General features: G+C 33.7%; 97 protein-coding genes and 3 tRNA genes (2 of these 100 cut by a window edge). 61 read left to right on the top strand and 39 right to left on the bottom strand.

Annotated features, from left to right (window positions below; translation table 11 throughout):
• From KHA98_RS11085 to KHA98_RS11060, 6 genes are all read left to right on the top strand, one after another.
• A protein-coding gene (locus KHA98_RS11085) for an MBL fold metallo-hydrolase (RefSeq protein ID WP_213257994.1) crosses the window boundary here: on the top strand, positions 1 to 991 show its 3' portion. The gene continues 428 nt to the left of window position 1, outside the view; only the last 991 of its 1,419 coding nucleotides appear in the window; the start codon falls outside the window, past its left edge; its stop codon occupies positions 989 to 991.
• A 150-nt stretch (positions 992 to 1,141) separates the two neighbouring features.
• On the top strand, positions 1,142 to 1,705 hold the full coding sequence (locus tag KHA98_RS11080; protein WP_213258389.1) for a YeeE/YedE family protein: 564 nt from the start codon (positions 1,142 to 1,144) through the stop codon (positions 1,703 to 1,705).
• A 10-nt stretch (positions 1,706 to 1,715) separates the two neighbouring features.
• Positions 1,716 to 2,192, top strand: coding sequence for a DUF6691 family protein (locus tag KHA98_RS11075; RefSeq protein WP_213257993.1), 477 nt, complete (start codon positions 1,716 to 1,718; stop codon positions 2,190 to 2,192).
• 897 nt (positions 2,193 to 3,089) lie between these two features.
• Entirely contained in the window at positions 3,090 to 4,667 is a 1,578-nt protein-coding gene (locus tag KHA98_RS11070) for a glycerol-3-phosphate dehydrogenase/oxidase (RefSeq protein ID WP_213257992.1), read from the top strand.
• Between the two features lie 230 nt (positions 4,668 to 4,897).
• Entirely contained in the window at positions 4,898 to 6,394 is a 1,497-nt protein-coding gene (gene glpK, locus KHA98_RS11065) for a glycerol kinase GlpK (RefSeq protein ID WP_213257991.1), read from the top strand.
• Positions 6,395 to 6,411: 17 nt separating this feature from the next.
• Complete coding sequence (locus tag KHA98_RS11060; RefSeq protein ID WP_213257990.1) at positions 6,412 to 7,143, top strand: MIP/aquaporin family protein; 732 nt, start codon at positions 6,412 to 6,414, stop codon at positions 7,141 to 7,143.
• 79 nt (positions 7,144 to 7,222) lie between these two features.
• On the opposite strand, the gene KHA98_RS11055 is transcribed toward KHA98_RS11060, so the two are convergent.
• Complete coding sequence (locus KHA98_RS11055; protein ID WP_213257989.1) at positions 7,223 to 7,423, bottom strand: hypothetical protein; 201 nt, start codon at positions 7,421 to 7,423, stop codon at positions 7,223 to 7,225.
• A gap of 152 nt (positions 7,424 to 7,575) precedes the next feature.
• Here KHA98_RS11055 and KHA98_RS11050 point away from each other — a divergent pair, with 152 nt between their 5' ends.
• The 20 genes from KHA98_RS11050 to KHA98_RS10955 all read left to right on the top strand — a co-directional run bounded on the left by KHA98_RS11050 (position 7,576) and on the right by KHA98_RS10955 (position 25,783).
• Positions 7,576 to 7,767 carry a helix-turn-helix transcriptional regulator gene (locus tag KHA98_RS11050; RefSeq protein ID WP_213257988.1) on the top strand — a complete coding sequence of 64 codons (192 nt, stop codon included), beginning with the start codon at positions 7,576 to 7,578 and terminating at the stop codon, positions 7,765 to 7,767.
• A gap of 566 nt (positions 7,768 to 8,333) precedes the next feature.
• Entirely contained in the window at positions 8,334 to 8,795 is a 462-nt protein-coding gene (locus tag KHA98_RS11045; RefSeq protein WP_213257987.1) for a MarR family winged helix-turn-helix transcriptional regulator, read from the top strand.
• A 4-nt stretch (positions 8,796 to 8,799) separates the two neighbouring features.
• A complete protein-coding gene (locus tag KHA98_RS11040; protein WP_213257986.1) occupies positions 8,800 to 9,432 on the top strand; it encodes an NAD(P)H-dependent oxidoreductase in 633 nt (210 codons plus the stop codon).
• Positions 9,433 to 9,465: 33 nt separating this feature from the next.
• Positions 9,466 to 10,032 (top strand): YceI family protein, encoded by a 567-nt coding sequence (locus KHA98_RS11035; RefSeq protein WP_213257985.1) that lies wholly within the window; start codon positions 9,466 to 9,468, stop codon positions 10,030 to 10,032.
• Positions 10,033 to 10,236: 204 nt separating this feature from the next.
• On the top strand, positions 10,237 to 11,514 hold the full coding sequence (locus KHA98_RS11030; RefSeq protein ID WP_213257984.1) for a hypothetical protein: 1,278 nt from the start codon (positions 10,237 to 10,239) through the stop codon (positions 11,512 to 11,514).
• Between the two features lie 294 nt (positions 11,515 to 11,808).
• Complete coding sequence (locus tag KHA98_RS11025) at positions 11,809 to 13,209, top strand: anthranilate synthase component I family protein (RefSeq protein ID WP_213257983.1); 1,401 nt, start codon at positions 11,809 to 11,811, stop codon at positions 13,207 to 13,209.
• A gap of 133 nt (positions 13,210 to 13,342) precedes the next feature.
• Complete coding sequence (locus KHA98_RS11020) at positions 13,343 to 13,786, top strand: hypothetical protein (RefSeq protein ID WP_213257982.1); 444 nt, start codon at positions 13,343 to 13,345, stop codon at positions 13,784 to 13,786.
• Between the two features lie 117 nt (positions 13,787 to 13,903).
• Positions 13,904 to 14,470 carry an anthranilate synthase component II gene (locus KHA98_RS11015; protein ID WP_213257981.1) on the top strand — a complete coding sequence of 189 codons (567 nt, stop codon included), beginning with the start codon at positions 13,904 to 13,906 and terminating at the stop codon, positions 14,468 to 14,470.
• An 80-nt stretch (positions 14,471 to 14,550) separates the two neighbouring features.
• Entirely contained in the window at positions 14,551 to 14,958 is a 408-nt protein-coding gene (locus KHA98_RS11010) for a GNAT family N-acetyltransferase (RefSeq protein WP_213257980.1), read from the top strand.
• Between the two features lie 108 nt (positions 14,959 to 15,066).
• The gene (gene trpD / locus KHA98_RS11005; RefSeq protein ID WP_213257979.1) at positions 15,067 to 16,059 is read left to right on the top strand and encodes an anthranilate phosphoribosyltransferase; all 993 of its coding nucleotides are present in this window, start codon (positions 15,067 to 15,069) and stop codon (positions 16,057 to 16,059) included.
• A gap of 84 nt (positions 16,060 to 16,143) precedes the next feature.
• Positions 16,144 to 16,923: an indole-3-glycerol phosphate synthase TrpC gene (gene trpC / locus KHA98_RS11000; RefSeq protein WP_213257978.1), complete on the top strand. Its 780-nt coding sequence runs from the start codon at positions 16,144 to 16,146 to the stop codon at positions 16,921 to 16,923.
• 165 nt (positions 16,924 to 17,088) lie between these two features.
• Positions 17,089 to 17,721, top strand: a complete 633-nt coding sequence (locus KHA98_RS10995) for a phosphoribosylanthranilate isomerase (protein ID WP_213257977.1) — start codon at positions 17,089 to 17,091, stop codon at positions 17,719 to 17,721.
• Positions 17,722 to 17,732: 11 nt separating this feature from the next.
• Positions 17,733 to 18,914, top strand: coding sequence for a tryptophan synthase subunit beta (trpB, locus tag KHA98_RS10990; RefSeq protein WP_213257976.1), 1,182 nt, complete (start codon positions 17,733 to 17,735; stop codon positions 18,912 to 18,914).
• Positions 18,915 to 18,920: 6 nt separating this feature from the next.
• Positions 18,921 to 19,238, top strand: a complete 318-nt coding sequence (locus KHA98_RS10985) for a gamma-glutamylcyclotransferase family protein (RefSeq protein ID WP_213257975.1) — start codon at positions 18,921 to 18,923, stop codon at positions 19,236 to 19,238.
• Between the two features lie 10 nt (positions 19,239 to 19,248).
• Positions 19,249 to 19,986 (top strand): carbon-nitrogen hydrolase family protein, encoded by a 738-nt coding sequence (locus KHA98_RS10980; protein ID WP_213257974.1) that lies wholly within the window; start codon positions 19,249 to 19,251, stop codon positions 19,984 to 19,986.
• Between the two features lie 107 nt (positions 19,987 to 20,093).
• Positions 20,094 to 20,855 (top strand): tryptophan synthase subunit alpha, encoded by a 762-nt coding sequence (gene trpA / locus KHA98_RS10975; protein ID WP_213257973.1) that lies wholly within the window; start codon positions 20,094 to 20,096, stop codon positions 20,853 to 20,855.
• Positions 20,856 to 21,157: 302 nt separating this feature from the next.
• On the top strand, positions 21,158 to 21,787 hold the full coding sequence (locus tag KHA98_RS10970) for a TetR/AcrR family transcriptional regulator (protein WP_213257972.1): 630 nt from the start codon (positions 21,158 to 21,160) through the stop codon (positions 21,785 to 21,787).
• Positions 21,777 to 23,096 (top strand): TolC family protein, encoded by a 1,320-nt coding sequence (locus tag KHA98_RS10965; RefSeq protein ID WP_213257971.1) that lies wholly within the window; start codon positions 21,777 to 21,779, stop codon positions 23,094 to 23,096. The genes KHA98_RS10970 and KHA98_RS10965 overlap by 11 nt, the downstream gene beginning before the upstream one ends.
• A 12-nt stretch (positions 23,097 to 23,108) precedes the next feature.
• The gene (locus KHA98_RS10960) at positions 23,109 to 24,188 is read left to right on the top strand and encodes an HlyD family secretion protein (protein WP_213257970.1); all 1,080 of its coding nucleotides are present in this window, start codon (positions 23,109 to 23,111) and stop codon (positions 24,186 to 24,188) included.
• Positions 24,189 to 24,193: 5 nt separating this feature from the next.
• On the top strand, positions 24,194 to 25,783 hold the full coding sequence (locus KHA98_RS10955; protein ID WP_213257969.1) for an MDR family MFS transporter: 1,590 nt from the start codon (positions 24,194 to 24,196) through the stop codon (positions 25,781 to 25,783).
• 202 nt (positions 25,784 to 25,985) lie between these two features.
• Here the strand turns inward: KHA98_RS10955 and yaaA are convergent, their stop codons facing one another.
• On the bottom strand, positions 25,986 to 26,744 hold the full coding sequence (gene yaaA, locus KHA98_RS10950) for a peroxide stress protein YaaA (protein WP_213257968.1): 759 nt from the start codon (positions 26,742 to 26,744) through the stop codon (positions 25,986 to 25,988).
• A gap of 400 nt (positions 26,745 to 27,144) precedes the next feature.
• Between yaaA and KHA98_RS10945 the strand changes: the two genes are divergently transcribed.
• A complete protein-coding gene (locus KHA98_RS10945) occupies positions 27,145 to 28,578 on the top strand; it encodes a CCA tRNA nucleotidyltransferase (RefSeq protein ID WP_213257967.1) in 1,434 nt (477 codons plus the stop codon).
• A gap of 15 nt (positions 28,579 to 28,593) precedes the next feature.
• A complete protein-coding gene (locus tag KHA98_RS10940; RefSeq protein WP_213257966.1) occupies positions 28,594 to 29,619 on the top strand; it encodes a COX15/CtaA family protein in 1,026 nt (341 codons plus the stop codon).
• Between the two features lie 310 nt (positions 29,620 to 29,929).
• On the opposite strand, the gene KHA98_RS10935 is transcribed toward KHA98_RS10940, so the two are convergent.
• The 8 genes from KHA98_RS10935 to KHA98_RS10900 all read right to left on the bottom strand — a co-directional run bounded on the left by KHA98_RS10935 (position 29,930) and on the right by KHA98_RS10900 (position 36,772).
• Positions 29,930 to 30,697: a LytR/AlgR family response regulator transcription factor gene (locus KHA98_RS10935; protein ID WP_213257965.1), complete on the bottom strand. Its 768-nt coding sequence runs from the start codon at positions 30,695 to 30,697 to the stop codon at positions 29,930 to 29,932.
• A 38-nt stretch (positions 30,698 to 30,735) separates the two neighbouring features.
• Positions 30,736 to 31,110: a 2TM domain-containing protein gene (locus KHA98_RS10930; RefSeq protein ID WP_213257964.1), complete on the bottom strand. Its 375-nt coding sequence runs from the start codon at positions 31,108 to 31,110 to the stop codon at positions 30,736 to 30,738.
• A 24-nt stretch (positions 31,111 to 31,134) separates the two neighbouring features.
• Positions 31,135 to 31,440, bottom strand: a complete 306-nt coding sequence (locus tag KHA98_RS10925; protein WP_246522293.1) for a 2TM domain-containing protein — start codon at positions 31,438 to 31,440, stop codon at positions 31,135 to 31,137.
• Between the two features lie 2 nt (positions 31,441 to 31,442).
• On the bottom strand, positions 31,443 to 31,772 hold the full coding sequence (locus tag KHA98_RS10920) for a 2TM domain-containing protein (protein ID WP_213257962.1): 330 nt from the start codon (positions 31,770 to 31,772) through the stop codon (positions 31,443 to 31,445).
• A 2-nt stretch (positions 31,773 to 31,774) separates the two neighbouring features.
• Positions 31,775 to 33,133 carry a 2TM domain-containing protein gene (locus KHA98_RS10915; RefSeq protein WP_213257961.1) on the bottom strand — a complete coding sequence of 453 codons (1,359 nt, stop codon included), beginning with the start codon at positions 33,131 to 33,133 and terminating at the stop codon, positions 31,775 to 31,777.
• A gap of 19 nt (positions 33,134 to 33,152) precedes the next feature.
• Positions 33,153 to 33,776 (bottom strand): hypothetical protein, encoded by a 624-nt coding sequence (locus KHA98_RS10910; RefSeq protein WP_213257960.1) that lies wholly within the window; start codon positions 33,774 to 33,776, stop codon positions 33,153 to 33,155.
• A 47-nt stretch (positions 33,777 to 33,823) separates the two neighbouring features.
• Positions 33,824 to 34,231 carry a DUF2141 domain-containing protein gene (locus tag KHA98_RS10905; RefSeq protein WP_213257959.1) on the bottom strand — a complete coding sequence of 136 codons (408 nt, stop codon included), beginning with the start codon at positions 34,229 to 34,231 and terminating at the stop codon, positions 33,824 to 33,826.
• 375 nt (positions 34,232 to 34,606) lie between these two features.
• Entirely contained in the window at positions 34,607 to 36,772 is a 2,166-nt protein-coding gene (locus KHA98_RS10900) for a TonB-dependent receptor (protein WP_213257958.1), read from the bottom strand.
• Positions 36,773 to 36,913: 141 nt separating this feature from the next.
• Between KHA98_RS10900 and KHA98_RS10895 the strand changes: the two genes are divergently transcribed.
• The 9 genes from KHA98_RS10895 to KHA98_RS10855 all read left to right on the top strand — a co-directional run bounded on the left by KHA98_RS10895 (position 36,914) and on the right by KHA98_RS10855 (position 43,468).
• Positions 36,914 to 37,372 (top strand): DinB family protein, encoded by a 459-nt coding sequence (locus tag KHA98_RS10895; protein ID WP_213257957.1) that lies wholly within the window; start codon positions 36,914 to 36,916, stop codon positions 37,370 to 37,372.
• 174 nt (positions 37,373 to 37,546) lie between these two features.
• Positions 37,547 to 38,005 carry a YciI family protein gene (locus KHA98_RS10890; RefSeq protein WP_213257956.1) on the top strand — a complete coding sequence of 153 codons (459 nt, stop codon included), beginning with the start codon at positions 37,547 to 37,549 and terminating at the stop codon, positions 38,003 to 38,005.
• 2 nt (positions 38,006 to 38,007) lie between these two features.
• On the top strand, positions 38,008 to 38,583 hold the full coding sequence (locus KHA98_RS10885) for a sugar O-acetyltransferase (protein WP_213257955.1): 576 nt from the start codon (positions 38,008 to 38,010) through the stop codon (positions 38,581 to 38,583).
• Entirely contained in the window at positions 38,583 to 38,972 is a 390-nt protein-coding gene (gloA2, locus tag KHA98_RS10880; RefSeq protein ID WP_213257954.1) for an SMU1112c/YaeR family gloxylase I-like metalloprotein, read from the top strand. Before KHA98_RS10885 ends, gloA2 begins: the two co-directional genes overlap by 1 nt.
• 241 nt (positions 38,973 to 39,213) lie before the next feature.
• Positions 39,214 to 40,494 carry a chloride channel protein gene (locus KHA98_RS10875; RefSeq protein WP_213257953.1) on the top strand — a complete coding sequence of 427 codons (1,281 nt, stop codon included), beginning with the start codon at positions 39,214 to 39,216 and terminating at the stop codon, positions 40,492 to 40,494.
• 71 nt (positions 40,495 to 40,565) lie between these two features.
• Positions 40,566 to 41,165, top strand: coding sequence for an HPP family protein (locus KHA98_RS10870; RefSeq protein WP_213257952.1), 600 nt, complete (start codon positions 40,566 to 40,568; stop codon positions 41,163 to 41,165).
• 208 nt (positions 41,166 to 41,373) lie between these two features.
• Positions 41,374 to 41,913, top strand: a complete 540-nt coding sequence (locus tag KHA98_RS10865) for an IS1096 element passenger TnpR family protein (protein WP_213257951.1) — start codon at positions 41,374 to 41,376, stop codon at positions 41,911 to 41,913.
• 94 nt (positions 41,914 to 42,007) lie between these two features.
• Positions 42,008 to 42,373 carry a four helix bundle protein gene (locus KHA98_RS10860; protein WP_213257950.1) on the top strand — a complete coding sequence of 122 codons (366 nt, stop codon included), beginning with the start codon at positions 42,008 to 42,010 and terminating at the stop codon, positions 42,371 to 42,373.
• Positions 42,374 to 42,409: 36 nt separating this feature from the next.
• On the top strand, positions 42,410 to 43,468 hold the full coding sequence (locus tag KHA98_RS10855; protein WP_213257949.1) for a nucleoid-associated protein: 1,059 nt from the start codon (positions 42,410 to 42,412) through the stop codon (positions 43,466 to 43,468).
• Between the two features lie 83 nt (positions 43,469 to 43,551).
• Here the strand turns inward: KHA98_RS10855 and KHA98_RS10850 are convergent, their stop codons facing one another.
• Positions 43,552 to 44,133 carry a TetR/AcrR family transcriptional regulator gene (locus tag KHA98_RS10850; protein WP_213257948.1) on the bottom strand — a complete coding sequence of 194 codons (582 nt, stop codon included), beginning with the start codon at positions 44,131 to 44,133 and terminating at the stop codon, positions 43,552 to 43,554.
• A gap of 73 nt (positions 44,134 to 44,206) precedes the next feature.
• Positions 44,207 to 44,959, bottom strand: a complete 753-nt coding sequence (locus KHA98_RS10845; protein WP_213257947.1) for an SDR family oxidoreductase — start codon at positions 44,957 to 44,959, stop codon at positions 44,207 to 44,209.
• Positions 44,960 to 45,187: 228 nt separating this feature from the next.
• Between KHA98_RS10845 and KHA98_RS10840 the strand changes: the two genes are divergently transcribed.
• Entirely contained in the window at positions 45,188 to 47,557 is a 2,370-nt protein-coding gene (locus tag KHA98_RS10840; protein WP_213257946.1) for a GAF domain-containing protein, read from the top strand.
• A 17-nt stretch (positions 47,558 to 47,574) separates the two neighbouring features.
• On the opposite strand, the gene KHA98_RS10835 is transcribed toward KHA98_RS10840, so the two are convergent.
• Positions 47,575 to 48,768, bottom strand: a complete 1,194-nt coding sequence (locus tag KHA98_RS10835) for a Pycsar system effector family protein (protein ID WP_213257945.1) — start codon at positions 48,766 to 48,768, stop codon at positions 47,575 to 47,577.
• A 26-nt stretch (positions 48,769 to 48,794) separates the two neighbouring features.
• Here KHA98_RS10835 and KHA98_RS10830 point away from each other — a divergent pair, with 26 nt between their 5' ends.
• Positions 48,795 to 52,529, top strand: a complete 3,735-nt coding sequence (locus tag KHA98_RS10830; RefSeq protein ID WP_213257944.1) for a metallophosphoesterase — start codon at positions 48,795 to 48,797, stop codon at positions 52,527 to 52,529.
• Positions 52,530 to 52,610: 81 nt separating this feature from the next.
• Here KHA98_RS10830 and KHA98_RS10825 read toward each other — a convergent pair whose 3' ends face one another.
• The 3 genes from KHA98_RS10825 to KHA98_RS10815 all read right to left on the bottom strand — a co-directional run bounded on the left by KHA98_RS10825 (position 52,611) and on the right by KHA98_RS10815 (position 55,708).
• Complete coding sequence (locus KHA98_RS10825) at positions 52,611 to 53,633, bottom strand: alpha/beta hydrolase (RefSeq protein WP_213257943.1); 1,023 nt, start codon at positions 53,631 to 53,633, stop codon at positions 52,611 to 52,613.
• 72 nt (positions 53,634 to 53,705) lie between these two features.
• Positions 53,706 to 54,566 carry an SdiA-regulated/phytase-like domain-containing protein gene (locus KHA98_RS10820; RefSeq protein WP_213257942.1) on the bottom strand — a complete coding sequence of 287 codons (861 nt, stop codon included), beginning with the start codon at positions 54,564 to 54,566 and terminating at the stop codon, positions 53,706 to 53,708.
• Positions 54,567 to 54,655: 89 nt separating this feature from the next.
• Positions 54,656 to 55,708: a hypothetical protein gene (locus KHA98_RS10815; RefSeq protein WP_213257941.1), complete on the bottom strand. Its 1,053-nt coding sequence runs from the start codon at positions 55,706 to 55,708 to the stop codon at positions 54,656 to 54,658.
• Between the two features lie 213 nt (positions 55,709 to 55,921).
• On the opposite strand from KHA98_RS10815, the gene KHA98_RS10810 reads away from it, so the two are divergent.
• From KHA98_RS10810 to KHA98_RS10800, 3 genes are all read left to right on the top strand, one after another.
• Positions 55,922 to 56,833, top strand: coding sequence for an ABC transporter ATP-binding protein (locus tag KHA98_RS10810; protein WP_213257940.1), 912 nt, complete (start codon positions 55,922 to 55,924; stop codon positions 56,831 to 56,833).
• Positions 56,834 to 56,836: 3 nt separating this feature from the next.
• Positions 56,837 to 57,673: an ABC transporter permease gene (locus tag KHA98_RS10805; protein ID WP_213257939.1), complete on the top strand. Its 837-nt coding sequence runs from the start codon at positions 56,837 to 56,839 to the stop codon at positions 57,671 to 57,673.
• Positions 57,674 to 57,745: 72 nt separating this feature from the next.
• A complete protein-coding gene (locus KHA98_RS10800; protein WP_246522292.1) occupies positions 57,746 to 60,028 on the top strand; it encodes a choice-of-anchor L domain-containing protein in 2,283 nt (760 codons plus the stop codon).
• Positions 60,029 to 60,224: 196 nt separating this feature from the next.
• Here KHA98_RS10800 and typA read toward each other — a convergent pair whose 3' ends face one another.
• Positions 60,225 to 62,021, bottom strand: a complete 1,797-nt coding sequence (typA, locus tag KHA98_RS10795) for a translational GTPase TypA (RefSeq protein ID WP_213257937.1) — start codon at positions 62,019 to 62,021, stop codon at positions 60,225 to 60,227.
• Between the two features lie 222 nt (positions 62,022 to 62,243).
• Here typA and KHA98_RS10790 point away from each other — a divergent pair, with 222 nt between their 5' ends.
• Positions 62,244 to 63,899 (top strand): PAS domain-containing sensor histidine kinase, encoded by a 1,656-nt coding sequence (locus KHA98_RS10790; protein WP_246522290.1) that lies wholly within the window; start codon positions 62,244 to 62,246, stop codon positions 63,897 to 63,899.
• A 5-nt stretch (positions 63,900 to 63,904) separates the two neighbouring features.
• The gene (locus tag KHA98_RS10785) at positions 63,905 to 64,318 is read left to right on the top strand and encodes a response regulator (RefSeq protein WP_213257935.1); all 414 of its coding nucleotides are present in this window, start codon (positions 63,905 to 63,907) and stop codon (positions 64,316 to 64,318) included.
• Positions 64,319 to 64,464: 146 nt separating this feature from the next.
• Here KHA98_RS10785 and rpsT read toward each other — a convergent pair whose 3' ends face one another.
• From rpsT to proS, 5 genes are all read right to left on the bottom strand, one after another.
• A complete protein-coding gene (gene rpsT, locus KHA98_RS10780; RefSeq protein WP_041517133.1) occupies positions 64,465 to 64,716 on the bottom strand; it encodes a 30S ribosomal protein S20 in 252 nt (83 codons plus the stop codon).
• A 155-nt stretch (positions 64,717 to 64,871) separates the two neighbouring features.
• Positions 64,872 to 64,943: transfer RNA gene (locus KHA98_RS10775), tRNA-Glu, on the bottom strand.
• A gap of 44 nt (positions 64,944 to 64,987) precedes the next feature.
• Positions 64,988 to 65,059: transfer RNA gene (locus KHA98_RS10770), tRNA-Glu, on the bottom strand.
• Between the two features lie 45 nt (positions 65,060 to 65,104).
• A tRNA-Glu gene (locus tag KHA98_RS10765) sits at positions 65,105 to 65,176 on the bottom strand.
• Between the two features lie 78 nt (positions 65,177 to 65,254).
• A complete protein-coding gene (gene proS, locus KHA98_RS10760) occupies positions 65,255 to 66,733 on the bottom strand; it encodes a proline--tRNA ligase (RefSeq protein ID WP_213257934.1) in 1,479 nt (492 codons plus the stop codon).
• Between the two features lie 101 nt (positions 66,734 to 66,834).
• Here proS and KHA98_RS10755 point away from each other — a divergent pair, with 101 nt between their 5' ends.
• The 5 genes from KHA98_RS10755 to KHA98_RS10735 all read left to right on the top strand — a co-directional run bounded on the left by KHA98_RS10755 (position 66,835) and on the right by KHA98_RS10735 (position 72,438).
• Positions 66,835 to 67,824 (top strand): hypothetical protein, encoded by a 990-nt coding sequence (locus KHA98_RS10755; protein ID WP_213257933.1) that lies wholly within the window; start codon positions 66,835 to 66,837, stop codon positions 67,822 to 67,824.
• Positions 67,825 to 67,865: 41 nt separating this feature from the next.
• Complete coding sequence (locus KHA98_RS10750) at positions 67,866 to 69,371, top strand: OmpP1/FadL family transporter (protein ID WP_213257932.1); 1,506 nt, start codon at positions 67,866 to 67,868, stop codon at positions 69,369 to 69,371.
• 221 nt (positions 69,372 to 69,592) lie between these two features.
• The gene (gene rimO / locus KHA98_RS10745; protein ID WP_213257931.1) at positions 69,593 to 70,906 is read left to right on the top strand and encodes a 30S ribosomal protein S12 methylthiotransferase RimO; all 1,314 of its coding nucleotides are present in this window, start codon (positions 69,593 to 69,595) and stop codon (positions 70,904 to 70,906) included.
• Between the two features lie 40 nt (positions 70,907 to 70,946).
• Positions 70,947 to 71,498: a hypothetical protein gene (locus KHA98_RS10740; protein ID WP_213257930.1), complete on the top strand. Its 552-nt coding sequence runs from the start codon at positions 70,947 to 70,949 to the stop codon at positions 71,496 to 71,498.
• Between the two features lie 34 nt (positions 71,499 to 71,532).
• A complete protein-coding gene (locus KHA98_RS10735) occupies positions 71,533 to 72,438 on the top strand; it encodes an N-acetylmuramoyl-L-alanine amidase (protein ID WP_213257929.1) in 906 nt (301 codons plus the stop codon).
• A gap of 357 nt (positions 72,439 to 72,795) precedes the next feature.
• Here the strand turns inward: KHA98_RS10735 and KHA98_RS10730 are convergent, their stop codons facing one another.
• The 7 genes from KHA98_RS10730 to KHA98_RS10700 all read right to left on the bottom strand — a co-directional run bounded on the left by KHA98_RS10730 (position 72,796) and on the right by KHA98_RS10700 (position 83,842).
• Positions 72,796 to 73,869 (bottom strand): outer membrane beta-barrel protein, encoded by a 1,074-nt coding sequence (locus KHA98_RS10730; protein ID WP_213257928.1) that lies wholly within the window; start codon positions 73,867 to 73,869, stop codon positions 72,796 to 72,798.
• A 614-nt stretch (positions 73,870 to 74,483) separates the two neighbouring features.
• A complete protein-coding gene (locus tag KHA98_RS10725; protein ID WP_213257927.1) occupies positions 74,484 to 75,449 on the bottom strand; it encodes a glycoside hydrolase family 5 protein in 966 nt (321 codons plus the stop codon).
• A 9-nt stretch (positions 75,450 to 75,458) separates the two neighbouring features.
• Complete coding sequence (locus tag KHA98_RS10720; protein ID WP_213257926.1) at positions 75,459 to 76,691, bottom strand: glycoside hydrolase family 27 protein; 1,233 nt, start codon at positions 76,689 to 76,691, stop codon at positions 75,459 to 75,461.
• A gap of 97 nt (positions 76,692 to 76,788) precedes the next feature.
• On the bottom strand, positions 76,789 to 77,826 hold the full coding sequence (locus tag KHA98_RS10715) for an IPT/TIG domain-containing protein (protein WP_213257925.1): 1,038 nt from the start codon (positions 77,824 to 77,826) through the stop codon (positions 76,789 to 76,791).
• A gap of 19 nt (positions 77,827 to 77,845) precedes the next feature.
• Entirely contained in the window at positions 77,846 to 79,444 is a 1,599-nt protein-coding gene (locus tag KHA98_RS10710; RefSeq protein WP_213257924.1) for a RagB/SusD family nutrient uptake outer membrane protein, read from the bottom strand.
• A gap of 13 nt (positions 79,445 to 79,457) precedes the next feature.
• Complete coding sequence (locus KHA98_RS10705; protein ID WP_213257923.1) at positions 79,458 to 82,649, bottom strand: SusC/RagA family TonB-linked outer membrane protein; 3,192 nt, start codon at positions 82,647 to 82,649, stop codon at positions 79,458 to 79,460.
• A gap of 314 nt (positions 82,650 to 82,963) precedes the next feature.
• On the bottom strand, positions 82,964 to 83,842 hold the full coding sequence (locus tag KHA98_RS10700) for an AraC family transcriptional regulator (RefSeq protein ID WP_213257922.1): 879 nt from the start codon (positions 83,840 to 83,842) through the stop codon (positions 82,964 to 82,966).
• A 305-nt stretch (positions 83,843 to 84,147) separates the two neighbouring features.
• Here KHA98_RS10700 and KHA98_RS10695 point away from each other — a divergent pair, with 305 nt between their 5' ends.
• The 6 genes from KHA98_RS10695 to KHA98_RS10670 all read left to right on the top strand — a co-directional run bounded on the left by KHA98_RS10695 (position 84,148) and on the right by KHA98_RS10670 (position 92,588).
• Positions 84,148 to 85,284, top strand: coding sequence for a glycoside hydrolase family 26 protein (locus tag KHA98_RS10695; RefSeq protein WP_213257921.1), 1,137 nt, complete (start codon positions 84,148 to 84,150; stop codon positions 85,282 to 85,284).
• A 33-nt stretch (positions 85,285 to 85,317) separates the two neighbouring features.
• Positions 85,318 to 86,709, top strand: a complete 1,392-nt coding sequence (locus tag KHA98_RS10690) for an MFS transporter (RefSeq protein ID WP_213257920.1) — start codon at positions 85,318 to 85,320, stop codon at positions 86,707 to 86,709.
• Between the two features lie 28 nt (positions 86,710 to 86,737).
• Positions 86,738 to 87,928, top strand: coding sequence for a glycoside hydrolase family 130 protein (locus KHA98_RS10685; RefSeq protein ID WP_213257919.1), 1,191 nt, complete (start codon positions 86,738 to 86,740; stop codon positions 87,926 to 87,928).
• Between the two features lie 6 nt (positions 87,929 to 87,934).
• On the top strand, positions 87,935 to 89,125 hold the full coding sequence (locus KHA98_RS10680; protein ID WP_213257918.1) for an AGE family epimerase/isomerase: 1,191 nt from the start codon (positions 87,935 to 87,937) through the stop codon (positions 89,123 to 89,125).
• A gap of 107 nt (positions 89,126 to 89,232) precedes the next feature.
• A complete protein-coding gene (locus KHA98_RS10675) occupies positions 89,233 to 90,522 on the top strand; it encodes a glycoside hydrolase 5 family protein (protein WP_213257917.1) in 1,290 nt (429 codons plus the stop codon).
• Between the two features lie 86 nt (positions 90,523 to 90,608).
• On the top strand, positions 90,609 to 92,588 hold the full coding sequence (locus KHA98_RS10670; RefSeq protein ID WP_213257916.1) for a glycoside hydrolase family 97 protein: 1,980 nt from the start codon (positions 90,609 to 90,611) through the stop codon (positions 92,586 to 92,588).
• A 296-nt stretch (positions 92,589 to 92,884) separates the two neighbouring features.
• Here the strand turns inward: KHA98_RS10670 and KHA98_RS10665 are convergent, their stop codons facing one another.
• From KHA98_RS10665 to KHA98_RS10650, 4 genes are all read right to left on the bottom strand, one after another.
• Positions 92,885 to 93,841 carry an aldo/keto reductase gene (locus KHA98_RS10665; protein ID WP_213257915.1) on the bottom strand — a complete coding sequence of 319 codons (957 nt, stop codon included), beginning with the start codon at positions 93,839 to 93,841 and terminating at the stop codon, positions 92,885 to 92,887.
• A gap of 418 nt (positions 93,842 to 94,259) precedes the next feature.
• Positions 94,260 to 96,575: a beta-glucosidase BglX gene (gene bglX / locus KHA98_RS10660; RefSeq protein ID WP_213257914.1), complete on the bottom strand. Its 2,316-nt coding sequence runs from the start codon at positions 96,573 to 96,575 to the stop codon at positions 94,260 to 94,262.
• Positions 96,576 to 96,912: 337 nt separating this feature from the next.
• Positions 96,913 to 98,292, bottom strand: a complete 1,380-nt coding sequence (locus KHA98_RS10655; protein WP_213257913.1) for a sialate O-acetylesterase — start codon at positions 98,290 to 98,292, stop codon at positions 96,913 to 96,915.
• Entirely contained in the window at positions 98,282 to 99,382 is a 1,101-nt protein-coding gene (locus KHA98_RS10650) for an SGNH/GDSL hydrolase family protein (RefSeq protein WP_213257912.1), read from the bottom strand. The genes KHA98_RS10655 and KHA98_RS10650 overlap by 11 nt, the downstream gene beginning before the upstream one ends.
• 218 nt (positions 99,383 to 99,600) lie before the next feature.
• On the opposite strand from KHA98_RS10650, the gene KHA98_RS10645 reads away from it, so the two are divergent.
• Positions 99,601 to 100,110 (top strand): C40 family peptidase, encoded by a 510-nt coding sequence (locus tag KHA98_RS10645; RefSeq protein ID WP_213257911.1) that lies wholly within the window; start codon positions 99,601 to 99,603, stop codon positions 100,108 to 100,110.
• Positions 100,111 to 100,334: 224 nt separating this feature from the next.
• On the opposite strand, the gene KHA98_RS10640 is transcribed toward KHA98_RS10645, so the two are convergent.
• Positions 100,335 to 101,912 (bottom strand): L,D-transpeptidase family protein, encoded by a 1,578-nt coding sequence (locus KHA98_RS10640; protein ID WP_213257910.1) that lies wholly within the window; start codon positions 101,910 to 101,912, stop codon positions 100,335 to 100,337.
• Between the two features lie 146 nt (positions 101,913 to 102,058).
• Positions 102,059 to 102,475, bottom strand: coding sequence for a DUF1573 domain-containing protein (locus KHA98_RS10635; protein WP_213257909.1), 417 nt, complete (start codon positions 102,473 to 102,475; stop codon positions 102,059 to 102,061).
• A 165-nt stretch (positions 102,476 to 102,640) separates the two neighbouring features.
• Between KHA98_RS10635 and KHA98_RS10630 the strand changes: the two genes are divergently transcribed.
• From KHA98_RS10630 to KHA98_RS10620, 3 genes are all read left to right on the top strand, one after another.
• Entirely contained in the window at positions 102,641 to 103,906 is a 1,266-nt protein-coding gene (locus KHA98_RS10630) for a sensor histidine kinase (RefSeq protein ID WP_213257908.1), read from the top strand.
• The gene (locus tag KHA98_RS10625; protein WP_213257907.1) at positions 103,903 to 104,589 is read left to right on the top strand and encodes a response regulator transcription factor; all 687 of its coding nucleotides are present in this window, start codon (positions 103,903 to 103,905) and stop codon (positions 104,587 to 104,589) included. Before KHA98_RS10630 ends, KHA98_RS10625 begins: the two co-directional genes overlap by 4 nt.
• 122 nt (positions 104,590 to 104,711) lie before the next feature.
• A complete protein-coding gene (locus tag KHA98_RS10620; protein WP_213257906.1) occupies positions 104,712 to 105,476 on the top strand; it encodes an MBL fold metallo-hydrolase in 765 nt (254 codons plus the stop codon).
• A gap of 1 nt (position 105,477) precedes the next feature.
• On the opposite strand, the gene KHA98_RS10615 is transcribed toward KHA98_RS10620, so the two are convergent.
• Positions 105,478 to 107,724 (bottom strand): B12-binding domain-containing radical SAM protein, encoded by a 2,247-nt coding sequence (locus tag KHA98_RS10615; RefSeq protein ID WP_213257905.1) that lies wholly within the window; start codon positions 107,722 to 107,724, stop codon positions 105,478 to 105,480.
• 148 nt (positions 107,725 to 107,872) lie between these two features.
• Between KHA98_RS10615 and KHA98_RS10610 the strand changes: the two genes are divergently transcribed.
• Complete coding sequence (locus KHA98_RS10610) at positions 107,873 to 111,916, top strand: DUF7948 domain-containing protein (RefSeq protein ID WP_213257904.1); 4,044 nt, start codon at positions 107,873 to 107,875, stop codon at positions 111,914 to 111,916.
• A gap of 122 nt (positions 111,917 to 112,038) precedes the next feature.
• On the opposite strand, the gene KHA98_RS10605 is transcribed toward KHA98_RS10610, so the two are convergent.
• The 3 genes from KHA98_RS10605 to KHA98_RS10595 all read right to left on the bottom strand — a co-directional run bounded on the left by KHA98_RS10605 (position 112,039) and on the right by KHA98_RS10595 (position 114,334).
• Positions 112,039 to 112,698 (bottom strand): SdpI family protein, encoded by a 660-nt coding sequence (locus KHA98_RS10605; RefSeq protein ID WP_213257903.1) that lies wholly within the window; start codon positions 112,696 to 112,698, stop codon positions 112,039 to 112,041.
• 3 nt (positions 112,699 to 112,701) lie between these two features.
• The gene (locus KHA98_RS10600; RefSeq protein WP_213257902.1) at positions 112,702 to 112,956 is read right to left on the bottom strand and encodes an autorepressor SdpR family transcription factor; all 255 of its coding nucleotides are present in this window, start codon (positions 112,954 to 112,956) and stop codon (positions 112,702 to 112,704) included.
• 100 nt (positions 112,957 to 113,056) lie between these two features.
• Positions 113,057 to 114,334, bottom strand: coding sequence for an MFS transporter (locus KHA98_RS10595; protein ID WP_213257901.1), 1,278 nt, complete (start codon positions 114,332 to 114,334; stop codon positions 113,057 to 113,059).
• A 271-nt stretch (positions 114,335 to 114,605) separates the two neighbouring features.
• Here KHA98_RS10595 and bshC point away from each other — a divergent pair, with 271 nt between their 5' ends.
• Positions 114,606 to 115,343 carry the 5' portion of a bacillithiol biosynthesis cysteine-adding enzyme BshC gene (bshC, locus tag KHA98_RS10590; protein WP_213257900.1) on the top strand. 852 nt of this gene lie beyond the right edge of the window, so only the first 738 of its 1,590 coding nucleotides appear in the window; its start codon is at positions 114,606 to 114,608; its stop codon lies off the right edge, out of view.

The raw sequence follows: 115,343 nt of genomic DNA, 5'->3' as shown, positions 1-115,343 counted from the left end.
TGATTTAGCGCAAAAAGCTGCTGGAATGACACAGGATCAATTGGCGGGAATTTTATTTCATTCGTTAAGAGATAAAATCATGACGCTGGCTGATGATGTAATTGTTTATCCTGCGCACGGTGCCGGAAGCGCCTGCGGAAAAAACATGAGTAAAGAAACTGTTTCGACTATTGGGAATCAAAAAGCAACAAATTATGCTTTGCGCGCTAATATGACCGAAGAAGAATTCATTAAGGAAGTTACCGATGGTTTATTGCCTCCTCCAGCCTACTTCAGCATGAATGTAGCGATGAATAAACAAGGTTATGAAAGTTTTGAAACTGTTTTAAACAACGGAATGAAAGCAATAAAAGCAGAAGATTTTGAAGCTGTTGCCGAAGAAACCGGAGCTTTAATTCTTGATACAAGAAGTGCGGCTGATTTTAGTAAAGGATTTATTCCGCAGTCTATCAACATTGGAATTAATGGTGATTTTGCTCCGTGGGTTGGAACTTTAATTGCTAATGTAAAACAACCTATTATATTGGTTACCGAAAATGGTCTTGAAGAAGAAACCGTAACACGTTTAAGTCGTGTTGGTTTTGATACTATAATTGGTCATCTTGAAGGTGGTTTTGAAGCATGGCAAAAAGCAGGTTTTGAAACTGATTCTGTAAATAGAATTACTGCAGAGCAATTTGCAAACGAGGTAAAGATCAAAGAAGATAAAATTATCGATATTCGTAAAGAAACAGAATACGAGGCAGAACATATTGAAGATGCTTACAGCAAACCTTTGGCTTATATTAATGACTGGGTAAAAGACATTGACCCAAATGAGCATTTTTATTTGCATTGCGCAGGAGGTTACAGAAGTATGATTGCAGCTTCTATTTTGCAAGCGAGAGGTTTTAGAAACTTCTCTGAAGTGGAAGGCGGTTTTGGAGCGATTTCAAAAACGAATGTTCCAAAATCAGATTTCGTTTGTCAAAGTAAGGTCTTGAAAGCATAAAATTAATTTTTACCATTGAGGCATTAAGTTCATAAAGTTGAAATGCTTAATTTTTCTTAACCTTCTTTTAAAGTTTCATTAAGCGCAAACACTTAATTAACTTAATGCCTTAATGGTTAAAAACAAAAACACTTAATATTAATTATGAGTATATTAGAAATCATCAAAGAACCATGGCCTTGGTATATTGCAGGCCCGTTGATTGGATTAACTGTTCCAATTTTATTAATTATCGGAAATAAATCTTTCGGGATTAGTTCGTCATTGCGCCATATATGTGCAGCTTGTATTCCGGCAAATATTTCATTTTTTAAATACGACTGGAAAAAAGAAAGCTGGAATTTATTCTTCGTGTTCGGAATATTTCTGGGCGGAGTCATTGCTGCTCATTTTCTATCTAATCCAAATGCGGTTGTAATTACTCCGGAATTATCAGAGAAATTAGCTTCTTACGGAATTACAGATCATACCGGTTTAGTTCCTGCGCAATTATTTTCTTGGGAAAGTTTACTAACGCTTCGCGGGTTTATTATGATTGTCGTAGGCGGATTTTTGGTAGGTTTCGGTACACGTTATGCCGGAGGATGCACAAGCGGACATGCAATTATGGGATTATCAAATTTACAATGGCCATCATTGGTAGCTACAATCTGTTTTATGATTGGTGGTTTTGTTATGGCACTTTTGATTTTACCTTATATTCTTTCACTTTAAAATTAAAAAAATGAGTTTAGAAAATAAAAATATCGACGGCGAAGGAATCAACGCAAGCGAGAAAAAAGAAAACGCATTAGGAAATCTAAAATATCTATTGGTTGGTATCTTTTTCGGAATTGTATTCGTAAAAGCCGAAATCATAAGCTGGTTCCGTATTCAGGAAATGTTCAACTTAGAATCTTTCTTTATGTATGGCGTAATCGGAAGTGCAGTTGCTGTTGGATTAATATCTGTGCAATTGATAAAAAAATTCAATATTAAAACTCTTGATGGAGAAAAAATTGAAATTCAGCCGAAAACATTCAACAAAGGGCAAATCTACGGCGGATTATTATTTGGTTTTGGATGGGCAATCACTGGAGCTTGTCCGGGTCCGCTTTTCGCTCAGATAGGTACTGGTGCAACTGTAATTGTTGTGACTTTATTAAGTGCAATTGCCGGAACATGGTTTTATGGTCTTATTAAAGATAAATTGCCACATTAAAAAATTGTTTCAGGTTCCAAGTTTCAAGTTGAAAACACAATAAACCCGACAGGTTTTAAAAACCTGTCGGGTTTGTTTGTTTTTAAAAACAACTCATTCCGTAGGAATGTCTCATCGGTAGAATCAAATTTGAATTCCGGTAATACGTTCCATAGGAACGCTTGATTAATGGTGGTAAATATATTATCAAAAAAAACAAATGTCCCTACAGGACATTATACAAAACAACATTATTTTTTTCTACCGATGAGATATTCCTATGGAATATTAAATAGTGCCATTGATATGGTCTAACTAAACAAAAAATATTTTCTACAGATTAATATGCTCTATTTAATTCAGTAGAGTTTTATTAGAAAAATAACCCCAAGAGGTTCTATCCCAAGACTTCGGAATAAAACCTCTCGGGTTTGTCTTTTTAAAAGCTACTCATTCCGTAGGAATGTCTCATCGGTAGAACCAAATTTGAATTCCGGTAATACGTTCCATAGGAACGTTTGATTAATGGTGGTAAATATATTATCCAAAAAACAAATGTCCCTAGAAGACATTATACAAAACAACATTAATTTTTTCTACCGATGAGATATTCCTACGGAATATTAAATAGTATCGTTGATATAGTCTAACTAAACAAAAAATATTTTCTACAGATTAATATGCTCCATTTAATTAATTCATTAGAGTTTTATTAGAACAATAAACCCGTCAGTCCCGATCCCGAAACTTCAGGACGATATAAAACCTATCGGGTTTGGTATTTCTAAAAACAAGCTAAAGGTTTATTTCATTACAAATTTTCTTATTAAGAGCATTTCTTCATTTTACTTTCATTAAGTTTCATTAAGTTTACAATACAAGATGTTATCTTACAAAAAACAAACAAATCGCTGCCATATGAAACGCTCAGAGCAATTGTCAAAATTAAAGAATACTGAAAGATGGGATGTTATTATAATTGGTGGTGGTGCAAGCGGTCTTGGAACTGCACTTGACGCCGCAAGCAGGGGCTATAAAACCATTTTACTTGAAGCAGTAGATTTTGCTAAAGGAACTTCCAGCCGAAGTACCAAATTAGTTCACGGTGGCGTTCGCTACTTAGAGCAAGGTGATATTCATTTGGTCAGAGAAGCTTTAAAAGAAAGAGGATTACTAGCAAAAAATGCCGGGCACTTAGTTAAAAATCAATCTTTCGTAATCCCAAATTACAATTGGTGGGGCGGTTCATTTTATACCATCGGATTAAAAATATACGATTTCCTTGCAGGGCGATTAAGTTTAGGAAGTTCAGAATATATTTCGAAGAAAAGAACAATCGAAATGCTTCCTGCCGTTGAACAAAAAAATTTAGTAAGTGGTGTTATTTATCATGACGGACAATTTGACGATTCTCGTTTAGCCATAAATATTGCTCAGACTGCGATAGAAAAAGGAGCTTGTATTTTAAATTATACTAAAGTTGTACATTTATTAAAAGATGATAAAAACCAAGTTATTGGTGTAGAGGCAATAGATCATGAAACGGGTGATAAGTACGAAATAAAAGGCTCTGCCATAATTAACGCAACGGGCGTTTTTACAAATGCCATCATGAAACTAAACGATACTGTATATAAAAAATATATTGTACCGAGTCAGGGAATTCATCTTGTTTTTGATAAATCATTTTTACCCGGCGAACATGCCTTGATGATTCCTAAAACAAGCGATGGACGCGTTTTATTTGCGGTTCCGTGGCACAATCGAATTGTAGTAGGAACGACTGATACTTTAATTAGAAAACACAGTCTTGAACCTATCGCTCTTGAAAGTGAGATTCAATTTGTATTGGAAACTGCTCAACGTTTTCTGGCTAAAAAACCAACAAGAGCCGACGTTTTATCTGTTTTTGCAGGTTTACGCCCTTTAGCAGCTCCGGAAAAAGAAGGGAAAAGCACTAAAGAAGTTTCAAGAAGTCATAAAATTATTGTTTCAAAAACGGGATTGATAACCATTACGGGAGGAAAATGGACTACTTACAGAAAAATTTCTGAAGACATAATTGATAAAGCAATCCGTACAGGCAAATTACCTAAAAAAGCTTGTAATACGGAACATCTTGAAATTCACGGACATAAGATTACTACAAATCAGGATCGAATGAATCATTTGTATATCTATGGTTCTGATATTCCTGAAATACTTGAATTACAAAAAAACAACCCCGAATTAAAAGAGAAACTTCATACGGATCATGAATTTACTATGGCCGAAGTTGTTTGGGCAATTCGATATGAAATGGCGAGAACTGTTGATGATGTTTTGGCAAGACGTGTACGTTTATTATTCTTAGATGCGAGAGCTGCAATTGAGTCCTCAGAAAAAGTGGCGCGATTACTGGCAAAAGAACTCGGACATGACGAAGCCTGGATACACAAGGAGATTTCGAATTTTAAAGGAATCTCGAGAGGTTTTCTTTTAAAAGAATTTCAATAGACTTTTACTAACTAAAACCCTTTGGGTGAAATTAAAAAAATACTTTTTAACACATAGAAACATAGTTTACAAAGCTCAAAAAAGTCGTTTCACTTGCATTAACAAACATAGGCTATGTGTTAGAAACTAGTTTCTTTTTAAAATCTTCTTATTAATATCTAAAATAAATCTATGTTTCTATGTGTTGAAAATAATTACACCCAACGGGTTAACTAAAGAATATATAAACTATGCCGAATAAATTAATTTTAGCACTGGATCAGGGAACGACTTCCTCCAGAGCCATTGTTTTCAATCATAAAGGAGAAACCGTTAGTATTTCTCAAAAACCTTTCGAGCAAATTTTTCCAAAACCGGGATGGGTAGAACATGATCCAAACGAAATCTGGTCCTCTCAGGTAAGTGTGGCGGCAGAGGTAATTGCAAAAGTTGGAATTTCGGGCAGAGAAATCGCCGCAATTGGAATCACAAATCAACGTGAGACTACAATTGTCTGGGATCGTGAAACCAGTGAACCTATTTACAATGCTATTGTGTGGCAAGACCGCAGAACAGCAAAATACTGTGATGAACTGAAAGCGCAAGGACATACTGAAATGATTCAGAAAAAAACGGGGCTTATTCTGGATGCTTATTTCTCGGGAACTAAAGTAAAATGGATTTTGGACAATGTTGCCGGTGCCCGCGAAAAAGCCGAACAGGGAAAACTGTGCTTTGGAACTGTGGACACCTGGCTAATATGGAAACTAACGCGTAGTAAATTATTTATGACGGATGTTTCTAATGCAAGTCGAACGTTATTATTTAACATCAATACCTTAGATTGGGACGACGAATTATTAGCCTTATTTGATATTCCAAGAGCAATGTTGCCTGAAGTAAAACAGAGCAGTGAGATTTATGGAGAAACGAGTACTACTCTATTTTCAACAAAAATCCCAATTAGCGGAGTTGCCGGGGATCAGCAAGCGGCACTTTTTGGTCAGTTATGCACCAATTCAGGAATGGTTAAAAACACTTATGGAACGGGCTGTTTTATGTTGATGAATACGGGGGAAAAACCAATTTTCTCCACCAACAACTTATTGACTACAATAGCATGGAAAATTAACGGAAAGACTACTTATGCTTTAGAAGGCAGTGTTTTTGTTGGAGGTGCTGCTGTACAATGGCTGCGAGACGGAGCAAAGATGATTCGCAGATCGGATGAAATTGAAAGTTTAGCCAGCAGTGTTCCGGATAACGGTGGTGTTTATTTTGTTCCGGCATTAACCGGACTCGGAGCCCCACATTGGGATCAATACGCAAGAGGCGCAATAGTAGGAATAACCAGAGGTACAACAAATGCTCATATTGCCAGAGCAACTTTAGAAGGAATCGCTTATCAGGTAAATGATTTACTTAAAGCTATGGAAGCTGATTTTGGATATAAAGGAATAGAATTAAGAGTTGACGGAGGGGCTGCCGCAAATAATTTATTAATGCAATTTCAGTCGGATATTTTTGGATCTACAGTGACCAGACCAACAATATTAGAAACGACAGCTTTGGGAGCTGCTTACTTAGCGGGACTTGCTGTAGGTTATTGGTCAAGCATGGACGATTTGCAGGAACAGTGGTCTATAGATAAAGTGTTTTCTCCAAAAATGGATAAAGCCGAAGTAAACTCACTTGTGAGAAATTGGGACAGAGCTGTTGGCCGGGCATCGAACTGGATTGAAGAATAAAACTAAAAAACAAAGATATGACTCCTTTTATAGCCGAAGTTTTAGGCACAATGCTAATGATTTTATTAGGCAATGGCGTTGTCGCAAACGTTGTCCTTAAAGACACTAAAGGAAACAATTCTGGCTGGATTGTTATTACCACTGCCTGGGCATTTGCAGTTTTTGTAGGCGTAACTGTTGCCGGGCCAATTAGTGGTGCGCATTTAAACCCTATTGTTACGCTAGGTCTGGCACTGATTGGCAAATTTAACTGGAATTTAGTTCCCTCCTATGTTTTCGCTCAAATGATTGGCGCAATGTTAGGCGCATTTTTAGTCTGGTTGTCTCACAAAGATCATTTTGCAGCAACACAAGACGAAGGTGCAAAATTGGCCTGTTTCTCGACATCGCCGGCAATCAAAAATAATGTATCAAACTTAATTAGTGAGATTATTGCGACTTTCGTTTTAATTTTTACAATCTTTTATATTGCGGGACCAAGTTTAAAAATCGCAGCAGATTCTGATGCCACAATTGGTTTGGGAACTGTTGGAGCGCTTCCCGTAGCAATATTGGTTTGGGTAATTGGTTTATCTTTAGGAGGAACTACAGGTTATGCCATAAATCCGGCTAGGGATTTAGGGCCAAGAATTATGCATGCGCTTTTACCTATAAAAGGAAGTAGTAATTGGAACTATGCCTGGATTCCGATTATTGGACCTGTAATTGGATCTGGTTTAGCAGCTGCTTTGTACTTAGCGCTTAATTAATGTAAACTCGACAGTCCCTATCTTGAAGTTTCAGGATCGGACTGTTGTTTTATCATATTATGGTTCGTATGCAATGTCATTATTTGTTACTTCGTTTACCATTGGAATATTTAAAACATTTTTCCTTAAACTCAGAAATTTCATCTTTTAATTTTTTGTTGGCATTGTGCAGTAATTCATTCTGTAATTTCATTATAGATAATAAATCGTTCATAGCATTAAGGTTTTCCAACTGCATCATAACTATCTGTTCAAGATTTGCTTTAGTATATGTCTTCATGACTTTTATATTGAATTACGATACAAATATATAATAAAATACAATATTTTACAATACATTTTTATATCATAATTTAACACAATTAAAAAAAGTTATTAACTGACAATAATTTTCTATACTAAATAGTATTATAAAAAATGATTAATATTCAAATGAACAGGATCAAAGAAGTATTAAAAGAACAAGGACGAACACAAACATGGCTAGCCGAAAAAATTGAAAAAAGTTATGTAGTGGTAACGAATTATTGCAACAATAATGCTCAACCAAGTATCGAAATTTTACGAAAAATTGCAGAGATATTAGATGTCGATGTTAGGGAGTTATTAGTTTCAACAAAATAAATTTACATTTCCTGACAGAACGAGCATCACGCATTTTAATAAAGAGAAATTCAATACTTAAAACAAATACAAAGGGCAATCAAAACACCTGAAAAAAGTATCTTTTTTATTTATCAACACAAAATCCGAATTTAAAAACCTTTATTCTACAATCAAAAATCTATTAACTTAATGATATTCGGCTCGCGTGAGGGATAGAAGCTGACTGCCGAAGCAGTGCGGATAGCCCGACAGCATCCTGATAAGAGGGCGTATAGGCGCAAAGTTGTTTTGCCCTCTTATCAGGATGGTGGCACGCCCCTATTAATATGAGGTTTTATATTTTTTAATTCCTGGTCTTAAAGTGTTTCAATTCTTCACAAGAGATTTTTCATTTTAATCAATCGTTAAATATCATTAATACACTATTTTAAATCAAAGAAATTGCATTACATTTACCCTAATTATATAGGATTTGTATAGTTATAATTTTACTTTAATTCAATTAACAAAAATTTAACACAACACTTGTATATACAACTATTAAAAGTTATACATTTGTATATACAAATTATACACTTACGACTATGACAATTGAAGAGGTTATTAAGAGTACAGTTAAGATGGATAATGCGAAAAAAGTTATTCTGAATATCATGTACACACAAAATGTGATTCAGGATCATTTCAACGAGTTGATTAAACCGTATGATTTATCCGGAGAACAATATAATGTACTACGTATATTAAGAGGACAAAAAGGAAATCCTGCTAATATGTGTGTGATACAAGAACGTATGTTAGCTAAAACGAGTAACACAACCCGATTAGTTGATAAATTATTACTGAAAGAATTCGTAACACGAAATGTCTGCCCTGATAATCGTCGCAAAATTGAGGTTTTGATTACGCAAAAAGGACTAGACGTTTTAAAGGAATTAGATCCGAAGGTAGATGAGCATGAGCGCGTATTTGCCGAGAATATAAGCCCGGAAGAATTAGAATTATTAAATCAATTATTAGAAAAGTACCGAACTAAACAAAATTAATATTATGAGCACATTTTTAGAAAGTCAAAATTGGAGATATGCAACAAAAAAATTTGATGCAGCAAAAAAAATCTCTGATGCTGATTTAAATACTTTAAAAGAAGCTGTTAGACTAAGCGCTTCTTCATACGGATTACAACCATACAAAGTGGTTCTTGTTGAAAATCCGGAATTAAGAGAACAATTAAAAGGAGCTGCGTGGGGACAAACTCAAATTACAGACGCTTCTCACCTATTTGTTTTTGCAAGCGATGTTACTCTTGACGGAGCTTCTGTAGACAAATATATCTCAAATATCAGCGAAACCAGAGGTGTTCCTGTTGATGCTTTAGGAGGTTTCAGCGATATGATGAAAAATGTAGTTGGAAATTTATCAGGTGATGCAAAAAACACCTGGACTGCTAAACAAACTTACATTGCTTTAGGAAACTTATTAGGAGCTGCTGCCGAATTAAAAATCGATGCTACACCAATGGAAGGTTTCAATGCTGCACAATTCAACGAAATCTTAGGTTTCGATAAATTAGGCTTAAACGCTTCAGTTATTGCAACTGTAGGTTACAGACATGATGAGGACGACACTCAACATTACAAAAAAGTTAGAAAATCACAAGAAGAATTATTTATCACTCTATAATTATTTTATTAATCAAATTTCAATTTTAACAACATGAAAAATTTAAAAACAATTGCAATAGCATTATTCGTAGCAGCGGCTAGTATTTCAGTAAACGCTCAAACTAAAAAAATCGACGTAAAAGCGTCTTCTATCAAATGGGTAGGTAAAAAAGTAACTGGAGAGCACTCTGGAACTGTAAACTTTAAAGATGGTGCTGTAGTTTTCAAAGGAAAAAAATTAACTGGTGGTTCTTTCACTGTTGATATGACTTCTTTAACTGCTACTGACTTAACTGGAGAATACCAAGGGAAATTAAACGGTCACTTAAAAGCGGACGATTTCTTTGGAACTGACAAATTCCCAACTGCAAAATTAGTTTTCAAAACTATCGGAGCTAAAGCAACTGACGTTTATACTGTAACTGCTGATTTAACTATTAAAGGAATCACTAAACCGGTAACTTTTGATATTACTGTAGCTGGAAACACTGCAACAACTGCATTCAAAGTTGACAGAACTAAATACGATATCAAATACAACTCTGGTAACTTCTTCGAAAACTTAGGAGACAAAACTATCAATGATGATTTCGAATTAACAGTAGCTTTAAAATTCTAATTTCAGGCTTACTAATTCATATATAAGAAAAATCCCAATAGAATTATCTATTGGGATTTTTTATTTTGCTTTATTTTCAAAAACATAACGTTCTTAATATTAAAATAACGCTTTCATAATAACTATAGCTGTATTGATTAACATTGAGCCTCTAATTTTGAGGAACTTAAAAAAAATCAAAAACTAGAAATTAAAATTATAGTTATGAAAACAAAAATACTTGTTGCCTTATTTACTCTATTAAGCAGTTTTTTTCTTAATGCTCAACAGCAAAAAGGAATTATTGGTACAAATAACTGGATGACCAACTGGACCAATTTTAAACCTGCCAATACAGAATATAATGAAGCTACTAATATAATTGCAGGAACGATTGACAAAGACACCAAGTTATTAAAACGTAACACGTATCAATTAGTTGGGGTTGTGTACGTAACAAATAATGCCGTTTTAACAATCGAACCGGGAACGGTAATACGCGGTGACGATAAGAGCTGTGGAACGCTTGTTATTACAAACGGTGCAAAAATTATGGCCGAAGGTTTAGAAACAGACCCTATTGTTTTTACTTCAAATAAAGAAATCTCACAAAGAAAACCAGGCGATTGGGGCGGTATTATTGTTCTTGGAAAAGCTCCAATAAATACGCTTGGTGGTATTCATATTTTACCTTTTGATCTGGAACCAATGCTAAATCATTATGGTGGTGCCGATGCCGACGACAATTCCGGAATATTAAAATATGTAAGAATAGAATTTGCCGGAAGAAAATTAAGTTCTTTAAAAGAATTAAACGGCCTTTCTTTAGCTGGGGTTGGAAGAAAAACGGTATTGAATAACATACAAATTAGTTTTTCAAATGATGACTCTTTCGAATGTTATGGTGGCGATTTAAACATGACCAACTTAGTATCGTACAGAACTACAGATGATGATTTTGATTTTACACAAGGTGCACAAATCAACATTAATAACAGTATTGCGATTCGTCATCCTTTTTCATCTGATATTTCTGGTTCAAGATGTTTTGAAGTGGATTCATATGATAAAATCAGTAATACTGATATGTCAAAAAAGCTGACTAAAATTAACGCCAGCAACATTACTTTGATAAATCTTGAAGAAAACAATCAGGGATTAGTTCGTGAGTCTGTATATGTTAGAGAAAACACACTCTTTAATTTATCTAATAGTATAGTTTCCGGTTTTACACCATTTGTTTTATTGGAAGGAAATATTGGAAACGGAGATGTAAATCTCGCCAAACTTACTTTTAAAAACATAATCGTGAACAATTGCAATGGCGGAATTACAAGTGAATCATCAGCTAGTAATGCATCAATTCAAAACTATTACAACAGTGCAAGTAATGGGGTCGAATATACCAAAAACAAAAATACCGAGCTTTTTACGTCTCCAAATATCAAAGGAAATCCAGATTTCAGAATAAATGTAAACAACACGCTGGCCATTGGAAACTAAGGCATTGTAGTACTTCTGTATTTTAAAATTTAACAAATTTTGAAAAATTAAAAAGTTTTTTTTGAAATTTTATGTATTCTAATTCAAATTACATTTATATCTTTGTCATAACAAAATAAGATATGAAAACATTAATGAACAATACTTGGTGGTGGAAGAATTTACGTCAAACGTCGTGAACGAAGCTTCCTATGGTACTGTAAAACTATAAATATAAAAGGCTTGTCATCACGACAAGCCTTTTTTTTTGGTCAAAACTTAAACGAAAATATTAAAACCTAAAAACAACATACTTTGAAACCTTTTATACTAAACACACACTACAAACAAATTCTGGCTGACACCATTACGCCAGTAAGTATTTATTTTAAAATAAGAGATAAATTCCCTAATAGTTTATTACTAGAAAGTAGTGATTATCACGGAAATGACAATAGTTTCTCTTATGTTTGCTGCAACCCTATTGCAACAATCAAAATAGAAAATGAAGTAATCTCAAAAACATTTCCTGACGGAACATCAGAAACAATTTCTATAGATGCTTCAACAAATATTCCTCAAGTAATTCAGGAATTTTCGAATCAGTTTAAATCAGAGAAAAACGATTTTAAATTCATTAATAACGGATTATTTGGCTACATTTCTTATGATGCTGTTCGTTATTTTGAGAAAGTTTCAATTGCAAAAAAAGATACTGCAACTTCAATTCCGGATATGTTTTATGCCGTTTATCAAAACATCATTGCCATAAATCACTTCAAAAACGAAGCGTACATTTTTTGCCATAGTGTTGATGACAGAAACAATATCTCGGAAATTGAACAACTATTACAATCCAGAAATATTGCTCTATATAAATTTACTAAAGAAGGTGAAGGCTACTCTAATTTAACCGATGAAGAATTCAAACACAATGTAGCTTTGGCAAAAAAACATTGTTTTAGAGGAGACGTTTTCCAATTGGTTCTGTCACGTCGTTTCACGCAAGGTTTTAAAGGTGATGAATTTAATGTTTATCGCGCTTTAAGAAGTATAAACCCATCTCCTTACCTCTTCTTTTTTGATTATGGAGATTTCAAAATTTTTGGGTCTTCGCCCGAAGCACAAATTATCGTAAAAAACAGAAAAGCCGAAATTCACCCAATCGCCGGAACTTTTAAAAGAACCGGAAATGATGAACGAGATGCGCTTTTAGCCAAAGAATTATCAGAAGATAAAAAAGAAAACAGCGAGCACGTTATGCTCGTTGATTTGGCCAGAAATGATTTAAGCCGAAATGGACATGATGTAAATGTAGAGAAATATAGAGAAGTTCAGTTTTTCTCTCACGTAATTCATTTAGTATCAAAAGTGACCGGACATTTACATGATAAAGCGACAACCATGCAGGTAGTTGCCGATACTTTTCCGGCAGGAACTTTAAGCGGAGCGCCAAAACACAGAGCAATGCAATTGATTGAAGATTACGAAAAAACAAATCGTAATTTCTACGGAGGAGCAATTGGTGTAATGGATTTTGACGGAAACTTTAATCACGCTATTATGATTCGAACATTCCTTTCTAAAAATCATCAATTACATTGTCAGGCGGGAGCCGGAATCGTAGCAAGTTCTGATGAAGAAAGCGAAATGCAGGAAGTTTATAATAAATTAAGAGCATTAAACACAGCCCTGGAAATGGCAGAAAATATATAAGTTTTTTTTGTTTCAGGTTTAAAGTTTGCTTCGCCTGTTCGCTATCGCTCGGGTCAAGTTGTTGGAACGCCAAGCAAACCTGAAACCTGAAACTTGAAACAATTAACAACAAACCATAAATACCATAAAAACCATGAAAAAAGCAGTATCTATTTTAATTTTAATCATTACCATGACATCTTGTAATTCAGATAAAAAGCAAAACCCTATTGAAGGAACCTGGCGCCTAATATCTGCCGAAACAACCGAAAAAGATTCTACTTTTTCGACTTTCAATTCAAAAACAAAAATGATTAAAATTATAAACGATTCCCATTTTGCTTTTTTTAATCATGATTTAAATAATGGTAAAGATTCAACCAATGCAGTATTTTTTGGCGGAGGCGGAAAATATACTTTAAAGGACAGTATTTATACTGAAAACCTGGAGTTTTTTAATAATAGACAATGGGAAAATAACAAATTTGAATTTGTTGTAAAAGTTCAAAATGATACACTTATTCAAAAAGGAATCGAAAAAGTAGAAAAATTAGGCATTAACCGAATCATTACTGAAAAGTACGTTCGAGAAAAATAAAAATTTAGTTTCAGGTTTTCTTTGTTTCAAGTTTGCTTCGCCAGTTCGCTATCGCTCGGGTCAAGTTAATGAAACTTAGAATCTCAGAACCTTAGCAACTTAGAACCTCAAGAAAAAATGAAAAAAATATTAGTTATAGACAATTACGATAGTTTCACTTATAATTTAGTGCACTATTTAGAAGATTTAAATTGCGAAGTTACTGTTTACAGAAACGACGAATTTGATATCGACGAAATCGCTTCTTTCGAAAAAATATTACTTTCTCCGGGACCAGGAGTTCCTGATGAAGCAGGTTTACTGAAAGCGGTAATACAAAAATACAGTCCAACAAAAAGCATTTTGGGAGTTTGTTTAGGACAACAGGCTATTGGTGAAGTATTTGGCGGAACACTTTCAAATCTTGATAAAGTCTATCATGGTGTTGCAACAAATGTAAAAACGGTAGTTTCAGATGAAATTTTATTTGAAGGTTTAGGAAACGAATTTGAAGTGGGAAGATATCATTCGTGGGTTGTAGATGCCAATTTGCCGGATGTTTTAGAAGCAACTTCAATAGACCAAAACGGACAAATTATGTCGTTAAGACACAAAAATTATGATGTTAGAGGCGTTCAGTTTCACCCGGAAAGTGTTCTGACTCCAAATGGAAAAAGGATTTTAGAGAACTGGATTAACAGTTAAAAAAACTTTTGTTTCATGTTTCAAGTTTCAAGTTGTTGGAACGTGAAACTTGAAACATGAAACAACCAAAAACAAAATCAATGGAAATAACAATTTCAGAAACCCGAGAAATAAGTATTGACGACATTCTAATCTTATACAAAGCAAACGAATGGAGTTCAGCAAGTAAACCAAACGAACTATATAATGGTCTTTTAAATTCGGAAACATTAGTAACGGCTTGGGAAGGCAAAAAGCTCATCGGACTTGGAAATGCAATTTCCGATGGATTCTTAACCGTTTATTATCCACATTTATTGGTGCTTCCGGAATATCAGGGAAAAGGAATTGGAAAATTGATTTTGGATAAAATGCAGGAGAAGTACAAACACTTTCACATGCAAATGCTCACAGCTGACGGAAAATCAGTTGATTTTTATAAAAAGAACGGTTTTGAAAGAGCCGGAAAAACAGAGCCAATGTGGATTTATCAAGGAAATGAACATTGAAAAAAGTTTCACGTTTCAAGTTATAAGTTTCAAGTTCGCACAGAACCCGAAACCTGAAACAAAAAACTTAGTATCTCAGAACCTTAGCAACTTAGAATCTTAAAAAAAATGAAAACAATATTAAATAAACTAATCAATCACGAAGTGCTTTCTAAAGAAGAAGCCAAAAACGTATTGATTAATATTTCAAGCGGTCAATATAATCCGAGTCAGATTTCGGCATTTTTGACTGTATTTATGATGCGTAGCATTACGATTGACGAACTTTCAGGCTTTCGCGAAGCTTTATTAGAATTATGCATCCGCGTTGATTTATCAGCTTACAATACAATCGATTTATGCGGAACAGGTGGTGACGGAAAAGATACGTTCAACATTTCAACTTTAGCCTCTTTTATCGCCGCCGGCGCCGGGATAAAAGTAGCCAAACACGGAAATTATGGTGTTTCCTCCATTTCAGGATCAAGCAACGTAATGGAAAAAATGGGAATTAAATTCAGTAATGAAGCTTCCTTCTTAGAAAAATGCATCGATCAGGCCGGAATTTGTGTTTTACACGCACCTTTATTCCACCCTGCAATGAAACATGTTGGACCAATCAGAAAAGAATTAGCTGTAAAAACGTTCTTCAATATGTTAGGACCAATGGTTAATCCATCGTTTCCACAAAATCAATTGGTTGGTGTTTTTAATTTAGAATTGGCAAGAATGTATGCTTATCTATATCAAAATACCGACGTAAATTTTACTATCCTGCATTCACTTGACGGTTACGACGAAATTTCTTTAACAGGACCAACAAAAATCATCACAAGCCATATGGAAGGCATGCTGAATCCACAAGATTTTGGTGTTCGACTATTAGCACAAAGTGAAATCGAAGGCGGAACAACAATCGAGGAATCAGCAGAGATATTTACCAATATCATTTCCGGAAAAGGAAATGAAGCCCAAAATAATGTGGTTTGTGCCAATGCCGCAATGGCAATCGCAACAGTTAACAAATGTTCTCCACAAGAAGGATTTGAATTAGCCAAAGAAAGTTTATTTTCTGGAAAAGGGCATCAGGCATTGAAGAAATTACAAGAATTAAGTAACTAAAATTTGTTTCAAATTTCAGGTTTCAGGTTGTTTTGAACGTTCTACAACTTGAAACATGAAACGTGAAACGTGAAACAACACAAAATGAATATTTTAGATAAAATAATTATAGACAAAAAACGAGAAGTAATTCTAAAGAAATCAATCATTCCGGTTTCTCAGCTAGAAGCTTCAGTATTTTTTGGAAAACAAACTATATCTCTTAGTCAGAATTTAAGAGATAGTAATTCCGGAATTATAGCCGAACACAAACGTCGTTCTCCTTCAAAATCAATTATCAACAATAATTTTACGGTTGAAGAAGTGGTAAAAGGATATGAAAATGCAGGCGCTTGCGGAATCTCGGTTTTAACAGACGGAAAATATTTTGGAGGTTCACTTGACGATTTACTTTTAGCAAGGGCTTCAGTAAATATTCCGCTGTTGCGAAAAGAATTTATTGTAGATGAATATCAGATTTTAGAAGCAAAAGCACATGGAGCCGATTTGATTTTATTAATTGCTGCGGTTTTAACCCGTGAAGAAATCAAATCATTATCTGAATTCGCAAAAAGCTTAGGTTTAGAAGTTTTATTAGAAGTTCACAATCAGGAAGAACTGGAAAAATCAATTATGCCAACTTTAGATATGATTGGCGTAAACAACCGAAACCTAAAAACATTCGAAGTAAGTCTGGATTTCAGCAAAGAACTGGCGTCACAGATTCCGGATGAATTTGTAAAAGTTTCAGAAAGCGGAATCTCATCTATCGAAGCGATCCAGGAACTTAAACCTTACGGTTACAAAGGTTTCCTAATTGGAGAAAACTTCATGAAAACCGACAACGCAGGGCAAGCAGCTGTTGACTTTATCAGTCAGCTGTAAGCCGTAAGCTGTAGGCTTTAAGCTTTTAATAAAAGCCTTTAAAAAAAAATCAACATCAAGCTAAAAGCTTAAAGCCTATTGCCTAAAGCTAAAAAAGCATCAAAAAAAATCAGCACAAAGCAAAGAGCTTAAAGCTTACTGCTATTGCTTAAAGCACCAAAAAAAATGAAACTCAAAATATGCGGCATGAAATATCCCAAAAACATACTCGAAGTAGGTGCACTCCTACCCGATTATATGGGATTTATTTTCTGGGAAAAATCCGCGAGATATTGTAACGGAGAAATTCCGGAACTTATTGGTACAACTAAAAAAGTTGGCGTTTTTGTAAATCAAAGTCAGGAGGAAATTCTGGAAAAAGTTATAAAACACAACTTACAAGCCGTTCAGTTACACGGAAATGAATCTGTCGAATTTTGTTCAGATCTCAAAAATAAGTTAGCTGAAAAAATCGAAATTATAAAAGTCTTTTCAGCAGATGAGAATTTTGATTTCGAAATTATAAAACCTTTTGAAGATGTCTGTGACTATTTTCTGTTCGACACCAAAGGAAAATTACCTGGCGGAAACGGTACAACTTTCGACTGGACCATATTAAAAAAATACAATTCCAAAAAACCTTTCTTTTTGAGCGGCGGAATCGGAATGAACGAATTAAAAGCCATTGAAGAAATTTCAAAAAGCAATTTACCCATTTATGCCGTCGATATAAATAGTAAATTTGAAATCGAACCGGGGTTAAAAAATAAAAATCTATTAAGCAATTTCAAACGCAAATTTGAAGTTGTAAACTTTTAAACTTTAAAAAAATGAGTTTTAACGTCAACGAAAAAGGATATTACGGAGAATTTGGAGGAGCTTTCATTCCCGAAATGTTATATCCGAATGTAGAAGAATTACGCCAGAAATACTTAAGTATTATGGATGAACCGGATTTTAAAGCAGAATTCAATCAATTGCTAAAAGATTACGTTGGTCGCCCTAGTCCACTGTATTTTGCCAATCGTTTATCTGAAAAATACAATACCAAAATCTATCTAAAAAGAGAAGATTTAAACCATACCGGAGCGCATAAAGTTAATAACACCATCGGACAAATTTTACTTGCGAAACGTCTTGGCAAAAAGAGAATTATTGCCGAAACTGGTGCCGGACAACACGGTGTAGCAACAGCAACAGTTTGTGCTCTAATGGGAATAGACTGTATCGTTTACATGGGCGAAATTGACATTGCACGCCAGGCGCCAAACGTAGCCCGTATGAAAATGCTGGGTGCAGAAGTTCGCCCTGCACTTTCAGGATCAAGAACATTAAAAGATGCTACAAACGAAGCAATTCGTGACTGGATTAATAATCCGGTTGATACACATTACATTATTGGATCTGCAATTGGACCACATCCTTATCCGGATATGGTAACCCGTTTTCAAAGCATTATTTCAGAAGAAATTAAATGGCAGTTAAAAGAAAAAGAAGGGCGTGAAAATCCGGATTATGTTGTAGCTTGCATTGGTGGAGGAAGTAATGCCGCAGGAACTTATTATCACTTTCTGCATGAACCGGAAGTTGGAATCATTGCTGTTGAAGCTGCCGGAAAAGGTGTAGATAGCGGACATAGTGCGGCAACGAGTAAATTAGGAAAAGTAGGCGTTATTCACGGTTGTAAAACCCTTTTAATGCAAACTCCGGACGGACAGATTACGGAACCGTATTCGATTTCTGCCGGACTAGATTACCCTGGAGTTGGACCTTTGCACGCGCATTTAGCACAAACCGGACGTGGAGAATTTTTCTCTGTTACAGATGATGATGCAATGAATGCAGGTTTACAGCTTACAAAACTAGAAGGAATTATTCCCGCGATTGAAAGTGCACACGCTTTTGCAGTTTTGGATCAGAAAAAATTCAAACCAACAGATGTTGTGGTAATCAGCCTTTCAGGTCGTGGTGATAAAGATTTAGATAATTATATCGAATATTTTAAATTGTAATACTTTATGGAAAAGTTATTCTCTTACGGAACATTGAGATCAAAAGAAATTCAAAGGCAAATTTTTAATAGAGTATTAACCGGTACAGCAGATCAGGTACTGGGTTATAAACTCAAAAGTTTAAAAATAGAAGAAGAATTTGGAATGGCAGATTACGTTGTTGTAATTCCCAGCGAAAACCCCGCAGACGTAATACATGGTGTTGTGTTCAATGTTTCAGCCTCAGATTTGGCAAAAGTAGATTTATTTGAATCGAATGCTTACAGAAGAGTTCAAGTAACTTTACATTCGGGAGATATAGCCTGGATTTATATCGAAAACTAATAATCAAAAAATGATTTTAGCTACAGCGCAAACAAAACCAAAACGAGAAGATATACATGCTAATTTATTAGATCATTATCATCTTGTAGAATTGGCGGCGAATAATGGAGCCAATTTAGTTGTATTTCCAGAGTTATCTATTACGGGGTACGAAAGACAAAATGCTGCATCATTAGTTTTTACAAAAGATGATTCGAGAATTGAACACTTAAAAGAACTGGCAGTAAAACACAACATTATCATTGTTGCCGGCGCTCCAATTCAGGTTGAAGCGGAAATGTTTATTGGAGAATTTGTTATTTCTCCTGATAATTCGGTTTCTATTTACACCAAGCAATTTTTGCATGAAGGTGAAGATGAATATTTCCAATCTTCTTTTAATTATAATCCGATGATTACGATTAAAGATCAGAATATTTCATTTGCAATTTGTGCTGATATTGATAATCCGCTGCATCCGGAAAATGCTAAGAAAAGAGAAACTGATATTTATATTGCCAGTATTTTCTTTTCGCCAAACGGAATTCCGAATGCTTACAGAGACTTGCAAAACTATGCTCAAAAACATGAAATGAATGTTTTGATGTCGAATTTTAGTGGCGAATCTTGGGGATATTCTTCGGGCGGAAAAAGTGCTTTTTGGAACAATAAAGGAGAATTAGTCGGACAAATGAACGATTCGGATTCTGGATTATTATTGGTCGATAATCAAAATGATAATTGGACAAGTAAGATTATTACTTTTTAGATTCTTGCAAGGTTTTCAAAATCTTGTAGGTATGAAAATAAATTACGTAAACAAAAAACACCTACAAGGTTTTGAAAACCTTGCAGGAAAAATAAAAGATATTAAAAATGAACAGAATAACTCAAAAATTACAAGAAGATAAAAAGATACTTTCTATTTATTTTTCGGCGGGATATCCGAACTTAAATGATACCGTGCAGATTATTCAGGATTTAGAAAAAAACGGAGTCGATTTAATCGAAATCGGGCTTCCATTTAGTGATCCTTTGGCAGACGGACCAACTATTCAGGCCAGTTCGACACAGGCACTTCATAACGGAATGACTACTCAAATTCTTTTTGACCAGCTGAAAAACATCCGCGAAAGCGTAAAAATTCCGTTAATTATTATGGGCTATTTTAACCCGATGTTACAATACGGTGTTGAAGCGTTTTGCCAAAAATGTGCTGAAATTGGAATCGATGGTTTAATTATTCCAGATCTTCCGGTTGATGTTTATGCTGATGAATACAAAGCTATTTTTGAAAAATACGGATTGATCAATGTGTTTTTGATTACACCTCAAACTTCAGATGAAAGAATTCGTTTTATTGACAGCGTTTCAAACGGATTTATTTATATGGTAAGTTCTGCAAGTGTTACAGGATCTCAAAGCGGTTTCGGAAATGTTCAAGAAGAATATTTTGAAAGAATATCAAATCTGAATTTGAAAAATCCTCAAATTGTTGGCTTTGGAATTTCAAACAAAGAAACCTTCAATCAGGCAACAAAATATGCAAAAGGTGCTATTATCGGAAGCGCTTTTATCAAACATTTAAGCGAAAGCGGAAGTGGAAAAATTGCCGAGTTTATTGGGGAGATTCGATAAATAAATCCCAATAAGCATATCGTTTGTCATTCTGAGGAACGAAGAATCACACTCGTAACTCTATAAAGATTGGCGACATAGTTTGCGGAATTTCTAGTGTGATTCTTCGTTCCTCAGAATGACAAAACAAGCTCATATAGCTGAAATACTTTAGTATTTCAGCTTTTTTATTTTAACTAATTAATGCACGATTTAACATAAATTATCGAAACCGATTTATGTTAATATTGTGTTAAAATAAAATTAAACAAGTGTTTAAATTAAACAACTGTTTAATTTTGTATCCGATTAGAAACAATACCATGTCACACATCGAATTAAACGATAAAAAAATTCAGATTCTAGAAGTTGCAGAAAAGCTTTTTTCTGAAAAAGGATTTGAAGGTACATCGATACGGGATATCTCAAAAGAGGCAAAAATTAACATTGCCATGGTTTCGTATTATTTTGGTTCAAAAGAGCGATTATTAGAGGCTTTAATTCTTTACAAAACTTCTGATTTAAAATTACAACTCGAAAATTTATTGCAGGAAAACATTCAACCTCTTGAAAAAGTCAATAAATTAATCGAAATTTACATTAGCAGAATTTGCCTTAACAAAGGGATTTACAGAGTATTACACTTTGAACTTAATAGTAAAAAGAGAGAGAAAAGTATGATTGCCTTTACCGAATTAAAAAAAGGAAATCTAAAATCTGTCGAAAGTATTATTACTCAGGGTCAGGCTCAGGGAGTCTTTAGAAAAGATGTTATCATTCCGCTTATTACGCCTACCATCATTGGAACCTTTTTTCATTTTCACATGAATCGATCTTTCTTTGAAGAATTATTGAATTTAAAAACAGAAGAATCGTTTAACAATTACATTAGAACCAGTCTTACAAAGCACATTCAACAAACTATAAAAGCGCTACTTGTTTATGAAAATTAGTCAATTAATGCTCTTTGGAGTTTTCTTTATCGGAATATCTTCAATAGAAGCACAAGAAAAAACAAGTTTAACCTTGGACGAAGCCGTTAAAATGGCCTGGGAAAAAAGTAACGAAGTTACTCTTGCCAATACTAAGGTAAACACAAAAAAATACGAACTAAAAACCGTAAAAAATAATCAATATCCGGATATCAAAGTTTCGGGACAATATCAACGTCTTACAAAAGCATCAATTGATATGCCAAATCAGGGAGAAAGCGCTTCATTGGCATCTCCTGACAGAGCAATGCTTGGAATGGCTAATTTAAGTTTACCAATTTTTGCCGGATTTAAAATTCAGAACAGCATTGATGCGTATGATAATTTATACGAAGCAGAAAGTGCTAATGCTGCAAAAACTAAAGAAGATGTCGCTTTAAAAGTAGTTACTTATTATACTGCTTTATACAAAGCTCAAAAAACTTTGGATGTTTTAAACGAAAATCAAAAAAGCGCTAAACAACGTGTTACTGACTTTATAGAGTTGGAGAAAAACGGAATTATTCCGAGAAATGATTTATTGAAAGCACAATTATTAGTTTCTAAAACACAATTATCTATTGATGAAGCGAATAATAATATTAATAATATCAATTTTTATCTTACTACATTATTAAAGTTAGACCCTTCTGTAAAACTTCAGGTAAATGAAGACGATTTCTTCAATTTAAAAACCAGTAATGCACCAACTTCTGATGCTGTTGCGCTTGAAAGCAGAAAAGACTTAGAAGCTATCAGACTTCAAAGTAAAGCTTCTGAAGCTAATGTTAAAATTGCAAGAGCAGGATATTATCCTTCAGTGTCATTACTTGGCGGCTATACAGCTTTTGATCTTAAAGATATTGTAACTGTAAAATATGCAATGAATTTTGGAATTGGTTTGTCTTATGACATATCAGGAATTCTAAAAAACAACGTTCATGTTAAAGAAGCAGAAAGCAAAGCTTTGGAAGTAAAAAATTCTGAAGCTATTATGACGGACCGCATTAAAGTTGAAGTTCAAAAATCTATTGAAGATTATGATTTAGCTATTAATCAAAGTGTGGTTTATCAGGAAGCACTTGAGCAGGCAGCAGAAAATTACAGACTTGTAAAAGACAAGTTTGACAATGGTTTATCTGACACCAATGATTTGGTAGAAGCTGACGTTGAACACTTAAACGCCAAAATCCAAACCGCTTTATCTAAAGCAACTATTATTCAAAAATATTACGAATTACTTTCAGTCTCAGGACAATTATCTCAATCATTCAATCTTTCTAAAATATAATCGATAGCTCTCATGGAAAAGAAAAAGACAAATAAAAAATTCATCATCATACTAACCGTTTTGGTTTTAGTGGGCGGAACTTACGGAATATCAAAATACTTACACTCTCAGGCACACGAAGAAACGGATGATGCTCAAATCGAGAAAAAAATGAATCCGATTATTCCGAGAGTATCAGGATATATCAGCAAAGTTTATGTGAAAGATAATGATTTTGTAAAAAAAGGAGATACTTTATTTACAATCGACAAGAGAGATTATCAATTAAAAATTGATGAAGCAAATGCTGCTTTGTTAGGTGCAGAAGGACAATTTGAAGCTGCAAAAGCGGATATTGGAAGTGCATATGCAAGTATTTCAGTTTCAGATGCTCAAATGAAATCTGCAGGTGGTTCTATCGAAAGTGCTAAAATTAGATTGAGACAGCTTACAAACGATTATAACCGCTACAATAATTTGTACAAAACGCATACTATTACAAAACAACAATATGAGCAGGCTTTAACTGCAAAAGAAGAAGCTGAAAATCAAGTACGTGTTTTAGAACAACAACAAAGAGCAAGTTCTTACCAAAAATCGGTTATTCAGTCAAAATCTAAAGTTTCTGATAAACAAACTGAAGTGGCTGCAGCAAACATCAAAAAAGCAAAAACAATGTTGGATGTTGCGCATTTAAATTTAAGCTATACAGTTGTTACTGCTGCTATTGATGGTCAGGTTTCTAAAGTAGACATTCAGCCAGGACAATTAGTTCAACCAGGACAATCTTTATTTTATATTATCAATAATAATGAGGCTTGGGTTGTTGCTAACTTTAAAGAAACACAATTAAACAAAATGATTGTGGGACAAAAAGTAAGTTTAAAAGTAGATGCATATCCAAACTATGAGTTTAAAGGAATTGTAACTTCTTTTTCTCCTGCTACAGGATCACGTTTCTCTTTATTACCTCCTGATAACGCAACAGGTAACTTCGTAAAAACAATTCAGAGATTACCAGTGAAAATTAGTTTAGATCCATCAAACGATCCAGAAAAAGTTAAATTATTACGTCCGGGGATGAATGTTGATGTAGACGTACATTTGAAATAAAATAAATGGCAACAGCAGTACAAGCAGACGACGATTTAGTAGAATACGGTTTCAGACGTGTCATCATCACGATTACAGCAGTGCTTTGTGCTTTGTTGGAAATTGTAGATACCACGATTGTAAACGTAGCGCTTACAGACATGAGAGGAAGCCTTGGTGCTACTTTGACTGATGTGGCGTGGGTAATTACAGCATACGCAATCGCGAATGTTATTGTAATACCAATGACGAGCTGGCTATCGCAGCAATTTGGAAGACGTAATTATTTTGTGGCTTCTATCATAATATTTACGGTCTGCTCTTTTTTGTGTGGTAATGCCTCAAATATATGGGAACTGGTAGCTTTTCGTTTCGTACAAGGTATGGGTGGAGGCGCGTTACTTGTAACCGCTCAAACCATTATTACCGAAAGTTATCCAATTGCAAAACGTGGTATGGCTCAGGCTATTTATGGTATGGGGGTAATCGTAGGCCCAACTTTAGGTCCGCCTTTAGGAGGATATTTAGTAGATAACTATTCCTGGCCTTATATCTTTTACATCAATATTCCTTTAGGAATTATTGCTACAATTTTGGCATTGACTTTCGTAAGAAGTCCAAAATATGGTGAGAAATTAAAAGCCAATCAGGTTGACTGGTGGGGAATTATTTTGTTGAGCGCTTTTATTGGTTCTCTACAATTCGTATTAGAACATGGACAACAAGACGACTGGTTTAATGATTCTTTAATCGTAACCTTAAGTGTTGTTACCGTTCTTGGATTGGTTTTGTTTATTTGGAGAGAGCTTACTTATAAACATCCAATTGTGAACTTAAGTGTTTTAAAAGATGGAAACTTACGAATTGGAACCGTAATGTGTTTTATCCTAGGTTTTGGTTTATACGGTTCAACCTTAATTATCCCGATTTATACACAATCAATTTTAGGATGGACTGCAACTGATGCCGGATTATTATTAATTCCAGGATCGATTACAACGGCGATCATGATGCCGTTTGTTGGTAATATGATTCAGAAAGGGGTACCGCAAGGTTACATGGTAGGAGTTGGATTTTTAGTTTTCTTCTTCTTTACCTTTATGATGTATAGCCGTATGACACCAGATACAGGTGTCGAACATATGTACTGGCCATTAATTTTAAGAGGTATTGGTTTAGGATTACTTTTCGTTCCTATTACAACGCTCTCTCTTTCTACTCTGAAAGGAAAACAAATTGGTGAAGGTGCAGCATTTACAGGAATGATGCGTCAATTAGGCGGATCTTTTGGTATCGCGATTATTACCACTTTCATTACACGTTTCAGTCAGTCGCACAGAGTAGATCTGATTAACAATTTAGATCCTGCCAAATTTGAAGTGCAACAGCGTATTGCAGGAATGCAGCATGCTTTTATGGCCAAAGGCTATAGTGCCGATGTTGCCTTGAAAAAAGCCTATCAGGCCATTGAATATTCAGTCTTGAAACAAAGTACTGTAATGGCTTATATGGATATTTTCATGTACCTGGGAATTATGTTTTTATGTTGCATACCGATTATTCTCTTTATCAAAAAAGGGAAGAACAAAATTAGTGCAGCCGACGCAATGCATTAATAATAATAATAATTTTATAATACGCAGAAACGCCGAATTCAATATTAGAATTCGGCGTTTATTTTTTATGATTATTTCGATGTGAAAATTTGTCAAATCTACAGGGATTGAAATCCCTGTCTACAATATGTTTCGAGTCTAAGACTCTTTTAGAAAACCTTTGAACCTTTGTTACTTTGCACCTTTGCTCCTTCAAAAAAACCTATCTTGTAAAAACTAGATGATTTCCCTTAGAAAGATTGGCATCAAAACGATAACCGTCGTAATTAAAACCTTTTAAGTCATCAATCGTTTCTGCATTTGTATCAATAATGTAGCGAACCATCATTCCTCTCGCCTTTTTAGCGAAGAAACTGATCATTTTTAATTTCCCGTCTTTATAATCTTTAAAATCAGGAGTAATTACAGGCACTTTTAAAGCTTTTACATCAACAGCCGAAAAATATTCGTTGCTTGCTAAATTCACAAATAACTCATCCTTTTTCAATTCTTTATTTAGAGCTTTTGTAATCGTTGGTTTCCAGAATTCGTGAAGATTTTTATATTCACCAACCGGCATTTTTGTTCCCATTTCTAAACGGTAAGCCTGCATTAAATCCAGCGGTTTTAAAAGGCCATAAAGTCCGGATAGAATTCTAAGTTTATCTTGTAAAACATCCAATTTTTCTAACGGAATTGTATAAGCATCCAAACCTGTATAAACATCGCCATCAAAAGTATAAACAGCCGGACGCGCGTTTTCTGGTGTAAAAGGTGTTTTCCATTCCTGATTTCTTTTCCAGTTTAAATCGGCCAATTTTTCTGAAATTGACATTAATTCTGATAATTCAGCTGGCTTTTTTTGTTTTACTTCTTTATGAACTATGCGGGCTTCTTTTAAAAAAGAAGGTTCAGTATATTGAGATGTTGGTAATTCTTTTTCGAAATTCAGAGATTTCGCAGGAGATATAACAATTTTCATTTGTATGTTTTTGTAGCATTCAAAAATACAAATTGAATTTCTAAAAACAGATTATCTCAATTGATTTGTTCTATAGATGTATATTTTTTTTTCTGCCACGAATTGCACTAATTGCACTAATTTTTCTTGCCACGGATTAAACGATTAAAAACGATTTCCTTTCTTCTCACCCAATTCATTTATTCAAATTAATTTACGCTCCATTAAATAAAATTCGGGCAATTCGTGTAATTCGTGGTAAACCATTTTCCTTTCTGGCAAAATTCAGTACTAAAAACTATTAAATTCTTCAAAAAAGTGCGCTGTAGATTATAATAGGCATTTTCTATGTTGTAAATTTGCATGCATTTTATTTCGTCTGAAATTCAAATTGCATTTTTACTCAAAAATTAGTGAATTCGTGGCTATACAAACAAACTACAAAACTGCTCTGCAAAATAAAATTTTCGATATCATCTCGAAAGCTTCTCAGGAATTAAACGTTGACTCTTATGTAATAGGCGGATTTGTTCGTGATTTACTTTTAAACCGAGGTTCTAAAAAAGATATCGACGTTGTAGCAGTTGGAAGCGGTATTGAATTAGCGCTAAAAGTTTCTGAATTACTTCCGAACAAACCAAAAGTTCAGGTTTTTAAAACGTACGGAACTGCAATGTTGCGTTTTGAAGATACCGATATTGAATTTGTTGGTGCCCGAAAAGAGTCTTATAATCGCGACAGCCGAAACCCGATTGTTGAAAACGGAACTTTGCAAGACGATCAAAATCGTCGTGATTTCACCATCAATGCTTTGGCTTTATCTTTAAACGAAAAAAACTTCGGAGAGCTGCTAGATCCTTTTGATGGTTTAACAGATTTAGAAAACAAGATAATCAAAACACCTTTGGATCCCGATATTACTTATTCTGATGATCCTTTGCGTATGCTTCGTGCGATTCGTTTTGCGACACAATTGAATTTCGAGATTGAAGAAAATTCACTAAATGCGATCACAAAAAATGCCGATCGTATTAAAATAATTACTGGCGAAAGAATTGTAGATGAATTAAACAAAATTCTTTCTACAGATAAACCTTCTACAGGATTTTTACTTTTATACAAAACAGGACTTCTTGATCTTATTTTACCTGAATTAACCGCATTGAATCAGGTGGAAGAAATTGAAGGTCATACGCATAAAAACAACTTTTATCACACACTTGAGGTTGTAGACAATATTTGCCCAAACACAGATGATGTTTGGTTACGCTGGTCGGCTTTGTTACACGATATTGGAAAAGCGCCAACAAAACGTTTCGCTAAAAAACAAGGATGGACTTTTCACGGTCATGAATTTCTTGGCGGAAAAATGGCTAAGAAAATCTTCGAACGTTTGCACATGCCTTTAAACCATAAAATGAAATTCGTTCAGAAAATGGTTATCATGAGTTCGCGTCCAATTGTTTTGGCTGATGAAATTGTGACTGACAGCGCGGTTCGTCGTTTGGTTTTTGATGCTGGCGAAGATGTTGAGAATTTAATGACTTTATGTGAAGCGGATATCACAACCAAAAATCCTGCGAAATTTAAGAAATACCATAAAAACTTCGAACTCGTTCGCAAGAAAATTATTGAAGTGGAAGAACGCGATCATGTACGTAATTTTCAACCACCAATTTCCGGAGAAGAAATTATGGAAATGTTTGATTTGAAACCTTCGCGTGAAATTGGGGTTTTGAAAGAAGCAGTAAAAGAAGCGATTTTAGAAGGCGATATTCCGAATGAATACCAAGCTGCTTATGATTTTGTGATTCAAAGAGCTGAAAAAATGGGCTTAAAAAAAATAGAGAAATAAGTATTATTTAATAAAATGAAAAAAGAGAATAAATCAGTAATCATTTGGTTACTATCAGGTTGTGTTTTATTGTTTTTAATGGTTGTTGTGGGTGGAATTACCCGTTTGACCAATTCAGGTTTATCAATGACCGACTGGCATTTGGTAACCGATACTTTCCCTCCTTTAACAGATGCAAAATGGAACGAGGCTTTTGAGCAGTACAAGAAATTCCCTGAATATCAGAAAATCAATATTCACAACGATTTTCAATTAGCCGATTATAAATTTATTTATTTCTGGGAATGGTTTCACCGTTTCATCGGCCGTATCATCGGACTTGTATTTTTTGTACCATTCGTATACTTTTTAATCAAAAAGAAATTAGATACAGATACAATCAAAAAATGCATCGTACTTTTAGGAATGGGTGCTTTTCAGGGATTTCTAGGATGGTTTATGGTTCGTAGCGGATTAATCGATAATCCGGATGTAAGTCATTTTAGACTTTCATTACACTTAACTTTTGCTTTTATCACTTTTGCTTATACGCTTTGGGTGGCGCTTGATTTGATTTATCCGGAAAGAAACATCAACAAAATAATTCCGCTTCGTACAATTGCGAGATATGCTTTGGCAGCTTTGTTGATTCAGATTATTTATGGCGGTTTTGTTGCTGGACTTAACGCAGGATTAATTCATAATCACTGGCCTTTAATGAGCGACGGAGAATTTATTCACGAATCGGTTTTCATTGAACAGTCTTCTTTGGTGAAAAATTTAATTGAAGGAAAAAGTGGTGTTCAGTTTGTACACAGAACTTTTGCTTATGTTGTAGTCGCCATTATTCTTTTCCTTTTCTTTAGAAGTAAAAAATATACGCTTACTAATACTCAGGCAAACGGAATCAAAACATTAGTTATTTTTGTTTTCATTCAGTTTTTACTTGGTGTTTTTACATTGTTATATAGCGTACCATTGGCTTTAGGATTAATCCACCAGATTATGGCATTTTTCCTTTTAAGCGCTATGACGTATACGTTGCACAGATTGAGTAAATAAAAATATTTACCTATAAAATAAAAAAGAGCCAATGGCTCTTTTTTTTATCAGTAATATATTCTCAAAAACAATTCATTCCGTAGGAATGTTTCATTGGTAGAATTCAATTTGAATTATGGTTATACGTTCCGTAGGAACGTTTGATTAATAAAATAGATCATTTATATAAAATCAGATGTTCCTACGGAACAATATAAAACAATTTATTCTTTTTCTTCCGACGAAATATTCCTACGGAATACTAAATCGCAACCCTTTTGTAAAATGGAATAAAATCAAATTCAACTAATGACTTCGATTCAATGCAAAACTATCCAAGCCACGTTTTAAAATCCTGTACTTTTTCGCGGCTTACAATTACCTCATCTTCTTTGTAAGTTGGTAAAATCACTTTTAAGCGTGAATTGGTATAAACCTGAATTTCTTTTATTGCCTGAAGCGGAACAATGAATTTTCTGCTTACGCGGAAAAAATCTTTCCTATCTAATTCCTGCTCGAGGATTTCTAAAGTCGAATCGATTAAATAATTTCGATTATCAAAAGTATGAATATAGGTTCCTTTATTTTCACTAAAAAAACATTCGATTTCGTCTGTAGTAATCACTTTTAAATGTTGCCCTATTTTAACGGTGAATCTCTTCTTATAATTCTTTTCGAAAGGATTTGACAGCATTCTGCGTATTTGCTCAAAATCAAGTTGCAAATTGCTGCTTTCTGATTCTAATTTAGGCAGTCTCGTTTTAAATTTAGTTACTGCCACTTCAAGATCATCTTCGTCTATTGGTTTTAGCAGATAATCAATACTATTCAATTTAAACGCTTTTAGTGCATATTCATCATAAGCTGTTGTAAAAATAATGGCGCTTTTGATGTCGATTTTTTCAAAAATTTCAAACGATAAACCATCAGACAACTGAATATCTAAAAATATCAAATCCGGATGCTGATTGTTGGCAAACCAATCAACAGATTCTTCTACAGAATGCAACATGGTTTTTACTGCAATATCAAGCTTTTCAAGCTTTCGCTGTAATAATCTTGCGGCAGGTTTTTCGTCTTCTATAATTAATGTGGTCATTTTTAAATTGAAAAAGTTGAAAATTTTTTAATGTAAACTTACTCCCATTTATTGGTATTCGATGGCTCTTTCTTCATATATTCCTGAATTTTCTTTTCTTCCCAATCAGAACTAAAAAAAACATCTCTCCCAAAAACAGATAAAGCATGAGCCAGTAAAGCAATTCCCCAAAATATTGCGGTCGAATAAGTATGCCAGTCCAGCAAACCTCCGTCATTAAAACCTCTTCCAAAAATTTCCTTGTTTAAGTTTGAGGCAATAATAATTACGTTCACTAAAATATATACTTTTAAATGTGAGTAAAAACCTTTAATCCTCTTTACTTTTCGGTATGCAATTATAAATTGTTCATCATTATTGTTACCAAATTCCTGTGAATATTCTTCGTACATGCGTCTTCTGAAACGTCCCATTTTTTTATATTTTTTTTTAATAGATTATTGCCACTTATCTCTGTTCAATTTTTCTTTATCCATGATCTCTTTGATCTTTCTTTCCTCCCAGTCTTTTCCTAATACCGGAAATACTTCGAAAACTTTTAATCCATGAAAAACGACTCCAATTCCCCACCATAATAAAGGCCAGAAAAACCATAAATATTCTGGTGATGTCCATAAATTAATTACAATCAAAATAGCATTTACAAAAAGAAAAGCTGTCAAATTCCCGTAAAACCCTTTTATACCTTCTACTTTCTTTTTTGCTAAGTAGTATCTGTCTTCTTCGTTAAATTTAATTTCCATGATTACTCCCATTTTTGTTTTTTTGTTTTTTTACTTAAAAGACTTTTCAGCTTTCGTTCCTCCCACTCTTCTCCAAAAATCGTATAAGAAAGAAGTAAATCGATTGCAGAAAATAAAAACACTGAAGTCCAGATAATCATTACAACCGAATTTAAATAGTTGAATGGAAAAAAGTTTAGCGGAACTCCATAATATCGTTTTAAAATAAAAACGATCAGTCCAATACTATAAATAAACACATGTTTATAAAAGAATTTGAGCTTTACTACTCTTTTACCTAATGTCTGTTGAAACTCAAATTCTTCCCGGTCATTATTACAATTTGTTTCCATGATTATTTCCAGGTTTGTTTGTTATTTCCTTTTTCCAGAATCTCTCTTATTTTTCGTTCTTCCCAATCTGAGCTATAACCAAAAACTTTAAAAGCATGCATTACCACTCCAAATCCCCAGCCCAAAGCCGAAAACCAAAACCAGTGAAATCCAGGAGAGAATGTTAAATTTACAAAAATTAAACACGGGATTACTCCACAATATGAAATAAGATTGGCATAGAAGCCTTTCAATTCTTCAACTCGTTTTTTAGCTCTAAAATAAGCTTTGTTTTCGTCACTATAATCTGCACTAGTTTCCATAACTGCAATTTGTTTCGTTAAAATTGGAATCTTAACCGTGAAATTTTTCTCATCCTGCTCGATCAGCACATTTCTATTGGTAATAATTCCGTATCGGTTTACTATGTTTTGCAATCCAACTCCTTGTCTGTCCTGCAAAACTTCTTTTTTCTGAAGATCATTTTGTATCGCTAAATAATCCTTATCAATATAAATTCTAATATGTAAAGGTTTCTGTTCGCTTACAATATTGTGTTTTACTGTATTCTCCAGTAAAAGTTGTAAGGATAATGGAACTACTTTGGCATCAGGATTTATATCTGTTGTTGGTAGTTCATAAAACAAACTATTCTCAAAGCGCATTTTCAGCAAGTTCATATACGTTTTTGCAAACGATAACTCGTCTTCTACCGAAACCAATTCTTTGTCCTTTTGCTCTAAAACGTAGCGATAAATCTTAGATAAAGAAGTGGTAAATCGTTGTGCATTATCCGGATTTTCTTCAATTAAAGAACTTAGAACATTTAAACTGTTAAAAAGAAAATGCGGATCGATCTGATTTTTTAAACTTTCGAACTTGGCATTTGCCGTTCCTGCAATAATCTTTTGTTGTGTAATCTCAAATTTAGATGCCATTTTCCATTTTACCATAAAACTTCTGGCCTGTAAAAAAGTCGAAATTCCTAAAGATAAAATAATATAAAAAAGATGAACCCAAATCATTCTGGCACCAAAAAACACTTCTAAAGTCACGTTTTGCAAAACGACAAAAATGAAATAATTTATTCCAAGAACGACAGGAACAGTGTACAAAATGGTCACTAAAATTCCAAAATAAACCCTAAGATTTGTTTGCTCCAGCCAATCCCATTTTTTATCCAGAAGAACATTTATAAATCCATTACCAAACCCCAGTCCGAAAGAATAAAGGCAGCTTATAAAGAAAGTGACGAGTACATTTCTAATCGTTAAATCATCTCCTAAACAAGCTGAAAATATTATTGCAAAAATCATAGAAATCTTCAAACAAATAATTGTTCCACTTCTTAAATCAGCAAATGAGCTTCTATAATCTTTCATCTTACGGGCTTAAATAAATTTATTTTTTGCAATTCTTTTGAGCTTCCAAAGCTCTTTCTAATCCCCATTTTGGCGAAAAAGGAGTTTCTGGTTTAAAAGTAGCAAAAAGTTCAATAGCTTTATCAACTTGTACACATAGTGGTTTTGTATCAACTCCTGTCCATTTTGCGCCTCCTAACTGGTAATCAGCTTCACCAAAAACAGCTCTTGGATTATTTGGATCTATTGCTTTTGCCTTTGCATAAGCTTCCATTACTTTAGCCGAATATTTCATTCCGTTTGTCATCGGATCTGCGACAACCCAAGCCGTATAAATTAAAGCCTGCATCACATACAATTCTGCATTGTTCTGATCTTTAATCATTTCAACATCCAGAACATCTTGTGCTTTAGTCAACATTAAATCAATTTTGGTAATATCTTTTTCAGTAAAAGCCGATGTAGTGTTAATTAATGCTACATAATAATTTGGTAAATAACTTGTTTTTTCTGCTGCTGCAATTCTTTCAAACATTGCCGAAGCTTCCGTATTTTTTCCTTCTTTCCAAAGCCCGAAAGCTTTTCCCATTCCTTGTTCAAATTGTGTTTGCGCTGAACTTATTCCTACTACCAATAATGCAATCAAAGTGATAATTTTCTTCATTTTAAAAGTTGTTTAAATGGTTATTTTTTAAATTTTTTAGTTATTATTTATAATGTAATTTCAATTTTTGAATCTTTATCGATAACAAATTTAGCGTCTTTATAAGCAGGAGGCCCCATAAACCCTTTAGCATTGTTTGAAGCAGCATAAGCTTCTGAAGGTGCTCCCATTGCATTTCTATCCAATTTCCCGTTATTGTTTTCATCGTGATACGTTGAAATTGCATATTCTCCTGTCGGAAGATCATCAAACGTTACCACTACTTCATTATTTTTTATTTCAGAAGAAAGACTTCTATAAGTCGTTTTAAGAAATGTATTGTCTGAATTGTACAACCCTACTTTAACAATTCCTGTATCATTTTTTAAACCTGAAACAGTAACAGTTAATTTTGCATTTTGCGCAGATAATAAACTGCAAATAAATAATGTGATTATTGTAATAATTTTGGCCATGGTTTCTTTTTTTTAAGGTTATTTTTTTTTTAGGTTCTGAGATTCTGAGTTGCTAAGGTTCTAAGTTTTTTTGCTTAGTAGCTTAGAAACTTAGCAACTTATTGTCTCGATTTTTTAATGATGATTAAAACTCTTTTCATTTAAGTTTTTATTTTTTCCTTAGTGCCTCAGTCCCTTAGCAACTTAGTAGCTTAATAATTTATACTTCAAATGTATATCGGTTTTTACTCTTTTAAAATTAAATGATACCGAGTTGTCGAATTTGGTTACTGAATTGTTTTTTTTGAGGTTCTAAGGTTCTGAGATGCTAAGGTTCTAAGTTTTTTTACCTTATTACCTCAGAACCTTAGTTCCTTAGAACCTTAGAACCTTTCACTAAAGATTCTTCAACTGATTCTCATTTTTATTTTGGCTAATCGTCCAGAAGAAACCTACGAAGAAAAATCTGTCAGCAGTTGGTGTTACGGCTTGTCTTTGATAAACTCCGCTGGCATCTGGAATTTTTGCGTAATCATATCCAAAAATATTTTGTGTTCCTAAAATATTTGAAACAGAGAAATAAAGGATTTTTTGTGTTGTCAATAAATACGCCCAGTTAAAACTCAAACTATTATATGATTTTGTTTTTCCGTTCATAAACTGTGTCTGGTTTGGATCGTTGTACGGACGTCCTGTACTAAAACTATTTGTGAAACCAACCTGAGATTTCCAGTCCGTAATAAAATATTTCGTCACAACAGACAAAGTATGATTGGCAATAAAATTTGGAGTTGCCATGTTTGGAAAGTTTTTATACTGTCTTTCTGAATCGATATAAGAATAAGAAATCCAGTATTCTAAATTTTTATACAAATTACTGTCTCTCCAGAATAGATCAATTCCTTTTGCATATCCCGATCCGTTATTATTGAAAACCGAGTTGTATTGAATATCTCGTGTATTGTACTGAACTAAATTGCTGTAATCTTTATAATAAACCTCTGCTCTAAAGGTCTGGCCAGGTCTTGTAAACTGATAATTTAAAATGTAATGTCTTGCTTTCTCACTTTCAAACTGATGGTATTTTGAATATTTAATATAATCTACAACAGGAGTCTGAGAAAAGTCTCCGTAAGCAAAAGAGAACTGACTGTTTTTTGAAACCTTATAAGCTAAAGAAGCTCTTGGTGCAATATTGTTTTCGTCCAGCAAACTATTATTTGAAAATCTTGCACCAACTTTCATTGCTAATTTTTTAGAGAATAAAATATCCCCTTCAACATAAGCTGCAAAAATATTTGAATCGTAACCATTTGCAACTTTAATAGCAATATTGTCATCAAAGTTTTCATTGAATTTGGTAATGAAATAATCCGTTCCAAAAGACAATTTAAAATTGTTAGAAATCTTTTTATTCAGTTTTAATTTCAATTGCGCTGCATTTTCATTGCTGTCAACATCATTGATATCATATTTCACATTGTTTTTACTATATCCATAACTAATTCCCGACGTAATTTGCCAGCCTGTTCCAAAAGTTCCTTTATAAGAAGAATTCAGATAAAAATTATTATTGTTTAAATCTGTTCTGATTGGATTCTCGAAATTGACATTCTTCTGATTCAAATCAAATTTCTCCGAATCAAATGAGGCGTACAGTTTAAAGATTCCGTTTGTAAAATTGTATCGATAAACCGTTTCCCCTCCAAGCGACTGATATGGATTATTCCAGTCTACATTCTGTGGAATTACTGCTTGATAAGGCGCCAGATTGATGTAAGCAGCATTTACACTTAGTGAACTTTTTTTCCATTTTTGAGTATTGGCTAAAGTCAAACCAACTGTCATTAATCCGATATCTGTTTTTTCATGGTCTTCTTCATCTTGCGTATTCAAAAGCAAAACACTTGATAAAGCTTCACCATATTCTGCCGAATATCCTCCGGTAGAAAAAGCAATTCCACTAAACAAGAAAGGAGAAAATCTACTGCGCGTTGGTAAATTATTTGTTGTTGCTCCGTATGGCTGCGCAACTCTTATTCCGTCAACAAAAGTTTGTGTTTCGCTGGCTTCTCCCCCACGTACAAACAAACGCCCATCTTCACCAACACTTTGCGTTCCCGGTAAAGTCTGTAAAGCTGCTACGATATTTCCGGCAGAACCTGCTGTAGTCACAATATCTAAAGGTTTTAAAACAGAAACTCTTGCTTTATCACCCGATTCTAATGTTCCGGCTGTAATTACGACAGCATCAAGGGCGTTAACATTATCTCTAAGTTTTATGGTTTGATTTTTAAAATTTGTAACATCAATTTCTTTCTTGTAAGTTTCAAAAAGTAAAAAGCTAATTACAATAGACTGATTTCCTGTTGCAGCAGTTTCAAACGAAAATTCTCCTGTTTCAGAACTTGTTGCTCCATCATAAGTTCCGTCAATATAAATATTTGCGCCTGCAACCGGTTTGCCTTTTTGATCGGTAACTTTACCAGAAATTGTGTTCTGAGCAAAAATTACCGCTGTAAAAAATAAAAAATTTATTGTAAAAAATAATTTGGTTTTCATGTCATCTTTGGTTTTGATGAGACAAATGTATTTTAACAATTCTTGTTAAAAAATATTAAATAACCCAATTGTAGAATTTCGGGGATGAGTTGTAAATATCTAATTTGTATCTTAGCTAGGAATTGCAAAAAACAATTAATTATGTCAGAAAGTAAGAGAATTTCAAATTTATATCAATCCATTTATGATGGAAATCCATGGTTGGAGGTTACCTTGGCAAATACTTTAAAAAATATAACTGCAGAACAAGCGTACAAAAAGATAAATCCAAATCTAAATACGATTTGGGAAATTGTAAATCACCTGATACAATGGAGAAGAAATATACTGGAACGCATGCAGGGAGAAGTTGTGCAAGCTCCGGGGCATAACTATTTTGTTCCTGTTTTAGATCCTTCTGAAGCCGCCTGGGAACAATCACTTCAAACACTGGCAAAATCTCAGGAATCATGGAATGCTTTTTTTGAAGATTTTAATGATGAGCATTTAGCCAAAATATATGTTAGTAATGGTCATACGTATTATGAACATCTTCACGGAATTATTCAGCATGATGTGTATCATTTGGGGCAGATTGTTATTTTGAAGAAATTGCTTTAGTTATAGATTTTTTTCTACAGTATTGTCATTTCGACGAAGGAGAAATCACACTCGTAGCTCGACAAAGATTGGCAACATTCTGTACGGAATTTCTAATGCGATTTCTCCTTCGTCGAAATGACAAAAATTGAGAACGATTTTAAAAAATATCTTTTTTAAACTTAAATTATTCTTATGAAAAATTCACTAATTATCCTGGCATTTTTACTTTTCAGTACAATAGGATTTTCTCAGGAAACCGAAGTTAAATATGACGAAGCTTTAGCAAAATCACTTCATGCCGATGAGTACGGAATGAAGAAATATGTCTTCTGCCTTTTAAAATCAGGAACCAATACAACGGCTTCAAAAGAAGAAACTAAAAAATTGTTTGAAGGTCATATGGCAAACATTGGTAAATTAGCCAAAGAAGGGAAACTGGTTGTAGCCGGGCCTTTCATGAAAAATGACAGAAACTATCGTGGCATTTATATTTTTAATGTAGAAACGGTAGACGAAGCCAAAGCGCTTGTCGCAACAGATCCCGCAATAAAAGCCAACTTACTGGAAGCTGAATTAACGCCTTGGTACTGTACCGCAGCTTTGCAGGAAACAGTAAAAGTACACGAGAAAATTGCGAAGACGAAAATGTAAATATGAAAACTGAAAAAGAAAAAATGATCTCTGGCGAATATTACAATGCCATGGATCCAGAATTATTAAAAGGTCGTCGCGCCGCCAAAAATCTTCTACACAGCTTAAATGTAAAAGAATATCGGGTGACCAAAAAAGCAAAAGAAATTTTAGCAACATTAATACCGAACGCAGGATCTGGACTTTATATTGAACCTCCTTTTCTTTGCGATTACGGATATAATATTTTCTGCGGAGAAAACGTTTATTTTAATGTCAATTGCGTTGTGCTGGATTGCGCACCAGTCAATATTGGATCAAATGTTTTTATTGCACCAAACGTTCAAATTTATACTGCATCACACCCGCTTAACGCTGAATTAAGAAAATCTCTGGAAAATGCTTATCCAGTCACGATTGGTGATGATTGCTGGATTGGCGGAAATTCTGTTATTTGCCCGGGAGTAACAATTGGAAAAGGCTGCGTTATTGGCGCCGGATCTGTTGTTACCAAAGATATTCCGGATAATTCACTGGCCGTTGGAAATCCGGCAAAAGTAATTCGAAAATTAAATCAGGAACCTGAATCAAAAAAATAATGCTTACTCTAAACAAAATACACCATATTGCCATTTTATGCTCCGATTACGAAAAATCGAAGTATTTCTATACTCAGATTTTAGGTCTTACTATTATTCGCGAAATTTATCGTGAAGAACGTCAGTCTTACAAATTAGATTTGGCTTTAAATGGTTCTTATGTAGTCGAATTATTTTCATTTCCAAATCCGCCGCAAAGACCTTCAAGACCTGAAGCCGTTGGTTTGCGTCATTTAGCTTTTGAAGTAATTAATCTGGAAGAAACTATTGCTTTTCTAAATACAAAAAACATCGAATCGGAACCCATAAGAATTGATGAAATCACCGAAAAACGTTTCACTTTTATTGCTGATCCAGATTTGCTTCCAATAGAATTCTATGAGCGATAATTAAGCTATTTTTTGAATCTCGCAAAGTCGCAGAGCCGCAAAGTTTTTAAGTAAATTCTTTGTGACTCTGCGACTTTGCGAGCAAATTCTCATCAATATGCTACATAAAGCACACTGAAAGAATTTTCCTGTTTATATCGGTTTTAACACAGTAAAATGAAGATTTCCTAGAAAAAACCGAATTTGATTCTTAATTTTGTAATCCGCAAAACAAAAATGCGGATTTCTTAAACTTATTCTGATGAACAAAACGGCGCAAATCAAAAAAAATCATCAATTTATCAAATTCCGAAAATTAGTTATTGTTTCTATTTTAATTGGCTTCCTTTCTGCCTTTCTTGGAATTTCACTGAAAAAAATAACAGAATACTACGAACAAATTTTCTTTCATGAAGTATCGGTACATCCTATATTTTATATTGTGTTCCCTGTTTTCGGATTATCGGTTATTTATTTTCTAAGACAATATCTTTTCAAGAAAAAAGAAAACAAAGGAATTAAAGAAGTTTTCGAAAGTACGGCTTCTAAATCTAAAAATCTTCCTTCTTATAAAATTCCGTCTCACTTTATCAACGGTTTATTAACTGTTATTTTTGGAGGATCAACAGGAATCGAAGTTTCTACCGTAGTTGCAACTGCAACAATTGGTTCTGTTGCTCACGAAAAAAAGAATGTCTTTCGTCAATACAAAACCGAATTAATTTGTGCAGGTGTTGCTGCCGGAGTTACAGCACTTTTCAGCAGTCCGATTGCAGGAGTTTTATTTGCTTTTGAAGTTATTTCAAGAAAAGTAACACGAGCCTTTATCATTTCAAATGTAATTGCAGTTTCGATCGCTTTTGGTCTGTTAACGATTTTAAAAGAAGAGCCTTTGTTTGCAGTTTCAATTGTAACATGGCATTTAAAAGCAATTCCATACTTTATTCTTTTAGGAATTCTAGCTGGTATTAATTCCGTTTACTTAACTCGTTGTGTTTTATTCTTTAAATCGCAATTTGGTAAAATAGATACTCATTATTATAAAATTCTAATTGGTTCTGTAGTTTTAAGTGCTTCATTATTTTTCTTCCCACAATTGTATGGAGAAGGTTATCATGCTATAAAAGGAATTTTCGGAAATGCTTCTGAAGTTACTATGACGGTAACTTTGGCAATTACATTTATCGGAATATTGATTCTAAAACCAATTGTAACTTCAATTACGCTGGCTTCAGGAGGCGATGGTGGTGTTTTTGCACCTAGTTTATTTATTGGGGCTTTCTTAGGATTATTGCTTGCTTCCTTCTTAAACAGCTTTTTCCATGTAAATGTAATCCCGATTAACTTTATGATTATCGGAATGGCGGCTGTTTTAAGTGCCAGTATTCATGCTCCTTTTACTGCTATATTCCTGGTATGCGGATTAACGAATGATTATACTTTATTCTTCCCAATTCTTGTAGTTTGCTTAATTTCTAAATACACTGCAAAAATGATATACCCTTATACAGTATACAGTTATTCACCAAATTTGATTAAATAAGTTTTTCAGATTCCTCCTTGAAATCTGAAAAACTACAATATAAAATACCACAACAAATATTTAAAGCACTTATGCCTACTCCAAAAATAAAAAGAGGATATCGTAAAACGCGTTATATTCTTTATAAAGAAACTCTAATCGATTATAAAGAACATTTCTGGTCGTTTTTAGGATCATTTGTTGGAATTGGTCTTTTGGCTTACGTACAGTCGATGCACTTTTCAGGAAGTGATGCTGTTTATTTAATTGGCTCTTTTGGAGCTTCGAGTGTTTTGGTTTACGGAATTATCCAGAGTCCTTTTTCTCAGCCTCGAAATTTAATTGGCGGACATGTAATATCTGCAATTGTTGGTGTAACGGTTCATAAACTGGTTCCGGACATTATGTATATTGCAGCTCCATTGGCAGTATCAATAGCCATAATTTTAATGCAGATTACCAAAACACTTCATCCACCCGGAGGTGCAACAGCTTTAATTGCTGTAATTGGAACAGAAAAAGTAAAATCATTAGGATACATGTACGTCATTTCTCCGGTTTTAGTTGGTGTTCTGATTTTGTTCTTAACGGCTTTGATTTTTAATAATATGACTTCCAGCAGAAGCTATCCGAGTCATAGTACGTATCACAAACATTATCATAAAATCAGAAAGCGACTGGCTAGAAAATAGTTTTGCTATTCCTGCAAGGTTTTTAAAACCTTGTAGGTATTAACTTGTGTATTCATCAAACCTACAAGGTGTTGAAAACCTTACAGGATTAAGATTCAGTTAAAACACAGAAAAACAATTCATTAAAATCTTTTCAACAAATCGTAATTCGTAATTCGTATTTCGTTTTTTATATTTTACCTTTGACCTCTCAATAAAAACAAAGATTATGGTTTATAAATTTAGAGTTATTCTAGACGCTGAAGAAGATATTTTCAGAGACATTGCAATTCTTGAAGAAGATACTCTTGAGGATTTACACAATGCGATCTTCAATGCTTTTGGTTTTGACGGATCAGAAGTAGCTTCGTTTTACACTTGCGACGAAACCTGGAATCAGGAAGATGAGATTCCGCTTTTTGATACTGGTGATGTTCCTGGCGAAATCAGAACCATGAACGACTACCCATTATCTAGTATTTTAGATAAAGAAAGTACAAAGATTATCTACGTTTACGATTTCATCAGTATGTGGACTTTCTTAGTTGAACTGGCTGCAATCGAAGAGGAACAAGTTGGAGTTACTTATCCTGAAACTCTATTCTCTCACGGAGAAATGCCGGACGAAGCAACAGAGAAAAGCTTTGAAGCAGATATGCACGATGATATCTACGGAGAATTTGAAGATGATTTAGACGAAGATGATCTTGACATGTTTGAAGGCGACGACAGCTTTGAAGATTATGGATTTGAGGAGAATTGGAATTAATTTTTTAAGGTTCTAAGGTTCTGAGAAGCTAAGGCTCTAAGATTTTTAATCTGAAGGATTTTTCTTATTTTTATATTTAATTTAAAAATAAGTAATGAGCACTTTTAGAACTTTATTGGTTTGGCAGAAATCAATGACCTTAATTACCAAAATTTATTCCTTAACAAACAAATTCCCTAAAGAAGAAATCTTCGGATTAACTTCACAAATTAGACGAAGTTCGATTTCTATTCCCAGTAACATTGCAGAAGGATTTGGAAGAGAAAGCGATAAAGAACTTTTACGCTTTCTAAACATTTCTGTTGGTTCATTATTCGAAATGCAAACGCAATTAGAAATCGCAAAAAACATATCTTATTTAAAAGAAGAAGATTTTAATAACTTATATGAGGATAGCCGCGAAATAGAAAGAATGTTAGTTTCTTTTATAAAAAAGATAAAAGAAAGAACTAAACCTTAGTATCTTAGCAACTTAGAACCTCAGCACCTAAAATAAATGATCAATTTATTCAACACCCACATCGAATCTCTTTCGATACACCGCGTAGGAAACAAAAGCCGTAACGAAGCTATTTTTTTATCAGAACAACCATTTAATTTAAATGATGAAATTGTTCCTTTGATTAAAGAATACTTTTTTAAACCTTTTAGAGAGAAAGAAGAAAACTATTATCAATTTGCGCATGAAGTAGATTTAGACTATAATGATATGTTTAAATATGCAACGGAAATTTTCGCAAATCCTTCTAATGTACAGGAGATCTCTAAAAAAATCACTACACATTTATTTGAGCAGTCAAATCATCCGCATATTAAAAACGGAGAGGTTTATATAACGTATTTGACTAATCTGAGTATCGACAATAATGTTGTTGATGCGATCGGAATTTTTAAAAGTGAGCTGCAAGCTGACTTTTTACAATTTGAAGAAAAAGACAGCAACCTTGAAATGATTTTGCAACAAGGAATCAACCTGAGCAAATTAGATAAAGGATGTTTGATCTTTAATTATAAAAAAGAAGAAGGATACAAAATTTTAACTGTAGACAGCAACCGTTATGATGCTCGCTACTGGTTAGAGCACTTTTTATCTGTTGATGCTTTTGAAGATGAAAACTTCATCACAAAAAAATATTTAAAATTCTGTCAAAACTTCGCTAAAGATGTTGTTTTTCCAGCAGAAGACAAGAAAGAGGAAGTAATGTTTATGAACCGATCTGTGAATTATTTCGCTAAAAATGATCAGTTTGAAGAACAAAATTTCCTGAATGAAGTACTAGATAATCCTGACTTAATTCCTGAATTCAAAAACTATAAAGTTGATAAAGGAGAAAAATACAGCATCGAAGATGTAACCTCGTTCCCAATTGCCAACGCAGCAGTTTCTGACGCTAGAAAATCGATTAAAAATGTAATTAATCTGGATACGCATATTCAGATTAAAATGGATTTTATTAATCCTGAAAGTGCAGAAAAATTTGTTGAAAAAGGTTGGGATGAAGAAAAACAAATGTATTACTACTTAGTTTACTTCAACAAAGAAGAAAAAAGCTAAGAAGTCTTCATTTTCTATTACTTACTTAAAACAAAAAACGGCAGCTACAAATGTAGCTGCCGTTTTTTATTGACTTTGATTCTTTAAAACAAAGAAAACATCGCTTTTAGTATATCATCATAAACTTGTTTGTCTTTTTCACCAGCGCGGGCTAGAACCCTGATTCCGGAGTAATTATTAAAAATAAAGCGTGCCAGTGATCTCGCTTCTTGTTTTGTCGAAATCTGACCAGACTCCTGCCCTTTCTTCACTGCTTTATAGAAAACCTCCTCCATTATCTTTTGATTCTCATGAACAATCTTACCAATTTCAGGATCATGCATAGCAAGTTCAACAGCAGAATTTACCATAAAACAACCTTTGGTTATTCGGTCTTCCAGACTCTCAATTACTGCCTGTTTAAAAATTTCTGTAAACGTAACCTTTATATTTTCAGATTTTTCCAGAAGTTCAATCACATAATTCTGACCTTGTTCCTGATATCTTTTCAGTGCTTTCACAAAAAGCTTTTGCTTATCGCCAAAAGTATCATACAAACTAGAGCGGCTTAGGCCTAAATGCGTAACCAGATCCTGCGCCGAAGTTCCGTTATAACCTTTGTGCCAAAAAATTTCAATAGCTTTATCTAAAGCCTTATCTTCATTAAATTCTTTCGTTCTAGCCATGCCTACAAAATTAAATTGCTTCCTGCAAAGATACAAAAATACGGAACAATCGTTCCTGAATAAGTCAAAAAAATTATAATACTGTATTTACAGTAAGACCGCCATCAACAACAATCTCAGTTCCTGTAATAAATGAAGAATCATCTGAAGCAAGGAAACTAATTGTTTTTGCAACTTCTGAAGCCTGACCAAAACGTTTCAATAAGATCTTTTGGCCTAAAGCAGCTCCAAAACCTTCCACTTCTTCTTTCTCTAAACCTACTTTACCATAAAGCGGAGTTTCAATTGGACCAGGAGAAACTGCATTAACTCGAATTTTTCTAGGTGCCAATTCTGCAGCAAACACTTTATTTAGTGACAAAACTGCTGCTTTACTTGCTGCATAAACACTAGAATTTAGCATTCCGACATGAGCATTTACTGATGTATTAAAAATAATTGAGGCTCCGTCGTTTAAAATTGGTAACACTTTTTGAACCGTAAAATAAAGTCCTTTTACATTTATGTTCATAATACTGTCATAATGTTCTTCTGAAGCAGAATCAACAGGAGCAAAAGCTGCCACACCAGCATTTACAAATAAAATATCTACTTTACCAAATTTGGCTTTTACCTGATCTACTAAATTATCAATTGATTTTAAATCCGATTGGTCTGCAACGATTCCGGTAACATTCAATTCTGTTTCGGCTTTTGTTAAAGCTTCTTTGTTTCTTCCTGTTACAATAACTTTTGCACCTTTTGAAACTAAATCAGCTGCTGCTGCATATCCAATTCCACTGTTTCCACCTGTCACGATTGCTACTTTATTCTCTAAATTTTTCATTTTATTTATTTTTTAAGTTATTGATTATTCAATTATTATGGTACAAAGATACAATAACGGAACGATCGTTCCGTTATTTAATTTGTTAAATTTTAGTTAAAATAAACGAGATTCTTTTTAAACCCTTTATTTGTAAAGGAAATAACTATCAGACTATAAATGAAAGAAATTGTAAAATGAGGTCGTTTCTTAATTTATGCTTAATTTTGTATTCTAAAAAAATACCACATGGATCGTCTTTTAACCAATGAAAGTCCTTTCGAAACGATTATCTCATTTCATAAATTAATTGAGTCTTTTGAGCAAATTGCCTTATCAGATGTTGATTATCGTTCTAACTACGCTAAAGCCATACTAAAAGAGGTTGAAGCATATCCGGAATTTAGAACCGGAATACGTGATTATAACACAATCAAAAACAACGAGACCTTAATAAAAAATCTAGTTGCCGACTTATTTCCTACTGCATTAACAAATAATGAGATAAAAGCAATCACAATTCCATTCCAGAATTTATCATTCAATTATACCGAACGTTTTAAAAAGATTCTGAAAAATGCCGGTGACGAATTCGATATGGAAATTCGTGATTTTGATGATCATCAATTTTATATTAATAATTGTTGTTTGATTCTAAGCAGTTATTACAAACAAAATATCGATTTTAATAAGCCTTTCTTTTATGATATTCCAGACGAAGAAGGCATAGAGAAACACTACAGGATTCTTTACAATGCTGACTTCATGGAAATTACTCCAACTGAAAGAGCAGTTGAACTTACACAAGATGATATTGACCAGTTAATTGATAATTACAACGATATTGACTTGTGGAAATCTAAATTTCCATCACGAAGCTGGACCTTAAAAGGTTTTGGTATTGTGTCGTTATTTGATGCCACTACAGAAAGTGCCATCTCAAACTTAAAAAGTAATTTATTAAAACCGGATTCTACCAGAGTTGCTTCGACTGAAATTATCGAGGATATTTTTAGATCAATTTTTAAAATTCCAAGTTTGAAGGTTGGTTTCATCATTTACAATCCTGAAGAAGAAAAATTTATCCGACCAATAAAATTTGATAATCAGCTGCAAAGTTTTCTTTTAAAAACAGATCAGGAAGTAGATTGTAAAAATGCTTTTTTTGGCTGTTCTTTTGAAAATCTTTTAGATAAAAATGAGCCTTTTGTAATTTCAAATGTGCTAAAATTCATTGAGGAATCGCCTAATAAAAAACTAGGTGAACATTTGCTGAAACAAGGTATCCAGAGTTGTGTTTTTGCTCCCGTTGTTAAAGAAGGACAATTATTGGGCGTTGTAGAACTCGTATCTGAAACACCAAGAGCTTTAAATAGTGTTAACGCAACAAAACTTGAACTGGTTCTACCCTATTTAACTGATACTATTGATCGTTATAATACGGATATGCAACATCAGATTGAAGCAATTATTCAACGCGAATACACAACTATTCACCCGAGTGTTTACTGGAAATTCAGAAAGGAATCTCAAAATTATTTTCAAAATATTAATCACACTAAAGATTATATTTTTAAGGAAATTGTTTTCAAAAATGTATATCCTTTATATGGTCAGATTGATATTAAAAGTTCCTCTGAACATCGAAACGAAACCGTAAAATCAGATCTAAAAAATCAGCTTTCGGCTCTTTTAGCCATTTTTGACAATCAAAAGCCAAATTCTAATCTTGTTCTTCTGGAACAAAGAAAATTTGAATTGGAATCGATGCGAAATGAATTAGAATTTCCGTTAAAAGCAGATACAGAACAACACATTCAAAGATATATTGAAGAAGAAATTCATCCTATATTAAAAAATACAACGGAGAATTCTAAGAATAAAAAATTAGAAGAGCTATACTTTGAAAATCTGGACGAAAAAACGGGAATGTTTTATCAGGAAAGAAAGAAGTTTGATAATGCAATGTCAATTATCAACAAAAAACTAGCTTCGGTTCTGGATAAAAAACAAGTTGAAGCGCAACAGATTTATCCGCATTATTACGAACGTTTTAAAACGGATGGCGTAGAGCATAATTTATATATTGGAGCTTCTATTTCGCCAACTAAACCTTTTGATATCATGTATTTGCATAATCTTAGATTATGGCAATTACAAACTTTATGCGAAATGGAACTGGAACATCATCAGCTTAAAGAATCGCTTCCTTATGAATTGGATGTTACGTCTTTAATATTAGTTTTTAGCGCTCCGCTTTCCATTCGATTTAGAATGGATGAAAAACGTTTTGACGTTGACGGAACTTATAATGCACGATACGAAGTGGTTAAAAAACGTATCGATAAAGCCAATATTAAAGGCACAAACGAACGAATTACTGAGAAAGAAAAAATTACAATTGTCTATTCTCAAAATAATGAAGAAACAGAGTACTTAAAATATATTAAATATTTACAGCACAAAAAAGTACTTGAACCTGCCATTGAACAATTTGAAGTCGAAGATCTTCAAGGTGTTTCAGGTTTAAGAGCCATTCGTGTAAAGGTGATTAACAATACTGTAAATCCCACAGCAAAAAAAATCACTTATCAGGATTTATTAGATGAGCTCAACTAAGTTAGTTGAGCTTTTCTTTATATAGTAACTTCTCTAAAAGCGATTACAAATGCAATTACGGTTATGATTATTCCAATCATAAAAAGGTTATAGGCGATTCGCAGTAAATTATACTTTCGCTGCAAAACCAAACCTAAGTAATACAAATCTTTGATCATGGTAGAATAAAGATAATCACGATCTTTCATCATTTCGTTCATCGCCCAGTCATATTCTTCCAATGGCATTTTGTAAAAGTTTCCAAAAAACATCAAGTTAACTCTTTTGGCTTCTACATCATCACGAGTAAAAAATCCTGAAGTAACTTTTGGTCTCGTAGAAAGGATGGCAAAAATAATCGTAATAACACTAGAAATCAACATTATAAAAGTCGGAATTACTAAATGAGCATTTTTCGGACTGTCTAATTTTGGTATGATTGAAGAAAGTGCAATCGAAATAATAATAGCATTTACTGATAATAAAATATTTGCTTTACTATCTGCAATTCCGCTTAATCGTGTATGGTTTCCTAATGTAACACGAAACAAAGTGTCAATACCACGGTCCGGTTTTTCAACTTTCTCCAGTTTCTCTTTCTTTTTAAGTTCATCTTCTAGGGCTTCTGCCGCTTTCTTTTCCTGTTTCTCTATTTTTTTCTGAATCAGCAGAAGGTTTTTCTCTTTTAAAGGTTGCCATTTTCTAAGCGCATAATCTGTATAAAATCGATGCTTGTTCATTAGAAAATTCATATTCTCTTTTGCCCATTCTTCATTAGAAAACGAAATAATTCCGGTATTTTTCAATTCCATTCGAAGCAACTCGCAAGTTGTAACATATTCCGCACCCATAATATGAGCGTAATCGGCATCTTTAATTATTTTTTCTAAATGATTTTTAGGAGTATATTCTTTAATTGTAGCCAAAATAAGACTGGAAACCTTAGCAATAAATTCCTCCGATTTTCCTTTTTCTTTTAAAAAGTCTGCCGCAATTTTTGCACTTCTTTCTTCGTGATTTTCATAACCGTTGATATATCCCGTATCATGAAACCAGGCTGCAATCAAAAGGACTTCTTTATCATCGTCATCAACATCTTCTTTTTTACACAGCTCTTTTACTGCAGTAACTACTGTTAAAGTATGGTTAAAATTATGATAAGAATATAAATTAGAAAGTTTATCTTTGAGTAAATTACTAACGAAGTCTTCGGATTGTTCTATTAGGTTCATAAAAATTATTTTAATACCACTAAATTATGAAATTGTTTTTGGATAATCATTTTATTGCCAAGATTAAAAACTTTTCATCAGCAACTCTTGCATTACTATTTATATATTCCTGCGCTACTAATAAAGCGCAATACGGAAAAAATGTAAGTGCTATCGAAACTGAAAACGCGACTGATACAATAAAAATTGCCCATACTTTTTATTTAGTGGGAGATGCCGGAAATGCAGATGAAGAACAGGCGCAACAAACCTTAGAACTTCTGCATCAGAAGCTAAAAAAATCAGGTAAAAAATCTACACTTTTGTTTTTGGGAGATAATATTTACCCGAAAGGTTTTCCTAGTGATAAAAACGCTGAAGACAAGGCCTTAGCCGAAACAAAACTTACCAATCAGTTGAAATTAACTAAAGGATTTAAGGGCAAAACCATTTTTATTCCAGGAAATCATGACTGGTACAGCGGTATTAAAGGCATGGAGCGTCAGGCTGAATTTGTTACCAAATATCTGGATGATAAAAAAGCGTTTTTACCACGAAAAACATGTCCTATAGAATCTGTAAAAATTGACAGTACTGCAACGTTAGTAGCAATTGACAGTGAATGGTTTCTGGAAGATTGGAACAATCACCCTACTATAAATGACAATTGCGATATTAAAACCAGAGAAGATTTTTTTGATGAACTGGAAAGTATTCTAAACAAAAATCAGGAAAAAACAGTTGTTCTTGCCATTCATCATCCGTTATTAAGCAATGGAACGCATGGTGGTCAATTTTCAATGGAAAAACAATTATTTCCTTTAGAGAATAAAATTCCGCTTCCGATAATAGGATCTTTTATCAATCTGTTACGAAAAACATCAGGAGTTAGTCCGCAGGACATTCAAAACAAACAATACACCATTTATGCTAAAAGAATTAAAACCCTTTTACAAAAACAGAAAAATGTAATTGTAGTATCTGGACATGACCACAATTTACAATATATAAGCAAAGAAAATATTCAGCAGATTATCAGTGGCGCCGGATCAAAATCTGAGGCGGCACGTGCCATTGCACCAAATGATTTTTCGTATGGAGGAAATGGTTACGCTACTTTAACCTTATTTAAAAGCGGAGACGCCAAGGTTTCTTATTTTGGGAATGAAAACAATAAAGAGAAGTTACTTTTTGAGCGCGAAATTATAAAAGCCAAAGAAATCAATTGGGCAGCAGATATCCCGAATAACTTTCCTCCAAAAGTGACGACTTCTATTTATTCTGCAAAAATGACCGACAAAGGTTTTCTTCATAAATTTCTATTCGGACAACATTACAGAAAGTATTACAGCATGCCAATTGAAGCCAAAACAGCAACTGTAGATACTTTAATGGGCGGTTTAAAACCTATTCGCGAAGGCGGAGGCCATCAATCTGTTTCGTTAAGAATGTCAGATCCAAAAGGACGCGAATACGTAATGCGTGCTATGAAGAAAAGCGCAACTGTATTCTTGCAATCTGTTGCTTTTAAAGATCAATATATTGTAAATGATTTTGAAGATACGTATACCGAAAATTTCTTATTGGATTTTTATACCACTTCTCATCCTTACACCCCGTTTGCTGTTGGAAATCTTTCTGATCATATCGGCCTTTCGCACACAAATCCGATTCTATATTATATTCCGAAGCAAAATGGTCTAGGCGAATTTAATTCAAGTTTTGGAGATCAGTTATATATGGTTGAAGAAAGACCTGCGGATAATCATCTTGATGGTAAAAACTTCGGGAATCCGAGCAATATTATTGGAACTGATGATATGATCAAAAACCTTCATAAAGACGAAAAATATTCGGTTGATGAAAAAGAATATATGAAAGCCCGTTTGTTTGACATGCTTATTGGCGACTGGGACAGACATAGCGATCAGTGGCGTTGGGGCGAATACAAAACAGGAGATAAAGTAATTTACAAACCAATTCCGCGAGACAGAGATCAGGCTTTTGTAAAATATGATGGTGCATTACTTTCTCTTTTAATGAATATTCCGGCATTACGCCATATGCGTAGCTTTAAGGATAAAATCGACAATGTAAAATGGCTTAACAGAGAACCTTACCCAATGGATTTGGCTTTTTTGAAAACTGCCGAAGAAAAAGACTGGATCGAACAGGCAAAATTTATTCAGGAAAATTTAACTGATGCTGATATTGATAGTGCCTTTAAGAATTTACCTAAAGAAGTTCAGGATGAAACTATTGAAGAAATCAAGCAAAAATTAAAAAGCAGAAAAAAAGAACTTCAAAAATATGCTTCAGAATATTTTGATGTACTAAGTCATACGGTAATGATTGCCGGAACAGACAAAAAAGATAAGTTTGTTATCAATCACAATATTAAAAAAGGTCTTGAAATTCAGGTTTTCCGAGTAAAGAAAGAGGGCGACGAATTGATTTATACCAAAAAAGTAACGGATGATAAAACCTCAAATTTATGGCTTTATGGTTTAGATGATAATGATGTTTTTGAAGTAAAAGGAAATGAGAAATCAAAAATTAAAATTCGTTTAATTGGTGGTCAAAACAACGATACTTATAACATTGAAAATGGAAAAAGAGTTATTGTTTATGATTTCAAGTCAAAAGAAAACACATACAATCTGGATTCCAAAACGCATACTCAATTGACGGATGATTACGATGTTAACCTTTATAATTATGAAAAACCAAAATACAATGTGATTTCTGGACTTCCAAATATTGGTTATAATCCGGATGATGGTGTAAAAGTAGGTTTCAATTTAAATTATACGGTAAACAATTTCAAACAGAATCCGTATACTCAAAGACATATTTTAAACGGTTTCTATTATTTTGCAACCGGTGGTTTAGAGTTTAATTATGTGGCACATTTTCCGGGATTACTGGGTAAATGGGTAATTGATGTGGAATCGCAATTGACCACACCAAATTTTGCGATGAACTATTTTGGATACGGAAACGAAACTACAAATAACGACGAAGAACTTGGAATGGATTACAATCGTGTTCGCATCCGCAAATTTAATGTTTCAGGAGCTGTAAGACACGTTGGGCGTTATGGAAGCGAATTTAGCCTTCAGCCTATTTTACAGAGAATGACTGTTGAAGAAACCGAAAATAGATTTATTGACATTCCGGGTATTGTAAATCCGGCTGTTTTTGATAGTCAGACTTTTGGAGGTTTGAAAGTAAAATATGTTTTTAAAAACGCCGATTTTGCTGCGAAACCAACTTTAGGAATTCATTTTATGATTGCAGGAACCTGGACCACAAATTTAAATGAAACCAAACAAAATTTCCCTACGCTTGAAAGCATCTTAGGTTTTACCCATAAAATTGATCATAACGGAAAACTTATTTTGGCCACTTATTTTAAAGGAAAAGCGATTTTAAATAATAACTACGAATTTTATCAGGGCGCAACTTTAGGTGGTGATACTGATTTGAGAGGATATAGAAATGAACGTTTCTTAGGAAGCTCGTATTACTCTCAAAGCTCTGATTTACGTTTAACCATTGGAAAAATTCAGCGAACAGTTGCACCAATGACTTACGGAATTTTAGGTGGTTTTGATTATGGAAGAATCTGGCTTGATGGCGAAAACTCCAAAAAATGGCATCAGGATTATGGCGGAGGTCTTTGGATAAATGCTATAAATGTTATTACCGCAAGAATCTCTTATTTTAAATCTCCAGATGAAGTTGGAAGACTTATTTTTGGAGCGGCGTATAGTTTTTAGTTCTAAGTTGCTAAGGTTCTGAGCTACTAAGATACTAAGTATAAAAAAGGTCTGATTTCGATAAATCAGACCTTTTTTATTTTATTTTAATGTCCAGTCTATGAAATCATTCATTACTTCTTTCCAATGTGGTTTTTCATGATCTGCTCTTCCATTTTCCTTTACTTCAAAAAAGTTGTGCTCTAAATCTAAATAACGCTTATAAGTCAAATTAGTTTTTGAATGCTGAATATAAAATAATGGGACTAAATCACATAAATCTGAAGCAATATCATTTGTTGCATAAGCCAGATAAGTTGGAATTTCAATTTTTAGCCAATCATTTATCTGAGGTTTTGAAAATGATTTCCAGGCTAGCAAATAAGGTTTTGTATTTAATTTATCTTCATTATAAGAATCTCGGAGCATTTGATAATTTTTCTCCATAGATTCGTCGGCTTCTTTCCATGTTATTGCATGAGCCTCGGCTGCTTTTCTGTCATCTCTTATTAATTGATCAATTCTCCCAAACGGATTCGCACCAAACAAACCTAGCTGTGTTATTTTTTTATTACTAACTGCAAGGGCTGACGCCACTTTTGAGCCTTGCGAATGACCTGCAACTACAAGTTTAGAAGAATCAACCCATTTCTGTTTTTGCAAAAACTTTAAAACTGCATTTCCTCTTTTTTGATAATTTTCAAGATAATCTGACAATTCAAATTCGCGATCAAAATCTTCCGGCTTATCTGGGTTTGGAATATAAGAATAGGATTTATTAAGATTTTTTTCTTCAGCAATAACCGGAGTTTTTGGCATTGAAATAATCACCAAATGATAATGTTCTTTAATCTTAGCAATATCAAAATTTCTTATTCCGCCCGCGATCATCCACATAGATTCCTTTTCTGGCTTTACAAAAAGAGGCATTGGTAAAGAGCCCTGGCAAAATAAAAAAACAGGTTTCTTTGTTGTCAGAACCGTATCAATTACAATAAAATCGATAGCGTCTTTATCCTCTTTTAAACTAAAATGAATGGCTTGTTTATTAATGAGTTCACCGTTTTGGGCAAATGAATATTGAAATAAAAAGAGAACAGGAATTAATCGTAAAAGAGTATTCATACCAATAATACTTCATCTTTATTTATTGAAGCAAAATCAAATGTAGTAAAAATCCCTCCTAAAAAACAACTCTTATTTCAATTTATACTCATAAACATTCCCTCCTATTTTATCGGCTTTTTCGTCAGCGATAAGTAAAGTAGTATTGTCTTTAAAAACGACAGCTTCTTTTTGTGAGAAGTGATTCAGATTCAACTCTGTTTGTTTTCCTTTATGAAATAAATCTCCTTTAAAATCTTTAAACAAAACTATTTTGTCATGAGTTAATAATGCTACTTTTTTTCCATCAGGACTAATTGTCGCACTTGTTAAAACACAATGATTATAATTGCCGCAAGTTTTTAACTCGCCAATTTTCACTGCTTTCTGAGTTCCCGATGCATTCTTGATTTTGTACACAAAAGCAGTTCCGTCAAAACCTTTGCTTCTGTTTTTGGTAAAAAGATAAAAATAACCTCCGTGCTCAAAAAAACCTTCTACATCATAAAACAGTTCTTTCTTCTTTGGCGGAAATTCAGTTTGCTCGGGATAAGAAAATGAAATTTTATATTCGGCGGAAGCCAATTCTTTATTCAATTGATTTTTGGCAACTTTATAAATGCATAAATCTTTACGTTTATTATCGTTGTTTCCAAAATCGCCTATGTAAATATTTCCGGTTTTATCTTTTGTAATATCTTCCCAATCAACATTTGTCGCATTTGAGATGGTAATCGTTTTGGCTAATTTTCCTTGAGAATCTATAGCGTAAACAGCATTTTTGTTACCGCTGTCTTCCAAAGTATAAATCATATTTGTTTCGGGAAAATACGTTATTCCAGAAACTTCTTTTAATTTCTTCGGAAGCGTATAAAGCGTTTTCAAATCACTACCGGATTGCTGCTGACAAGCTAATAAAACTATTGAAACGACTACTAAAAAAGACTTTTTCATAAAATTGTATTTTTTAAAACCATGTAAGTTATATAAGTTCATAAAACCAAAAGCTCTTAAATTGATTTATATCTCTTATATGGTAAATTTTAAACCAAATTGGTGTTTTTAAAATTACGTGTAATAAACTCAAACGCTGCGTGCATGATGTGCCCCATTGATCTGGCATTTTTAAACTTCATATCATTAGTATAACGGTACAATTCCATTTTTAGCTGATCTAAATGTTCTTTGGTCGAAATGGTATCATGACACATAATATTCAGTAATTTATTGATTCTGCTTTCTGCCGAATGAATACGTTTTGCCAGAATTGCCCTTTCTTCATCTTTGTATTGAATGATAGAACGCTCTTCTAACTTCTCTTTAATTAATTTAATCATCGGATAGTTTTCTTTAAAAAACTGCGGACGATACACTTTGAAATTTCCTTCGTAACATTGCTGGTCAAAATCAATCGGACGAATTTTGTATACTACCTGATCAAAATCATGAATTGGGACAATTACATAATTATACGCTCTCATATCTCCCAATAACCGAATCATACAGCGCTCATTAAACTTTACAAACTCTTTTGCAATCTGCGCTTTTTCCATTTCGGTACATTTATCCAATAAAGTATCCATAAAAACATCACCGGGAATTCCGATAATATGTTCTTCGATCAATGTATCATTATAAACCAGAAAATTGATTTTATCCGGCGAAAGAATATCTTCCAGCTCTAATCCGTAGATTCTTGATGCATCGGCTTTTTTTATATAAAAGTGAACGTAATTGTCGTTAAGGATATTTCTAACTTTTATTCTAAAGGGTTTCGAATTTCCGAAAGTACAATAATCAATGGCATCGACATTTAGAAACTGAATGATCTCGCTATTTCCATCAGAATGCAAAAGTGAATAAATCTTTTTCAGATTTAAGTCTATTTCATTTCTTTCAAATTCGCTGTAATAAACCCGAATCCATAAAGTATCGGTTTCGTTTTTATCATAAACATTGATGGAACCCGAAAATCGCAATAAATCATCATAAAAAACAGAAACCTTCGATATACGCTCGAACCTGTCCAGATAACTTAAAAGTGATGGAATTAAAGGATATGAAGGTTTTTTTAAAACCATTAAAGGTTCGCTCATTTTATATAACTTTATTACAAATTTACATGAATATGCTGACAATACCGATTGTATATTCAATATAGTCCAATTGCATTGTACTATTTTTATATCACATCGGCATTATACCAGAAAAATTTGGGTTAAAACATAAATATAAATGGCATAAAATTAAATTTAGCGTAACAATATAGAAGTTGAATCGTCATACTAAAAACTAAAACCGAAACAAATTTGGAAACCATACTTACTATTGAGAATTTAAGCAAAAGATACGGGCGTATTCAGGCCTTAAAAAATGTATCTTTCAGCATACAAAAAGGTCATGTCTATGGCATTTTAGGCCCAAACGGAAGTGGAAAATCTACTACCTTGGGTATTGTTTTAAATGTCGTTAATAAAACATCCGGAGATTATAAATGGTTCGAAGGAAAAGTACAAACCCATGACGCCCTGAAAAAAGTGGGCGCAATTATCGAAAGACCTAACTTTTACCCTTACATGACGGCTGAGGAAAATCTTCAATTGGTTTGCAAAATTAAAAATATAAACTACTCCAAGATAAATGAAAAGCTGAATCTAGTTGGTTTAGCAGAAAGGAAAGACAGCAAATTCAGTACCTTTTCACTAGGGATGAAACAGCGTCTGGCAATTGCATCGGCACTTTTAAATGATCCTGAAATCTTGATTTTAGACGAGCCAACAAATGGTTTAGATCCGCAGGGAATTCATCAAATTCGTGATATTATAAAAGAAATCGCTTCACACGGCACTACAATTTTACTGGCATCGCATTTATTGGACGAAGTAGAAAAAGTATGTTCGCATGTTGTAGTTTTAAGAAAAGGCGAAATATTGTATTCCGGTTCAGTTGATGCCATGTCTGCAAATGAAGGTTTCTTCGAAATTGCATCAAATGACAATCTTGTTTTAAAAACAGTTTTAAACGATCATCCGGCTGTTTCCCAAATTAAAGAAGAGGATGGAAAAGTTTTAGTTTATCTGAAATCAGAATTATCAGCTTCCGATTTAAATCAGTTTTTATTCTCTAAAAACATTGTTTTAAATCATTTAGTAAAACGTAAAAACAGCCTTGAAGCACAATTCTTAGAACTAACCAAAAACGCCGCCATCCAAAAAAACTAAACCATGAAAAGACTTATCTCGATAGAATTACAAAAAATCTGGAAAAACAAAGCCAGCCGAATCCTGACATTAACCTATTTCATCTTACTTTCATTTATTGCTTTAATTGCGTCAATAAAATTTGACATTGGTCCGTTTAAATTTCATCTTGCCGAAATGGGAATTTTTAATTTTCCTTTTATCTGGCATTTTAATACGTATGTTGCAGCCTGGCTTAAATTCTTTTTGGCTATTGTAATTGTTTCTATGATGGCTAATGAATATAGCTACGGAACGCTAAAACAAAATTTAATTGACGGTTTAAGCAAAAAAGAGTTTATACTCTCTAAATTCCTTACCGTTACTCTTTTTGCTTTTACATCTACTGTTTTTGTTTTTGTAATGAGTTTAATTCTGGGCTTGTGTTTTTCATCTTATACAGAATTTGGAATTATCTTTTCTGATTTAGATTATTTATTGGCCTTTTTTGTAAAACTGACTGGTTTCTTTTCTTTCTGTTTATTTTTAGGCATTTTGGTAAAACGATCTGCATTTGCACTGGGTTTTTTATTGGTTTGGAATATTTTTGAAGCAATTATAAGAGGCGTTTTGGCTTTCCAGATTTTTCCTGACAGCAATAAAGATGAACTTATAACACAGTTTTTACCATTAGAATCAATGTCAAATTTGATCGTTAATCCTGCACCAAGATTATCTGTGGTAAAAAATATTGGAACCCAAATGGGAATCCAGACTGATAGTGATTATAGTGTACATTATCTTCCTGTTTTGATTGTTGCAATCTGGACATTTTTGTTTGTTTATTTTTCTTACAAATTATTGAAAAGTCGAGATTTATAGTATATTTGTTATACTATGAATCAAACAAGAAATTTTCTTATTATCTTTTTCTTGTGCTGTTTATCTGCAAAGATGAATGCGCAATTCATAACTATTGATGACCAAAGAACACCACAGCAACTTATTGAAGATGTTCTGGTTAATAGTTCTTGTGCCTCTGCATCAGATTCTAGAGGATTAGGAGATACTTTTAGACCGGGAAAACAGAGTTATGCGTACTTTAATGCTAATGGAAGTAATTTTCCTTTTGCTGAAGGCATTATGTTAGCTTCATCAACGGCAACAACTGCAATAGGACCTTTTGTAAGCGAATTGGTAAGCAGTGATAATATAAACTGGATTGGTGACAATGACCTTAATTTGACTTTAGGAATACAGTCTACAAACGCAACAGTTCTTGAATTTGATTTTGTGGCTTCTGCAACTTCGTTGAGCTTCAATTATATTTTTGCTTCAAACGAATATCAATTCGATTATCCATGTCTTTATTCTGATGGTTTTGCTTTTTTAATTAAAGAAGAAGGAACAGCAGATCCTTATAAAAATTTAGCAGTTTTACCAAAAACAAGTACACCAGTTTCTTCTGTAAACATTCATCCAATAATTGGGCCGGGGACAAGACCAGGTGGTATAACTTACACAGGGTGTTCTGCTTCAAACGAAAATTACTTTAATGGTTTAAACAACAATACCAGTCCCGTAAATTACGCAGGACAAACCAAAGTAATGACAGCCCAGACCAATGTTACTCCAGGTAAAAAATATCACGTTAAAATGGTCATTGCTGACGACAGAAACAGAAATCTGGAATCGGCTATTTTCCTCGAAGCTGGAAGTTTCACATCGACCATTACCTTAGGCGAAGATCGTACTATTGCTGCCAACAATCCTGCATGTTTTGGCGAAAAAATACTTTTAGACAGTAAATTAAATCCCGCTGATTATACTTTTAAGTGGTACAAAAAAACTGACCCCGCAACAACTCTTGGCACTGCCTCAACTTTTGAAGTTACAGATGCCGGAACCTATAAGATTGATGCTACAATAATTAGTGGTACATGTGTCTCGTCTGGTGAAATCAATATTGATTATGCTCCCGAAATTCTATCCACAAATACGTCTCTTTTACAATGTGATGATAATTCAGACGGAATTTCAATTTTTGATTTAACTAAAGTAAATAATATCGTAAAAAATAATGTAGCTAATATTTCTAATAAAGGATATTATGAAACATTAGCTGATGCGCAAAATAAAATCAATCCAATTGCAACGCCGGATATGTACATAAACAAAAATGCCGGTCAAATTGTTTATGCGCGAATTGAAAATATATACAATTGTTACAAAATTGCCGAAGTAACGTTGCAAATTGCGACAACTTCAATTCCAGATCCAAGTCCGATAAAAACCTGTGATGGTGATAATGTTCAGGACGGATTGTATCAATTTGATCTTAATGCAGAAGTTACTCCAATAGTTATTGCAGGACTTCCAAACACTTTAAATGCAGTCTATTATTTAACCGCCAATGATGCTTTAGCAGAAATAAATCCGTTACCCAATATTTTCAAAAATACTATCCCATTTAATCAAACCATTTTTGGCAGGGTTGTAAATGGTCCCGATTGTTATGATGTTGTAAAAGTTACCCTTGTCGTAAATACTTTTGACCCTCCTAATTTTGAGGATGAATCTAAATATGTATGTAAAAATAGCGATATAACATTGTCTGTAGCAACAGGATTTAGCAGTTATTCATGGAATACAGGAGAAACTACAAATGAATTACTTGTAAGTACTCCAGGCGATTATTCTGTAACAGTAACAAATGCTAATGGATGTCCAAAAACCAAAAAATTTAAAGTAATTTTATCAGAACCGGCAACTATTACAGATGTTACTGTAAATGATTTCTCAGGAAATGATAATTCTATTTTAATAAAATATACAGGTGTCGGAACTTATCAGTTTTCGCTTGACGGAAAAACATATCAGGACGATCCATTATTTAACGGAGTCGCTCCTGGAGTCTATAATGTTATAGCTAAGGATAAAAATGGTTGCGGTCCTTCAAACTCATTTCTGGTTTATGTATTAGATTATCCAAAATTCTTTACTCCAAACAACGACAGTTATCACGATGAATGGATTATCGAAAACTCTGATCAGTTGCCAGATTATAAGATTTTCATTTTTGACCGCTATGGTAAACTATTAAAGCAAATGAATCAAAATAGTCCGGGATGGAATGGACAATTCAACGGCCAGCAATTACCTTCTGATGACTATTGGTTTACTTTAACTTTTGATAATGGCAAATTGGTAAAAGGTCATTTTAGTTTAAAAAGATAACGAGATTAAATTCCAATCTTCAAAGTCACGGGATAAATTTCAAATTCCAATCTTGGGTTAAATTTTTCAATTCCAGATTTAAAAATTTTTAAAATAACCAATTCTAATATTCTCTAAAGAAATTCAAAACGAGCATAAAAAAAATCCCAAACTCCATAAGGAATTTGGGATTTTTATATTGAAATTTAAAGTCTAATTAGATTTTAAATCTTTTTCTATCTGTTTCTGTTAAGTAAATCTTTCTTAAACGAATAGATTTTGGCGTAACTTCAACATACTCATCTTTTTGAATGTACTCTAAAGCTTCTTCTAATGAGAAAATAATCGGAGGAATAATTCTCGCTTTTTCGTCAGCTCCAGAAGAACGTACGTTAGATTGTTTTTTCTCTTTAGTTACGTTTACACACATATCATCTCCACGAGAGTTTTCACCAATTACCTGACCTTCGTAGATTTCAGCATTTGGCTCAACGAAAAACTTACCACGATCTTGTAATTTATCGATAGAGTAAGGAATAGCTTTTCCTTTTTCCATAGAAATTAAAGAACCTTTGTTACGTCCTGCAATTTCTCCTTTGTAAGGCTCGTATCCAATGAAACGGTGTGACATGATAGCTTCACCAGCAGTAGCTGTAAGCAATTGATTACGTAATCCAATAATTCCACGAGATGGAATATTAAATTTAATAATCATACGTTCACCTTTAGTTTCCATACTCAACATTTCACCTTTACGAAGCGTAACGAATTCAACTGCTCTACCTGAAAGATTTTCTGGTAAATCGATTGTTAATTCTTCAATTGGCTCACATTTTTTACCATCGATTTCTTTGATGATAACTTGAGGCTGACCAATTTGTAACTCGTAACCTTCTCTTCTCATTGTTTCAATAAGAACAGATAAGTGAAGTACTCCACGGCCAAAAACCATGAATTTATCCGCAGAATCAGTTTCACCTAACTTCATAGCTAAGTTTTTCTCTAATTCTTTTGTCAAACGCTCTCTAATATGACGAGAAGTTACAAATTTACCTTCTTTACCAAAGAAAGGAGAGTCATTAATAGTAAACAACATACTCATTGTAGGCTCATCGATAGCAATAGATGCTAAACCTTCAGGGTTTTCATGATCAGAGATAGTATCTCCAATTTCAAAACCTTCAACACCTACAACAGCACAAATATCACCAGCAACTACTTCTGCAACTTTTTTACGTCCAAGACCTTCAAAAGTATGCAATTCTTTAATTCTTGATTTTGTTACAGTACCGTCTCTTTTTACCAAAGATATTGGCATACCTTCTTTTAAAATACCTCTTTCAAGACGACCAATAGCGATACGACCTGTAAATGCAGAGAAATCTAAAGAAGTAATTAACATTTGTGGATTTCCTTCAGAAACTTTAGGAGCAGGTACATTTTCAACAACCATATCCAATAATGCTTCAACATTATCAGTTACATTTTCCCAGTGGTCAGACATCCAGTTGTTTTTAGCAGAACCATAAACTGTTGGAAAATCTAACTGCCATTCTTCAGCACCTAATTCAAACATTAAGTCAAAAACTTTTTCGTGAACTTCTTCAGGAGTACAGTTTTCTTTATCAACTTTGTTAATAACTACGCAAGGCTTAAGACCTAAGTCAATCGCTTTTTGCAATACAAAACGAGTTTGTGGCATTGGACCTTCAAAAGCATCCACTAGCAAACATACACCATCGGCCATGTTCAAAACACGTTCTACTTCACCTCCAAAATCCGCGTGGCCAGGAGTGTCAATAATATTGATTTTTGTTCCTTTATATTGAACTGATACGTTTTTAGAAGTAATTGTAATACCTCTCTCACGCTCTAAATCGTTATTATCTAGGATTAAATCACCTGTATTTTCGTTTTCACGAAATAATTGACAGTGATACATAATTTTATCAACCAAAGTTGTTTTCCCGTGATCGACGTGGGCAATAATTGCAATGTTTCTAATAGATTCCATCTGTGATTTTTAATGGGTGCAAAGGTACACTTTATTTTGATAAAAAAAACGTTTCTGTGATAGTTTGCGTAGAGACAAGTAATTAGTACATTAAAACAGTATTAATTTAAGTGTAAATAGAACCCTTTCTATAGCCTAATTTATAGTTAATTTAACTATATTTGAGTAATGAAAAGTAAAACTCTCTTAATTACTCTCGTCTATATTATCATATCGTTATTTATGGCAATAGTCTGTCATAAAATACTTACCACTTATTTTTCAGACGTAAAATATTTCTATGTTTTCTTCATTAAAGACATTTTCTTTATTTTAACTACAGCAGTCTTTTTCAAGTACATAGTTTCAAAAAATGAAGTGAAAAACGCAACTGTTTTTGAAAAACTAAAACAAACCAACGAAGAGATCAAAGAATCTAATGAAAAATATGATATTGTAGCAAAAGCAACAAGTGATACTATTTGGGACTGGAAAATTCAGGAAGACAATATAAACTGGAATAAAGGAATAGAAGGAATTTTTGGCTACAATCCTGCTGATGTTGGAAAGACTTCAAAATGGTGGTTTGACAAAATTCATCCAGAAGACAGTATTAGAATGTCAATCAAATTATATTCTTTTATTGAGCAAAAAACTGAAAAATGGCAAGATCAGTACCGTTTTAGATGTGCTGACGGAACTTACAAATATGTATTAGACAGAGGTTTTTTATTGAAAGATGAAAACGGACGCGCAATCAGGATGATTGGAGCAATTCAGGATATTACCAAACAAAAAGAAGAAGAACAGCGATTAAAACTTTTAGAAACTGTAATTACACAATCAAAGGATTCTATTTTAATCACCGAAGCCAATTCGCTTGATCGAAAAATCCCAAGGATTGTCTATGTAAACCCTGCTTTTTCGCATATGTCGGGTTATTTATCTCATGAAATAATAGGGAAATCACCTAATATCTTCAAAGGCCCTAAATCAGATTCTGAAGAATTAAAGAAACTGTTAAGAGCTATCAAAAATGAAGAAGAATGCTTAATTGAAACCATCAGCTATACCAAGAAAAAAGAAGAATTCTGGGTTCGCTTTTCGATGATTCCAATTTTCAGTAATGAAGGGGAAATTTCGCACTGGATTTCAATACAAAGAGACATCACAGAAGAAAAGAAACTAGAAACAGAAAAAGAACATTTAATTCGCGAACTGACTCAGAACAACAAAGACTTAAAACAATTTTCCTACATTACATCCCATAATCTACGAGCTCCATTATCCAATTTGATAGGTCTTTTGAATCTTATTGAAGATATTCCAATCGAAAATCCGGAACTTGAAGAAATACTGACTGGTTTTACCAAATCGACACATTTGTTAAACGAAACCATCAATGATCTAGTTAAAGTAATCATCATCAAAGACAACCCTTCTATGCAAAAAGAAGAAGTCTCTCTAAAAGAAGTCTTCGAAAATGTTTTTAGCCAGTTGTCTTTTCAAATTGAATTACACAAACCTATCATTAAACTTAAATTTGACAAGGTTCCATTATTAAACACAAACAAAGCATATATAGAAAGCATTTTACTTAATTTGCTAACGAATTCAATAAAGTACAAATCAGAAAACAGAAAGTTAAAAATTTCTATTACCGCAGAACAAATAGACAACAAATCAATATTAACTTTTAAGGATAACGGAATAGGAATTGACTTAGAAAGAAATCGCGACAAAGTTTTCGGACTATACCAAAGATTTCATAATTACCCAGACAGTAAAGGATTAGGTTTGTACCTTGTAAAATCACAAGTTGAAACCATGGGAGGATTAATTACCATAGAAAGTGAAGTCAATAAAGGAACCACTTTTACAATAACATTTAAAAATTAACAAATATGCTTGAGCAGATTCTATGTATTGACGACGATCCAATTACATTAATGCTATGCAAAAAAGTAATTTCGAAATCGGAATTTTCGAGTGAAATTATTACGGCTCAAAATGGCGAAGAAGCACTTCATCATTTTAATACTTTAAAATACACCAACGATAAAAACAGGATAAACAAAAAACCACAACTTATTTTTCTGGATTTAAATATGCCTGTCATGGGAGGTTGGGAATTTTTAGACCATTTTACTTCTAATGCCTACGCTGAATTTAACTCTGCAAATGTTATTGTACTTTCTTCCACAATTGACCCGGAAGATTTAGCCAAAGCAAAAAAATACCCAATAATAATCGATTTTCTTTCAAAACCAATTACACAACAAATGTTGGAGTACTTAAAGAAAAAAATTAATTTTTAACCATCATAACCTGAAGTAAAAACCTTTAAGCAAGGCAATTTAAAAAGTTACAACAAAACAATTAACCTTTAAATTCAAGGATATTCTAAAACAAAAAAAAGTCCTCTAAAGAGGACTTTTTTATATATCTATCAAATTGTAGTTAATTACAATTTAGCAACATGTTTAGTTAATTTAGACTTCAAGTTTGAAGCTTTATTATCATGAATGATGTTCTTTTTAGCTAATTTATCAATCATAGAGATTACAGTTGATAATTTAGAAGCTGCATCAGATTTATCAGTAGCTAATCTTAAAGCTTTAATAGCGTTACGAGTAGTTTTATGTTGGTATCTGTTAAGAACTCTTCTTTTTTCGTTACTTCTGATTCTTTTTAATGCTGACTTATGATTTGCCATTTTTCTTTAATTTTAGATGTAATAATTATTATAAATACTAGTTAAAAAAGAAAAACCTCCCACAATTGCAGAACAATCACTTTGGTTTTAACTAATAAAATAAAAATCGAGACACCAATTCTTATTTTACAAAACTTATTTACAACTAATTTTTGTAGTCTGTAAGGGAATCGAACCCCTGTTACCAGGACGAAAGCCTGGAGTCCTAACCCCTAGACGAACAGACCAGCTTCCTTCTAAGTTTTCTTCAATTTAAATAAAATTGAAATTGTAGTCCGTGGGGGAATCGAACCCCCCTTACCAGGATGAAAACCTGGCGTCCTAACCGATAGACGAACGGACCTAAATTTTCCAAGTTTGGAAACTTTTCAACATGTATAATAACTTGTAGTCCGTGGGGGAATCGAACCCCCCTTACCAGGATGAAAACCTGGCGTCCTAACCGATAGACGAACGGACCGCGCTTCTGTATTGCGGATGCAAAGATACATCTATTTTTTAGTTGCGCAACACCTAACGCAAAAAAATCAATATTTTTTTAATACGCCTTAGCAAAAAGCACTCTTTTAGAAGAAGGATTCCCAGTAAAAACGCAGGTTCCCGCCTCTTCAACAGCATCCAAAGGGATACAACGAATCGTTGCTTTTGTCAAATCTTTTATCTTCTCTTCAGTCGCAGCTGTACCATCCCAATGAGCTGACACAAAACCACCTTTACCTTCTAAGATTTCTTTAAACTCCTCAAAATTATTCACTTCCGTAATATGCGTATTACGATAGTCTAATGCTTTGTTAAATAAATCAGATTGAATCTGCTCCAACAAATCATTTATATAATTTACGATTCCGTCTGCAGCAACTACTTCTTTTGTCAAAGTATCACGTCTTGCAACTTCAAAAGTTCCGTTTTCTAAATCTTTTGGCCCAACTGCAATTCGAACAGGTACACCTTTCAATTCCCATTCAGCAAATTTGAATCCTGGCTTTTGAGTCGTTCTGTCGTCATACTTAACAGAAATCTTCAGCTTTCTTAATTTTGCAGTTAAATCATTTACAGCAGTTGTAATTTCAGCCAATTGCTCGTCTGTTTTATGTATTGGCACAATCACAACTTGTATTGGAGCTAAATTTGGAGGCAACACCAATCCCTGATCATCAGAGTGCGTCATTACTAAAGCCCCCATTAAACGAGTAGAAACTCCCCATGAAGTCCCCCATACATGTTCTTGTTTTCCTTCAGCATTAGCAAACTTAACATCAAAAGCTTTTGCAAAGTTTTGGCCCAAAAAGTGAGAAGTTCCAGCCTGCAATGCTTTTCCGTCCTGCATTAAAGCTTCAATACAATATGTTTCATCTGCACCGGCAAAACGTTCTGTTTCAGTTTTAATACCTTTAACAACAGGAATTGCCATGAAGTTCTCAACAAAATCAGCATAAACATTCATCATTTTCTCAGATTCCTCAATAGCTTCTGCTTTTGTAGCATGTGCCGTGTGACCTTCCTGCCATAAAAATTCAGCAGTTCTCAAAAACAAACGTGTACGCATTTCCCAACGCACCACATTCGCCCATTGATTAATCAACAAAGGCAAATCCCTGTAAGACTGCACCCATCCTTTATATGTAGACCAAATAATCGCTTCACTTGTAGGTCGTACAATAAGCTCTTCTTCCAGTTTAGCATTTGGATCAACCATAAGCTTTCCTGGTTTATCCGGATCATTTTTTAATCTATAATGTGTTACAATAGCACATTCTTTTGCAAATCCTTCTGCATTTTTTTCTTCCGCTTCAAACATGCTCTTCGGCACAAATAAAGGGAAGTATGCATTTTGATGCCCTGTTTCTTTAAACATTCGATCTAACTCCGCCTGCATTTTTTCCCAAATAGCATATCCGTAAGGTTTAATAACCATACATCCTCTAACTCCCGAGTTTTCAGCTAGATCTGCTTTTACAACCAGTTCATTATACCATTTTGAATAATCTTCTGATCTTGTAGTGAGGTTCTTACTCATATTGAATAGTTTGGCACAAATTTTGTTTTAATAATTTTAACTAAATAGTTTGACAAAACTAACTATTTTTGTAATGTGCAACAATAAAAAACACTACAGATATGAAAACTTCTACTTATCTCCGCCAAAACTCACTTCATTTTTACGCAATTGGATTAGTGAGTTTTCTACTGGTATCGTGTGGTTCTTACCAAAATTCTTCTTATCATGACAATGATGGAGTTTACGGAGGATCTACAAGCACGTATACTCAAACAAATACCACAAACGCAAACAATCAATATAAGGATTACTTCAAATCATTACAGAACGACGGTCAGCCAACTGAAATTTTTACAGATGTTGACAACTACGGTAATTATGCCCAAAATGACAGTACTCAAACTGCCGCAACAGCATATCCTGCGTGGGGAAGTAGCAGTTCAGACGTCTCTGTAAATGTTTACTCTGACCCAATGTGGTCATTTGGAATTGGATTTGGTTGGGGCTACCCTTATTATGGTTACGGATGGGGCTATCCTTATTACGGATGGGGTTACCCAGGATGGGGCTATCCGGGTTGGGGTTACCCAGGTTGGGGCTATCCAGGTTACGGATATGGCTATTACGGAAATTATTCTTATAGTTATGGAAGAAGAGGATCTGCAGCTTACTACGGTTCAAGAGGATATTCCACAAGAAATTCATCTTATGCCGGAAGAAATTACGCTGGTAGAAACTATGCCGGAAGAAATGACTATTCTACCAATAGAAATAGCTACACCAACAGAAGCAGTGCCAACTATTCAGATTACAGAAGAAGCTCTTCTGCGAATGGCAGAACCTATTCAAGCCCTACATTTACCAACAGAAGAAGCAGCACTTCAGGTCAAAACAGCACTTATGATTATTCAAACAGAAGATCTAGTAGCAGCCCAAGTACTTCGACTAACAGAAGTTATTACAACAACTCAAACAGCAGCTCTTCCAGAAGCTACTCTCCTAGCCCATCTCGTTCAATGAACAGTAGCGGTGCAAGTATGAGATCGTCTGGCGGCGGTGGCGGTGGCGGAAGATCTTACGGAGGCGGAGGTGGAGGCGGAAGAAGATAATTCTTTCCTCTCAAATCGATAATCATTAAAAATTAACCAAAATGAAAAAAATATTCTTCCTACTTATCACAGGACTAACTGTTAGCGCCTCCTATTCTCAGGAAGTATCTGACGCTGTGAGGTATTCCCAAGACAATCTAACCGGAACTGCACGATTCAGAGCCATGAGTGGTGCATTTGGAGCACTTGGAGGCGATTTATCAGCGATAACAGTTAATCCGGCGGGATCTGCTGTATTTTCTAATAATCAAATTGGATTCACCTTTAGCAATCAAAACATAAAAAACAATTCCAATTATTTTGGCACTAACACTACCGATAAAGAAAACTCTTTTATCTTAAATCAGGCTGGTGGTGTTTTTGTTTTTCATGATCATAACCCAAATAATAATTGGAAAAAAATTGCGATTGGAGCTACTTATGAAAACACAAATAACTTTAATAACGAAATTTTCTCAGCAGGAACAAACCCAAGAAATTCAGTTGACAAATATTTCTTAGCTTATGCAAATGGAATCCCTTTGGGAGATATTACCGGTATTCCTTACAGAGATATGTTTTATGATGAACAACAAGCTTATTTTGGCTATAAGGGATATGTAATTAATCCCGTGAATCCAAACGACAGTAACAACACTCAATATACTTCTGCTGTTCCGGCTGGTGGCAATTATTATCAGGAAAACAGCATTTATACAAGTGGCTACAATAGCAAATTAAGCTTTAACATTTCTACATCATTTAAAGACAGACTTTTTTTAGGAGCAAATTTAAATGCCCATATTACAGACTACAGACGTTCTAGCAGTTTTTACGAGGACAATGATAATCCGCTGGTACCTGGAGAAACAATATCAAACCTTCGTTTTAACAATGACCTGCATACTTACGGAAACGGTTTTTCTTTTCAATTAGGAGCAATCGTAAAAGCAACTGAAGCTTTAAGACTTGGTGTAACATATGAATCTAATACTTGGTACGAACTTTACGATGAAGTAGCTCAAAGCTTATCTACAACAAGACAAGCCAATGGCGGACAATCGAAAAATGAATTTATAAATCCGAACATTATAAACGTTTACGACTCTTATACTTTACAAACCCCCGGAAAATTTACATTTAGTGGTGCATACGTATTTGGAAAATATGGACTTATTAGTGTTGATTACGCCATCAAGGATTACGGAAACACTAAATACAAACCAACAAACGATCCTGGCTTTAAAGGATTAAACAACGACATGAGCAACCAATTAACTTCAAATGGTGAATTAAGAATTGGCGCTGAATATAAAATTAACAGATTAAGCCTACGTGGAGGATACCGTTTTGAAGGAAGTCCGTATAAAAACAAAACTACAATTGGCGACTTAAACAGTTATTCTGCAGGTTTAGGATATAGTTTCGGAGCAACTAAAATAGATTTAGCTTACTCTTTTTTAGAAAGAGAAACCAATCAAGGCTTTTTTGAAAAAGGATTTACCGATGGCGCTAACATTCAATCAAAACTGAATAATGTAACTATGACTTTATTATTTGAATTGTAATTAAGAATCAAAATAGATGAATGAAAATTTCCGTCAGACCTTACTGACGGATTTTTTTTTATTTAACAAAAATCAAGTCTTTTAATTTCGGTTCTTACATTCAAAAATCATAAAAAACACAACAAACAAAGGAAATAGCAATACAAAAAACACCTAAAAGAAACCTAAATAAGCGGTGTTTGAATAAAAAAGTGTAATTTTGCACTCCAATTTATAAAAGTATGAGAACCAAGTCTTTAAAAAAGAACAAAATTAACGTCATCACTCTTGGATGTTCGAAAAATGTATATGACAGTGAAGTCCTTATGGGACAGCTGCGTGCTAATGGAAAAGAAGTTGAACATGAAGCTCCTGCAGAAAAAGAAGGAAACATTATCGTAATAAACACTTGTGGCTTTATTGATAACGCAAAAGCGGAATCAGTAAACATGATTTTGGAATATGCTGATAAAAAAGACAAAGGTCTTGTAGATAAAGTTTTCGTAACTGGATGCTTATCTGAGCGTTACAGACCAGATCTAGAAAAAGAAATTCCGAATGTAGATCAATATTTTGGTACAACTGAATTACCTCAACTATTAAAAGCATTAGGAGCAGATTACAAACATGAACTTTTGGGAGAACGTTTAACTACAACTCCTAAAAACTATGCCTATCTTAAAATTGCCGAAGGTTGCGACAGACCCTGTAGTTTTTGTGCAATTCCTTTAATGAGAGGTTCTCACGTTTCTCAACCTATTGAAAAATTAGTTAAAGAAGCGCAAGGTTTAGCTAAAAATGGCGTAAAAGAATTAATCTTAATTGCTCAGGATTTAACTTATTATGGTCTTGACATTTACAAAAAGAGAAATCTTGCAGAACTTTTGGAAGAATTGGCAAAAGTTGAAGGTATCGAATGGATTCGTTTACATTACGCTTACCCAACTGGTTTCCCGATGGACGTTTTAGAATTGATGAAACGTGAACCAAAAATTTGTAATTATATTGATATTCCATTACAACATATTTCAGATTCTATTTTGAAATCGATGCGTCGTGGTACAACTCAGGCAAAAACAACTCAATTATTAAAAGATTTTAGAGCTGCTGTTCCAGGAATGGCAATCAGAACTACTTTAATTGTTGGATATCCTGGAGAAACGCAGGAGGATTTTGAAATATTGAAAGATTTTGTTCAGGAAATGAAGTTTGACAGAATGGGATGTTTTGCTTATTCTCATGAAGAAAACACGCATGCTTATTTATTAGAAGATGATGTTCCGGACGATGTTAAGCAAGCAAGAGCAAATGAAATCATGGAATTGCAATCGCAAATTTCATGGGATTTAAATCAGGAAAAAATTGGACAGGTTTACAAATGTATCATCGACAGAAAAGAAGGTGCTCATTTTGTAGGTAGAACAGAATTTGACAGCCCTGATGTTGACAACGAAGTTTTGATTGATGCTTCTAAACATTACGTAAAAACGGGCGAATTTGTTAATATCAAGATAATTGAGGCTACAGAATTTGATTTATACGGAGAACCTGCTTAAATTTACCTAAACAATTGTTAACTTAAGACATCATACTTTTATGAAACCTACTCAATCTTTATTTCTTTTGGTTTTTACCATATTCTTTTTCAATGCTGCTTCGGCACAATATGGAAACGGATATAATAATGGATATGGCGGCGGAGGATACGGCGGTGGCTACGGAAGAGGCGGCGGAATGGACAGAAGTATGGTTCCAGGTCAGCAACCGCAAGGATCACAAGCTAAACCTAAAGAAACTCCTGTTGAAGAAACAGCCGGAATGATTGTTGAACAGATGAAACCTGTAGTAAATCTTGATGAACTTCAGGCTATTGCAATTTCAAATGTTTTGGCTGACAGTTTAAGAGAACAAGGTATTTTATTAAAAAACGAAAGTAGTAGTCAGGATCAAAAAATCGAACAAATTAAAGCTTTAAGAGAAAGTACTACTAAAAAGATAACTGCTTTTTTAAATCCTGATCAGGTAGAAAAATACACGAATTTTATGGCTGATTTAAAAGAAATCAAAAAGCCTAAGTCAAAAAAGAAAAAAGACTCTAAAGAGAACAAAGAAGAAGCAAAACAAGAAACAGAAGCACCAAAAGAATAATTGTTTTTAACCCCATCTTTAAATAAAAAAAATCATGGCAAAAAGACTTTTTAGTTATTTGATTTTAGCAATTGTCATTACTTCTTGCTCAACAAATCCATACAAGACCACCGAAAAAGCTTACGATCAGCAGCTTAAAACACTAGAAGGTCAGATTACAAGTAAAGAACCACAACCTATTCCTGCAATTAGTCCGGTAGTTATTGATACTACTTACGCGCAACAACTGGGAATTGTAAAAGACACGTTATCTAAAACGGGTTCGACTCTTTTATTGAATGGTATAAATACCGAATGGATTGGAACTGTTAATTTCAATCTGAGAAAACCTAGCTTTATTATTATACATCATACAGCTCAGGATTCTCTAAAACAAACTATAAATACATTTACAAAAACCAAAACACAGGTTAGTGCCCATTATATAATTTCCGAAAATGGAAAAGTGGTTCAGATGCTAAATGATTATTTAAGAGCTTGGCACGCAGGTGCATCTACATGGGGGAAAAACACAGACATCAATTCAAGCTCAATTGGAATTGAACTTGACAATAATGGTTTTAAACCTTTTACTGAAACACAAATAAGCAGCTTAGTTGCTCTTTTAACAAAACTGAAAAAAGATTACAACATTCCAACTCAAAATATATTGGGACATTCTGATATTGCTCCGGGAAGAAAACAAGATCCAAGCGCTTTATTTCCATGGAAAACCTTAGCAGAAAAAGGATTTGGCATCTGGCCGGATGAAGTTTTAGAAGAAGCTCCTTTTGATTTTAAAATTGAGCCTGCTTTGAGAATTATTGGTTATAACACCAAGAATCTTTCGGCAGCGATTCAGGCTTTCAAATTGCATTATATTCAAACCGATGCAACTGCAACTTTAGATAGAAAAACGATTGATACTATTTATTCGATTTACAAAAAACAGGTTCAATAGTAATTCTGTAAAAAAATATACAAGAGGCTGTTTTTAATGAACAGCCTCTTTTTTTTATTCCCTTTATCCTACTATTTAATAGCACACAGATGACGCGGATTAAACAGATTATCGCTGTTTTTTTTGCATCTGTGCTAACCAGTTTAATCCGCGTCATCTCCGTGCCATTTCAAGATCTTGATTCCGGAAAGACAAATTCTTTATCACAGTAAAAAGACGCACTGCTGTGTGTCTCTACAAAAGAAAACAAATCACCATCAAACTTGAAACTTGAAACTTGAAACAAATAAAAAAGCTGCCAAAACATAAGTATGTTTCGACAGCTCCAAAAAAAAAAAAAAATATCAATCTTTATCTCTAGAAAGAGTATGTTGTAGCAATTAAGGCATAGAACGAACCACCGGTTGGCAATGCATCTTTATCTAAAAAGATATCTTCAGAAGCAGCGTCGTATCTTAATTCTGGTATTATAGTCAATTTTCCAACTTTATAATTTAAAGAAACTGTATTTGCAAAAACATTAGAACCTGTTAAAGTACCTAAACTTGGCGCAGCATCTTTAGCATCAAAATATTCCATTCTGTAGGCTAATAAAAGCGATGGATTAAATGTATAGTTTGCATATCCTACTAATGAAAACCATTCACCATCTAATACACTATCAAAATCATTTTTAGTTTTTGCATAAGTTGCATTAAAACCTAAAGCAAATGAATCATTCAGCGTTTTTGATGCTACAAAATCTATCTGCGTTTTGTTTTCATCTGATGCCGGGTTACTGCTTCCTGATGTAAAGTTCAAATAAGCACTTCCTGTATCACCAATATATCCAACTTGTCCGATATATGTCTTTTGACTAGATCCGGCATCCATTGCAGATTTAAAATCTGTTGGATTGGTTATACCAAACATAGCGGTAAATTTCCCTGAAGTATATTGTGCTTTTACTCCGGTATTAAAAAATGGCCCGTATGAGAAAGCATAAGACATACTGTAGTTTTTATTATCTACGGCATCCAAAACTTCATATCCTATATGTGTTCCAAAACTACCTGCAACAACTTTGAATTTATCTGTTACCTGGTAAGTGAAAAATAATTGTTTAATTAAAAATTTAGCATTTATATCTTTATCTGTTGTTTCATTATATGAAAATTCGCCTGCTCTTTTCCCGAATCCTAAGTCTACAAAAACAGAAGCTTTCCCGAAGGTATGCCCCGCTTCTACAGATGCCATTCCTAATTCAAATGAATCCTGAGAGTTGGTAAAGCTCGTTAATCCATTCATTTGTTTAGAAAAATCATATTTATAGTAAGCATCCGCTGATCCGCCCCAGGTTGTTGCCGGAGAAGTTGACGTTTCACTATCTTCTTGGGCAAAAGCAAAAGAACTCGTTAACATTACGGCTAAAATGTGTAATACTTTTTTCATGTGTAAATTGGTTTTTGGTTATTATTTGATTTTGGTTAGTTAATCTTTATATATCTTCAATAAATAGCAAATTGTTACTTCTAAAACCGGTAATCTCTCCCTAAAACCTCTTCATTTTCATTAGCGAATTTATTAACTTTTGTATGAGTAGAATAATCGAAAACTACTTTTTTGGCATTTTGAATGCAGAATTATGGATTACAAAAATTAAAGCATCAATAATCTTTATTTGACATTAATACCGAATCATTTTTAAAAAATCAACAACACAAAAACGCCTTTAAAACTCAAAAAACAATACTAAAAGTAAATTTACATTCAAAAAAAGCCCTATTTAACCAATAAAACAAACTTTAAAACAGCATAACCCCTAAAATTTATAGGGGTGTAATCAAAAAATACAAAAATTAAAAAATAGCACTTTAAATTAACCATACAGCCATAAAACAAATTTCAAACTGTAAAAATTCCTACAAAAATAGATTCAAAACCAATTGCTAACAGACACTCTATAACTATGACATTTCAATTGCAAACAATCAATTTTATATCATCTTAAAAAAAAAGCCTGTTCATATTCTGAACAGGCTTTATCATATAAAACTATTTATTATCTACTCTTGTGCATTATACTTTCTTAAAAACTCGCGTACTTTAATTCCTGATTCTTTCAAATCATCATCTTTCCATTTCCCTTCTGATTTCGCAGATTTTTTTAAGATTGAACAAGTTTCCTCTTTATCTGAAACCGACCATGTAATCCAGCTGAGTTTTTTAGCTTCCATCCAATCAATATAATCCTGCCACGCTTTTATATTTAACGGACCATCACCAGAAGCTTCCATTCCGGCAGATTCAGAAATAAAAACAGGAAGACCACTTTTTATTGCGGCATCTGTTCTGTCTCTTAATTCTTTGCCATGTGTAGCTGCATAAAAATGCATGGTATACATTATATTAGTATACCCAACAATTGGATCTGCAGCAGGAAGATCAATATCCTGATCCCAATGCGGACAGCCTACCAAAATAATATTATTTGGGTCGTTTTTTCTAATTACCTGAATTATTTCCTCGGCATAATTTTTAACTTCCCACCAGGTTTCATAATCTGGCTCATTAAACACCTCATATATTATATTGGGATGTTTTGCATACTTTTTAGACATTTCATCAAAAAAAGCTGTTGCTTCCTTGAGGTTAATATTATGACTGTGCCAATCGATAATTACATAAATATCTGATTTTATTGCTCCATTTATAACCGCTTCAATTTTTTCTTTAGAAAATTGAGGATCTTTCATATAAGAATACTCTCCAAGTTCAATTCCCATTGCTGCACGAACAACATTGCAATTAAAATCTTTCTTTAACCAACTAACTGCTTTTTCGTTATAAAATCGTGGCCACATACTATGCCAGCCAAAACTTAAACCTCGTAAAACAATTGGCTCATTATTTTTATCTACTAATTGTGTTCCGCTAACACTTAGCTGCCCATGTTTCTTTACAAATTGTGCTTGCAGAATGCAAATACTAAATAGTAATGCAACAGTAAAAAATATCGCTTTTGGTTTCATATTTAAGATTTAAGGAATTAATCTAATTGTAATTACATCGTGAGAAGCAAGTTCTGAAATAAAACTCTTTTTAGTTGTTCCAACCTCCTTATTCTTCCAAAGATCTTTTATTCTATAGGTTACTTTATTAAAATCGGCGTCGTAACCAAAATCAGCATCTTTAATAGTATTCTTTTTAAAGTCGAAATTTATTTTCTTAGAAACATCGCTTCTATTTAAGAAAGTAATCGCCCAATTTTCATCAGTCAATGGTTTTACCCAAACTTCCAGTCCATCTTCTGCCGCATATTTAAAACCCTGAATCCCTAATTTATCCTGATTTATAGCAATTAAATCTTTGTTTGTTAAAATAGCCAGCGTTTCTTTAGACATTTTTCTATAATCATTTCCTGTAAATAAAGGAGAAGCGAGCATACACCACATTGCAAAATGAGCTTTATCTTCTGTGTCATTCATTTCATTTCCTACTTCCATCATATCAAAATCATTCCAATGATCGGGACCTGAATATTTACGAATGTCTTTTCGCATTTCGGCAATTTTCATAAATCCCCAAGAAGACCAGTTTTCCGGATGTTTAAACTCGCAATCAAAGCAAGGATAAATATCTCCGGAAATTCTCCAAAGATTTCCAACCGGTTTACCCCACTCCCATGGCTGATTGTCTCCCCATTCGCAAAGACTGAAAACAATTGGTCTTCCTGCCGTTTTTAGAGCATTACTCATTGTAGTATACGCTTCCGGAGCGGTAATTCCTTTTGTATTACACCAATCGTATTTAAGAAAATCAATTCCGAGTTTAGCATAAAAGCGAGCATCCTGATATTCATAACCACGAGTTCCGGGATAGCCGGCGCAGGTTTGAGTTCCGGCACAATTATACAAACCAAATTTTAAACCTTTATTGTGTACATAATCTATTACAGCTTTCATTCCGTTAGGAAATTTAACCGGATCAGGAACTAAATCTCCATTTGCATCACGCTCTTTGGTCATCCAGCCATCATCTAACACAATATAATTATAACCTACTGCTGCCAAACCCGATGAAACCATGATATCTGCGGTTTCTTTTACCAGTTTTTCATCAATATTGGTAGCAAAAGTATTCCATGAATTCCATCCCATAGGCGGAGTCATAGCCAAACCTTCAAATTTTCCTCCTGTTTGATTGTGTGTATTTCCTTGTCCAAAACTTAAACCTGACACAAACAAAATCACTAGCGAAATAATCTTTTTCATCATTAAAATTTCAATAATTAATTATACAAAAAAAGTATTCCCTAATTGAGTAGATTAGGGAATACTTCAAACATAACTCAAAATAAATAACTGCTTTTTATTTTAAAACAAATCCCATGTCATCCATAAGAATTGTATTTCCTCCAAAACTTCCAGATTCCTGTAATGTTAACTGGTCGAAAGTCGTTGGGTTTCCGATATCAGAAAATGGAATTTCAATTGTTGTCCATTTTGATGTTAACGGCTTTTTAATTTGATAAGCCCAACCTCCAAAAACAAATATAATACTAGCTGCTGTATTTGTAGAAACACTTTTTACTTTAACTCTGAATGCTTTGTATTTTGATATATCTCTGGAATTAAACTTCATATCTGCTCCATTCCATCCGCCAAAAACAAATTTAATTGCTGCTTCACCCTGAACTTTATCATCTTTAAAGTTCGTATCAAAAGTATCTTTTCCGTCCCACATCCAATGTCCTGCATCACCTTGTAGAATATCATCATACAATGCTGAACCAATTGCTTCCTGAGAACTTGTTGTACCCGAAATATTAGTAACCGATACATATTTATCTGTTGCATTAGCAGGCATTTTAAATTTAATTTGTGTCAAAGTAGATGAAATAACCGGTACATCAACAGTTCCTACTTTTACTGTTGGATTCAGGAAATAATCTCCATAAACGGTAACAACGTCTCCTTCGGCCGCATTAATAGAATTAAAACTATCAAATTTAGGTGTTGGCGGAGCAACAACGAAATCATACAAAACTGTTCCTTGTTTGGTAACTAATTTTAATTTGTTACTGGAATTTGCATAAGGTGTTTTTTCATCAATCAAAACAAATATTGCAGTATCTGTAACCAATGTCGGATTGAAATAAGTATCAAAATCATTAAAATAGATTTTTGTTACTGTCGAAAGCCCAGTTCCCTGAATGATATAATAATTTTTAGGATCACCAAGCGTAACCGGAACTAAATCTCCTTCTTCAGACAATGCTACACTTGTAATTACAGGTGCTCCTCCGCTACTATCTGACGAGTCATTGCTGTCGCAGGAAGAAAACACACCTAGTACCATAACTGCCATTATAATTAGCAAAAGGTATTTTATTTTTATATTTTTCATTTTAGTCAAATTTTAGAAATTATTTAAAAGTATACGGAACCGGTGCTTGCAACAACTTAGGGTTTTTAGCTACCTCGTTATCCGGATAATCCATATAGAAGTCATTTGTAGCATGATCTTCACTGTAAATTGGTGTGTAATGACGCTCGGCATATCTGTCACCTCTATTTTGAGCTGTCATAATTGCGATTGCTTTATTTTTATCAATACGCCCTAAGTCGAACCAATAATCACCTTCAAAACACAATTCTTTTCTTCTTTCTAAAAAGATATCATCAAAAGTTATTGAAGTTAGATTTGCTAAACCTGCTCTTTTTCTAACTGCATTAATTGAACTCAAAGCAGCAGCATCTGTAGTACTTGCATTTGAACCTAAAACAGCCTCAGCATGAATCAACAATAACTCCGCATAACGCATTACATACGAATTATTATCCATCATAGCCCAACCGTCAATTTGACCAGTTGCATTTCCGTTAACAACACCAATACAATATTTTTTAATCGCTCCGCCGGAACCCTGTGCTAAATCTTTACCAGTTGGAACCGTTAAACCAACCCCAAGAGTTGTTTTAATATTTGGGTAAGTATCTCCACCAACCATTACTGTTTCATGTTTTCTTAAATCTCCTTCTCCATATAAAGAAAGCATTACATCCTGACTTGGTCCAAAAACTCCTGCATACGATGCATTAGAAGTTGATAATGTACCATCTGCAAATCCAAATTGTGTATTACAGTTGTTTGCAGATCCATAATTACCATCACCTTTCCATTGAATCGCAAAAATAGATTCTTCATTATTATTGTTTGGATATGTAAACAAATCTGCAAAACTTTTTCCTGGCAATAAATCACCACCTAAAAGCTTAAATTCACCGCTATTTATAACCGCTTCAGCCATTGCTCTGGCATTTGCATAATCTTTTTGATACAAATACACCTTTGCCAGCATTGCTTTTGCAGAACCTTTAGAAACATGTCCGTTACTGGCATAATTAGTCCCTCTGTTTTTAGCTGCTAATAATTCAATTGCTTTTAAATAATCCATTGTGATTAATTTATAAATATCTGCAACGTTATTCGTGTTTACATAAGGGTTACTTGTATAATCAAGCGGGTTTTCGATAATTGGCACCGGCCCCCAAAGTCTAACTAAATCAAAATAAGCAGTCGCTCTAAGAAAATAAGCTTCTCCCATTGTATTATCTAAAACACTTTTATCAACAGCCGGCCCAACTCTGGCAGCCAAAAAGTTGATAATCATGTTCGATTGCTGCACATTTGCCCATAAAGACGACCATCCGTTTACCAATTCAGGATCACTTCCGTTTAAAGAGAATGTTCTTAATCCGCTTACATCGGGAGAACCAGAATACATATTTCCGGAACCAACTTCCAGCGCCCACCAAAACTTGTTATACATTTGAAACCAGGTTCTGCTATACATACCATTTGTTGCAGATGCCACCTGATCGTTTGTGCTGTAATACGAATCTAAACTAATACCATCTTCAGAAGGTCTGTCTGTAAAATCATCCTGACACGATCCAAAAGTCAGAAATGCTGCTGCTACAAGAAGCAAACTATATCTATTTAAAAAAGATTTCTTTTTCATTTTTCTTTAATTTTTAAAATTCTAGGTTAAGTCCAACTAAAAACGTTCTGGCAACCGGATATCTTCCGTTGTCAATTCCTGATAAAAGCACATTTTGATTAAATGAACCAATCTCCGGATCGTAACCTGAATAATTCGTAAACGTATATAAGTTCTGAGCAGATCCGTACAATCTTAATCTTGAAATCTTATATTTTGAAATAACATCCTGAGGTAATGAATATCCTAGTGTTATATTCTGAATTCTTAAATAAGATCCGTCTTCAACATAACGATCAGAAATAAGCAAGTTATTATTTGATGCATCTGCAATTGGTCTAGGATTATTACTTGCTGTATTTGTAGACGAATAATAATCAAGAGCTTCTACTAACTGATTATCATATAAAGATGCATTTGTTGTTCCACCTCTTCTTGTCAAATTCATTACATCATTTCCATATGATCCCTGAAGAAAAATAGAAAGATCAATGTTTTTGTATTTAAAGTTGTTTGTAAAACCGTACGTAAATTTTGGATGTGGGTTTCCGATATACGTTTTATCGCTTGCATCAATTTTCCCATCTTTATTAGTATCCACATATTTTACATCTCCAAGAGCCGTTTCTCCTGCACCTGTTCCAACTGGCTGACCAAATTGCAATGGCGCTTTATCTAAAACAGCCTGATCTTTAAAGATACCGTCTGTTTTATATCCGTAGAACAATCCAATAGGATTTCCAATTGTCGTATTAGTAACAACAACCGGCTGATATCCGTTAGTATTTACTTCCTGTGTTAATACAATTCCGTTGGCAATTTCATCAAGATTATTTTTATAATGTGAAACAACTGCTGATGCATTCCAGTTAAAATTACCAGTAGATCTCATGTCATAACCAATAGTTAAATCATAACCTTTGTTACTCATTGTACCCAAATTAGAATAAGGCGCAGAAATTCCCCCATACTGACCTCCGCCACCTGTTAAGTATAATGGTAATGGAACCTGAAATAAGAAACCTTCAGATTTTTTGTCGTAAACATCAAAGCTTGCAGAAAGTTTATTATTCAGCATTGTAAAATCAATACCTAAGTTAGTTTGATTTAATGATTCCCAAACTAAATTTGGATTTGGATAATTTGAAGGTAAAAATCCGCTTCCTAATCCTGAATTCTGAGCTCCTAACATTGCAGAATAACTATTGTTTGGAATTTGTTGATTACCAGTTTCACCGTAACCAATTCTAAATTTAATATTGTCTACATATTTACGAGTTCCTTCCATGAAAGATTCACTAGATAATCTCCAAGAACCTGAAATCGCATTAAAAACTCCTTTTTGATTCTCTGTTGTCGGGTCAAATTTAGAAGAAACGTCTTGTCTGATTGAAGCCGTAATACTGTATTTGTCATTAAAGTCATAAATAACACGAGCAAAAAGGGAAGAAAGTGAAGCACTACCTTTATATTGTGTAATCGTATTATTATCAACATCTGCTAAATTAATAGTATGAATGGAGTTGGTTTTAAAACCTTGTGCAGATGCAACTAAACCCTCCCAGTGAGAATCATTTGCTTCCTGACCTGCCAGGATTGTAAATTTATGTTTTCCGATAGTTTTATCGTAAGTCAATAAATTTTTGATATTGGTCGAATACCAATTCTGACTTCTTACATCAAGATCTGCTAATAAATTAACCTGGCTTCCCCAAGCATAAGAGGGTCTAAAATCACTATTATCAGAAAACTCAGTATTGGCTGCAATTTCTAAACGGTATTTTAAACCTTTAACAATCTCAGCTTCCGCATAAACATTTCCTAAGAAATTTTTTCTAACCAATTTATTTTCTCTGGTCAAAGCCTCAGCAACCGGATTATAATACGTTACACTTTGCTCAGATGATGGAGGTCCTGCAAAAGTTCCGTCAGAATTTCTAACCGGGATATCTGGTGATTGCAATAAGGTATTCGAAATCAATCCGGAATAACTTTGATTCACTGTGATTTTTTCATTTGTAATACCTCCTGTTAGATTTCCTCCTATTCTTAACCAAGATTTAATTTTTGAATCCAAATTCAATCTTACTGTATATCTTTTTAATCCAGAGTTAATGATTGTTCCTTCGTTATCTAAATAACTTCCAGACAAATAATAACTTGTTCCGTCTTTAGCTCCAGAAAATGATAATTGGTGACTGTTAGAAATTGCAGTTCTGTAAACCTCATCTTGCCAGTTTGTTCCAGGTCCTAATAATTCAGGATGAGAAAATTCCTGACGCGTCTGATATCCCCATAATTTAGCCAGATTAGTTTTTAAAGTAGCATATTCCGGTAAAGTCAAAACATCTAGTTTGTTTGTTACAGAAGAAAACGAAGTGTAGTTTTCGTAAGCAATTCTACCTGTTCCTTTTTTACCTGATTTTGTAGTGATAATAATTACACCATTTGCACCTCTTGATCCGTAAATTGCCGTAGCCGAAGCATCTTTCAAAATATCCATTGACTCGATATCATTTGGATTAATCATAGACAATGGGCTCATAGCATTATTTCCGCTTCCTCCTGAAGATGAAAATCCATCCTTACCAACCAAAGTCTGGCCACTAGTCGATTTACCTGTTGCATCTCCAGAAATTGGCACACCGTCAATTACATATAAAGGCTCGTTTGTTCCAGTAATAGATGTCGTTCCACGTACCCTTACAGATGCCGCGCCACCAGGTTGTCCGGAGTTATTCGTAACCGAAACCCCAGCCGCTTTACCCTGAAGCATCTGATCTATAGAAACCTGTTTTAAATTTTCAATATCTGCAGCTTTTACTGAAGATATTGCACCGTTTACATCCTTCTTTTTCTGAGTTCCGTAACCAATTACAACAACCTCTTTTAAGTCTTCTGAACTTGATTTTAAAGAGATATTAATTTTTGTTTTGCCAGAAATGGCTATTTTTTGAGAATCAAATCCAATAAAGGAGACTAATAAAGTTCCATTTGCAGGAGCATCAATTGTATACTTACCATCAAAGTCTGTAGAGGCTGAAGTTTTGGTTCCAACAACAGAAATGTTGGCGCCAGGAATTGTCATTCCTTTATCATCAGATACTACTCCTGATACTTTTACCTGAGCAGTAATAAAATTACTAGTCAGTAACAAGAATAAAATCAAAGGAACTGCTCTGTGGTTAGCATTCCAATGAATAAAGTTAGTCATTAGTTTTTTCATAATAAATGTTTGGTTAGTTTAAATTTGTTTTACTCATAATCAAGTAATAAAAAAGGGTGTGATTTATTTTCTAAATTATTTAACAAATCTATAACAGAACAAAACATCAAATCGATAGTATTATATCATTTAATGATAATATTTTTACTATAACGTTTTAAAAAAACACATATGAAAATAAAAACCAATAAAAATTGCGTATTTCGCAATCACACACTATAAAATCACTACAAATTATAAATAAAAACGAACGAATGAGGCAAAAGCAAACGTTTTCGTTAAAAATAATATTTGTTTGTGCAAAAAAAGTATCACTATAAAATACGCTTTAATCCAGAAAAATCTTCTCTATATTGACTAGGAGTACAATTTTTAATAGCTTTAAAACTACGATTGAAGTTTGCAATGTTATTAAAACCTGACTTAAAAGCTACTTCAGAAACACTCATGTCTTTTTCAACCAGCCAACGAGCCGCGTACCCAATTCTGATATCATTAATATAATTGACAAAAGTTTTTCCGGTGCGTTTTTTAATAAATCGGTTAAATGAAATTATCGACATGCTCGCCACATTTGCAGCATCCTCTAAAGTGATTTTGTCTGCAAAATTTTTCTGAACATATTCATAAACCAATTTCATTTTATCATAATCATCAAACGTATCATAATCTACTGTATAAGTAGAAAGCAAACGCTGGTTTCTGGAATTTGCCAGATCATATAATAAGGAAGTAATTTCCAGAAAGTAGTCCATACCATCCAATTTAGAAAGCCTCACAAGCCTTGGTGTTAACTCTTCTGCCACTTTTTTAGAAAATAAAATCCCGTGAATTGAACGATTAAACATATCCCGAATCGGATTCATAATTCGTCTTGACAATAAAGATTCATGAAATAAATCATTATGAAACTGAATGGTAATCTCATGAATTTTTTTGCTCGTACACTTATTCAATTCCCATCCGTGATATAAATTTGGACCAATTAAAACCAATTCAACACTGTCAATTTCTTCTATATTATCTCCAACAACACGCTTCACTCCTTTTCCGTTTAGAATAAAATTGATCTCAAATTCCGGATGATAATGCACCGGAAAATCAAAACTATCTTTCACTCTGTCGAAAACCAAAAAACTATCTCCACTTGAAAGTGGCGCTATTTCTCTATAAAAATTTTTAGCACTGCTCATCTTGAAATACTATTTAATATACTATTAGGTGATTTTTGAATTGCAATAATATGATATATAATTGATAAAATAATATTAATTAGACGATAAACATCCAATTATCTTTGAAAAATAGAATTATCAATTTTCTAAAAACGGTATTAATAATAAACATTAATCATTTTTTATAGAATATCTTTTTAAAGTTTTAATAATTTTATATAGAAAACAGTAACAAATTTTCGATTGAAAAATAAAGTGTAAAAAACACATTAAAAATAACTGATTTAGTGTATTTTAGACTTAACCACAACCATAAATACCATATGAAAAAAAACATATTTACCCTTATAGCAGCCGTATTTATAGGAACATCATGTTCTTCCAAAACAATTACCACTGATACTAATTTGTCACTTTCAGATAAAAAAGCAACACCTGAAACAGTTGCACTTTATAAAAAGCTGAACCTATTAACTCAAAAAGGATATCTTTTTGGTCATCAGGACGACCTTGCTTATGGCGTAAAATGGAAATATGAAAAAGGAAAAAGCGATGTAAAAGAAGTTACTGGAGATTATCCGGCTATTTATGGATGGGATATTGCTGGTCTTGAAAAAGACGACGTTAATAATATAGACGGCGTTCCTTTTGATAAAATGAAACAATATATAAAGGAAGCAAATGAAAGAGGCGGGATCTCAACTATAAGTTGGCATTTTGACAATCCTGCAACAGGAAAAAATGCATGGGATAATACGTCAAATGCTATAAATACAATATTACCGGGAGGAGAAAATCATAAAAAATTCACTTCATGGCTTGATAAAGCATCAAATTTCTTTCTGTCCTTAAAAGATAAAAAAGGAAAAAACATTCCAATACTTTTCAGACCTTATCATGAACTTACCGGAGGCTGGTTCTGGTGGGGAAAAGGAAACGCAACTCCAGAGGAATTTAAAGCAATCTGGAAATTTACCTTCGAATATTTGCAAAAAAAAGGAGTTCATAATTTAATTTACATCTACAATACAGGCAGTTTCAGTTCTAAAGAAGATTTTCTGAATCAATATCCGGGTGATGAATATGCCGATATTTTAAGCTTTGACAGTTATCAGAATACTGATGACAAAGACGGTAAGAAATTTACAACCGAAGTGCAAAAACAACTTAAAATTATTAATGAAATTGGTGTAGAAAAACACAAATTAATTGCCATTGCCGAAGCTGGATATGAAGCAATTCCGGACCCAAAATGGTGGACAGGAACTTTAAACAATGCTATTGGTGATTATAAAATATCTTATGTTTTATTGTGGAGAAACCACGGCTGGCAGGAAAAAGAACAAAAAATGCATTACTATGTTCCTTATTCCGGACAAGTAAGCGAAAAAGATTTTATCGATTTTTATAATCTTGATAAAACCTTATTTGAAAAAGACCTTCAGAAAGCCTTAAAATAAATTATCCAAATTAAAATCCTTAAAAAGAACGCAATGCACGACAAAATTAGTTTAAAAGAAAAAGTAGGTTACGGTCTTGGAGACGCTGCATCTTCTATGTTTTGGAAAATTTTCAGCATGTATCTATTATTTTTCTATACCGATGTTTTCGGATTAGCGCCTGCTGTCGTAGGAACCATGTTTTTAATTACCCGAATCTGGGATTCTTGTTTTGATCCAATTGTTGGAATCATTGCTGACAGAACCAAAAGCAAATGGGGAAAATTCAGACCCTATTTATTATGGGTTGCAATACCGTTTGCCGTAATCGGAGTTTTAACTTTTTACACACCGGATTTTGATGAAAAAGGAAAAATAATTTATGCCTATGTCACCTATTCCTTAATGATGATGATTTATTCCTTAATCAACGTTCCGTATGCATCGTTATTAGGCGTAATGTCTTCTGACAGAAAAGAAAGAACCACTTTATCTTCATATCGAATGGTTTTTGCTTTTGGAGGAAGTCTTTTGGCTCTTTGGTTAATCGAACCTTTAGTAAACTATTTCGGCGGAAGCTTAAATTCTAAAACCGGATGGTTGGCTACAATATCTGTTTTTGGAGTTATTACAACCGCTTTTTTCTGGGGATGTTTTTTCTTCACCAAAGAAAGAGTTAAACCCATCGAAAATGAGCAATCTAACTTAAAAGAAGATCTAAACGATTTATGGAAAAACAGACCATGGTGGATCTTACTTGGTGCCGGAATTGGTGCTTTAGTTTTCAACTCTATTCGTGATGGCGCAGCAGTTTATTATTTTAAATATTATGTAAGCAGCAGTATCAATTTTGATTTCTCGCTTTTTGGAACTGAATTTCACATGACGCCAACTTCTATTTATCTGGTATTGGGTCAGGCTGCAAACATTATCGGAGTAATTATCGCAACACCAATTGCAAACAAAATTGGTAAAAAGAAAACTTTTCTGGGCGCAATGGCTTTAGCGGCAATTTTAAGTTTGATTTTCTATTTCTTCGGAAAACAGGACATTCTTTTAATTATGACTTTTCAGCTTCTTATTAGTATTTGCGCCGGTTGCATTTTCCCATTAATCTGGTCCATGTATGCCGACAGTGCCGATTATTCGGAATGGAAACAAGGCAGAAGAGCTACAGGATTAGTTTTCTCTGCATCTTCAATGTCACAAAAATTTGGATGGACTATTGGTGGCGCCGGAGCAGGATGGTTATTAGGATATTATGGCTTTCAGGCTAATGTAGAACAAACCGCAGTTGCCCAAAACGGAATTCAGTTAATGTTAAGCATACTGCCTGCAATTGCAGCTTTAATATCAGTAGCCTTTATAGTATTCTATCCATTATCTGAAGAAAAACTTCAAACAATAGAACAAGATTTAAACGAAAAAAGAGATCAAATAAAATAAAATTACACAGATACAGAAATCGACTAATATGACAACAATAGCCACTTCAACTACATTTCAAGATAGAAAAGTAGCATTAGAAAACGAACATAAAAATCTGATCGAGCAAAAAAATGCTCCCCAGGAAAATGCCGGAAACGGTATATACCAACGCTATAAAAACCCGGTCGTTACTGCAGCACACGTACCATTAAACTGGCGTTTTGATTTAAACGAAAAAACAAATCCTTTTTTACAAGAAAGAATCGGAATGAACGCTGCTTTTAATGCAGGAGCAATGAAATGGAACGGCAAATATCTTCTTGCTGTACGTGTTGAGGGAATTGACAGAAAATCGTTTTTTGCAATTGCAGAAAGTCCAAACGGTGTGGATAATTTTAAATTCTGGGAAAAACCATGCGTGATTCCACAAACCGAAGAACCAGATACAAACGTATACGACATGCGTTTAATTAATCACGAAGATGGCTGGGTTTACGGTATTTTTTGTACGGAAAGAAAAGATCCAAAGGCGCCAAAAGGTGATACAAGTTCGGCTGTAGCCAATGCAGGAATTGTACGTTCTAAAGATTTAGTAAATTGGGAAAGACTTCCTGATTTGATTTCAAATACCGGACAACAACGTAATGTGGTTTTACATCCTGAATTTGTAAACGGAAAATACGCTTTATATACACGCCCGCAAGACGGATTTATCGATGTTGGAGCTGGTGGCGGAATTGGTTTGGGTTATGTAGAAGATATGACGAATCCGATTGTAAAAGAGGAGAAAATCATTTTCGGGAAACAATACCATACTATTTATGAATTGAAAAACGGTCTTGGTCCTGCTCCTATTAAAACAGAAAAAGGCTGGTTGCATCTTGCACACGGAGTTCGTAATACTGCAGCAGGTTTACGCTACACTTTGTACATGTTCATGACCGATTTAAATGATATTACAAAAGTTACTCACGTTCCTGCAGGACATTTTATGGGCCCTGAAGGAATTGAAAGAGTTGGTGATGTATCGAACGTATTGTTTTCTAACGGATGGATTGAAGATGCCGATGGAACTGTTTATGTATACTACGCATCATCAGATACAAGAATGCATGTTGCTGTTTCCTCTGTAGCAAAACTGGTTGATTACGTTACAAATGCACCCGCAGATACTTTTATTTCAGCAGGTTCTGTAGAAACAATCATAAGTCAAATTGAAAAAAATAATACTATATAATTCAACGTGTCAACAAAACTAAAGCAACTTAAAACTGAATTATCAGCTGAACTTGACTCTATTTTAAAATATTGGTCAAAACATACTATAGATACCCAAAATGGTGGTTTTATTGGTCAAATTGATTTTAACGATCATATTATTGCCAATACCGAAAAAGGTGCCGTTTTGAATGCCCGAATTTTATGGTCGTTTTCAGCCAGTTATCAGGTTACAAAAAACGAAGAACATAAAAAATTGGCAGAAAGAGCTTTTCTTTTTCTTTCAGAATATTTTTATGATTCTGAATTTGGAGGTTTATTTTGGAGTATCAATGTCGATAAAACACCAAAAGACACCAAAAATCAAATCTATGCTTTAGCTTTTGCCATTTATGGATTATCTGAATATTATGCTATTTCTAAAGAGGAGAAAGCTTTAGAAATAGCCATTAATTTATATTTAAAAATTCAGGAACACAGTTACGATTCTGAAAACAAAGGTTATTTTGAAGCGCTCACACGCACCTGGCAACCTATTGAAGACTTGCGTTTAAGCGATAAAGATGCCAACGAAAAAAAGACCATGAATACCCATTTGCATATTGTTGAAGCCTATGCAAATCTATTTAAAGTCTGGAAAGACAAAGCGCTTCAAAAAGATATTATCGAATTGCTGGAAACCATAGACGAGCATTTTATCAATACCGAAACGGGGCATTTACGTTTGTTTTTTGATGAAAACTGGATCGAAAAGCCTGATGTTATTTCATACGGTCACGATATCGAGGCAGCGTGGTTATTATTACAATGTGCTGAAATTTCAGAAGATTATAATTTAATTTCCCGATATAAAAAACACGCCATTCAAATGGCAGAAGTTACTCAGGAAGGTTTAGATAATGATGGAGGATTATGGTACGAATTCGATCCTGAGAAAAACGAACTGGTTGCCGAAAAACACTGGTGGGTTCAGGCAGAAGCCTTAATTGGTTTTTATAACGCCTATCAATTAACAGGAGATGAAAAATACTTGTCCATTGTACTGAAAAACTGGGACTTTATAAAAACACACATTTTAGACCAACAAAACGGAGAATGGTTTTGGGGAATACACCAAGATAATTCACTAATCCAAAAAGATAAAGCCGGATTTTGGAAATGCCCGTATCATAATAGCCGAGCATGTCTGGAACTTATAAATCGAATTACTACCTAAAATAACGTAAAGCCCTAGCCCTGATAGAAGCGGCATCCTTTTGTCTCGTTTTTCGAACGAGACAAAAGATACAGCGGATAGCAGGATTAGCTCCTTAATAATAAATTATGAAAAACAGACTTTTTAAAAGCCTTTCTTTAGCCTTAATTTTCACGACAATTGCTTGTCAGGCACAAGAAAAAATTACTGTAAAAGGCACTCAATTCTACAAAGGCGACAAACCTTATAGTTATATTGGTACGAATTATTGGTACGGAAGTTTATTGGCTTCTAAAAAAGTTGGTGATAGAAAAAGACTGCTTCGCGAACTTGATTTCCTGAAAAAAAACGGAATCGATAATTTACGAATTCTGGTTGGTGGAGATGGAGGAAAATACGATTTTACTGTTCGTCCTGCGCTTCAATATCAGCAAGGAAAATACGATGAAGATTTATTGGACGGTTTAGATTTTTTAATCGCCGAAATGAGCAAACGTAAAATGTATGCCGTTTTATATCTGACCAATAACTGGGAATGGTCTGGCGGAATGTCTCAATATCTGGAATGGAATGGCAAAGGTGCAGTTCCGGTTCCGAATATTCCACCTAACACGTGGCCCCAATTTATGTCGTATACAGAGCAATTTCATAGTTGTGAGCCTTGCATGGAAGCATTAAATAATCATGTGAAATTTATTATTGGAAGAACAAATACGTATTCTAAAAAGAAATACAACGAAGACAACACCATTATGGCCTGGCAAGTTGGAAATGAACCAAGAACTTTTACTCCTGAAAATGAAATTAAATTTACTAAATGGCTAAATACTATTGTTGATTTGATTGACAGTTTAGATAAAAATCATTTGGTTTCTACAGGTTCTGAAGGAAAAAACAGTTCAAACGACAGTATGGAAATTTTTGAAAGAACACATCAAAATCCCAATATTGATTATTTGACAATGCACATTTGGCCTAAAAACTGGAATTGGTTCAAAGCAGATAAGGGTGAAGCTACAATGCCTACAACAATAGAAAATGCCGGAAAATATATTGACGATCATATTAAAGTGGCCAATAATCTAAAAAGACCCATTATTATTGAAGAATTTGGTTTACCAAGAGAAAATGAGAACTTAAATGCTGGAGCCTCCTCTATTTACAGAGACAAGTTCTACAGCTATATTTTTAACAGAGTTGTAGAAAGCCATAAAAATGGAGGTCCGTTACAAGCGGCAAATTTCTGGGGTTATGGAGGCGAAGGAAAAGCGGTAAATGAATCCGGAAAATGGAGTCCCGGAGAACCGCTTACCACAGATCCGCCACAGGAACCACAAGGATTAAATTCGGTTTTTAATGGCGATAAATCAACTTTGGAAATTGTAAAAAAATACAATTTAGAATTGAAGAAAAAATAATTTTCACCATATAAGTGGTATAAAAGTTTGCTTTAAACTTTGTCTAAATTAAACTTATATCACTTATATGGTTTAAAAAAAACAGCATGAAAAACACCTTTATCCTTTTTTGCTTATTATTCTTAAATCTTTCTTTTTCACAGAAGAAACAAGACTTCACGGTAAATTCTCCAAACGGAAAAATTGAAGTTAAGATTACTGTAAATGATAAAATTTCATGGACCATTTCTCATGAAAAAGATTTGATTGTAGCTCCATCTGAAATGTCATTAACTTTGGATGAAATTCAGGTTTTAGGAAAAAATCCAGTTGTTTTAAATTCAAAAAAAGAAAGTCTAAATACTTCATTTGAAACGCCACTTTACAAAAAGAAATCCGTTCATAACCATTACAATCAACTGACTTTAAACTTCAAAAATGATTTCAGTATTGAATATCGTGTCTTTGATGATGGCGCTGCGTATCGTTTTATTACCAGAAAGAAAAAGGATATTACAGTAAAATCGGAAGAAGTAGTTTTAAATTTTGATCAAGATTACAATACTTTAATGCCGTATGTAAGAGATTTAAGAAACCCTAAAGATCCTTATATTTCTTCTTTTGAAGCACATTATGAAAACAAAAAAATTAGTGAATTTGCAAAAGATACTTTAGCATTTCTTCCGTTTTTAATTGATTACAAAAACCATAAAAAAGCGGTTTTCCTGGAAGCCAATCTCGAAGATTATCCAGGTTTATTTGTAACGAATAACAAAGATAAATCGGGTTTTGAATCTCGTTTTTCTAAATATCCTTTAAAAGAAACCAACGGCGGATTTAACAATATCAACCGTTTAATTACCGAAAGGGCAGATTATTTGGTTAAAACAAAAGGAACTCGAACTTTTCCGTGGAGAGCAATTGTGATTTCTGAAAATGATGCCGCTTTAGCGAATAATGATATGGTTCAGAAATTATCCGAACCTTCAAAAATAAAAGATATTTCGTGGATTAAACCCGGAAAAGTGGCCTGGGATTGGTGGAACGACTGGAACATTTATAATATAGATTTTAAAGCCGGAATCAATACCCAGACGTATAAATATTACATTGATTTTGCTTCTAAAAATAAAGTAGAATATGTGGTTTTGGATGAAGGCTGGAGTCTGGAAGAAGACATTATGAAACATAATCCAAATGTTGATTTGGAAGCTTTAATCGCCTACGGAAAAGAACGAAATGTCGGGATTATTCTTTGGAGCTCGTGGATGGCTTTGACCAAAAACACAGATGGAATATTGAAGAATTATGCCAGCTTAGGAATCAAAGGTTTTAAAGTTGATTTCTTAGATCGTGACGATGCTAAAATGGTAAATTCGGTATATGATATTGCTCAAAAAGCGGCAAATTATAAATTAGTTTTAGATTTTCACGGTATTTACAAACCAACCGGAATTCAGAGAGTATTTCCAAATATTTTAAATTTTGAAGGCGTAAAAGGTTTAGAAAATAATAAATGGACACCGAATGATGATGTTCCTTTGTACGATACTACAATTCCGTTTATCAGAATGATGGCTGGCCCGATGGATTATACTCCGGGCGCAATGCGAAATGCAACCAAAAGCGAATTCAAACCAAGTCATTCCAACCCAATGAGTCAGGGAACAAGATGTCATCAATTGGCGCTTTACACCATTTTTGAAGCACCTTTACAAATGATGGCAGATAGTCCGACCGCTTTTATTAAGGAACAGGAAAGCACTGATTTTATTGCTAAAGTTCCAACCACTTTTGATGAAACTGTCGCTTTAGATGGTGAAGTTGGAAAATTCGTTTCAATTGCCCGTAAGAAAGATAATATCTGGTATTTAGGAACCATTACAAATTGGGATTCCAGAGATATTACAGTTGATTTTTCTTTCCTTGAAAAAGGCAAAAAATACCAAGCCGAGATTTTCTCCGATGGTGTAAATGCAGATAAAGCAGCTGTAGATTATAAAAAAGAAATTATTACCGTTGATTCTACAACTAAATTGAAATATAAGTTGGCAAGCGGTGGAGGATTGGCGATGATTATTAAATAAAAAAAACGATATTCTATATATTTCAAACCCGACAGGTTTTATGCCGACGCTTCGGGATATTTTTCATTTGTTAATTTCATTCCGTAGGAATGTCTCGTCGGTAGCAAAAATTAAATATGAATTGTAATTTTACGTTCCGTTAGGAACGTTTGATTGATGAGCAATCTATATTATTTACGCAAAAACAAGTGTCCCTACAGGACACAATGGATAACAATATTTTTTTTCTACCAACGAAATATTCCTCCGGAATATCAATTTATATCTTACTAATTGTATTTTTCATTTTCAAAACATCATGCTAATATCTTCTCAATCGCATTCAGTTCGTCATGCGAAAACTCCGTATTCTGCAAACAATCAATATTATTACATAATTGTTTTACCGAACTTGCACCAATCAAAACCGAAGTAATTCGTTTATCTTTTTGCAGCCAGGCCAAAGCCATTTGCGCCAAAGACTGATTTCTATTTTGAGCAATTTCATTCAGTTGAATCAATTTCTGAATGCGCTCCTGCGTAACCTCATCTTCTTTCAAATGCCCGTTCGGATTATGAGCTCTTGAATTTTCAGGAATTCCGTTTAAGTATTTATCCGTTAAAAGTCCTTGCGCCAAAGGCGAAAACGCAATACAGCCTACTCCTTTTTCCTCCAAAACATCTAAAAGTCCGTTTTCAACCCAACGTTCCAACATCGAATATTTTGCCTGATGAATCAAACATGGCGTTCCTAATTGTTTCAAAACATCAACTGCAACACGAGTCTGTTCTGCAGAATAATTACTGATTCCGACATACAACGCTTTTCCGCTTCTCACTGCGTAGTCTAAAGCCATCATCGTTTCTTCAATTGGAGTTTCAGGATCCGGACGATGCGAATAAAAAATATCAACATAATCGACCTTCATTCTCTTTAAACTTTGGTCTAAACTTGATAATAGATATTTTCTTGAACCCCAGTCTCCATAAGGACCATCCCACATTGTGTAGCCGGCTTTTGTTGAAATAATAATTTCATCACGAAGATTTCCCTGAAAATTATGCCATAAAATTTTTCCAAAATTAGTTTCTGCAGAACCCGGAACAGGTCCATAATTATTCGCAAGGTCATAATGAGTAATCCCTTTATCGAAAGCTTCGACAGCAATACTTTCTGCATTTTCAAAATTATCTACCGATCCGAAATTATGCCACAATCCTAAGGAAATTTCAGGCAGTAATAAACCGCTTCTTCCACATCTGTTATATTTCATTATTTTAATTTAAAAGTTGGAGTTTTAATAGATTTTAAAAATACAAAAAACTCCCGCAGATTTGGCAGATTCAGGAGATAAAAAAATCTTGTGGATTTCCTATCCAGATAGCTATCGGGAGCGAGAGAGAATTATTCCTGTTGTCATTTAATCTCACAAAGTCGCGAAGACGGAAAATTTAATTTTTAAAATATTTAAGTTTGAATTGCGTCCAGCTTTAGCTGGATGTAAAAATAGACAGATTTAAAAGGGCTTTAGCCAAACTAGCGCTAGTTTGGCTAAAGCCTTTTCAAATTCAAATTTTATCCCCCAGCTAAAGCTAGGGGCTATTCAAAAAACTTTGCTCCCGAAACTTTGCGACTTCGCGTCTTTGCGAGATTAAAAACTTTGAACCTTTGTCCCTTTGCAGCTTTGTCCCTTAGAAATTTATTTCAAAACCACTTTCTAAACCTTTTTCAGAACTTCCTCCAACCATTATTTTAAAAGTTCCCGGTTCAACTAAATACTTTCCTTCATTATCATAAAAACCAAGTTCTTTATCGGTTAAAGCAAACGTGACAGTTTTAGTTTCTCCTTTTTTCAAGTTTACCAATTCAAAACCTTTCAATTCCTTAATTGGACGTACAATACTCGCGTATTCATCATGAATGTACAATTGTACAACCTCTTTTCCATCGTAATTCCCAGAGTTTGTTACGGCAACGCTAACCTCAACTTTTTCCCCTTTTGCAAAAGATGTTTTATTCAGTTTTAAGTTTTTATAATCGAAAGTGGTGTAACTCAATCCAAAACCAAACGGAAATTGAGGCGTTTTTTCCACATCCATATAATGTGACCAAAAAACATTTTTATCGCTGTCAATTGGTCTTCCTGTGCTGTATTTATTATAATAAATAGGAACCTGTCCAACATTTCTAGGAAACGACATTGGCAATTTACCACTCGGATTATAATCTCCGTATAAAACCTGCGCAACAGCATTTCCCGTTTGAGTTCCTAACTGCCACGCCTCAACAATTGCAGGAACATTTTCAGCAGCCCACGGAATACTCAACGGACGACCATTATTTAAAACTAAAACCACATTCGGATTTACTTTGTAGATTTCTTCTAACAATTCCTGTTGTAAACCAGGCAAATTCAAATCAGTTCTGCTTCTTCCCTCACCACTTTGGAAACCGTATTCTCCTAAAACCATTACGACAACATCAGCATCTTTTGCGGCTGTTTTTGCTGCTTCAAATCCGCTTTTATCTGTTGTATTAAAAACCGTTTCCGTTAAGAAAGTTGCTTTTTGTTTTAGTAAATCAACACCTTTTTCAAAAACCAATTGATTGTCTTTGTATTGCTGCATTCCTTCTAAAACTGAGACTGCTGTATTATCATCCGCAGCAATTCTCCAGCTTCCCAATGGACTATTTTTATCATTTGCTAAAGCGCCAATTAAAGCAATTTTCTGTCCGGATTTTTTTAGCGGAAGCAAATTCTCTTTCCGCCCCGTCGGACAAGCATTTTTTAATAAAACAATAGATTTCTTCGCCATATCCAAAACACCATCATTATTGGCTTTACTTCCTACCACTTCTTTTTCGCGTTTTTCATCGCAATATCTGTACGGATCATCAAATAATCCTAATTCAAATTTCACACGCAGAATTCGGCGAACCGCATCATCAACCAAAGCTTCTTTTACTTTTCCAGCTTTTACCAAATCAACCAATTTTGCAACATACAAATACGATTCCATATCCATATCAGAACCTGCAATAACCGCTTTTGCCGTTGCATCAGCCTCATCTTTTGCATAACCGTGTGCAATCATTTCACGAATTGAAGCATAATCTGAAATTACAAATCCATCAAACTTCCATTTTCCTTTTAAAATATCCCTTTGTAAAAAGACATTTCCTGTTGCCGGAACACCATTCAAAGTATTAAACGAATTCATAAACGTACGTACTCCCGCTTCTACCGTAGCTTCAAAAGGAGGCAAAACCGAGTTATATAATTTAGAATTACTTATGTCTACAATATTATATTCCAAACCAGCTTCTACGTAACCATACGCTGCAAAGTGTTTTGCACAGGCCGCAATGGTATTTACTTTAGCTAAATCGGCAACCGTTTCTCCCTGAAAACCTTTTACACGTGCGTAACCTATTTTACTTCCTAAATAAGGATCTTCTCCTGCACCTTCCATCACACGTCCCCAGCGGGCATCATTGGCAACATCTACATTTGGTCCAAAAGTCCAGTTAATTCCAGATGCAGAAGCTTCATCAGCCGCAATTGCCGCCGATTTTTTAATCGCTTCCAAATCCCAACTTGCTGCTTCAGCCAACGGAATCGGGCTTAACGTTTTATAACCATGTATTACGTCAAAACCAATAATCAACGGAATTCCTAATCGCGTTTCTTCAACTGCAATTTTCTGTACCGCACGAACTTCTTTCACTCCGCGAACCGTCAGCATCGATCCGACCAATCCTTTTCTTAAATGTTCGTATTTTAATTCCGCCGTTCCACCTTTTGGCGCTGGTCCTGTAACATCCCAAAAACCATTATATTGATTCATTTGTCCCACTTTTTCTTCCAAAGTCATCAAAGGTAAAAGCAAGTCGATACGTTGTTCAATAGTTTTATTTTTATCCAGATACGGCTTTTTTTGTGCATTCATATTTCCAACGGTAAACAGAGTAAAAACTCCAATAATTAGTATTTTTTTATTTTTCATGGGTTGTTTTTTAGGTCCTGAGGTGCTAAGGTTCTGTGCTACTAAGTTTATTTTGGGCGTGTCCCGCCGCGGCGGGTCGGGCTTTCGGCTATATCTTTTATTTCGCTATCGCTTCATAAAAGGATACCGCCTCTATCCCTCACGCAAACGGGTTGATGAGAACTTTTAGTTTTTTACCATAATGCTATTCCGAGGAACGAGGAATCTTCACGAGTAGCTCCACAATTTTTGTCGCCAACCTTTGTCAAGTTTCTAGTGCGATCCTTCGTCCTACACGATAATAAAAGCAAAAATCATTGCTAATCCGTTCAATCCGTAAAATCTGTGGCCCATTATTCTACTCCGTCATAAAACAAGAAGCCGGCAAATTTGCTTTATTAAACAAATCAGGCTGTGTTGTATTTCCCCACGCAAATCTTACTTTCTCAGGTTTAGGAACTTTTTTGCTCGTTAAAATAATTTGATTGTTTTTTATCAATGCCTCGGCGGAATAGAAAACCCCATCGGCACCGGCAATTTCAAATTGATTCGCAGATTTATTCGTAAAATGTAATCCATCAGCGTAATCAAATGAAACTACGGCTTTGTTATTTTCTGTTTTAAAGTCTTTGTAAAGTGGGCCGTTTACCAAATTAGAATTGGTTTTGTAAGTATTGGCTAAAGCTAAATTAGCCAAACGAATCCCAACCGATTTTTTATTCTTTGGATGAATATCAATTGTGTCTGAAATATCTGAAGTTAAAACCATTCCGGTTTTTGAGATTTCATTTAAAAGTTTTCGTTGTGAATTTCGAACCGTTACATTCGAAAAATTATTGCTTCCTGTTTTATAAGGCGCAATCTGAACATAATAAAACGGAAAATCATCTTTCCATTCTTTTCTCCAGGAAGTTATTAATGCTCCCAACGTTTTATCATAAACCAACGACCCCACATTCGATTCGCCTTGATACCAAAGCGTTCCTGCAATTTTATAACCAACAATTGGATAAATCATGGCATTATATGCGCGCCCAGGTTGTCTTGGTCCGTATTCTTGTTCGTTGAGTTTTTTGGCATTTTCTAATAAAACAGGATCGTTGTTTACCACTTCTTCCGGTATCCAGATTTCTGCAGGAGTTCCGCCCCAGTTTGAAGAAATTAAACCAATCGGAACATTTTTCAAATCTTCGCGAAGACGTTTGGCAAAGAAGTAACCAATCGCACTAAAATATTTCATGGTTTCCGGAGTCGATTCTACCCAGTTTCCCAATAAATTATTCTGCGGATTTGTAGCAGTTAATTTCGGAACAGTAAAAAAACGAATGTTAGGATTTGTTGCATTCTTCATTTCCTCTTCTCCGTTGTCAATTCCCCAACTTGCCGACATTTCCATATTTGATTGTCCTGAACAAAGCCAGACTTCGCCAATCAGAATATTTTTTAAAACCACTTCATTATAGCCTTTTATAGAAATTGTAAAAGGTCCGCCGGCTTCGGGAGTTTTAATTATAATTTCCCACATTGCCTGATTGCTGGCAACAGTTTTATATTCCTGATTGTTCCAGCTCGAAACCAGTTTAATTTCTTCTTTTGGATTTCCCCAACCCCAAATTTTCACTTCGGTATTGCGCTGCAAGACCATATTGTCACTAAAAATATTCGGAAGAGAGACGTTTGCCATCATAGTAGTGGAAATCAACAGAAAGAAAGCAAACTTAAATATATTATTTTTCATTTATCAGCTTTTTTAAAAAAGGACCATATTCATTTGCCATCACTTTTTGATCTGCAACATCAGGATGTCCCAGACAACCATGTGGAGTCATTGGTTTGAATTTGAAAATCAAAATGGGTTTGTGCATTTTATCATTCGCGAAAGCGTTTTTAACTTTATTCAGACAATCTTCAAAAACTACAGCTCTTTCTCCACCAACCATTGGACTATTGGTAATTACAATCTGTACTTTCGGGTTGTGTTCGTAAAGCATTTTTACAAAATTGATGTAATTCGAAACATATTTTTCTACATTAAAAGGAAGACGCTCTTTTTTACCGTCTCCACCAGAAAAATCATTTGTTCCTAAAGCAATACTGATAATATCAGGCTGAAAAGCAAAATCATATTTAGATTTCGAATTGTCTTTTGTCAGATATAAATTTTGGTACACATCCGGCATTATGGCTTCCTCTTTATTTTCATCATTCCAGTTTCTGTACATTCCAATTCCCGAAACTGAACTTACCAGATAGTCTACACCAATTGCTCTGGAAAGTGTTGAACCATAGGCATAATAACTATTATGATGATCCATATATTCTCCTTTATCACACGGAATATCGGAGCCATCGCTTGCCGCACCACAGGTAATTGAATCGCCTATAAATTCAATTTTCTTTTTCTTTTTGAATGCTATTGAAGTGAGTTTTGCCGTTGTTCCTGCAAATAAAATACCTCCGGTATGCGCTTCGGTATTTTTATAAACTTCTAGTGTATGTTCTTTTTTGTTTGAAGTAACTTTAATTGGAAAAGATTGAATTGCTCCTTTTTCAATTCTGATTTTCCCAATATATTTCCCATCTAAAACTAAGGAAACATAATTATGATGCTCATAAGAATCTACACTTTGAAGCGAAATTGAACATTCATTTCCTGTAAAATTGAAAGAGACAGATGATGCTGTGCCAATCAAAATGACATTATCATTCTGAAGTTTTTCTACTCGACCTTGATACAAGAAAGTTTTGTCTGAATTTAAACTTTGTGAGTTCGAAATTGTCGAAATCAGCAAAACCAAAATTAAAAGTGCAATTTTTTTAAGAAACATAATTTATTTGTTAAAACATAAATACGATTCACAAATATATTGGAAAGAGAATAGCTAAAAAGATACTAAAATGTCAAAAAGCAATAAAAAAACACCACATAAACACATCAGTTCTAAACTAAACAACGTTAATTCTTACAAGTACAACAAATAGTATTCTTTTTAGAATGCTTAAATTGCAGCTTTTCTTTATCAATTCAACACTTTTATAAAACAAAATGAAGTCACGTTTTTTTATTTTTCTATTCGTCATTATTTTATTTTCATCTTTCAATATAAAAAAGAGTGAAGAAAAAACTTTAGTTCAAACTATTAAAATCCAAACTGAAATCAATCGTGATTCGATTATCAATTACGCTAAAAAATATTTAGGAACACCTTATCTATATGCCAGCAGCAACCCAAAAAAAGGATTTGATTGTTCGGGTTTTGTGAGTTATGTTTTCAGTAATTCAGGATTAACATTACCTAGAAGTTCCAGCGGTTATAAAAATTTAGGAAAAGCTTTAAAACCTGAAGAATTTAAGGTTGGAGATATTTTAGTTTTCTACGGATATAAAAACAGAAACGTTGTAGGACATGTTGGTATTATCTGCGAAGCCAACGGAATGCAATCAAAGTTTATTCACGCTTCTTCCGGAAAAGCGCAACAAGTTACCATTACAGCGCTTGATACAGAACATTATACCAAACGCTTTTATAAATGTATTGATGTTTTATCAGAATAAGTTTTTTTGCCACGAATTGCACGAATCTTCACTAATTTATTTTTTAACCACAAATTGCACAAATTATCACAAATTAAAAATTGCAATTCTTGGAAATTCGTGCAATTGCTTCGCCAATTCGGTATCGCTCGAGTCGTGGCTATTTAAAACTTAAAATCAATTTTGGAATTTATTCCGAGGTTTCCCGATTGGAATTTGGAATTTAAAAATTGAAATTTAATTCTTTATTCTTCTGTTAAGAGTTTAATCAAACTTTCGTCTCTGTCGTAGATATCTTTATAGAAATTCAATTCTCCGTTTCGATCTACCCAGGCAGTAAAATAGCCAATATAAACTGGAACTTTTTTCTTAAGCGTATACCAGCTTTCTTTTCCGGCATGCATTGCCTTATCAATTCTGGCAGGTGTCCAGCTTGGATCTACTTTTAATAATTCAATTGCCAATTCGCGTGGTTTTGCTACACGCACACAACCGTGGCTAAATGCTCTGCTTTCTCTTTCAAACAAACTTTTTGAAGGTGTATCATGCAAATAAATATTGCTTGAGTTTGGAAACAAGAACTTCACTAAACCCAAAGAATTATTTTTCCCCGGAAGCTGACGAACAGCACCATTATTCCATTCCAGATTTTTCTGTGCTAAGTAATTTTTATTCTTAGCCATTCCGGGTTTAATCTCTTTATTGATAATACTTGTAGGAACATTCCAATAAGGGCTAAAAACAATATTATTCATCATTCCGCTAAAAATAACGGTTTTAGTCATTGCTTTTCCCACCACAACAGCCGATGTAAAAGCAATTTTTCCATCTTCAATTAAATACAATTTAAATTCCGGAATATTAACTTCAATATATTTCTGACCTTTCTCCAATTCAGGATCAATCCATCGACAGCGCTCCATATTAACAATAATGGTTTTGATTCTCTCTGATACCGGAATATTCAAATCATCAATGTGTTCTAATAAAATGGTGTTCTTTGGTGTATAACCATGACGTACTTCATAATTCTTCATCGCTTTCATTAAAACCGAATCGCAAATGGCACTTTTGGAATCTTCTTTAAGATTTCCGGTGATAAAAAGCCTTTCTCTAATTTGAGTAATAACTTGTGATGAATCACCTATTTTTAAACTTTTATAAGTGTCTCCAATTTCAATTCTTTTCCAACCACCTTTTTTTTCAATTTCTCTGTATTTTTTCAAAACGTCTCTCAGTTTATAATACTGACTAAACATTTTGCTTTTATGGTCATCACTTATCGTTGATTTCTTAAAAATAGAATCGGTTAAAACTTGATAGTTTAGCTTTTTACGCGGCAAAAGCCACTCCAGAGATCGGGTAGTTTTCTCATCAAAACCTGCATAAACTTTATCCGCATAATAAAAAAACAGATTCGAAATCATTAAGTCTGTATCTTCTTTTGACAACTTATTATCAGCATTATTTTCAAATACAGTATTTAGTTCTTTATAAGGATAATTAGCCTTTAAGCCTTCTTCCTCTAAACCTTTATATTTATTAAACAAAGTGTGTGCAAATTCATCCACTCCTTTATTATCCTGCCATAACTGTGTCGATTTATTCTTTTTGTATAAAGCCAAAACCTCCTCCTGAAATTTTGCCAGTTTTGGATATGCCGTATAAAAAGCAATAATTTTTGTGCTGTCTATCGTAAGTTTAAGTTCCGGTATTTCGGCTTTTACTTTAGTCTGATTTTCTTCTTTCTTATCTGCTTTAGAGTTACATGAAACTACGGCTAAAAAAAGTACAATGGCAATGAATGGATACCAGATTTTCATAATAATATTTTTAATAAAAATAGGATTTTTTTGCTTAAAAAAAATGAATTCCAAAAAATAATAACAGGGGAAAATGAACAAAAAAAAGCTCCAAATATATAACCTATTTGGAGCTTTCACGATATAACCAACCTATTAAAATTCTTTTAGATAACTGTTCCTTTTAAAGTAAGCACTTTTGGAGCAGTTTCGGCACTTGTTGTAACAGTAACTGTTTTTGTAAAAGCACCTTTGTTTGCTGCATTATAAGTTGCAGTAACTTTTGCTGATTTACCAGGTAAAATTGGCTCTTTTGTGTAATCTGTAGCTGTACAACCACAAGATCCCTGAACGTTTGTAATAACTACAGCTGTTTTTCCTGTATTTTTAAATTCATAAACAATTGCTTTTGGAGTTCCCTGAGGAATTTGTCCTACATCAATTGTTTCTGCTTTCCAGACAACTGTTGAAGCGGTAGTTTCTGAAGTTTTATTTTCTGAAGCTAACGATTGAACCGGAGCAATTGCAGAAAAAGACATTAGGCCTAAAGCCAAAGCTAACATAGAAATTTTGATCATTTTCATAACGGATATATTTAAAATGGTTTATAGTTCAATTTTGATATTACAAAGGTAATTCAGACAAAATCAAATCACTGTTAACCGGTTTCAAACGTTTGTTAATGACTTGTTAATCGCTTATTTTAGCCTTAAAAATGCTTAATATTACACTTTTAAAATGCCTTTTTCTTGAAAATCAATAAACTCAATAGTATTATCCTTTTAGGATTATTAGCCATAATTAGTATTCTGGTAGCGCAATTACTGTGGACTAAAGAAGCTTTTACTTTAGAACAAAAAAAACTGAGTCAAAAAGCTCATATCGCTTTACTTGAAGTAGCAAAAAAATTGTATGAAGGAACGAATCATGAACTTCCGGTGCAAAATCCGGTTCAGAAGATTGCAAACGACTATTATATTGTAAATGTTGATAATGAATTTGAACCCGATATTTTAGAATTTTATCTCCAAACGGAATTCAAAAAAGTGAATATTACCACAGATTTCGAATACGCGATGTACAATTGTCAAAGCGATGAAATGATTTACGGTGACTACATTTCCCTTTCGAAGAAAAAAGCAGAATGCAAAAAAACCGTTTATTTCCCTAAACATAAAAATCTGGTTTATTATTTCGCCGTTCGTTTTCCAAATGAAACGACTTATTTATTCAGTTCAATGCGTTTTTGGTTCATACTTTCGACTGCTTTGATTCTGATTTTACTAATTTACGTTTATTCGATTTTTACTTTATTACAACATAAAAAATATTCAGAATTACAGCGTGATTTCATTAATAATATGACGCATGAATTTAAAACACCATTGTCTTCTATTCTCATTGCTTCAAAATATTTGATTGAGCAGAACCCGATAAAAGAAGACAAAAAACTTTTTACTTATACCGATATTATTATCAATCAAAGTAATAAGCTAAACAGCCATATTGAGAAAATTCTAAATATTGCGAAATCAGAATACACGCCTTTAGAACTCAAAAAGGAGAATATTTTGATTATTCCGATAATTGAAGAAGCGGTCTCTAATATTAAATTAAAATATCCTGAAGCTTCTATAAAAATTGAAACTTCTTCGAATGAATATTTACTGGAAACGGATGGGTTTCATTTTGCTAATTTGGTTTACAATTTACTGGACAATGCGGTGAAATACTGTAACAAAAAACCAGAAATTACTATTAAATTCACAGAAGCAAACAATTGTTTGAAATTAGAATTTATTGATAACGGAATCGGAATTACTCCTAAGAAAATATCTTTTATCTTTGATAAGTTTTATCGCGTTCAAAACGAAAAAAGTAATGAAGTAAATGGTTTTGGACTTGGTTTGTATTATGTAAAAGAAATTTGTACACTACAAAACTGGAAAATAAAAGCTGAAAATAATCCTGAAAGCGGCATTACTGTAACTTTGTCAATTCCTTACAAAAAATGAAACAATTCAAGATACTTTATACCGAAGATGATGAAACTTTAGCCTTTTTGACTAAAGACAATCTGGAACAAAACAATTATGAGGTTGTACATTGTTGCGACGGACAGATGGGGCTGGAAACTTTTAAAAAAGAGAGTTTTGATATCTGTATATTTGATATTATGATGCCCAAAATGGACGGTTTTGATTTAGCATCAGAAATTAGAAAACTGGATACCGATATTCCAATTATTTTTCTTTCGGCAAAAACATTAAAGGAAGACCGTATTAAAGGCTTGCGTTTAGGTGCCGACGATTATTTGGTGAAACCTTTTAGTATTGAAGAGTTAATGCTGAAAATTGAAGTTTTCCTGAAACGTTCTCAAAAAAATAATAAAGTCGAAAAATCAGTTTATGAAATCGGAAAATATCAATTTGATACTAAAAATTTCATCCTTTTTAATACCGACGAAAAAATTGGACTAACCCAACGCGAAGCTGAACTGCTAAAACTTTTCCTTGACAATAAAAATTTAGTTTTAAAAAGAGAACAAATTTTAACCGCACTTTGGGGAACAGATGACTATTTTATGGGAAGAAGTCTTGATGTTTTTATTTCTCGTCTTCGTAAGATTTTAACAAACGAAAAAGGCATTTCAATTGAAAATTTACACGGAATTGGGTTTCGGTTTTCTGTTGAATAATAACATCCTATTTTCTAATACAACTGAAATCTCAAATATTAACAATTCTGTTAAAAATAAAGAAAAATCTGTAAATGCATTTTAGAAAATCTTTGTATTTTTAAGTTCTAATTTAGTCTGATATGAAAATACATCATTTGCGAAATGCTACCTTAGTAATTGAAACAGATCAGCATGTAATTTTAGTTGATCCGATGTTAGGAAAAAGAAAAACGATTCCTCCTTTTACAATTTTTCGTTACAAACCTAAAAGAAATCCGCTTGTCGCTTTACCCAAAAACAGCAGAGAAATTTTAAGTAAAGTAACACATTGCTTAATTACACATTTACATCCGGATCATATCGACAAAGCAGGAGAAGTTTTTTTAAGACGAAAAAGCATCGCCGTTATTTGCAGTACAAAAGATGAAAAAGAACTTTCAAAGAGAGGTTTAAATATTGTTCAGACTATTAATTACTGGGAACCACAACCCTTTCTTGACGGAAAAATTATTGGAATTCCGGCTCTTCACGGTTATGGTTTTGTTGCAAAATTAATGGGTAATGTAATGGGATTTTATATCGAACTTGCCAATGAAAAATCTGTTTACATTAGTTCTGATACTATTTTTACAGATGACGTTCAAAAAGCATTAATCGAACTCAAACCAGATATTGCAACTGTGGCCTGCGGTACAGCAAGATTAGATTTTGGACAACCTTTATTAATGCGAATGAATGACATTTTGAAATTTACTGCGCTTGCCCCGGGAAAAGTTTTTGCCAATCACCTCGAAGCTTTAAATCATTGTCCGACCACTAGGGAAGAATTAAAAAAAGCTCTTTTAGAAAATGACCTTTTATCTAAAACTGCGATTCCAAATGATGGATCTGCGGTTGAATATTAGTTTATAAAACTAATAAACCAAATTCACGTAAAGTATTTACCGGCTTTGAATACCAAAACAATTCGAAATCCTCCAGTGAAGTTTCGAAATCATTTTTCACTTCCTGAAAAGTGTAATTTTTAACTCCAGAAACCGAAATATTGCTCAAAATCGATTGCAGCCATTCGCCTTCGTCTTTGCTGGTTTGAACACTAAAGCTTTCTTTTTTATCATGAAAAGTCAAAGACATCATTTCCCAGCTTCTGCCTTTTTTTGATTTTATAAAAACCTCTGTCGAAGGTTTTCCGCCAAGCCAGACCACTTTCGCATTTGGTTTTGTATTGAAATCATTTTGTTCCTGCAACGCATCAAAAATAAAATCGGGATGAATTTTTGTTTTCGGAATTTTAAAATCGAACCAATCTTGTAATTCGTAATCAAAACAAATTCCGTGCATAAAATTAAAAAGCGACTTCTTTAATCCGAAACTAAATTTATCGTGATTGATTCCTGTCGAATCGCTATATTCAATATCATTATTGGCAAAAGTTCCAATAACTTCTGTTTTCTTGGTAACACCAAATTTCTCCGGATACAATCCAACCGGACTATGAGCCGTAAGCGCAAATTGATGCCAAAACCCTGATTGTAAAACTCCGGCCTCAAATAATTGGCGAACCATTTCGAGACTGTCAATAGTTTCCTGAATGGTTTGTGTTGGATATCCGTACATTAAATACGCATGAACCATCACTCCGGCTTCAGTAAAATTTCGGGTTACTTTTGCTACCTGTTCAACTGTAACACCTTTGTCTATTAATTTCAATAATCGATCTGAAGCTACTTCTAAACCACCTGAAACAGCAATACAGCCAGAAGCTTTCAGTAAAAGACATAAATCTTTAGAAAAACTTTTTTCAAATCGAATGTTTGTCCACCAGGTTACAGCCAATTTTCGTTTTAAGATTTCAAGTGCCAAAGCGCGCATTAAAGCGGGCGGTGCAGCTTCATCTACAAAATGAAATCCGTTTTGTCCTGTTTTCTCTATTAATTCTTCTATTCGGTCACAAAGTAAACTTGCCGCTACGGGTTCGTAGACTTTGATATAATCTAATGAAATATCACAGAAAGTACATTTTCCCCAATAACAACCATGTGCCATCGTCAATTTATTCCAACGCCCGTCACTCCACATTCTGTGCATTGGGTTTACAATTTCGATAACCGAAATATATTTATCCAAAGGCAAATCTGAGTAATCGGGAGTTCCTACATATGCTTGCTTATAATCGTGTTTCAGAGAATTGTTTTTGTAAACGACTTCGCCGTTTTCCAATAAAAAAGTTCTTTTATATAACTTCTCGCCCCTCGACTCCGCTCGGGATGACAAATTATCAACAAGTTCCTCTATTGGAACTTCTCCATCATCTAAAGTTATAAAATCAAAGAATTCAAAAACACGTTTATCCGAAAGCGAACGTAATTCTGTATTTGGAAAACCGCCACCCATTGAGATTTTAATTTCAGGATGGTTTTGTTTTACCCATTGCGCACATCGAAATGCACTGTATAAATTCCCCGGAAAGGGAACAGAAATTAAAAATAAAGTAGGTTTTATGACTTCAATTTTAGCTTTTAAAAGTGATATTAAAATCGAATCAATATAAGTTGGTTGTTGCTGTAAAGCTTCATACAATTCATCAAAAGAATTGGCGCTTCGTCCCAAACGTTCTGCATATCGGCTAAAGCCAAAATTTTCATCGACACATTCAACAATAAAATCGGAGATATCCTCCAGATATAAAGTCGCTAAATGTTTTGCTTTATCCTGAGTTCCCATTGTTCCAAAAGCCCAGTCGAGTTCTTCTAATTGTGCAAAACGAGAAGCCTCGGGCAGAAAATCTTCCTGACAAATCTGCAATGCCAATGTTGGATTCTTCCCTTGTAAAAACTGAATTACAGGATCAATCGTTTTTATGTATTCATCCTGCAAAGCAAAAATTCTTTTAGAATTATCTGAAATTTCGGCATTCAAAACTTGAAACCTGAAACCTGACCCGAGGCTGGAAGCCGAATTGGCGGAGCAAACTTCAAACAAATCGATAAGTCCTTTTTTCGAAAACAATTCCAAAATGACATCAATCCCCAAATCGGCCTGAACCGATTCTATATTTTTAGTATTAAGAAAACCTTTTATATACGCCGTTGCCGGATACGGTGTATTCAGTTGCGTAAATGGAGGTGTAATTACAAAAAGTTTCGTTTTCAAAAGGGAATTATTTTTTTGCAAAAATACGGGTTATTGTGGACTTTTTAAGGAAAAGATTTTAGTCTGGTTTTAGAATGGTTTGATGCTTAAAATTTTGGTTTTGCTTTGTAGATATTTAATTACATTTGCGAGAAACCAAATTATCCTGATGAACCAAAAATTACTTTTTATATTTTTAATAATTACCGTCCAGTTATTTTCTCAAAACAAGAATCAGGCTATTGGTTTTAAAGAAAATAAAGGTCAGATTAGGGATCAAAAGGGAAAGACAAATAATGACGTAAAATATCTATTAAATTCAAATGGATTAAATGTTCAATTAAAGACAAACGGTTTTTCTTATGATATTTATGAAGTAAAGAAAACTCCAAATCCACACTCTCATACATCAAAAACGCTTCCGGACAGAATTCCAGAGAAGGATAACACAGAATATGATTTAGAATATCTGTTTCATAGAGTTGATATTGATTTTGTAAACTCAAATTCAAAAGTTGAATTTATAACAGATCAGGAATCAAAAGATTTCGACAATTATTATAATGTACCCAATAAACCTGAAGGAATTATTGGCGTACATCAATATAAACAGATTACTTACAAAAATATATATCCAAATATCGATGTTGTTTTTACAATACCCCAGGATCTAAAAAAAGTTGTTGAATATAATTTTGTGATTCATCCAAAAGGAAAAATCTCCGACATTCAATTAAAATTTAATGGAGCCGAGACGAATTTAATCGATAATAAAATCCAGATGAATGTTCGCTTTGGAAAAATGGAAGAAACGCTTCCTACGAGTTGGATCGAAGAAAAGGGAAACAAAAAGGAGATAGCTGTTACATATAATAAAATTAAAAAAAACGTTTACGGTTTTAATACATCAAATTCTATAAGGGGAAAAACTGTTATTATTGACCCAGTACCAATTAGATTATGGGGGACTTATTACGGTGGTGCAGAGTTTGATTATGGCAACTCAATTTTTACAAAAGATGATTTTGTCTACATGGCTGGAGTAACTTATAGCAAAAATAATATTGCTTCAAATGGAGCTTTTCAAACATCATTAACTGTGAGAGCTGATTTCGATGCCTTTTTTGCCAAATTTAATCCTGATGGAACAAGAGTATGGGGAACATATTATGGTGGGAGTTACATGGATCAAATTTTTAAAATTAAAGTAACAGATCTGGATAATATTTTTATTGTCGGTAAAAGTTTGAGTCCTACCAATATTTCTACTCCATTAAGTCATCAACCTGTTAAAAGTCGGTATTTTGATGGATTTATTGCAAAATTCGATTCTAATGGTATAAGAGAATGGGGAACCTATTATGGTGGCTTAATAAATGAATCCATAAATAGTATATTAATTGATTCCAATGAAAACTTTTATATTTTCGGTGAAACTAGTAGTAAGGAGAATATTTCTACGCCTAATTCTCACCAAATTAATGCCGGAAATTTAATCAATGATACCCCAGATGGGTTTATTGCTAAATTTAACACGAGTGGAATCAGACAGTGGGCTACATATTACGGAGGAAGCGATATAGATGGCATTCTTGATGCCGAATTTGATTCAGACGGAAATATTATTGTTCTTGGATCTTCAAGAAGTAACAACAATATATCGAGCGTAAATTCTTATCAGGAAACAAACCACAAATTAGATGGCTTCTTAGCAAAATTCACACCCAATGGAAATAGAGTATGGGGAACATATTTTGGAGGAGAAGGTGATGATTATTTTGCTAATATAGGTTTAGACTCTAATGACAATATTTATAGTTTCGGAGAGACAAATAGTCTATTAAACATTAGTAATTCAGGTGTTTTTCAAGAAAATTTTATCCAAAATGCGCTATCGAAAAGTGGTTGCATCTATAAATTTAATCCTGACGGTTACAAAATTTGGGGATCATACTTTTTCCCAGAAACATTAGGTGGATCTGTTACTAAAAATGGTTCTCTATATTTTACTGGCAGAGATGAAGGTGGATTTTCTGTAACACCAAACGCATATCAGGAAAATAAAAATACGGGAACAGAATCTTATCTCGTAAAATTTAATACCGATGGGCAAAGAGAATGGGCAACATACTTTGGCGGGGAAATGGCAGATAATGCTCTGACCACATATGTAGACAACAAGTCAAATATTTATCTTGCAGGCGCAACAAACAGTTCAACCAATATAGCAACTCCAGATACATATCAACCGAATCTTTACCCTAGAATTAATAGTTATACCCCTAATACTGCTGATGCTTTTTTAATAAAATTCCAAGATTGTCTTTCAAATCCAATGGCCACCAGCAACTCCCCAGTCTGCATTGGCAAAGCACTAGAACTAAAAGCATCTGGAGGAACAAATTATTCCTGGACAGGCCCAAACGGATTTACATCAACTGACCAAAATCCAACTATATCAAATGCTACGGCGATTAATAGTGGAGAATATCGCTGTACAATTACTGGAACACAAGGTTGTGATGATACTAAAAAAATTAATGTTGTTATTGGCGACATAGAAGCTCCTGTTCCAGATCTAGCAACTCTACCAACCATAACTGGTGATTGCAATACAATTGTAAATATCGTTCCAACTTCTACAGATGTTTGCGCAGGTGCAATTATAGGCACTACAACAAATCCATTGTCATACTCATTGCCGGGAACCTATATCATCGTTTGGAATTATGATGATGGAAACGGAAATATTTCACATCAAAATCAAACGGTTACAATTATAAGTCAACCTTTGCCAACTACAAATTCCCCTCAATCATTCTGTATTCAGCAAAATGCAACGCTGAACAATATTTCGATAACAGGGCAAAACATTAAATGGTATGATGCATTAACTGCAGGATCACTTTTACCAAATACTACTTTACTTCAAAATGGTAAAACTTATTATGCATCGCAAACTGTAAATGGTTGTGAGAGCGAAAGAACTTCTGTAAGCATTGACATTCAAAACACTCCGGCTCCAACAGGAAATACAAACCAGCAAATTTGTAGTGGAAACAATCCAACACTTGAAAACCTTGAAATTACCGGAGCATCAATAAAATGGTATAATGCACTTACAAATGGCAATTTACTTACTGAAGCGACAAATCTCGTTGACGGAAAAACATATTATGCTTCGCAGACTATAAATACTTGCGAAGGTCCAAGATTAGGAATTACAGTCTCAATCGTAAACATGCCATCTGCACCAGTCTTAAATGGCAATACAAAATTCTGTAAAAAAGAAAATACAAAATTGAGTGACATAATAATGCTTGGACAAAACATAAAATGGTACGATACAGCTTTTTCTGCATCAACCTTACCAAATACCACCTTATTAGAAGATAACAGAACCTATTATGCATCACAAACTATTGGTTGCGAAGGCGACAGAACACCAGTTTTAGTTCGGGTTTACAATACCGAATTACCAACAGGAAAAAACAATCAGGAATTTTGTATTGATCAAATTGCAACCATCGAAGACCTTAATATAAACGGAACAAATCTTAAATGGTATGACGCCGCATCTAGCGGTGACATTCTTGTAGAAACAACTTTATTACAAAGCCGTATTTATTATGTCACACAAACTCTTAATAATTGTGAAAGTGAGAGATTTGCCATCACCGTAAAAGTACAAGACACTCAAAATCCAATTGCTGATTCTCCTCAACAATTCTGTATTCAGAAAAATGCAAAAATTAGCGATATCAAAATCAACGGACAAAATACAAAATGGTACGAAAGCAGTTCTTCGTCAATTACTTTAGCTGAATCAACTTTGCTTGAAAACGGCATCACTTATTATACTTCGCAAACCATTAACAATTGCGAAAGTGACAGAATACCGGTAACAATAAATATCCTGGAAGCTACAACAGGAGACTGTATCAATTTTGTTGAAGAACTTCCGTATCCGAAATTCTTCACTCCAAACAATGATTCTTTCAATGATTACTGGACAATAGATTTTGCTTATTTAGCTCCCAATACAGGAATTAGAATCTATGACCGATATGGAAAACTTATCAAAGAATTAGGCAAAAACACTTCTTGGGATGGAAATTATCTTGGTGAAGAACAACCTCCATCTGATTACTGGTTTGTTGTGACCCGATTAAATGGAAAAGAATACAGAGGGCATTTTTCTTTGAAACGATAATTAACTCAAAACAAAAAGGTTCGCTAATGCGAACCTTTTTGTTTTTACAACTTTATAAAATAACGTATAACTAATGTCACCAGAACAACTATAACTTTTACCATCGTCAATAATTAATTGATTTATAAACTTCCTTTCTTTTTGAGACTTTTGAATTTTAAATAAGAATAAGCAATGGGTGCAAGTGTTATACTAAAAACAATTATCAGAAATACTTTAGAGAAAATAGCACTTTCGAAAACTAAGCTTCCTAAAATGACGATTAAGCCTCCTATAAACCAAATTTTACCTGCAAATAGATGCGTTGTTTTCCATACTTCCTGATGCTCTAATGTCCACGGAGTTTTAATTCCTATAAAATAATTGGGCTGTATTACTTTAAAATAATTCCCCAAAATCATAAACAAAGCGCCGCAAAGTGCGAATATAAAACTTGGGCTGGAAATAGATTGACTTTTAGTACTGTATATAATAAATAAAGCCAAAATTGACATAAAAAGAACCAAGACAAATTTAAGCTGATACAATTTTCCTCCCATCAAAGACATTCTCTTCTTGGGATCAATTTTCGTAATCCTAGACATAATTACATAAGTTAAAACAGGAAGGATAAAAAGCATAGCAATCAAGGTAAGTTTATTTCCCCATCCATCTATTTCTCCACTTGAATTCCAATGTATAGGAACTCTTTCAGGAAGACTGTTCCAAACTGTTGCTAAATAAATAAAGGGAATCAAAACAATTCCAATTAAAGGGAGCTCTTTTTTAAATTCTAGATTCATTTTTTATTTTTTAAAAGTTAATATCCATTGCAAAACATCTTCCATTATGGTGGTATTGATGGCGTAAATGATGAATTGCCCTTTTTTTTCAGACGTAATTAAGTCTGCACGTTTCAAAATATCTAAATGATGTGAAATACTTGGTTTGGAAATATTAAAAGCATCGGCAATTTCTCCGGCAGATAAATCTTTCTGTTTTAAGAGTTCCAGAATTTCTCTTCTGGTCGCGTCATTTAATGCTTTAAAAATATCGTTCATTACATTTATATATTTAGACAAATATCTAAATACTTTTTTAACTGACAAAAAAAGCAGCAATTTTTTATGTTGCTGCTTTATATTCGATCTAAAAAATGAATCAAAATTTATGTTCTTCTTTACTTATGACAAAAAATGAAATTAATGAAATAAGTGCTGCTGATGTCAAATAGAAGCCCACATAGCTTACATCATAAGTCTTTGCCAGCCAAATTGCAATCATTGGCGCAAAAGCAGCTCCAAGAATTCCTGCTAAATTAAAAGTCAATGAAGCACCGGAATATCGAACATTGGTTGGAAATAACTCTGATAAAAATGTTCCTAAAGGCCCATAAGTAAATCCCATTAAAGCCATACCAATACAGGCGAAAGTCGTAACTAAAGATATATTTCCGGTCTTTAAAAAGTACGAAAAGAAAAAACCAAAAATAGCGATTGCTGCTGTGGCCAAAATAAGCATTTTACGACGTCCAATTTTATCAGCCACTACAGCAGAAACCGGAATAAAAATTGCAAAAAACAGTACAGAGAAGAGTTGTATTAATAGTCCGTCTCTTTTAACGATTCCTAAATCTGAAGTTGCCCAGCTTAATGTAAAAACAGTCATTAAATAAAAAACCAAAAAAGTTGTTATTGCAGCAAATGTTCCAAAAATCAATTGATTTTTATAGGATTTAACCAATTCCAAAAACGGTACTTTTACTTCTTCCTGTTCTTTTTTTGAATTTTCAAACGAAGGTGTTTCTGTAATTTTTGTACGGATATAAAAACCAACTACAACCAAAAGTGAACTCGCAATAAATGGAATTCTCCAGCCATAATTCATAAAATCTTCATTACCCATCGAATCGGTTAAGAATAAAAAAGTACCACCGGAAAGCAACAATCCAATTGGGGCTCCTAGTTGCGGAAACATTCCGTACCAGGCCCGTTTATTTGGCGGCGCATTTTCAATAGCCAGTAAAACAGCACCTCCCCACTCGCCTCCTAAACCAACACCTTGTCCAAATCGACATAACATCAACAATAATGGAGCCGCAACACCAATACTGGCATAACTTGGCAAAAAACCAATTGCAACTGTAGAAATCCCCATGGTTAACAATGCTGCAACCAAAGTAAATTTTCGTCCAATTTTATCTCCATAATGGCCAAAAAAAGCAGAACCTAACGGACGTGATAAAAAAGCAATTGAAAAGGTAGCTAACGATTCCAGCGTTGCCATTGTCGAATCTGCACTTGGAAAAAATAATTGAGGAAAAACCAATACTGCTGCATTGGCATAAATATAAAAATCAAAAAATTCGATTGTGGTGCCTATTAAGCTTCCAAAAAGAACATGTTTTAAGGAGTTCTTTTTATTTGGGTCATTTTTCATGTAAAACTGATATAACTTCTTTTTCGATTACAAAAATAGAATTTCGTTATTAATAATTCACATTCAAAACCAATAGTTTTAAAACACTTGTTCTTTTTAACAAATTATATGCATTTTACATCAAATACATTTATTTCAGAGCCTAAAATAAAAACCTCATTTTATGACCTTTAAAAGAAAAAACAAAAATCAAATCATAAGCAATCGTTAAAAGCATTTTTAACTGCATATTTTCATTAAATTTACAGCTATCAAAAATAAATCTAAAATTATGCCTACCGACTGTATCAGCTATCAAACTTCAGGATATTTCTCGACCTTGATACAAGATTATTTAGATCAAAAAAACAGCTTACAATCTTTATACAATCATTTTCCTACCCTGGAAAATTTTGAAAAGCAAATCACCGAAAAGGAATTGAATTTTGATGCCAACAACAGGATTCCTTTGGTTCAGACTTTAAAAAAGCAATATCAAAATATCGAAATTTCAGATTTAACGAAACAAAATATTGAACTTTTAGCTTTAGAAAATACATTTACAATTACAACCGGACATCAGTTAAATTTATTTAGCGGTCCCCTTTATTTCTTATATAAAATTATTTCGACCATTAATTTAACCAAAGAATTAAAATCGAAATATCCAACCTATAATTTTGTTCCGATTTACTGGATGGCAACAGAAGATCATGACTTTGAAGAAATTAATTATTTTAATTTTAAAGGGAAAAAGTTTAGATGGAACAAAGAAAGTACAGGTCCTGTTGGAAGGCTTTCCACTGAAGGTTTGACCGAATTTTTTGAAATTTATGCTGCTGAATTAGGTTCAAGCACAAATGCAAATACTTTAAAAAATCTTTTTGAAGATGCTTATCTAAAACATGATAATCTGGCTGATGCAACACGTTATTTAGCCAATAGCTTATTTTCTGCTTACGGTCTGGTTATTTTAGATGCTGATGATGCTTATTTAAAACGTGCTTTTATCCCTTATATAAAAGAAGAA

It is taken from the genome of Flavobacterium branchiicola (assembly GCF_018383905.1).
In the GTDB taxonomy this organism is placed as follows: Bacteria; Bacteroidota; Bacteroidia; order Flavobacteriales; family Flavobacteriaceae; genus Flavobacterium; species Flavobacterium branchiicola.
The sequence above is the reverse complement of the archived record's forward strand: the minus strand, read 5'-3'. Positions and strand labels throughout refer to the sequence as shown.

Excerpts from the sequence above, each read along its gene's own strand:
- KHA98_RS11075 (WP_213257993.1), top strand. The coding sequence starts at position 1,716 with ATGAGTTTAGAAAATAAAAATATCGACGGCGAAGGAATCAACGCAAGC.
- KHA98_RS11070 (WP_213257992.1), top strand. The coding sequence starts at position 3,090 with ATGAAACGCTCAGAGCAATTGTCAAAATTAAAGAATACTGAAAGATGG.
- glpK (WP_213257991.1), top strand. The coding sequence starts at position 4,898 with ATGCCGAATAAATTAATTTTAGCACTGGATCAGGGAACGACTTCCTCC.
- KHA98_RS11060 (WP_213257990.1), top strand. The coding sequence starts at position 6,412 with ATGACTCCTTTTATAGCCGAAGTTTTAGGCACAATGCTAATGATTTTA.
- KHA98_RS11055 (WP_213257989.1), bottom strand. The coding sequence starts at position 7,423 with ATGAAGACATATACTAAAGCAAATCTTGAACAGATAGTTATGATGCAG.
- KHA98_RS11050 (WP_213257988.1), top strand. The coding sequence starts at position 7,576 with ATGAACAGGATCAAAGAAGTATTAAAAGAACAAGGACGAACACAAACA.
- KHA98_RS11045 (WP_213257987.1), top strand. The coding sequence starts at position 8,334 with ATGACAATTGAAGAGGTTATTAAGAGTACAGTTAAGATGGATAATGCG.
- KHA98_RS11040 (WP_213257986.1), top strand. The coding sequence starts at position 8,800 with ATGAGCACATTTTTAGAAAGTCAAAATTGGAGATATGCAACAAAAAAA.
- KHA98_RS11035 (WP_213257985.1), top strand. The coding sequence starts at position 9,466 with ATGAAAAATTTAAAAACAATTGCAATAGCATTATTCGTAGCAGCGGCT.
- KHA98_RS11030 (WP_213257984.1), top strand. The coding sequence starts at position 10,237 with ATGAAAACAAAAATACTTGTTGCCTTATTTACTCTATTAAGCAGTTTT.
- KHA98_RS11020 (WP_213257982.1), top strand. The coding sequence starts at position 13,343 with ATGAAAAAAGCAGTATCTATTTTAATTTTAATCATTACCATGACATCT.
- KHA98_RS11015 (WP_213257981.1), top strand. The coding sequence starts at position 13,904 with ATGAAAAAAATATTAGTTATAGACAATTACGATAGTTTCACTTATAAT.
- KHA98_RS11010 (WP_213257980.1), top strand. The coding sequence starts at position 14,551 with ATGGAAATAACAATTTCAGAAACCCGAGAAATAAGTATTGACGACATT.
- trpD (WP_213257979.1), top strand. The coding sequence starts at position 15,067 with ATGAAAACAATATTAAATAAACTAATCAATCACGAAGTGCTTTCTAAA.
- trpC (WP_213257978.1), top strand. The coding sequence starts at position 16,144 with ATGAATATTTTAGATAAAATAATTATAGACAAAAAACGAGAAGTAATT.
- KHA98_RS10995 (WP_213257977.1), top strand. The coding sequence starts at position 17,089 with ATGAAACTCAAAATATGCGGCATGAAATATCCCAAAAACATACTCGAA.
- trpB (WP_213257976.1), top strand. The coding sequence starts at position 17,733 with ATGAGTTTTAACGTCAACGAAAAAGGATATTACGGAGAATTTGGAGGA.
- KHA98_RS10985 (WP_213257975.1), top strand. The coding sequence starts at position 18,921 with ATGGAAAAGTTATTCTCTTACGGAACATTGAGATCAAAAGAAATTCAA.
- KHA98_RS10980 (WP_213257974.1), top strand. The coding sequence starts at position 19,249 with ATGATTTTAGCTACAGCGCAAACAAAACCAAAACGAGAAGATATACAT.
- trpA (WP_213257973.1), top strand. The coding sequence starts at position 20,094 with ATGAACAGAATAACTCAAAAATTACAAGAAGATAAAAAGATACTTTCT.
- KHA98_RS10970 (WP_213257972.1), top strand. The coding sequence starts at position 21,158 with ATGTCACACATCGAATTAAACGATAAAAAAATTCAGATTCTAGAAGTT.
- KHA98_RS10965 (WP_213257971.1), top strand. The coding sequence starts at position 21,777 with ATGAAAATTAGTCAATTAATGCTCTTTGGAGTTTTCTTTATCGGAATA.
- KHA98_RS10960 (WP_213257970.1), top strand. The coding sequence starts at position 23,109 with ATGGAAAAGAAAAAGACAAATAAAAAATTCATCATCATACTAACCGTT.
- KHA98_RS10955 (WP_213257969.1), top strand. The coding sequence starts at position 24,194 with ATGGCAACAGCAGTACAAGCAGACGACGATTTAGTAGAATACGGTTTC.
- yaaA (WP_213257968.1), bottom strand. The coding sequence starts at position 26,744 with ATGAAAATTGTTATATCTCCTGCGAAATCTCTGAATTTCGAAAAAGAA.
- KHA98_RS10940 (WP_213257966.1), top strand. The coding sequence starts at position 28,594 with ATGAAAAAAGAGAATAAATCAGTAATCATTTGGTTACTATCAGGTTGT.
- KHA98_RS10935 (WP_213257965.1), bottom strand. The coding sequence starts at position 30,697 with ATGACCACATTAATTATAGAAGACGAAAAACCTGCCGCAAGATTATTA.
- KHA98_RS10930 (WP_213257964.1), bottom strand. The coding sequence starts at position 31,110 with ATGGGACGTTTCAGAAGACGCATGTACGAAGAATATTCACAGGAATTT.
- KHA98_RS10925 (WP_246522293.1), bottom strand. The coding sequence starts at position 31,440 with ATGGAAATTAAATTTAACGAAGAAGACAGATACTACTTAGCAAAAAAG.
- KHA98_RS10920 (WP_213257962.1), bottom strand. The coding sequence starts at position 31,772 with ATGGAAACAAATTGTAATAATGACCGGGAAGAATTTGAGTTTCAACAG.
- KHA98_RS10915 (WP_213257961.1), bottom strand. The coding sequence starts at position 33,133 with ATGAAAGATTATAGAAGCTCATTTGCTGATTTAAGAAGTGGAACAATT.
- KHA98_RS10910 (WP_213257960.1), bottom strand. The coding sequence starts at position 33,776 with ATGAAGAAAATTATCACTTTGATTGCATTATTGGTAGTAGGAATAAGT.
- KHA98_RS10905 (WP_213257959.1), bottom strand. The coding sequence starts at position 34,231 with ATGGCCAAAATTATTACAATAATCACATTATTTATTTGCAGTTTATTA.
- KHA98_RS10900 (WP_213257958.1), bottom strand. The coding sequence starts at position 36,772 with ATGAAAACCAAATTATTTTTTACAATAAATTTTTTATTTTTTACAGCG.
- KHA98_RS10895 (WP_213257957.1), top strand. The coding sequence starts at position 36,914 with ATGTCAGAAAGTAAGAGAATTTCAAATTTATATCAATCCATTTATGAT.
- KHA98_RS10890 (WP_213257956.1), top strand. The coding sequence starts at position 37,547 with ATGAAAAATTCACTAATTATCCTGGCATTTTTACTTTTCAGTACAATA.
- KHA98_RS10885 (WP_213257955.1), top strand. The coding sequence starts at position 38,008 with ATGAAAACTGAAAAAGAAAAAATGATCTCTGGCGAATATTACAATGCC.
- gloA2 (WP_213257954.1), top strand. The coding sequence starts at position 38,583 with ATGCTTACTCTAAACAAAATACACCATATTGCCATTTTATGCTCCGAT.
- KHA98_RS10875 (WP_213257953.1), top strand. The coding sequence starts at position 39,214 with ATGAACAAAACGGCGCAAATCAAAAAAAATCATCAATTTATCAAATTC.
- KHA98_RS10870 (WP_213257952.1), top strand. The coding sequence starts at position 40,566 with ATGCCTACTCCAAAAATAAAAAGAGGATATCGTAAAACGCGTTATATT.
- KHA98_RS10865 (WP_213257951.1), top strand. The coding sequence starts at position 41,374 with ATGGTTTATAAATTTAGAGTTATTCTAGACGCTGAAGAAGATATTTTC.
- KHA98_RS10860 (WP_213257950.1), top strand. The coding sequence starts at position 42,008 with ATGAGCACTTTTAGAACTTTATTGGTTTGGCAGAAATCAATGACCTTA.
- KHA98_RS10855 (WP_213257949.1), top strand. The coding sequence starts at position 42,410 with ATGATCAATTTATTCAACACCCACATCGAATCTCTTTCGATACACCGC.
- KHA98_RS10850 (WP_213257948.1), bottom strand. The coding sequence starts at position 44,133 with ATGGCTAGAACGAAAGAATTTAATGAAGATAAGGCTTTAGATAAAGCT.
- KHA98_RS10845 (WP_213257947.1), bottom strand. The coding sequence starts at position 44,959 with ATGAAAAATTTAGAGAATAAAGTAGCAATCGTGACAGGTGGAAACAGT.
- KHA98_RS10840 (WP_213257946.1), top strand. The coding sequence starts at position 45,188 with ATGGATCGTCTTTTAACCAATGAAAGTCCTTTCGAAACGATTATCTCA.
- KHA98_RS10835 (WP_213257945.1), bottom strand. The coding sequence starts at position 48,768 with ATGAACCTAATAGAACAATCCGAAGACTTCGTTAGTAATTTACTCAAA.
- KHA98_RS10830 (WP_213257944.1), top strand. The coding sequence starts at position 48,795 with ATGAAATTGTTTTTGGATAATCATTTTATTGCCAAGATTAAAAACTTT.
- KHA98_RS10825 (WP_213257943.1), bottom strand. The coding sequence starts at position 53,633 with ATGAATACTCTTTTACGATTAATTCCTGTTCTCTTTTTATTTCAATAT.
- KHA98_RS10820 (WP_213257942.1), bottom strand. The coding sequence starts at position 54,566 with ATGAAAAAGTCTTTTTTAGTAGTCGTTTCAATAGTTTTATTAGCTTGT.
- KHA98_RS10815 (WP_213257941.1), bottom strand. The coding sequence starts at position 55,708 with ATGAGCGAACCTTTAATGGTTTTAAAAAAACCTTCATATCCTTTAATT.
- KHA98_RS10805 (WP_213257939.1), top strand. The coding sequence starts at position 56,837 with ATGAAAAGACTTATCTCGATAGAATTACAAAAAATCTGGAAAAACAAA.
- KHA98_RS10800 (WP_246522292.1), top strand. The coding sequence starts at position 57,746 with ATGAATGCGCAATTCATAACTATTGATGACCAAAGAACACCACAGCAA.
- typA (WP_213257937.1), bottom strand. The coding sequence starts at position 62,021 with ATGGAATCTATTAGAAACATTGCAATTATTGCCCACGTCGATCACGGG.
- KHA98_RS10790 (WP_246522290.1), top strand. The coding sequence starts at position 62,244 with ATGGCAATAGTCTGTCATAAAATACTTACCACTTATTTTTCAGACGTA.
- KHA98_RS10785 (WP_213257935.1), top strand. The coding sequence starts at position 63,905 with ATGCTTGAGCAGATTCTATGTATTGACGACGATCCAATTACATTAATG.
- rpsT (WP_041517133.1), bottom strand. The coding sequence starts at position 64,716 with ATGGCAAATCATAAGTCAGCATTAAAAAGAATCAGAAGTAACGAAAAA.
- proS (WP_213257934.1), bottom strand. The coding sequence starts at position 66,733 with ATGAGTAAGAACCTCACTACAAGATCAGAAGATTATTCAAAATGGTAT.
- KHA98_RS10755 (WP_213257933.1), top strand. The coding sequence starts at position 66,835 with ATGAAAACTTCTACTTATCTCCGCCAAAACTCACTTCATTTTTACGCA.
- KHA98_RS10750 (WP_213257932.1), top strand. The coding sequence starts at position 67,866 with ATGAAAAAAATATTCTTCCTACTTATCACAGGACTAACTGTTAGCGCC.
- rimO (WP_213257931.1), top strand. The coding sequence starts at position 69,593 with ATGAGAACCAAGTCTTTAAAAAAGAACAAAATTAACGTCATCACTCTT.
- KHA98_RS10740 (WP_213257930.1), top strand. The coding sequence starts at position 70,947 with ATGAAACCTACTCAATCTTTATTTCTTTTGGTTTTTACCATATTCTTT.
- KHA98_RS10735 (WP_213257929.1), top strand. The coding sequence starts at position 71,533 with ATGGCAAAAAGACTTTTTAGTTATTTGATTTTAGCAATTGTCATTACT.
- KHA98_RS10730 (WP_213257928.1), bottom strand. The coding sequence starts at position 73,869 with ATGAAAAAAGTATTACACATTTTAGCCGTAATGTTAACGAGTTCTTTT.
- KHA98_RS10725 (WP_213257927.1), bottom strand. The coding sequence starts at position 75,449 with ATGAAACCAAAAGCGATATTTTTTACTGTTGCATTACTATTTAGTATT.
- KHA98_RS10720 (WP_213257926.1), bottom strand. The coding sequence starts at position 76,691 with ATGAAAAAGATTATTTCGCTAGTGATTTTGTTTGTGTCAGGTTTAAGT.
- KHA98_RS10715 (WP_213257925.1), bottom strand. The coding sequence starts at position 77,826 with ATGAAAAATATAAAAATAAAATACCTTTTGCTAATTATAATGGCAGTT.
- KHA98_RS10710 (WP_213257924.1), bottom strand. The coding sequence starts at position 79,444 with ATGAAAAAGAAATCTTTTTTAAATAGATATAGTTTGCTTCTTGTAGCA.
- KHA98_RS10705 (WP_213257923.1), bottom strand. The coding sequence starts at position 82,649 with ATGAAAAAACTAATGACTAACTTTATTCATTGGAATGCTAACCACAGA.
- KHA98_RS10700 (WP_213257922.1), bottom strand. The coding sequence starts at position 83,842 with ATGAGCAGTGCTAAAAATTTTTATAGAGAAATAGCGCCACTTTCAAGT.
- KHA98_RS10695 (WP_213257921.1), top strand. The coding sequence starts at position 84,148 with ATGAAAAAAAACATATTTACCCTTATAGCAGCCGTATTTATAGGAACA.
- KHA98_RS10690 (WP_213257920.1), top strand. The coding sequence starts at position 85,318 with ATGCACGACAAAATTAGTTTAAAAGAAAAAGTAGGTTACGGTCTTGGA.
- KHA98_RS10685 (WP_213257919.1), top strand. The coding sequence starts at position 86,738 with ATGACAACAATAGCCACTTCAACTACATTTCAAGATAGAAAAGTAGCA.
- KHA98_RS10675 (WP_213257917.1), top strand. The coding sequence starts at position 89,233 with ATGAAAAACAGACTTTTTAAAAGCCTTTCTTTAGCCTTAATTTTCACG.
- KHA98_RS10670 (WP_213257916.1), top strand. The coding sequence starts at position 90,609 with ATGAAAAACACCTTTATCCTTTTTTGCTTATTATTCTTAAATCTTTCT.
- KHA98_RS10665 (WP_213257915.1), bottom strand. The coding sequence starts at position 93,841 with ATGAAATATAACAGATGTGGAAGAAGCGGTTTATTACTGCCTGAAATT.
- bglX (WP_213257914.1), bottom strand. The coding sequence starts at position 96,575 with ATGAAAAATAAAAAAATACTAATTATTGGAGTTTTTACTCTGTTTACC.
- KHA98_RS10655 (WP_213257913.1), bottom strand. The coding sequence starts at position 98,292 with ATGAAAAATAATATATTTAAGTTTGCTTTCTTTCTGTTGATTTCCACT.
- KHA98_RS10650 (WP_213257912.1), bottom strand. The coding sequence starts at position 99,382 with ATGTTTCTTAAAAAAATTGCACTTTTAATTTTGGTTTTGCTGATTTCG.
- KHA98_RS10645 (WP_213257911.1), top strand. The coding sequence starts at position 99,601 with ATGAAGTCACGTTTTTTTATTTTTCTATTCGTCATTATTTTATTTTCA.
- KHA98_RS10640 (WP_213257910.1), bottom strand. The coding sequence starts at position 101,912 with ATGAAAATCTGGTATCCATTCATTGCCATTGTACTTTTTTTAGCCGTA.
- KHA98_RS10635 (WP_213257909.1), bottom strand. The coding sequence starts at position 102,475 with ATGAAAATGATCAAAATTTCTATGTTAGCTTTGGCTTTAGGCCTAATG.
- KHA98_RS10625 (WP_213257907.1), top strand. The coding sequence starts at position 103,903 with ATGAAACAATTCAAGATACTTTATACCGAAGATGATGAAACTTTAGCC.
- KHA98_RS10620 (WP_213257906.1), top strand. The coding sequence starts at position 104,712 with ATGAAAATACATCATTTGCGAAATGCTACCTTAGTAATTGAAACAGAT.
- KHA98_RS10610 (WP_213257904.1), top strand. The coding sequence starts at position 107,873 with ATGAACCAAAAATTACTTTTTATATTTTTAATAATTACCGTCCAGTTA.
- KHA98_RS10605 (WP_213257903.1), bottom strand. The coding sequence starts at position 112,698 with ATGAATCTAGAATTTAAAAAAGAGCTCCCTTTAATTGGAATTGTTTTG.
- KHA98_RS10600 (WP_213257902.1), bottom strand. The coding sequence starts at position 112,956 with ATGAACGATATTTTTAAAGCATTAAATGACGCGACCAGAAGAGAAATT.
- KHA98_RS10595 (WP_213257901.1), bottom strand. The coding sequence starts at position 114,334 with ATGAAAAATGACCCAAATAAAAAGAACTCCTTAAAACATGTTCTTTTT.